The sequence below is a fragment of the Rahnella inusitata genome (genome assembly GCF_965118895.1).
Taxonomy (GTDB): domain Bacteria; phylum Pseudomonadota; class Gammaproteobacteria; order Enterobacterales; family Enterobacteriaceae; genus Rahnella; species Rahnella inusitata_A.
Genome location: NZ_CBCPJJ010000008.1, coordinates 173,015 through 288,357, shown reverse-complemented (window position 1 = coordinate 288,357; position 115,343 = coordinate 173,015). Strand labels below are relative to the sequence as shown.

93 protein-coding genes (2 of these 93 running past the window's edge) are annotated in these 115,343 nt (G+C 54.8%); 47 read left to right on the top strand and 46 right to left on the bottom strand.

Translation table 11 applies throughout. From position 1 onward, the window contains the following. Both ACMHLI_RS07190 and ACMHLI_RS07185 read left to right on the top strand, forming a co-directional pair. Nucleotides 1–990: the final stretch of an FdhF/YdeP family oxidoreductase gene (locus tag ACMHLI_RS07190; RefSeq protein WP_413528854.1), read on the top strand. The gene continues 1,317 nt to the left of window position 1, outside the view; only the last 990 of its 2,307 coding nucleotides appear in the window; the start codon falls outside the window, past its left edge; the stop codon is at nt 988–990. Nucleotides 991–1,137: 147 nt separating this feature from the next. Next, nucleotides 1,138–3,081, top strand: a complete 1,944-nt coding sequence (locus ACMHLI_RS07185) for an exoribonuclease II (protein ID WP_413528853.1) — start codon at nt 1,138–1,140, stop codon at nt 3,079–3,081. Nucleotides 3,082–3,859: 778 nt separating this feature from the next. On the opposite strand, the gene cbl is transcribed toward ACMHLI_RS07185, so the two are convergent. From cbl to ACMHLI_RS07170, 3 genes are all read right to left on the bottom strand, one after another. Beyond that, nucleotides 3,860–4,819, bottom strand: coding sequence for an HTH-type transcriptional regulator Cbl (gene cbl / locus ACMHLI_RS07180; RefSeq protein ID WP_413528852.1), 960 nt, complete (start codon nt 4,817–4,819; stop codon nt 3,860–3,862). A gap of 121 nt (nt 4,820–4,940) precedes the next feature. Beyond that, nucleotides 4,941–5,885, bottom strand: coding sequence for a 2-hydroxyacid dehydrogenase (locus tag ACMHLI_RS07175; RefSeq protein ID WP_413528851.1), 945 nt, complete (start codon nt 5,883–5,885; stop codon nt 4,941–4,943). Nucleotides 5,886–6,097: 212 nt separating this feature from the next. After that, nucleotides 6,098–7,768, bottom strand: coding sequence for a fibronectin type III domain-containing protein (locus ACMHLI_RS07170; RefSeq protein WP_413528850.1), 1,671 nt, complete (start codon nt 7,766–7,768; stop codon nt 6,098–6,100). Nucleotides 7,769–8,236: 468 nt separating this feature from the next. Between ACMHLI_RS07170 and glgX the strand changes: the two genes are divergently transcribed. Continuing rightward, nucleotides 8,237–10,519, top strand: coding sequence for a glycogen debranching protein GlgX (glgX, locus tag ACMHLI_RS07165; protein ID WP_413528849.1), 2,283 nt, complete (start codon nt 8,237–8,239; stop codon nt 10,517–10,519). A 39-nt stretch (nt 10,520–10,558) separates the two neighbouring features. Here glgX and ACMHLI_RS07160 read toward each other — a convergent pair whose 3' ends face one another. Continuing rightward, entirely contained in the window at nt 10,559–11,173 is a 615-nt protein-coding gene (locus ACMHLI_RS07160; protein ID WP_413528848.1) for an FMN-dependent NADH-azoreductase, read from the bottom strand. A gap of 127 nt (nt 11,174–11,300) precedes the next feature. Between ACMHLI_RS07160 and ACMHLI_RS07155 the strand changes: the two genes are divergently transcribed. After that, a complete protein-coding gene (locus tag ACMHLI_RS07155) occupies nt 11,301–12,203 on the top strand; it encodes a LysR substrate-binding domain-containing protein (RefSeq protein WP_413528847.1) in 903 nt (300 codons plus the stop codon). 6 nt (nt 12,204–12,209) lie between these two features. Here the strand turns inward: ACMHLI_RS07155 and apbE are convergent, their stop codons facing one another. After that, entirely contained in the window at nt 12,210–13,259 is a 1,050-nt protein-coding gene (gene apbE, locus ACMHLI_RS07150) for an FAD:protein FMN transferase ApbE (RefSeq protein WP_413528846.1), read from the bottom strand. A gap of 92 nt (nt 13,260–13,351) precedes the next feature. Continuing rightward, on the bottom strand, nt 13,352–13,483 hold the full coding sequence (locus ACMHLI_RS07145; RefSeq protein WP_413528845.1) for a hypothetical protein: 132 nt from the start codon (nt 13,481–13,483) through the stop codon (nt 13,352–13,354). Between the two features lie 35 nt (nt 13,484–13,518). Here ACMHLI_RS07145 and ACMHLI_RS07140 point away from each other — a divergent pair, with 35 nt between their 5' ends. The 4 genes from ACMHLI_RS07140 (at nt 13,519) to uspE (ending at nt 17,846) form a co-directional block, all read left to right on the top strand. After that, nucleotides 13,519–14,340: a mannosyl-3-phosphoglycerate phosphatase-related protein gene (locus ACMHLI_RS07140; RefSeq protein WP_413528844.1), complete on the top strand. Its 822-nt coding sequence runs from the start codon at nt 13,519–13,521 to the stop codon at nt 14,338–14,340. 72 nt (nt 14,341–14,412) lie between these two features. Then, on the top strand, nt 14,413–15,633 hold the full coding sequence (locus ACMHLI_RS07135) for a glycosyl transferase (protein ID WP_413528843.1): 1,221 nt from the start codon (nt 14,413–14,415) through the stop codon (nt 15,631–15,633). A 349-nt stretch (nt 15,634–15,982) separates the two neighbouring features. After that, nucleotides 15,983–16,738 (top strand): fumarate/nitrate reduction transcriptional regulator Fnr, encoded by a 756-nt coding sequence (gene fnr, locus ACMHLI_RS07130; protein ID WP_112167729.1) that lies wholly within the window; start codon nt 15,983–15,985, stop codon nt 16,736–16,738. Nucleotides 16,739–16,886: 148 nt separating this feature from the next. Then, nucleotides 16,887–17,846 carry a universal stress protein UspE gene (uspE, locus tag ACMHLI_RS07125; protein ID WP_413528842.1) on the top strand — a complete coding sequence of 320 codons (960 nt, stop codon included), beginning with the start codon at nt 16,887–16,889 and terminating at the stop codon, nt 17,844–17,846. A 90-nt stretch (nt 17,847–17,936) separates the two neighbouring features. Here the strand turns inward: uspE and pntB are convergent, their stop codons facing one another. After that, nucleotides 17,937–19,328, bottom strand: coding sequence for a Re/Si-specific NAD(P)(+) transhydrogenase subunit beta (gene pntB / locus ACMHLI_RS07120; protein WP_213050656.1), 1,392 nt, complete (start codon nt 19,326–19,328; stop codon nt 17,937–17,939). A gap of 10 nt (nt 19,329–19,338) precedes the next feature. Continuing rightward, nucleotides 19,339–20,868 carry a Re/Si-specific NAD(P)(+) transhydrogenase subunit alpha gene (gene pntA, locus ACMHLI_RS07115; protein ID WP_413529018.1) on the bottom strand — a complete coding sequence of 510 codons (1,530 nt, stop codon included), beginning with the start codon at nt 20,866–20,868 and terminating at the stop codon, nt 19,339–19,341. Between the two features lie 536 nt (nt 20,869–21,404). Here pntA and ydgH point away from each other — a divergent pair. Next, a complete protein-coding gene (ydgH, locus tag ACMHLI_RS07110; protein ID WP_413528841.1) occupies nt 21,405–22,358 on the top strand; it encodes a DUF1471 family protein YdgH in 954 nt (317 codons plus the stop codon). A gap of 91 nt (nt 22,359–22,449) precedes the next feature. Here ydgH and ACMHLI_RS07105 read toward each other — a convergent pair whose 3' ends face one another. Further along, nucleotides 22,450–23,562 carry a dipeptidase gene (locus tag ACMHLI_RS07105; protein WP_413528840.1) on the bottom strand — a complete coding sequence of 371 codons (1,113 nt, stop codon included), beginning with the start codon at nt 23,560–23,562 and terminating at the stop codon, nt 22,450–22,452. Between the two features lie 250 nt (nt 23,563–23,812). Here ACMHLI_RS07105 and ACMHLI_RS07100 point away from each other — a divergent pair, with 250 nt between their 5' ends. From ACMHLI_RS07100 to ACMHLI_RS07055, 10 genes are all read left to right on the top strand, one after another. After that, nucleotides 23,813–25,408, top strand: coding sequence for an ABC transporter substrate-binding protein (locus tag ACMHLI_RS07100; RefSeq protein ID WP_413528839.1), 1,596 nt, complete (start codon nt 23,813–23,815; stop codon nt 25,406–25,408). Next, entirely contained in the window at nt 25,405–26,418 is a 1,014-nt protein-coding gene (locus tag ACMHLI_RS07095) for an ABC transporter permease (protein WP_112167722.1), read from the top strand. The genes ACMHLI_RS07100 and ACMHLI_RS07095 overlap by 4 nt, the downstream gene beginning before the upstream one ends. Continuing rightward, the gene (locus ACMHLI_RS07090) at nt 26,415–27,341 is read left to right on the top strand and encodes an ABC transporter permease (protein ID WP_112167721.1); all 927 of its coding nucleotides are present in this window, start codon (nt 26,415–26,417) and stop codon (nt 27,339–27,341) included. The genes ACMHLI_RS07095 and ACMHLI_RS07090 overlap by 4 nt, the downstream gene beginning before the upstream one ends. Beyond that, nucleotides 27,341–28,171, top strand: coding sequence for an ABC transporter ATP-binding protein (locus ACMHLI_RS07085; RefSeq protein ID WP_112167720.1), 831 nt, complete (start codon nt 27,341–27,343; stop codon nt 28,169–28,171). The genes ACMHLI_RS07090 and ACMHLI_RS07085 overlap by 1 nt, the downstream gene beginning before the upstream one ends. After that, nucleotides 28,168–28,953, top strand: a complete 786-nt coding sequence (locus ACMHLI_RS07080; RefSeq protein ID WP_413528838.1) for an ABC transporter ATP-binding protein — start codon at nt 28,168–28,170, stop codon at nt 28,951–28,953. The genes ACMHLI_RS07085 and ACMHLI_RS07080 overlap by 4 nt, the downstream gene beginning before the upstream one ends. A gap of 67 nt (nt 28,954–29,020) precedes the next feature. After that, nucleotides 29,021–30,580: a serine hydrolase domain-containing protein gene (locus ACMHLI_RS07075; protein ID WP_413528837.1), complete on the top strand. Its 1,560-nt coding sequence runs from the start codon at nt 29,021–29,023 to the stop codon at nt 30,578–30,580. 382 nt (nt 30,581–30,962) lie between these two features. Continuing rightward, a complete protein-coding gene (locus tag ACMHLI_RS07070) occupies nt 30,963–31,439 on the top strand; it encodes a GlcG/HbpS family heme-binding protein (protein ID WP_413528836.1) in 477 nt (158 codons plus the stop codon). 59 nt (nt 31,440–31,498) lie between these two features. Continuing rightward, nucleotides 31,499–32,056 carry a sugar dehydrogenase complex small subunit gene (locus ACMHLI_RS07065; RefSeq protein ID WP_413528835.1) on the top strand — a complete coding sequence of 186 codons (558 nt, stop codon included), beginning with the start codon at nt 31,499–31,501 and terminating at the stop codon, nt 32,054–32,056. Next, complete coding sequence (locus ACMHLI_RS07060; RefSeq protein ID WP_413528834.1) at nt 32,049–33,653, top strand: GMC family oxidoreductase; 1,605 nt, start codon at nt 32,049–32,051, stop codon at nt 33,651–33,653. The genes ACMHLI_RS07065 and ACMHLI_RS07060 overlap by 8 nt, the downstream gene beginning before the upstream one ends. An 18-nt stretch (nt 33,654–33,671) precedes the next feature. Beyond that, nucleotides 33,672–34,991, top strand: a complete 1,320-nt coding sequence (locus ACMHLI_RS07055; protein ID WP_413528833.1) for a c-type cytochrome — start codon at nt 33,672–33,674, stop codon at nt 34,989–34,991. A 72-nt stretch (nt 34,992–35,063) separates the two neighbouring features. Here ACMHLI_RS07055 and ACMHLI_RS07050 read toward each other — a convergent pair whose 3' ends face one another. Beyond that, complete coding sequence (locus tag ACMHLI_RS07050) at nt 35,064–36,173, bottom strand: GGDEF domain-containing protein (protein WP_413528832.1); 1,110 nt, start codon at nt 36,171–36,173, stop codon at nt 35,064–35,066. 272 nt (nt 36,174–36,445) lie between these two features. On the opposite strand from ACMHLI_RS07050, the gene dauA reads away from it, so the two are divergent. Next, complete coding sequence (gene dauA, locus ACMHLI_RS07045; protein WP_413528831.1) at nt 36,446–38,107, top strand: C4-dicarboxylic acid transporter DauA; 1,662 nt, start codon at nt 36,446–36,448, stop codon at nt 38,105–38,107. 64 nt (nt 38,108–38,171) lie between these two features. Here the strand turns inward: dauA and kdsA are convergent, their stop codons facing one another. The 6 genes from kdsA to hemA all read right to left on the bottom strand — a co-directional run bounded on the left by kdsA (nt 38,172) and on the right by hemA (nt 43,574). Beyond that, a complete protein-coding gene (gene kdsA / locus ACMHLI_RS07040) occupies nt 38,172–39,026 on the bottom strand; it encodes a 3-deoxy-8-phosphooctulonate synthase (RefSeq protein WP_413528830.1) in 855 nt (284 codons plus the stop codon). 94 nt (nt 39,027–39,120) lie between these two features. Further along, nucleotides 39,121–39,930, bottom strand: coding sequence for an invasion regulator SirB1 (gene sirB1 / locus ACMHLI_RS07035; RefSeq protein WP_112167710.1), 810 nt, complete (start codon nt 39,928–39,930; stop codon nt 39,121–39,123). A 2-nt stretch (nt 39,931–39,932) separates the two neighbouring features. Beyond that, nucleotides 39,933–40,322 carry a SirB2 family protein gene (locus ACMHLI_RS07030; RefSeq protein WP_413528829.1) on the bottom strand — a complete coding sequence of 130 codons (390 nt, stop codon included), beginning with the start codon at nt 40,320–40,322 and terminating at the stop codon, nt 39,933–39,935. A 44-nt stretch (nt 40,323–40,366) separates the two neighbouring features. Next, nucleotides 40,367–41,197, bottom strand: a complete 831-nt coding sequence (prmC, locus tag ACMHLI_RS07025) for a peptide chain release factor N(5)-glutamine methyltransferase (protein WP_413528828.1) — start codon at nt 41,195–41,197, stop codon at nt 40,367–40,369. Then, entirely contained in the window at nt 41,197–42,279 is a 1,083-nt protein-coding gene (gene prfA / locus ACMHLI_RS07020; RefSeq protein ID WP_112167707.1) for a peptide chain release factor 1, read from the bottom strand. The genes prmC and prfA overlap by 1 nt, the downstream gene beginning before the upstream one ends. Nucleotides 42,280–42,311: 32 nt before the next feature. Next, nucleotides 42,312–43,574: a glutamyl-tRNA reductase gene (gene hemA, locus ACMHLI_RS07015; RefSeq protein WP_413528827.1), complete on the bottom strand. Its 1,263-nt coding sequence runs from the start codon at nt 43,572–43,574 to the stop codon at nt 42,312–42,314. A gap of 297 nt (nt 43,575–43,871) precedes the next feature. On the opposite strand from hemA, the gene lolB reads away from it, so the two are divergent. The 3 genes from lolB (at nt 43,872) to prs (ending at nt 46,505) form a co-directional block, all read left to right on the top strand. Beyond that, nucleotides 43,872–44,495, top strand: a complete 624-nt coding sequence (lolB, locus tag ACMHLI_RS07010) for a lipoprotein insertase outer membrane protein LolB (RefSeq protein WP_413528826.1) — start codon at nt 43,872–43,874, stop codon at nt 44,493–44,495. A gap of 1 nt (nt 44,496) precedes the next feature. Beyond that, nucleotides 44,497–45,360, top strand: a complete 864-nt coding sequence (gene ispE / locus ACMHLI_RS07005) for a 4-(cytidine 5'-diphospho)-2-C-methyl-D-erythritol kinase (protein WP_413528825.1) — start codon at nt 44,497–44,499, stop codon at nt 45,358–45,360. Nucleotides 45,361–45,557: 197 nt separating this feature from the next. Then, nucleotides 45,558–46,505, top strand: coding sequence for a ribose-phosphate diphosphokinase (gene prs / locus ACMHLI_RS07000; RefSeq protein WP_104921955.1), 948 nt, complete (start codon nt 45,558–45,560; stop codon nt 46,503–46,505). 119 nt (nt 46,506–46,624) lie between these two features. On the opposite strand, the gene ychH is transcribed toward prs, so the two are convergent. Further along, entirely contained in the window at nt 46,625–46,897 is a 273-nt protein-coding gene (gene ychH / locus ACMHLI_RS06995; RefSeq protein WP_413528824.1) for a stress-induced protein YchH, read from the bottom strand. Nucleotides 46,898–47,187: 290 nt separating this feature from the next. Between ychH and pth the strand changes: the two genes are divergently transcribed. The 7 genes from pth (at nt 47,188) to fbpC (ending at nt 55,885) form a co-directional block, all read left to right on the top strand. Continuing rightward, complete coding sequence (gene pth / locus ACMHLI_RS06990) at nt 47,188–47,778, top strand: aminoacyl-tRNA hydrolase (protein WP_413528823.1); 591 nt, start codon at nt 47,188–47,190, stop codon at nt 47,776–47,778. A gap of 161 nt (nt 47,779–47,939) precedes the next feature. Then, a complete protein-coding gene (locus tag ACMHLI_RS06985; RefSeq protein ID WP_413528822.1) occupies nt 47,940–48,563 on the top strand; it encodes a response regulator in 624 nt (207 codons plus the stop codon). Next, on the top strand, nt 48,563–50,092 hold the full coding sequence (locus tag ACMHLI_RS06980; protein WP_413528821.1) for an MASE1 domain-containing protein: 1,530 nt from the start codon (nt 48,563–48,565) through the stop codon (nt 50,090–50,092). The genes ACMHLI_RS06985 and ACMHLI_RS06980 overlap by 1 nt, the downstream gene beginning before the upstream one ends. An 89-nt stretch (nt 50,093–50,181) precedes the next feature. Then, a complete protein-coding gene (gene uhpC, locus ACMHLI_RS06975) occupies nt 50,182–51,498 on the top strand; it encodes an MFS transporter family glucose-6-phosphate receptor UhpC (RefSeq protein ID WP_413528820.1) in 1,317 nt (438 codons plus the stop codon). A gap of 44 nt (nt 51,499–51,542) precedes the next feature. Continuing rightward, nucleotides 51,543–52,583, top strand: coding sequence for an ABC transporter substrate-binding protein (locus ACMHLI_RS06970; RefSeq protein WP_413528819.1), 1,041 nt, complete (start codon nt 51,543–51,545; stop codon nt 52,581–52,583). A 123-nt stretch (nt 52,584–52,706) separates the two neighbouring features. Next, entirely contained in the window at nt 52,707–54,785 is a 2,079-nt protein-coding gene (locus ACMHLI_RS06965; protein ID WP_112167696.1) for an ABC transporter permease, read from the top strand. 23 nt (nt 54,786–54,808) lie between these two features. After that, entirely contained in the window at nt 54,809–55,885 is a 1,077-nt protein-coding gene (fbpC, locus tag ACMHLI_RS06960) for a ferric ABC transporter ATP-binding protein (protein ID WP_413529017.1), read from the top strand. A 58-nt stretch (nt 55,886–55,943) separates the two neighbouring features. Here the strand turns inward: fbpC and ACMHLI_RS06955 are convergent, their stop codons facing one another. Continuing rightward, nucleotides 55,944–57,425, bottom strand: a complete 1,482-nt coding sequence (locus ACMHLI_RS06955; protein WP_413528818.1) for a SulP family inorganic anion transporter — start codon at nt 57,423–57,425, stop codon at nt 55,944–55,946. Nucleotides 57,426–57,641: 216 nt separating this feature from the next. On the opposite strand from ACMHLI_RS06955, the gene ychF reads away from it, so the two are divergent. The 4 genes from ychF (at nt 57,642) to ACMHLI_RS06935 (ending at nt 61,283) form a co-directional block, all read left to right on the top strand. Further along, complete coding sequence (ychF, locus tag ACMHLI_RS06950) at nt 57,642–58,733, top strand: redox-regulated ATPase YchF (protein ID WP_112167694.1); 1,092 nt, start codon at nt 57,642–57,644, stop codon at nt 58,731–58,733. A 185-nt stretch (nt 58,734–58,918) separates the two neighbouring features. Continuing rightward, on the top strand, nt 58,919–59,266 hold the full coding sequence (gene yajD / locus ACMHLI_RS06945; RefSeq protein WP_413528817.1) for an HNH nuclease YajD: 348 nt from the start codon (nt 58,919–58,921) through the stop codon (nt 59,264–59,266). Between the two features lie 199 nt (nt 59,267–59,465). After that, nucleotides 59,466–60,104: a nitroreductase family protein gene (locus ACMHLI_RS06940; protein WP_413528816.1), complete on the top strand. Its 639-nt coding sequence runs from the start codon at nt 59,466–59,468 to the stop codon at nt 60,102–60,104. Nucleotides 60,105–60,902: 798 nt separating this feature from the next. Beyond that, on the top strand, nt 60,903–61,283 hold the full coding sequence (locus ACMHLI_RS06935) for a SymE family type I addiction module toxin (protein WP_413528815.1): 381 nt from the start codon (nt 60,903–60,905) through the stop codon (nt 61,281–61,283). A 71-nt stretch (nt 61,284–61,354) separates the two neighbouring features. Here ACMHLI_RS06935 and ACMHLI_RS06930 read toward each other — a convergent pair whose 3' ends face one another. Further along, complete coding sequence (locus tag ACMHLI_RS06930; protein WP_413528814.1) at nt 61,355–61,999, bottom strand: NADPH-dependent F420 reductase; 645 nt, start codon at nt 61,997–61,999, stop codon at nt 61,355–61,357. A gap of 105 nt (nt 62,000–62,104) precedes the next feature. On the opposite strand from ACMHLI_RS06930, the gene ACMHLI_RS06925 reads away from it, so the two are divergent. Further along, a complete protein-coding gene (locus ACMHLI_RS06925) occupies nt 62,105–62,992 on the top strand; it encodes a LysR family transcriptional regulator (RefSeq protein WP_413528813.1) in 888 nt (295 codons plus the stop codon). A 188-nt stretch (nt 62,993–63,180) separates the two neighbouring features. On the opposite strand, the gene ACMHLI_RS06920 is transcribed toward ACMHLI_RS06925, so the two are convergent. From ACMHLI_RS06920 to ACMHLI_RS06910, 3 genes are all read right to left on the bottom strand, one after another. Next, complete coding sequence (locus ACMHLI_RS06920; RefSeq protein WP_413528812.1) at nt 63,181–65,508, bottom strand: molybdopterin-dependent oxidoreductase; 2,328 nt, start codon at nt 65,506–65,508, stop codon at nt 63,181–63,183. 232 nt (nt 65,509–65,740) lie between these two features. After that, nucleotides 65,741–66,742 carry a Gfo/Idh/MocA family protein gene (locus ACMHLI_RS06915; RefSeq protein WP_413528811.1) on the bottom strand — a complete coding sequence of 334 codons (1,002 nt, stop codon included), beginning with the start codon at nt 66,740–66,742 and terminating at the stop codon, nt 65,741–65,743. Beyond that, nucleotides 66,739–67,047: a putative quinol monooxygenase gene (locus ACMHLI_RS06910; protein WP_413528810.1), complete on the bottom strand. Its 309-nt coding sequence runs from the start codon at nt 67,045–67,047 to the stop codon at nt 66,739–66,741. Before ACMHLI_RS06910 ends, ACMHLI_RS06915 begins: the two co-directional genes overlap by 4 nt. 276 nt (nt 67,048–67,323) lie before the next feature. On the opposite strand from ACMHLI_RS06910, the gene ACMHLI_RS06905 reads away from it, so the two are divergent. Further along, nucleotides 67,324–68,511 carry a NupC/NupG family nucleoside CNT transporter gene (locus ACMHLI_RS06905; RefSeq protein ID WP_413528809.1) on the top strand — a complete coding sequence of 396 codons (1,188 nt, stop codon included), beginning with the start codon at nt 67,324–67,326 and terminating at the stop codon, nt 68,509–68,511. 148 nt (nt 68,512–68,659) lie between these two features. On the opposite strand, the gene ACMHLI_RS06900 is transcribed toward ACMHLI_RS06905, so the two are convergent. Further along, nucleotides 68,660–71,437 carry a flavocytochrome c gene (locus ACMHLI_RS06900; protein ID WP_413528808.1) on the bottom strand — a complete coding sequence of 926 codons (2,778 nt, stop codon included), beginning with the start codon at nt 71,435–71,437 and terminating at the stop codon, nt 68,660–68,662. 570 nt (nt 71,438–72,007) lie between these two features. Between ACMHLI_RS06900 and ACMHLI_RS06895 the strand changes: the two genes are divergently transcribed. Continuing rightward, nucleotides 72,008–73,519, top strand: coding sequence for an anion permease (locus ACMHLI_RS06895; protein ID WP_112167685.1), 1,512 nt, complete (start codon nt 72,008–72,010; stop codon nt 73,517–73,519). A 76-nt stretch (nt 73,520–73,595) separates the two neighbouring features. On the opposite strand, the gene ACMHLI_RS06890 is transcribed toward ACMHLI_RS06895, so the two are convergent. The 8 genes from ACMHLI_RS06890 to ACMHLI_RS06855 all read right to left on the bottom strand — a co-directional run bounded on the left by ACMHLI_RS06890 (nt 73,596) and on the right by ACMHLI_RS06855 (nt 82,364). Then, nucleotides 73,596–74,018, bottom strand: coding sequence for a hypothetical protein (locus ACMHLI_RS06890; protein WP_413528807.1), 423 nt, complete (start codon nt 74,016–74,018; stop codon nt 73,596–73,598). A gap of 68 nt (nt 74,019–74,086) precedes the next feature. Further along, nucleotides 74,087–74,956: a hypothetical protein gene (locus tag ACMHLI_RS06885; protein WP_413528806.1), complete on the bottom strand. Its 870-nt coding sequence runs from the start codon at nt 74,954–74,956 to the stop codon at nt 74,087–74,089. A gap of 8 nt (nt 74,957–74,964) precedes the next feature. Continuing rightward, complete coding sequence (locus tag ACMHLI_RS06880; RefSeq protein WP_413528805.1) at nt 74,965–75,444, bottom strand: Hcp family type VI secretion system effector; 480 nt, start codon at nt 75,442–75,444, stop codon at nt 74,965–74,967. A 474-nt stretch (nt 75,445–75,918) separates the two neighbouring features. Next, nucleotides 75,919–77,196: a c-type cytochrome gene (locus ACMHLI_RS06875; protein ID WP_413528804.1), complete on the bottom strand. Its 1,278-nt coding sequence runs from the start codon at nt 77,194–77,196 to the stop codon at nt 75,919–75,921. A gap of 6 nt (nt 77,197–77,202) precedes the next feature. Beyond that, nucleotides 77,203–78,972, bottom strand: coding sequence for a GMC family oxidoreductase (locus tag ACMHLI_RS06870; protein ID WP_413528803.1), 1,770 nt, complete (start codon nt 78,970–78,972; stop codon nt 77,203–77,205). A 44-nt stretch (nt 78,973–79,016) separates the two neighbouring features. Beyond that, entirely contained in the window at nt 79,017–79,742 is a 726-nt protein-coding gene (locus ACMHLI_RS06865; protein WP_413528802.1) for a gluconate 2-dehydrogenase subunit 3 family protein, read from the bottom strand. A gap of 988 nt (nt 79,743–80,730) precedes the next feature. After that, nucleotides 80,731–81,753, bottom strand: coding sequence for a LacI family DNA-binding transcriptional regulator (locus ACMHLI_RS06860; protein WP_413528801.1), 1,023 nt, complete (start codon nt 81,751–81,753; stop codon nt 80,731–80,733). A 185-nt stretch (nt 81,754–81,938) separates the two neighbouring features. Further along, the gene (locus ACMHLI_RS06855) at nt 81,939–82,364 is read right to left on the bottom strand and encodes a CopD family protein (protein ID WP_413528800.1); all 426 of its coding nucleotides are present in this window, start codon (nt 82,362–82,364) and stop codon (nt 81,939–81,941) included. 199 nt (nt 82,365–82,563) lie between these two features. On the opposite strand from ACMHLI_RS06855, the gene ACMHLI_RS06850 reads away from it, so the two are divergent. Continuing rightward, entirely contained in the window at nt 82,564–83,157 is a 594-nt protein-coding gene (locus ACMHLI_RS06850) for a TetR/AcrR family transcriptional regulator (protein ID WP_413528799.1), read from the top strand. Further along, nucleotides 83,154–84,077, top strand: a complete 924-nt coding sequence (locus ACMHLI_RS06845) for a DMT family transporter (protein ID WP_413528798.1) — start codon at nt 83,154–83,156, stop codon at nt 84,075–84,077. The genes ACMHLI_RS06850 and ACMHLI_RS06845 overlap by 4 nt, the downstream gene beginning before the upstream one ends. On the opposite strand, the gene ACMHLI_RS06840 is transcribed toward ACMHLI_RS06845, so the two are convergent. Both ACMHLI_RS06840 and ACMHLI_RS06835 read right to left on the bottom strand, forming a co-directional pair. After that, nucleotides 84,071–84,613, bottom strand: coding sequence for a chorismate mutase (locus ACMHLI_RS06840; protein WP_413528797.1), 543 nt, complete (start codon nt 84,611–84,613; stop codon nt 84,071–84,073). The genes ACMHLI_RS06845 and ACMHLI_RS06840 overlap by 7 nt on opposite strands. A 73-nt stretch (nt 84,614–84,686) precedes the next feature. After that, nucleotides 84,687–85,619 carry a DMT family transporter gene (locus tag ACMHLI_RS06835; protein ID WP_413528796.1) on the bottom strand — a complete coding sequence of 311 codons (933 nt, stop codon included), beginning with the start codon at nt 85,617–85,619 and terminating at the stop codon, nt 84,687–84,689. Nucleotides 85,620–85,809: 190 nt separating this feature from the next. On the opposite strand from ACMHLI_RS06835, the gene ACMHLI_RS06830 reads away from it, so the two are divergent. Then, nucleotides 85,810–86,301, top strand: a complete 492-nt coding sequence (locus ACMHLI_RS06830) for an Lrp/AsnC family transcriptional regulator (protein WP_413528795.1) — start codon at nt 85,810–85,812, stop codon at nt 86,299–86,301. A 4-nt stretch (nt 86,302–86,305) separates the two neighbouring features. Here ACMHLI_RS06830 and ACMHLI_RS06825 read toward each other — a convergent pair whose 3' ends face one another. The 10 genes from ACMHLI_RS06825 to ACMHLI_RS06780 form a co-directional block, all read right to left on the bottom strand. Next, nucleotides 86,306–87,142 (bottom strand): helix-turn-helix domain-containing protein, encoded by an 837-nt coding sequence (locus ACMHLI_RS06825; protein WP_413528794.1) that lies wholly within the window; start codon nt 87,140–87,142, stop codon nt 86,306–86,308. A gap of 141 nt (nt 87,143–87,283) precedes the next feature. Beyond that, nucleotides 87,284–88,051 (bottom strand): phytanoyl-CoA dioxygenase family protein, encoded by a 768-nt coding sequence (locus ACMHLI_RS06820; RefSeq protein WP_413528793.1) that lies wholly within the window; start codon nt 88,049–88,051, stop codon nt 87,284–87,286. A 197-nt stretch (nt 88,052–88,248) separates the two neighbouring features. Beyond that, nucleotides 88,249–88,527, bottom strand: coding sequence for a DUF1471 family periplasmic protein YahO (gene yahO, locus ACMHLI_RS06815; protein WP_413528792.1), 279 nt, complete (start codon nt 88,525–88,527; stop codon nt 88,249–88,251). A gap of 594 nt (nt 88,528–89,121) precedes the next feature. Continuing rightward, nucleotides 89,122–89,976: a uroporphyrinogen-III C-methyltransferase gene (cobA, locus tag ACMHLI_RS06810; RefSeq protein ID WP_413529016.1), complete on the bottom strand. Its 855-nt coding sequence runs from the start codon at nt 89,974–89,976 to the stop codon at nt 89,122–89,124. A 23-nt stretch (nt 89,977–89,999) separates the two neighbouring features. Next, a complete protein-coding gene (locus ACMHLI_RS06805; RefSeq protein WP_413528791.1) occupies nt 90,000–92,669 on the bottom strand; it encodes a molybdopterin-dependent oxidoreductase in 2,670 nt (889 codons plus the stop codon). Beyond that, nucleotides 92,666–96,862, bottom strand: a complete 4,197-nt coding sequence (gene nirB, locus ACMHLI_RS06800) for a nitrite reductase large subunit NirB (protein WP_413528790.1) — start codon at nt 96,860–96,862, stop codon at nt 92,666–92,668. The genes ACMHLI_RS06805 and nirB overlap by 4 nt, the downstream gene beginning before the upstream one ends. 21 nt (nt 96,863–96,883) lie before the next feature. Further along, on the bottom strand, nt 96,884–97,681 hold the full coding sequence (locus ACMHLI_RS06795; RefSeq protein WP_413528789.1) for an ABC transporter ATP-binding protein: 798 nt from the start codon (nt 97,679–97,681) through the stop codon (nt 96,884–96,886). A gap of 9 nt (nt 97,682–97,690) precedes the next feature. Beyond that, nucleotides 97,691–98,593, bottom strand: a complete 903-nt coding sequence (gene ntrB / locus ACMHLI_RS06790) for a nitrate ABC transporter permease (RefSeq protein ID WP_413528788.1) — start codon at nt 98,591–98,593, stop codon at nt 97,691–97,693. 12 nt (nt 98,594–98,605) lie between these two features. Further along, nucleotides 98,606–99,868: a CmpA/NrtA family ABC transporter substrate-binding protein gene (locus ACMHLI_RS06785; protein WP_413528787.1), complete on the bottom strand. Its 1,263-nt coding sequence runs from the start codon at nt 99,866–99,868 to the stop codon at nt 98,606–98,608. A 279-nt stretch (nt 99,869–100,147) separates the two neighbouring features. Next, a complete protein-coding gene (locus ACMHLI_RS06780; protein WP_413528786.1) occupies nt 100,148–101,353 on the bottom strand; it encodes a nitrate- and nitrite sensing domain-containing protein in 1,206 nt (401 codons plus the stop codon). Nucleotides 101,354–101,524: 171 nt separating this feature from the next. Between ACMHLI_RS06780 and ACMHLI_RS06775 the strand changes: the two genes are divergently transcribed. The 5 genes from ACMHLI_RS06775 to fhuB all read left to right on the top strand — a co-directional run bounded on the left by ACMHLI_RS06775 (nt 101,525) and on the right by fhuB (nt 108,389). Further along, nucleotides 101,525–102,061 (top strand): RNA polymerase sigma factor, encoded by a 537-nt coding sequence (locus ACMHLI_RS06775; protein WP_413528785.1) that lies wholly within the window; start codon nt 101,525–101,527, stop codon nt 102,059–102,061. Continuing rightward, a complete protein-coding gene (locus tag ACMHLI_RS06770; RefSeq protein WP_413528784.1) occupies nt 102,054–103,088 on the top strand; it encodes a FecR family protein in 1,035 nt (344 codons plus the stop codon). The genes ACMHLI_RS06775 and ACMHLI_RS06770 overlap by 8 nt, the downstream gene beginning before the upstream one ends. A 117-nt stretch (nt 103,089–103,205) precedes the next feature. Beyond that, nucleotides 103,206–105,557: a TonB-dependent siderophore receptor gene (locus ACMHLI_RS06765; protein ID WP_413528783.1), complete on the top strand. Its 2,352-nt coding sequence runs from the start codon at nt 103,206–103,208 to the stop codon at nt 105,555–105,557. After that, nucleotides 105,557–106,459, top strand: a complete 903-nt coding sequence (locus ACMHLI_RS06760; protein ID WP_413528782.1) for an iron-siderophore ABC transporter substrate-binding protein — start codon at nt 105,557–105,559, stop codon at nt 106,457–106,459. Before ACMHLI_RS06765 ends, ACMHLI_RS06760 begins: the two co-directional genes overlap by 1 nt. Beyond that, nucleotides 106,452–108,389 (top strand): Fe(3+)-hydroxamate ABC transporter permease FhuB, encoded by a 1,938-nt coding sequence (gene fhuB / locus ACMHLI_RS06755; protein ID WP_413528781.1) that lies wholly within the window; start codon nt 106,452–106,454, stop codon nt 108,387–108,389. The genes ACMHLI_RS06760 and fhuB overlap by 8 nt, the downstream gene beginning before the upstream one ends. Nucleotides 108,390–108,405: 16 nt before the next feature. Here the strand turns inward: fhuB and ACMHLI_RS06750 are convergent, their stop codons facing one another. The 3 genes from ACMHLI_RS06750 to ascF form a co-directional block, all read right to left on the bottom strand. Then, nucleotides 108,406–109,485 (bottom strand): cellulase family glycosylhydrolase, encoded by a 1,080-nt coding sequence (locus ACMHLI_RS06750; RefSeq protein ID WP_413528780.1) that lies wholly within the window; start codon nt 109,483–109,485, stop codon nt 108,406–108,408. 206 nt (nt 109,486–109,691) lie between these two features. Next, the gene (locus ACMHLI_RS06745) at nt 109,692–111,122 is read right to left on the bottom strand and encodes a 6-phospho-beta-glucosidase (protein WP_413528779.1); all 1,431 of its coding nucleotides are present in this window, start codon (nt 111,120–111,122) and stop codon (nt 109,692–109,694) included. Between the two features lie 20 nt (nt 111,123–111,142). After that, a complete protein-coding gene (ascF, locus tag ACMHLI_RS06740; protein ID WP_413528778.1) occupies nt 111,143–112,618 on the bottom strand; it encodes a PTS cellobiose/arbutin/salicin transporter subunit IIBC in 1,476 nt (491 codons plus the stop codon). Nucleotides 112,619–112,888: 270 nt separating this feature from the next. Between ascF and ACMHLI_RS06735 the strand changes: the two genes are divergently transcribed. Further along, nucleotides 112,889–113,923, top strand: a complete 1,035-nt coding sequence (locus ACMHLI_RS06735; RefSeq protein ID WP_413528777.1) for a LacI family DNA-binding transcriptional regulator — start codon at nt 112,889–112,891, stop codon at nt 113,921–113,923. Between the two features lie 377 nt (nt 113,924–114,300). Beyond that, a protein-coding gene (locus ACMHLI_RS06730) for a putative bifunctional diguanylate cyclase/phosphodiesterase (RefSeq protein WP_413528776.1) crosses the window boundary here: on the top strand, nt 114,301–115,343 show its 5' portion. 1,042 nt of this gene lie beyond the right edge of the window; the window shows 1,043 of its 2,085 coding nt (coding positions 1–1,043); its start codon is at nt 114,301–114,303; the stop codon falls past the right edge of the window.

The following is a 115,343-nucleotide window of genomic DNA, read 5'->3' as shown; positions in this document are numbered from 1 at the left end:
ACGCCGGGCCATAACACCGTGGAAGCGCTCGAAGCGATGCTGCGTGGCGATGCCAAAGTCCTTATCTGCCTCGGCGGGAATCTGGCCGCTGCCGCGCCAGATACACCGCGAACTTTGCAGGCACTGAGCAATCTGGATCTGTCAGTGCAAATCAGTACGAAACTGAACCGCAGCCACCTGACGCCGGGCCACGAAGCACTCATCTTGCCGACGCTGGGCCGTACCGAGCTGGATATGCAGGCCACCGGCTCGCAATTTATCACCGTCGAAGATTCCTTCAGCATGGTTCACGCTTCCGAAGGCGTAGGTATCCCGTTGTCGAAAGAGCAGCGTTCCGAAACCGCAATAATCTGCGGTATCGCCGATGCGGTGCTTGGTGACAAATACCTCGACTGGATGGCTCTTGCGGATGACTACAACCTGATCCGTGATCACATCGAAGCGACCATTCCTGGTTTCAAAGATTTCAATGCACGCTGCGACATCAAAGGTGGCTTCTATCTGGGCAATGCAGCGGCAGAGCTGAACTTCAATACCTTAAGCGGCAAAGCCAATTTCAGCGCCGCACCGTTGCCGGAAGTGTTGATCCCGATGGGGGATCAGAATGCGCCGTTTACCCTGCAAACTTTGCGTTCGCATGATCAGTACAACACCACGATTTATGGTCTTGATGACCGCTATCGCGGCGTGTATGGCCAGCGCGAAGTGTTGTTCATTCACCCTCAGGATCTGGCTGATTTGGGGCTGAAAGACGGCGAGCTGGTGGAAATCGAAACACTGTGGAACGACGGCGTAGAGCGCAAAGTCAGCGGATTTAAACTGGTGAGTTACGATATTCCGCGCGGCAATCTGGCGGCTTATTATCCGGAGACAAACCCGCTGGTGCCGATGTCCAGCTTTGGTGACCAAACCCACACCCCGACCTCGAAAGCCGTTCCGGTGACTATTCGTCGCTGCGAGCAAACTGTCGATCTGCAACGTATCGCCTAAACCGTTTTGCGAGGCATGCCGTAAATCCCCTCTTTCGCTTCAGGGTTATGAGGCGAAAGGGGGATAAGAGCTTGCCCGACGGGGTCAGATCGCGTAAAACTGTCTGCCGCTAATCGAGCCACATTAACCCCCAATTCTCTGGACGATATGTTTCAAGATAACCCGCTGCTCGCGCAGCTAAAACAGCAACTTCACTCTCAGACTCCACGTGTCGAAGGCATCGTGAAAGGCACTGAGAAAGGCTTTGGCTTTCTTGAAGTAGACGGTCAAAAAAGCTATTTCATTCCGCCTCCGTACATGAAAAAAGTCATGCACGGGGACCGCGTGATCGCCTCCCTGCAAACCGAAAAAGAGCGTGAAGTCGTCCAGCCGGAAACCCTGGTTGAACCTTTCCTCAGCCGCTTTGTAGGTCGCGTCACCAGGAAAGACGACCGTCTTTCCATCATTCCCGATCATCCTTTATTGCGCGATGCCATTCAGTGCCGCGTCATGCGCAACATCAATCACGAAGTGAGCGATGGCGACTGGTGTGTGGCCGAAATGCGCCGTCATCCGCTAAAAGAAGGCGATCACAGCTTCCAGGCTGAAATCACCGAGTGGATCACCACCGGCACCGACGACCTCGCGCCGTGGTGGGTCACCCTGGCACGTCATAATCTGGAACGTGAAGCACCAAAATCTGAGATAGCTGAACTGCGCGATGAAGGTCTGACCCGCGAAGATCTGACCGCCCTGCCTTTTGTCACGATTGACAGCGGCAGTACGCAGGACATGGATGACGCGCTGTTTGTGAAAGACAATGGCGACGGCACCCTGCAAATGACCATCGCGATTGCTGACCCGACGGCGTACGTCGCCGAAGGCAGCGACCTCGACAACACCGCTAAAAAACGCGCATTCACCAACTATTTGCCGGGCTTTAATATCCCGATGCTGCCGCGCGAATTGTCCGATGATATCTGTTCCCTGTGGCCAGACGTCAGCCGTCCGGTTCTGGCGTGTTCCGTCACGCTGAGCACCGATGGCGCACTGGGCAGCGACATTCGTTTCTTCGCCGCCACCATTGAATCCAAAGCCAAGCTGGCCTACGACAATGTCTCTGACTGGCTTGAAGCGGATGAGAAGAGCGAATGGCAGCCAGCCAGCGATGTGATCGCCGATCAAATTCGCCTGCTGAAACGCGTCTGTGACGTGCGCAGCGCATGGCGTACCGAACACGCGCTGGTGTTTAAAGATCGTCCTGATTACCGCTTCGTGCTGGGTGAGAAAGGCAACGTGCTGGAAATTGTCGCCGAGCACCGCCGTATCGCTAACCGCATCGTGGAAGAATCGATGATCGCCGCCAACGTGTGTGCTGCTATCGCCCTGCGCGACAGCCTCGGTTTCGGCGTCTATAACGTGCATACCGGTTTCGATCCGTTGCTGGTTGAGAACGCTGTGACTATATTGCAGGCCAACGACGTGGAGGCCAACGCCGAAGAGTTGCTGACCCTGCCGGGCTTCTGCGCATTGCGCCGCAAGCTTGACGCATTGCCAACGCAGTTCCTCGACAGCCGCATTCGTCGTTCCCAGACGTTCGCAGAAATCAGCACCACGCCGGGGCCGCACTTCGGTCTGGGTCTGGAAGCGTATGCAACCTGGACATCACCTATCCGTAAATACGGCGATATGGTGAATCATCGTTTGTTGAAAGCGATGATCCTGAACCAGTCTGCTGAGAAACCACAGGATGAGATGACTGTCCAGTTGGCTGAGCGCCGCCGCGCCAACCGCATGGCCGAGCGCGACGTCGGAGACTGGCTGTATGCACGTTATCTGGAAGATAAAGTCGGCACTGACGTTAAGTTCAGCGCGGAAATCATCGATGTCACCCGTGGCGGCCTGCGTGTCCGCCTGCAAGATATCGGCGCCGTCGCTTTCATTCCGGCTCCGTTCCTGCACAGCGTGCGCGACGAGCTGGTATGCAGCGCAGACACCGGCACCGTTCTGATTAAGGGCGAAGTGGCCTACCGTCAGAGTGACATCATTGATGTAGCGATCGCAGAAGTGCGGATGGAAAATCGCAACGTTATTGCTAAGCCCGCTGCTTAGCAAACGCTGGGATTATTGATGTGAGTGAAAAGCCGGTTTATAACCGGCTTTTTTTTGTGCGGGGCGCGCGCACGGGGCGGCTTTTAAACCTGACCGAGAATATTTCGGTTTCTCAATTGCAGTGACCACTTTACCCACTGCACCGAAACCGCCAAAGAGGGAGGAAAGCGCCTCCCTCTTTGATCTCCCACGTTTTTTTTAACACGCGCTATCGCTGGACCGATGGCCGTGTTCTGTAAATTCCGTGGGTGCCGCAAATCCAGGCACTTCGTGCTACCTTCACTCGGTCTTCGAGCCATTGGTCTCGAAGCCGCTCCGTTCAGCTGGATTTTTGATCGCGCCATCTCACCATTTAAAAAAAACAAAAAACAAAAAAACAAAAAACAGAAAATTTGAACAGCGTATTTGGTTTTTTATAATGATCCTGAGCCGGTGAAGTTGTGACCTAAAAAGCCTGTGGCCGCGTTCAAAAATCACGCCGAGGAAGAGGTGGAAAACCGCGCGTCTGTTTGCGCGGGTTGTAACCCGACCGGAGGGAACCGCGCAGCGGCGGGATTTTGCGGCAATAGCGAAAGCCGCTGAAACATAGCCGGGATGCATGGCAGGTGTTTTAAAGAGCCCGGGATTCTTAAGGGCGGCGGCGATAAGCCGCCCTTAAGGCCAGTGTGGGTGGCAACCCACGACCTTGACCTTTGGGCCAATTTGGGCGGCAGCCCAACGTCTTAACCATGAAATTGAAATTAAAATTAAATTCCGCCCAGTGCGCAGCCCCGCACTATCAGATCTGATAGTCAATTACCGTCTCACTCTCCTGCCCCGACGCAAAGACCTTCTCCTTAATATCATTCACCGATAACCCCGGATTACATAATTCGATAAATCGCCAGACATAGTTGCGCTGCAGTTGCGCCCTTTTCAGACCCAGCCAGACGGTGTTGGCTTCGAATAAATGTTCGGCATTGATGAGCTGAAGGCCGGTATCGCGGGCGATTTCGTAAGCTTTGTCGGCGAGAATACCCACGCCTAAACCGAGTTCGACGTAGGTTTTGATCACATCAGAATCCTGCGCGCTGAGCACGATATCCGGGCTGAGTGCGGCACGACTAAAGGCTTCGTCGAGACGCGAACGGCCGGTAATGCCCTGACGGTAAGTGATCAACGGCTGCTCGCTGAGATGTTGCAACGTGACGGGGTGCTGCAACGTCAGCGGATGTCCCTGCGGAACAACGATGGCGTGATGCCAGCGGTAATACGGGAATGCCGCAACGGAGGTATCGTTCATCAGTTTTTCGCTGGCAATCGCGACATCCGCCTGTCCGCTGAGCAACATCGCCAGCACTTCGTTTGGAGAGCCCTGATGCAGCTCCAGCCTGACGCCGGGGTAGATGGCGCGGAAGGCTTTGATGACTTTAGGCAGACTGTAACGCGCCTGCGTATGCGTGGTGGCGATGGTCAGCACCCCTGCGTCCTCTTTCGAGAAGACGTCCGCCAGCCGCCGGATGTTCTGGGCTTCGTTGAGAATACGCTCAGCAACGGCAAGTAACTCTTTACCCGGCTCAGTCAGCCCCAGCAAACGCTTGCCACGACGGATGAAAATCTCGACGCCCAGCTCGTCTTCCAGCTCGCGGATGTGGCGGCTGACACCTGACTGCGAAGTAAACAACATGTTCGATACTTCGGTCAGGTTGTAATTGCATCGCGCTGATTCCCTGATAATTTTGAGTTGTTGAAAATTCACCGCCGTCGCCCCTGTCTGTTCTAAAACCCTATTGTTACGGCCTGCGGGTATGCCAGACAAATAAGAAAAAGCGGTTACTTATGCTTTTTCCGACTATAGAGAGTGACAACGGTTTAAGATTTTACTCCGGCACGGGCGTCAGCACCGGTCTGGCAGAGAAATGCGCGCTGAGGTTATCGAGTACCAGCGCCAGCATATTTTCGACCGACTCCGGCGAGCGCCCCGCTACATGCGGCGTGATCACCAGATTATCCAGCGTCAGCAGCGCGGGCGGCACCTGCGGTTCGCCGTCCACCACGTCCAGCGCCGCGCCGGCGATTTCGTGACTTTGCAGGCTGGCGGTCAGCGCGTCAGTATCCACCACGCTGCCGCGCGCAATGTTAATTAAAAAGCCGTCAGCGCCGAGCGCGCGCAACACGGCAGCATCCACCAGCCGGACGGTATTTTTTCCCCCAGGCGTGGCGACCACCAGATAATCCGCCCAGGCGGCCAGTTCGGTCACGCTGTGGAAATAGGGGTAAGCCGTATCCGCCAGGGGTTTACGGTTGTGATAGCCAATTGCCATATCAAATCCGCCTGCTGCGCGACGGGCAATCAGCGCGCCGATGTTTCCTAACCCCACGACACCGAGCTTTTTGCCTGCCATACCGGGAACGTTCCAGCGCGCTTTATTCCACTCACCGTCGCGAACAGCCTGATCAAACTGCGGAATGCGGCGGGTAATTGCCAGCATCAGCGCCAGCGTGTGGTCGGCGACGGAAGAATTATTGGTGCCGGGCCCATGGGTGACGTGAATACCGCGCGTTTTTGCCGCCGCGACGTCAATATGTTCATACCCCACACCCTGTGCACAGATGATTTCCAGCTTCGGCATCGTTGCCATTTCAGCATCGCTCAGACCGATACTGCCGATGGTTAACACCGCCTGAATTTGCTGTGCAAGTTCACAGGAAAGCGTGGCGCGCTGCCCGGGCGTGGTGGCGAAATAGAGGGTAAATCCGGCGGCGGCAAAACGCTCAGGGTAACCAGCGTCCAGCGGGACATGGCTTAGCAACGCGATAGTCATGGAGGCTCCTGTATTCATTTAAGGACAGCAAATACGCTCAGCGCCCGCCCTGTTTGCAGCGGGTCAGAGTGAATATCAGCGAACGCTGCCGTCATGTACAGAAGTTAAACTTTACAGAATGATGCAGACGCAAAAATGCCGGTGTGAAGGGTTCACACCGGCGAAATTAAACAGCACGGATTAAAAAACTGAAAAGTACTTCTGGCAGCGGATTACACCGCCTTGTGTTGATAAGTCGCGATAATCTTGCTGTAGGCGTAAGACACTGTGCCTTCATAAGTACATTGATACAGGTTGTTGTGATCGCTGGTGTGGCACATTTCCAGACCCTGATTGTAATCGCGGGTCGCATCCCAGCCGGAGATGGTGCCGAAATTGTATTTCTTCGCCAGCTCGATCAGTTTTTTCATATGTTCAACGGTAAAGCTCGGGCCGGTATCGTTGATGCCGAACATCGGCGTCACACCAATACGGCGCCACAGTTTGGCATCGGACCACTCGGTGAAGACGGTTTTGATCTGACGATGCATCGCCAGCATCGACATTTCCACACCGGTATACATGTCCGGCGGTGGCGCAACGTCGCCAAAGTCCATCGACATGGCGTTGAACAGTGCCGGCGAAAGCCCGCCATCATGCACCATGCGCACGAAATCAATACCGAAGGACGTCAGCCCCTGCGAATCATCGGACGTCTGCCCGTCAACCGGCAGCGTGAACGCAATTTGCAGTGACGGATTGTTTTTCTGCACCACCGCCATGGTGGCCACCAGACGGCTGAGCATTTCGGTTTGCTGTAACGCGCCGCCTTCGATATCAAAGTCGATATGGTTCACGCCGTAGTTATCCAGCACGCCCTGATACAGCGCAGCCAGCTCACCCACGTCGGTAATGTGCTCTTCGAGGAAGTTGGAGTTCGCCCCGCCGAAGGAAATAGCGACGTCGCCGCCTGCTGCACGGAACGCCGCGATATCGGCTTTACCGTAATCTGAAACCGTTGCATCGCCGGTGAATTCAGCACCGTAGTCACCCACGTTCGCGTCAGTAATGCTCACCAGACCACCCCAGCAAGGACGGTAGTTCGGTGCGCCGTTACCGGCATTCATATCAGCAGACGTAATAAAGCCCAGCGTATAGGCTTTCAGACCGGACTCTTTACCGAAGACGCTGGGACGCGGCGTCGGCCAGCCGGTGAAATCCATAAACGGTGCGTGGTTGAAGCTGTAGTCGCCAGAATCCGGCAAGGTTTTATCGGTGGTGACATTCAGCGCGGGGGATTTAGCCGAGAAATTACCGGCCAGATCGTAAGCACGGACCTGAACACTGTAGGCAGTTTCGGCCGTCAGCCCGACCAGCGTTACTGACGTGCTGGTGGTTTTTTGAGTTTTGGCAACTTTAGTTTTGGTGTTGGTATAGGTGACTTCGTAACCGCTAACCATCACGTTATCAGTAGATGCCGTCCAGCCAACGGTCAGGGTCACCGCGCCGCTCGCCACAACTTTCACGTTGGAAGGCACGGTCGGAGCCTGAGTATCAGCTACCTGATCGGCCGCTTCGCCGTTAACTTTAAAGCCGTGCGGCAGATTACCGATGCTCACGCCGGTGTTGTTGCCGACCATGATGGCGAAGGTGCCCTTACCGCCTGCTGGAATAACGCTGCAAGCGTCAATCAGCGTACCTTTGATAGGGCTGCTCCAGGTTTCGAACTGGAAGTTGATGTTCGCAGATGCGCTCTGTGAATTATCGAGCGTGAATTCTACTTTGCCAGATTCCAGATCGGTATCCGTCATATTAAATACGTCAATAAAACAGGCGGCTGACCAGACGTCGTCAGCATTTTCCCATGCTGCGGAAACCATATACTTTTGTTTGGTAGTGCTCATAAATCGTAACTCCAAAGAGAGATGTAAGTAAGTGAATGACGGAAAGCAGACGATGAGCGCGGGTAAAATTCGTTGTCTCATCGCTCGCCGCTGCTTTCTCTGTAGCCAGTATCGGAGCCTGATTTCAAAAGAGAAAATTACACTGCATCAAAAATTCTCGTGAGAACTGAAGGCTTTAAATTCAGTCAGTAACATGCATATTTGTGAGTGCCGGTGAGATGCCAAAACGCATCATTCAGGAATGTTTTCATCACACTGATTTTTTGCGATGCGGCGTTAGACGCCTCTTTTTTGTCATGCGGGGAAAGTGGATTTGGCGGTTAATTAGCGGCTGAGAGGGGAAAAGCCGGAACTGCAACTACACTGATTTGATAGCAACAGACCAGCAGCCGTGAGAGCTGCCCCTCTTTTGTGCCCAATTCTTTCTCAGGATTTATTCTGATTGACCTGCTCAGGAGTGTGAAACGAATGGCAAAAGCCCGATCCAGCAAAGTGACCCAACCCACAGCCAGCACTGATGAAGTCCGCACTGTCCCCTCTAATTCCCAGGTCAACATCGCTGTTGACGAACTCGGTGTGCGCATCATGCATCCTTACAGCGACGGCGAAATTGTCCGCAGTTTCGATTCCGGCCATACCACCCGCGTACGCGAAGGTTTACCGGTTCCGCTCGGCGCGACGTGGGACGGTCTGGGCGTCAATTTCGCGCTGTTTTCCGCGAATGCCACCAAAGTCGAACTGTGTCTGTTTAACGAGGAAGGCGAACAGTACGATGTCATCGAACTGCCGGAGTATACCGACGAAGTCTGGCACGGTTATCTGCCGGATGCCCGCCCCGGCCTGCTGTATGCCTATCGCGTGCACGGTCCTTACGCGCCACACGACGGCCACCGCTTTAATCCGGCCAAGCTGTTGCTCGATCCTTACGCCAAGCAAATCGTCGGCGACCTGAAATGGGACGACGCCCTGTTCGCCTATGATATGCAAAGCGCCAAGAAGGATTTGCACATTGATAACACCGACAGCGCGCCTTTCCTGCCCAAGTGCCGCGTAATCGACCCGGCGTTCTCCTGGGCACGTTCGCGCAAAAAGCATATTCCGTGGGAAAAAACGCTGATCTACGAAACGCATTTGCGCGGCTACACCATGCGCCATCCGGCAGTGCCGGAGCATCTGCGCGGTACGTTTTCGGGCATGAGCACGCCGCACATTGTGGAATATATCCGCTCGCTCGGTGTGACGTCGGTCGAGCTGATGCCGATCCACGCGTTTACCGATGACCGCCATTTGCAGGATAAAGGGCTGCATAATTTCTGGGGCTACAACACGCTGAGCTTCTTCGCGCCGCATCCGCAATATATGGCGACGCACACCGTGAACGAATTCAAACAGATGATCGCCACCTTCCATGCGGCGGGTATAGAGGTGATTCTGGACGTGGTGTATAACCACACGGCAGAAGGCAATGAGCTTGGCCCGACGCTGTCGTTCAAAGGCATCGACAACGCCAGTTATTACCGGCTGATGCCCGATAACAAACGCTATTACATCAATGATACCGGCACCGGCAATACGCTCAATCTCAGCCATCCGCGCGTGTTGCAGATGGTGACAGATTCGCTGCGCTACTGGGCGACGGAAATGCAGGTGGACGGATTCCGCTTCGATCTGGCGACCATTCTCGGGCGCGAAAGCTACGGTTTCGACGAGGGCTGTGGTTTTCTCGACACCTGCCGTCAGGATCCGATCCTCAGCCAGTGCAAGCTTATCGCCGAACCCTGGGACTGCGGTCCCGGCGGCTATCAGGTGGGCGGGTTCCCGCCGGGCTGGATGGAATGGAATGATCGATTTCGCGATACGGTGCGTAAATTCTGGCGCGGCGACGAAAGCCAGCTGGCGCAGTTTGCCACCCGGCTTTCCGGCTCGGCAGATCTCTTCAATCACCGTGGACGCAAGCCTTACGCCTCGGTGAATTTCATCACCGCCCACGACGGTTTCACGCTCAATGACTGGGTGTCGTACGAGAAGAAGCACAACAGCGCCAACGGGGAAAACGGCAAGGACGGCAGCGATAACAATATCTCGGCCAACTACGGCGTCGAAGGGGCGACTGACGATCCGGAGATCAACGAGCTGCGCCTGCGGCAGATGCGCAATATGCTGGCGACGCTGTTGTTCTCGCAGGGCACGCCGATGTTGCTGGCAGGGGATGAATTCGCCCGTTCGCAGGAAGGTAACAATAATGCTTATTGTCAGGATACCGACATTGCCTGGGTGAACTGGAACGTTGGCGATAAAGGCAAATCGCTGCTGCTGTTTACTTACCGGCTGATCGCCCTGCGTAAACGTTTTCCGATTTTGCATCGCGGACGTTTCCTGACCGGTGCGGTGCATGAAAAGCTCGGCGTGAAGGATGTGAGCTGGTTCCAGCCGCAGGGGCCCGAAATGACGGATGCCGCGTGGAGCGATCCGCACGCGAAATGCATCGCCATGCTGCTCGATGGCCGTGCACAGCCGACCGGCTTGCTGCGTCAGGGATCGCTAAGCACCGTGCTGTTGCTGTTCAACGCCTCGCACAAAGACGTTATGTTCACCCTGCCATCGGTGGCGCACGGTGAGAGCTGGCGGCATATTCTCGATACCTTCCAGCCCGATGACGTGAATGAACATAACTTCGATTTTGGCCGCGAATATGTGTGTACCTCGCGAACCGTGGTGTTGTTCGAATTGATTAGCACCGCGAAACATTAATCTAAAACGACAAACGCCAAACGACATCGCCGCGCTGCTTCAGGCATTGAGGATCTGAAGCAGCGTTTCACGCCCTTCCGCCAGCCCTTTCTCCCGACCAATCGCCTGACGGCTTACGCCTTCTGCGCGGATCACGTGGCAATCCGCCACGCCCATCAGCTCCAGAATCGACGCCAGATACGGCTCCTGAAAATCATGCAGTTTGCCTTCCGGCGTGCTGTACACCCCGCCACGCGTGGAAGCAATATACGCGGTTTTTCCGGGGATCAGCCCCACCACGCCCTGCGGCGTATACCGGAACGTCAGCCCTTTCTGGCAGACCTGATCCAGCCACGCTTTGAGATTGCTGGGGATAGAATGGTTGTACATTGGCGCGCCAATAACCAGCACGTCGCAGGCGATCAACTCTTCAATCGACTGATAGATGCCGTCCAGTTCGGCCTGCAGCTCAGGCGTAATCACTTCATCCTGGGAATTGTGCAGCAGGCTCATCGCGGCGGCGGAAAGATGCGGTGGCGGCGTGGTGCCCAGATCGCGATAAGTCACCACCGCGTCAGGGTGACGGGCGCAAAGCTCGGCAACAATCGTCGCAGACAGTTCGCGGGAGACGGAGCCTTCAGTAAACGGGCTGGAATCAAGGTGTAAAATTTTCATAAGGGTCTCTGTTTTCATCTCTTAGTTAGAATGAGCACAGGGTAATCGTTGTGGTAATCATCTAAAATACCTGATATGACAACATATCGTCGCATATCTGCAACGACACTCAACAGGAAGAACGGACATGCAGGACAATCTTAATGATATGGCGTTGTTTGCCGCCGTGGTAAAGCATCAGGGCTTTACCACCGCCGGGCGGGCGCTGGGGGTGTCGAAATCCCTGCTCAGCCGCCGCGTGGAGGCGCTGGAATCGCGCCTCGGCGTACGTCTGTTGCAGCGCACATCGCGGCATTTTTCCGTCACCAGCGTTGGCGAACGGTATGCGGCTGAATGTCAGAAACTGCTGGAACAGGCGCAGTTCGCACAGCAGGTGATTGATGATTTGCAGCAGAGTCCGCGCGGGCTTTTGCGCATTTCAGCACCGGTGATGATGGCAGAAACGGTGATTGCGCCGCTGATGAAGACATTTCTGACACGTTATCCGGAGATCACGCTCGAGCTTCTGGCGATCAACCGGGCGGTGGATTTACTGGAGGAGAATTTCGACGTCATGATCCGCTCGCACAACGAACCGCTGGAGGATTCCGGGCTGCATCGCAAACCGCTCGGCACCTTGCGCTACATGCTGGTCGCCAGCCCGGCCTTTATCGCCGCCCTGCCTGCACCCGCGTCCGTGGAACAACTGAGCGCATTGCCGACGCTGGTTCGTAAAACACCGTGGGCGGATGAACAATGGGAGCTCGAGCACCCGCTGGAAGGTAGCCGCAAGATCTCGCTGACGCCGCGCATGGTGAGTAACAATTTGCTCGTGCTGTGTCAGGCGGCTGCGGACGGGCTGGGTATTGCACTGCTGCCGGAAATCGCCTGCGCACCGCGGATCGCGCAAGGAGAACTGCAACATCTTTTGCCGGAGTGGCATACGCCGCCCTCTTCGGTTTCAGCGTTGTATGCCAGCCACAAAGGCCAGTCTCCGGCGTTGCGGGTCTTTCTGGATTTCCTCAGTGAGACGCTGAATAATACTCTGTAAAACGCTTTATTCCGGGTCTTTGAGATAGGCTTTGAACTGCGGCGTCATATGGCTTTTGAAGCTGTCGCCGTCCCTGGTGATCAGATACACCGCCAGATGTTGCTGCTCGGCCAGCGCCAGCGCTTTTTGTGTGCCTAGCACCATCAGGCCGGTATCCCAGCCGTCAGCTTCCAGCGCGGTCGGCGCAATCACCGTGGCAGACACCAGTTTGTGGGTGATGGGCTTTCCGGTCGCCGGATCGATGATATGCGAGAGGCGTTTGCCGTTGAGCTCGTAATAATTGCGATAACTGCCGGACGTGCTGATGCCCATGCCCTGCAAATCCACAATCGCCTGCACCGCCGTCTCTTTGTCGGTCGGTTTCTGAATCGCCACCTGCCACGGTTTACCCCTGGCGTTATGGCCGCGCGATACCACCGCACCGCCCACCGACACCAGATAATTGCTGATACCATTGCCTTCCACCAGCCGCGCCAGATGATCGGTCGCATAGCCTTCGCCGACCGTTGAGAGATCGACATACATGCCCGGCAAATCTTTCTGCAAATACTGCCCGTCGCTTTGCTCAATCACTTTCAGATGCTGCAAACCAGTCCGCTCACGCGCAGCAGCGATCTGTTCCGGCGTCGGGGTTTTCACCGGCTGCTTATCCGGGCCAAATCCCCAAAGATTGACCAGCGGGCCAACGGTGATATCCATCGCGCCGTCAGTTAATGTCCCGATACGCATCGAGGTGACAATAGCATCCGCCATACCGGCGCTTATCGGCTGCGGCGCGTTACCCTGATACTGGTTAAAACGTGAAAGTACCGAATCGTCTTTATACGTCGACAACTGGTGATCGTCTTCTTTGAGCTGCGCTTCGATTTGCCCGCGCAGCGCCGCTTCCCGGTTTTTATCGACCCCCGCAAGACTGACACGATAGAACGTGCCCATGGTTTTGCCTTCGATGACCAGCGCGCTGTCCTGTGCGGAAGGCGCTCCATCGCAGGCGGATAACAGACTGACGGCGGACAGCAACAAAGCGTGACGCCGTAATACCGGTGATAAAGACATGAAGAAAGACTCGTCTGAATGCCCGAAACCGGGCAAGAAAAGGTGCGCAATAGTAAAGGATGACATCTAAACCGCAGTGGAACTGCGGCAAATTATCCAGATATTTCACCGCCGGGTAAAGGCGCGTCATCGCCGGTAAAAATTCCTGAAATGTGCACTGCGGCAATAAATGGCATTTTTGAATCTATACTTAGCTGCTGGAACAGAAAGTCATTTGCAAACATGAGCCTCTGTTCTTCCACACAATTGAGGAGAAAGAATGCCGTACCTTGATGATCCCTTAATTATTTTCACCGACCTGGATGGTTCGCTGCTAGACCACCACAATTACAGCTGGCAACCGGCGCAGCAATGGCTGGACAGGCTTGCTGCCGCGCAGATCCCGCTGATTCTGACCACCAGTAAAACGTCCGCAGAAGTGGCGGCCTTGCAGTCTGCTTTACAGTTAACGCATCTCCCTTTTATTGCCGAAAACGGTGCCATGATCCACTTCCCCTCCGGCTGGAGGCCTGAAAGTCCGATGCCTGGCGTACGCTACGCCGATATCCGTCGTACGCTTGAGGAGTTGCGACATCGGTATGATTTTGAGTTTCGCGGTTTTGGCGATGTCACGCCCAAACAGGTCGCTATCTGGACGGGACTGTCTGAGACGGATGCAGCACTGGCGATGCGGCGTGAAGCCTCTGAGCCGCTGATCTGGTTTGGCAACGATCTGGACTTTAGCCATTTTAAAAAATGCCTGACCCGCGAAGGCCTGGCGCTGACCCGTGGTGGTCGTTTCTGGCATGTAATGGGAGTCGATGCGGGAAAAGGTCCGGCGGTGCAGTGGTTAGCCGCCGAATACCAGCGCCAGCGCGGCAAGCCAGTCATCACTCTCGGGCTTGGCGATGGCCCGAATGATTTATCTATGCTGGAAGCGGTCGATCACGCTGTAGTCATCAAAGGCCATCACGATTATGAGATGCCGCTGAGCCGTCACCCTGTCTCACAGGTGTTTCGCACTTCGGAGTTTGGCCCGCACGGGTGGGTTCAGGGACTGGACCATTTTATTACGCTCCCGGGCACGGGAAATCTAAAATGAATGAGAAGAAAAATACTTTAGCTGTTGTTTGTTCCCAATAATTTTATCAATTTTAAAATTGGAGAATACCGCATGAGTGATTTTTATCAGGATGGTGTCATTACTAATTTCCATAATTTGACTCACCGTAAAGTTGAAGAACTGGAATACGATTTGCAGGTGTTTTCGGGCCGACGCTCAATGGGATTAATATTACCTTCGCTTTTTTCAGAACTTGAAGGTCCGGCGCTGACAAAAATTGTCGATGAACTGACAAAAGTCCCCTATCTGGAAGAAATTGTTATTGGTTTAGATCGCGCTGACCGCGATCAGTTTTTATTTGCTCGTGAGTTTTTTTCCCGCCTGCCGCAGCGTCACCGTATTTTATGGAATGACGGCCCGCGCCTGAAAGCGCTGGATGAAGAGCTAAAAAAAGAAAATCTCTCACCGATGGAACCGGGCAAAGGCCGTAACGTCTGGTTTTGCGTCGGCTACACGCTTGCCTCGCGGCGCACGTCTGTCGTGGGCCTACATGATTGTGACATTGTCACCTATAGCCGTGAGATGCTGGCGCGCCTGATGTACCCGGTCGCCAATCCCAATTTCCATTACGATTTCTGTAAAGGCTATTACGCCCGCGTGGCTGATGGAAAATTCAACGGACGCGTGGGCCGCCTGCTGGTCTTCCCGCTGCTGAAATCTCTGCAAATCGTCTACGGCCACTCCGATTTCCTCGAGTATCTGCGGACTTTCCGTTATCCGCTTTCCGGCGAATTCGCCATGCGCACCCACGTTCTGAATGATTTGCGTATTCCGAGCGACTGGGGTCTGGAGATAGGCGTACTTTCGGAACTGCACCGCAACACCGCCACCCGCCGTATCTGTCAGGTGGATATCGCCGATAATTACGACCACAAGCACCAGCCGATGTCAGAAGATGACGCCACCAACGGTTTACAACGCATGAGTATCGACATCACCAAAGCGTTGTATCGCAAGATGGCCATTCTGGGCGTCAACATTACCAGTGAGTCTTTCCGCATTCTGAAAGCCACCTACTACCGCAATGCGCTGGATATGATCGACGGGTTTGAAAATGATGCGCGTATGAACGGATTGTCGTTCGATCGCCACAGTGAGGAATCCGCCGTAGAGCTGTTCTCGGGCGCGATTATTGAAGCGGGTCAGGCATTTGTCGATACGCCGAGTGAAAAGCCATTTATTCCGAGCTGGAGCCGCGTGCAGTCGGCCTTTCCTGATATGCTTGATCGTCTTCACGAAGCGGTGGAAAAAGATAATGAAGGCGACGTATAATTTCGCAAGATAATTTGATGGTACAAATCAACGCTGCAATTGCAGCGTTTTTTGCATTTCGTAAATCAAAAAACCGACGCTAAGAATATCTTCAGCCATGATAAATTGATTCAGGCAATGTATCTGTTAAAAAAATTATATAAATTTTACGAATAAATTGACCCATATCTAAATCTCATTGATTCTCAATTCATCTAAATACCTCATGCAGATCAAAATAATTGGAAAAAAAACTCATTAAAAATCGTGCTTTTTTAACATTTCGCTCTTTTCGCGCCATCTAGATACTTATCACTCGCTGCAAAAGATGTTAAAATTGACCCATATCAATATTGCCTGAGTGACTCTTATGATCCCGGAAAAGCGTATTATTCGACGTATCCAATCTGGTGGCTGTGCGATCCATTGTCAGGACTGTAGCATCAGCCAGCTTTGTATTCCTTTTACGCTGAACGAGCATGAACTCGATCAGCTCGACAACATCATCGAAAGGAAAAAGCCGATCCAAAAAGGTCAGGCACTGTTCAAAGCCGGCGATGAATTGAAATCCCTTTATGCTATCCGCTCCGGGACCATCAAAAGCTACACCATCACCGAACAGGGTGATGAACAGATCACCGGTTTCCATCTGGCGGGCGATTTAGTCGGCTTTGATGCGATTGGCGGTCTGCAACATCCAAGCTTCGCACAGGCGCTGGAAACGTCCATGGTCTGTGAAATTCCGTTTGAGACTCTCGACGATCTCTCCGGTAAAATGCCCAATCTGCGCCAGCAAATGATGCGTCTGATGAGCGGTGAGATCAAAGGCGACCAGGATATGATCCTGTTGTTGTCGAAGAAAAATGCGGAAGAAAGACTGGCCGCGTTTATCTATAACCTCTCCCGTCGTTTCGCAGAGCGTGGTTTCTCCCAGCGTGAATTCCGCCTGACGATGACCCGTGGCGACATCGGCAACTACCTCGGTCTGACCGTGGAAACCATCAGCCGTCTGCTTGGCCGTTTCCAGAAATCAGAAATGCTGAGCGTTAAAGGCAAGTACATCACCATTGAGAATCACGCGATGCTTTCTCAATTAGCCGGCCAGTCTGTCGCGGTATCTGCCTGATAGTCCACTTCGTTAAATTTTGAGTCGGCTCAGCAATGAATAATTTGTTGATCCGACTCAATTTCTCCTCTGTCCGATTGCTTAATCTTGGTTTACTCTGTAATTAATACAGTTAACGCTGTTCTCTCACAGGTGTTAAGGAGTCCCCATGGCTAAGTATCAAAATTTACTCGTTGCTATAGACCCCAATCAGGATGATCAACCTGCTTTGCGTCGCGCCGTTTATCTGGTGCAACGTAACGGTGGACAGATCAAAGCTTTCCTGTCTATTTATGATTTCTCCTATGAGATGACCACCATGCTGTCGCCGGACGAACGGACCAGCATGCGACAGAGTGTGATCAATGAGCGGGCCGAATGGATTAAAGAGCAGTGTAAGTATTACATTGAAGCCGGTATCCGAATTGAAGTGAAAGTGGTCTGGCACAACAAACCCTTCGAAGCACTTATTCAGGAAGTGATTGCAGCCGGTCACGATCTGCTGCTAAAAATGGCTCATCAACACGACCGTCTCGAATCGGTGATCTTCACCCCTACCGACTGGAATTTGCTGCGCAAATGCCCCTGCCCGGTCTGGATGGTTAAAGATCAGCCCTGGCCCGAAGGCGGTAAAGCCGTCGTTGCGGTTAACCTTTCCAGTGAAGAACCCTATCACGACCCGCTGAACATCAAACTGGTAAAAGAAACCATCGATCTGGCGTCTCACGTCAATCAGACAGAAGTACATCTGGTCGGTGCGTATCCGGTCACGCCAATCAATATTGCCATCGAACTGCCGGACTTCGACCCCAGTGTCTATAACGATGCAATCCGTGGTCAGCACCTGATTGCCATGAAAGCGTTGCGCCAGAAATTCCAAATTGATGAGAAATTCACGCACGTGGAAAAAGGCCTGCCGGAAGAAGTGATCCCGGATCTGGCTGAACATCTGCAGGCCGGTGTCGTGGTATTAGGTGCGATTGGCCGTACCGGATTATCGGCGGCTTTCCTCGGCAATACCACCGAACAGGTGATCGACCATCTGAAATGCGATTTATTGGCCATCAAGCCGGATGATTTTGAATGCCCGATTACGCAAGACGATGATGAAGAGGACGACGACGAATAACGTCTGAGTCATTAAACCTTACTTCTTACGAAATAAATAAAGGCCAGTCGATTGACTGGCCTTTTTCATTTCAAATCAATGCGTCATGTATTACAGCGCGCGCAGGATTTTCTCTACGCTTTCTTTCGCATCACCAAACAGCATCTGCGTGTTGTCTTTGAAGAACAGCGGGTTCTGAACGCCGGCATAACCGGTATTCATCGAACGTTTGAAAACAATCACGTTCTGCGCTTTCCACACTTCCAGCACCGGCATACCGGCTATCGGGCTGCGTGGATCTTCTAACGCGGCCGGGTTCACGGTGTCATTGGCACCGATCACCAGCACAACGTCGGTATCAGTGAAGTCACCGTTGATTTCGTCCATTTCCAGCACGATGTCATAAGGTACCTTCGCTTCCGCCAGCAAAACGTTCATGTGGCCCGGCAAACGCCCGGCAACAGGGTGAATACCGAAACGCACTTTGATGCCTTTGGCGCGAAGTTTGGCCGTGATGTCGTGAACCGGATACTGAGCCTGCGCTACCGCCATGCCGTAGCCAGGAGTGATGATCACAGAGCTGGCGTTTTTAAGCATATCTGCCACGTCTTCCGCGCTCACTTCGTGATACTCACCCATCTCTTCCGCATTTCCGGTTGAGGAACCGTCAGTACCGAAACCGCCTGCAATAACGCTGATGAACGAGCGGTTCATCGCTTTACACATAATGTAGGACAGGATCGCACCGGAAGAACCAACCAGCGCACCGGTAACGATCAGCAGGTCGTTGCTGAGCATAAAGCCCGCCGCTGCTGCTGCCCAACCGGAATAGGAGTTCAGCATCGATACCACCACCGGCATGTCCGCGCCGCCGATAGAAGAGACCAGATGCCAGCCGAAGCCGAGTGCGATGATGGTCATTATCAAGAGTGCGAAGACTTGCAGACCCACGCTTTCGGTACGAACGAACGTCACCATCAGCAGGAAAGACACCACCAGTGCCGCCAGATTCAATTTATGACGATGTGGCAATGCCAGCGGTTTGGAAGAGATAATCCCGCGCAGTTTGCCAAAGGCCACAATAGAACCGGTGAAAGTCACCGCACCAATGAAGATACCAAGGAAGACTTCGGTCAGATGGATGTTTTCCATCACACCTTCCATCGGCACTGCACCGTGGTCGAGGTAGCTGTTGAAGCCGACCAGAACCGCAGCCAGACCGACGAAACTGTGCAGGATCGCCACCAGTTCCGGCATTTCAGTCATTTCTACTTTACGCGCCAGATAGACACCAATTGCGCCACCGATCACCATCGCAACGATGATCCAGCCGACGTTACCGGAGTCAGGGCCAAGGATGGTCGCAATTAACGCGATCGCCATCCCGGTCACACCGAAGATGTTCCCCTGCTTAGACGTTTCATGTTTAGAGAGCCCCGCAAGGCTGCAAATAAACAGAATAGCGGCAACAATATATGCTGCTGTAACTAAACCCCCAGACATATGCTACCCCTTAATTCTTACGAAACATCTTCAGCATGCGCTGAGTGACGGTGAATCCGCCGAAAATATTGATACTGGCGATAAGTACCGCAATAAAGGACAGGAAGCTGACCCAGCCGCCGTGACCAATCTGCAATACCGCGCCCACCACGATGATCCCGGAAATGGCGTTGGTGACCGACATCAGCGGAGTATGCAATGCATGGCTGACGTTCCAGACCACGTAATAACCGACCACGCAGGAGAGCGCAAAGACGGTGAAGTGGGACAGGAACTCTTTCGGCGCAACATTTGCCAGCCAGCCAAACAGCACAATGGCCACCGCCATGATGATGAATTTGGTCCACGGCGACGCAGGTTTGGCTTCGGCTTTGGCAACAGGCTCAGCCGCTTTGGCCGCCTGAGGTTGCGCAGACACTTGAATCGGTGGCGCTGGCCAGGTAACCTCACCGGCTTTCACAACGGTCACGCCGCGCACCACGGTGTCTTCGAAGTCGATCTCGATTTCGCCGTTTTTCTCTTTGCACAGCAATTTCAGCAGGTTAACCAGGTTGGTGCCGTACAGCTGAGAGGACTGCGTCGGCAGACGGCTTGGCAGATCGGTATACCCGATGATTTTCACGCCGTTTTCCGTGGTGGTGATTTTATCCGCCACGGTCAGTTCGCAGTTACCGCCGGTTTGCGCCGCCAGATCGACGATCACGCTGCCCGGTTTCATGGACGCAACCATTTCTTTGGTGATGAGTTTCGGTGCCGGACGGCCGGGGATCAGCGCGGTGGTCACGATGATATCCACTTCTTCGGCCTGAGCGGCGAACAGCGCCATTTCCGCTTTAATGAAGGCTTCGGACATGACTTTGGCATAACCGTCGCCGCTGCCTGCTTCTTCTTCGAAGTTCAGTTCAAGGAACTCCGCACCCATACTCTGAACCTGCTCTTTCACTTCAGGTCGGGTATCAAAAGCACGTACGATAGCACCGAGGCTGCCAGCTGCGCCGATGGCCGCAAGACCCGCCACGCCGGCGCCGATAATCATGACTTTTGCCGGTGGTACTTTACCTGCGGCGGTAATCTGCCCGGTAAAGAAACGACCGAATTCGTGAGCGGCTTCGACAATCGCACGGTAACCGGCGATGTTAGCCATTGAGCTCAGGGCATCCAGAGATTGTGCGCGGGAGATGCGCGGCACAGAATCCATTGCCATTGCAGTGACCTGACGGTCAGCCAGCTTCTGAATCAGTTCGGGATTTTGTGCAGGCCAGATAAAGCTGACCAGCGTGGTGCCTGCCTGTAATTTATCGATTTCATCGTTTTCAGGTGCATTCACCTTCAACACGATATCTGAATGCCAGACTTCCTCGCCGCTCACCACGGACGCACCCGCTTGTTCATAAGCGGCGTCCTCAAAGCTGGCTAACTTCCCGGCACCTTGTTCGATAGCGACCGTAAAGCCGAGTTTGAGCAGCTGTTCCACCGTTTTCGGCGTGGCTGCAACCCTGGCTTCATTGGTCAACCGCTCTCTTGGTACACCAATACGCATAGTATTCCCTTCACCCTTTTCATTGATGATTTGTGTCATCGTCATAACAATTCAATTACCTGCCTGCCGGCTTATGTAGAACGCCGGAACGTGTTTTTTCAGGCTGGTTATAACCTACTGAATATCTAATCAATAATCTACGTATCGCAGTGATAGTCGGATAATTAATAATAAAAAAATTGATATGGACCGCAAACCTGCTGCAAACCCTGAGAAACACGCCTTTGATCCACTTCATCAGGCGATTAAAACCAGATCTATCACTCTGCCTTTTTTCCCCTGAGCCGCTGACAGCAGGCATAAAAGTTAGAAAATAGTGAATAATTAACATTTATTTCACTACTTGGATTATTCCTCAAACTTATATAAGTTAGGTTCAGCAAAAAAAGAACGGTGTAATGGCGCCCACGCCTGCATTACTGCCATAAATTACTGAGACACTCGGTATTGTTACATGCAATAATCGGCCGCTAACCTGTTACACATCAAGAATTCAGCACGTTTCAACATTACTGCGCAAGGTGAAAGGATTTTTTATGAAGCTGACAAAAACGATCATTGTATCGGCCCTGTTTTCTGTTTCTGCGCTGTCTGCTGCACATGCCGCGCAGGAAATTAGCCCGCAGAAAGCAGCAGCCATCAAACCCTTTGATCGCATTGTTATTTCCGGGCGTTTTAACACGCTTGGCGATGCGGCTGATGCCGTGTCACGTCGCGCTGATAAACTCGGCGCTGACTATTTCTACATTCAGGACACCAACACTACTAACAATAGCGGTAACTGGCGCGTCGTTGCAGATATCTATAAAAAAGATGCGCCGGAAGTGAGCAAAGACCCAAATTATCGTGTGATCAACGGCGTGGTCGAGCTGCCTAAAGATGTCGCTTATCAGCTTGAGCCTTTTGATACCGTCACGGTCAGCGGATTCTACCGCAGCCAGCCAGACGTCAATGATGCCATCACCAAAGCGGCGAAAGATAAAGGGGCTTATTCCTTCTTCATCGTACGCCAGATTGATGCCAACAGCGGCGGCAACCAGTACATCACTGCGTTTATCTACAAAAAAGATGCACCGAAACGCGTAGTACAGGATCCGGATGCCATACCTGCGGATTCCGAAGCCGGTAAAGCCGCACTGGCCGCCGGTGGCGCAGCCGCGAAGAAAGTTGAAATTCCTGGCGTTGCCTCTTCGGGCAGCCCAAGCCGTGACGTTGGCCGTTTCTTTGAAACGCAGTCCTCTACCGGCAAGCGTTACACTGTCACTGCCACTAACGGTGCTAAAATTCAGGAAGTGAACGACGTGACCGCCGCACAGATGGTTCCGTTTGACTCCACAACCTTCACCGGGCATTTCAACAGCACCACGGATGTTTCGCAGGAAGTGGCCAACCGTGCCGCTGCCAAAGGCGCCAAGTTCTACCACATTACCCGCCAGTGGCAGAACAAAAGCGGTGGCAACCTGACCGTAAGCGCAGACTTCTTCAAATAAGTCTGACGCAATCAGCACAGCAAAAAGGCAGCCACTGATGGCTGCCTTTTTATTTATCACACCGAATCGGGCATCAGGTCTCGCGTCCCGTTTATTCGCCCCAGGTTCTTTCCAGAACGTTAACCCAGTTCTTGTAGCAAATCTTCTCCAGCAACGCCTGCCCGTACCCTGCTTTTCTCAATGCGTCCACCAGCACCGGCAATCCGCGCACGTCAGCCATAAACGGGGCCATTGACGCGCCATCGAAATCTGATCCAAAGCCCACGCCGTCCTCACCCAAATGTTCCAGCAGATAATCCACGTGACGCACCATGATATCGGTGCCGGTATCGTCGCTTCTCTTGCCATCTTCGCGCAGGAACGGCACGGCAAAGTTCAGCCCGACAAAGCCCTGGCTCTCTTTTATAGCACCCAGCTGCTTGTCAGTCAGATTACGCGACTGCGGACAGATGCTGAAGGCATTGGAATGACTGGCCACCAGCGGTGCATCGCTCAGTTCAGCGATCTGCCAGAACCCTTTTTCGTTCAGATGCGACAGATCGATCATGATGCGTTTCGCATTACAGGCTTTCACCAGACGGATACCGGCGTCTGTCAGGCCGGGGCCGGTGTCCGGCGAGGTCTGATATTTGAACGGTACACCGTGTCCGAAGATGTTCGGACGACTCCACACCGGCCCGAGCGATCGTAATCCCATGCTGTAGAGCACATCGAGATTATAGAGATCGGCATCAATCACTTCCGCCCCTTCAATATGCATAACCACAGCTAATGCATGGTTATCCATCGAGTGACGGATATCACGCGCCGTACGGCAGATTTTTACTTTTCCCTGCGACTGTTCTTCAATGCGCAGCAGGAACGCCATCATGCCAAACGTGACGTCACGCGCAAAATCGAAAGAAGGCGTCGGAGAAAAATCCGGATGTCTTTGAGTACCTTCCAGCAAGAATTGGGTATCGACAGAACGATCTGGCGCGGTCTTTGCAAGATCAACGGCAGGAGTCGGCACCCAGGCGGCGAAAAGCCCGCCGGCAAAGCCTGCTTCACGGCAGCGAGGCAGATCCATTTGTCCGCTGGCCGGGCCCTGGAGGAATGCGTGCTCCGGATTTTGACGATGTTCTGTCCAAAGTTGCAGCAAAACGTCGTTATGTCCATCAAAAACCGGCATTAACTCTTCAGTTCCGTGCGCTACGTTATTCATAAAAAAGGTCTACCTTTGATTGAGCGTGACAAAGACAACGGAGATTTGCTCGCATGAGGTGCATCACCGGTTCCATGTTGCACTAAAGATGAACAGAGCCGTTGTCGTTCACATTAGATTTTTCGATATGAAAAGTCGAAACATGCAAAGCAACGGTTTTTCATTTAAGCCAGTTGCCCGCGGTGAAGTCAAGGGTTTGCCCACGTAATACTTAATATTACTTTTATATATCAACACTATGGGAGTTGTTATGGTTACCAGGCGTCAATTCGTTACCGGTTTTTCCGCAATACCTGCACTGTCTTACCTGAAATTTGACTCTGTGTTTGCAGCCACGCCAGCGTCAATTCTTGTGATGGCCATTCAGCTCGACATCATTACCAGCCTTGATCCACATGAAAGTTTCGAGAGCGTAGGCAGTGAAATAACCGGAAATATGTATCAGAAACTGGTGAAACCTAAGCTGGCCTCCCCTGATGAAATCGAAGGCGATCTGGCCCTGTCATGGACCGTATCCGACGATAAAAAAACCTTTACCTTCAAGCTGGATCCGAAAGCCAAATGGGCTGACGGCAAACCGCTGACCGCAGAAGATGCCGCATTTTCCCTGCAACGCGTGGTGAAACTGGATAAAAGCCCGGCGTACATCATCAACCAGTTTGGTTACACCAAAGATAACGTGGAAAGCATGATCACCGCGCCGGATGCCGAAACGCTGGTGATCACGACCGCCGAACCGGCCTCAGAATCCTTCCTGCTGTATTGCCTGACCGCCAACGTTGGCAGCATCGTGCAGAAATCCGCGTGTCTGGCGAATCAGGCGGGCGAAGATTTGGGCAACGCCTGGTTGAAGAAAAACAGCGCCGGTTCCGGTGCCTTCAAACTGCGCGACTGGAAAGTCAGCGAATCCGTCATTCTGGAAAGCAATAAGAATAACCCGCACGCGGGCAATATTCAGCGCATCATCATGCGTCATATCGTCGACCCTTCCGCTCAGTTGCTGATGCTGCAAAAAGGCGATATCGACATCGCACGTAATCTGACCACCGAGCAGCTCCGTCCGCTGATGAACGACAAAAACTTCACGCTGGTACGTAAAGGCATCGCCGGAACCTATATGCTTTCCGCCAATACAGCACACCCGAATCTGGCCAAACCGCAGGTCTGGCAGGCGCTGAAGTGGGCGGTGGATTACGAAAATATTCAGCAGCATATCGTGCCGCTGACCCACAAAATTCATCAGAGTTTCCTGCCCGAAGGTTTCCCGGCGGCGGTGAACACCATCATGTATAAGCGTGATGTTGCCAAAGCCAAAGTGTTGCTGGCCGAAGCCGGTTTTCCGAATGGCTTCGAAATCACGCTCGATCACTATTCCGCATCACCCTCTTCCGACATCGTGCAGGCATTGCAGTCAAATCTCGCCGAAGTGGGGATAAAAGTGACGTTACTGGCTGCGGAAAGCCGTCAGGTGCTGACCAAGATGCGTGCGCGTCAACAGCAGCTGGCCCTGACCCAATGGGGCGCGGATTACTTCGATCCGAACTCCAACGCCGAAGCATTTTGCAGCAATCCGGATAACACCGATGCCGCGAAGAGCCGCACGCTGGCGTGGCGTTGCAGCTGGCAGGATAAAAACATTTCCGATCTCAGCGCCAAAGCGCTGAAAGAGCCGGATCCGGCCACGCGTATCAAACTTTACGAAGAGCTGCAGACCAGACATATGGAAAACAGCCCGTTTATCATCATGCTGCAACCGACGAATACCGCCGCCTGCCGTAACGTGATTTCCGGCGTAGCATTAACCGTAATGAACACCAGCCCTTACGAGAAGGTTGTTAAAGCGTGAGCAAGAGACTCAAAGGCTATCTGAGTACCTGCATCAGCGTTTGTCTTACTTTGTTTGGTCTGTCGGTAGTGACGTTTTTTATTGGTCGCGTCATGCCGACGGATCCGGTTCTGGCTGCGGTTGGCGACAACGCCCCGCAGGCAGTCGTAGAACGGGTTCGTCACGAAATGGGGCTGGATCAGCCCCTCTGGTTGCAGTTCTTTCACTACCTCAGTCAGGTGTTTCACGGTGACTTAGGCCGTTCCGCCCTGACCTCCAATCTGGTCACCACCGATATCGCCCGCTTCTTCCCCGCTACGCTAGAGCTGGCGACCGCTGCCATCATTATTGCGGCCGTGGTCGGCATTCCGCTTGGTGTCTGGGCGGCAACGCGTCAGGGCAGCTGGATTGATCAGACCATCCGCGTAGTGTGTCTGGCCGGTCATTCGCTGCCGGTGTTTGTGCTGGCCTTGCTCAGCCTGCTGATTTTCTACTCCGCGCTGGGAATTGCGCCGGGGCCGGGACGTCAGGACATCATCTATCAGGACATGATCCCGCAGGTCACCGGGCTGTTAACGGTGGATTCCCTGATCGCCGGTGACATGGGCGCGTTCTGGGATGCGCTGGCACACATGGCCCAGCCGGTGCTGATCCTCGCGTATTTCAGCATGGCCTACATCACCCGTATGACCCGTACCTTTATGCTCAATGCGCTGAGCGGCGAATATGTGATCACCGCGCGCGCCAAGGGATTATCGGCTCAACGGGTTATCTGGAAACACGCCTTCCCGACCGTCGGCGTGCAGCTCATCACCGTGCTGGCACTGACTTATGCCGGTTTGCTGGAAGGTGCCGTGGTCACTGAAAACGTCTTCTCCTGGCCGGGTCTCGGACAATATCTCACCGTCTCGTTGATGAATGCGGATATGAACCCGGTGATCGGCTCCACGCTGCTGATCGGCGCGATTTACGTGCTGCTTAACCTGCTGGCCGACCTTCTCTACCGACTATTGGATCCCCGCGTAAAATGACTTCAATCCCTGTTACCTCGCCACCCCGCGCCGGAAGCCGCGCCTGGCTGCTGGCGGATACGCCGCTGACCCGCACGCAGGCCGTGTGGGGACGCCGTTACCGCATCTGGCTCGGGCTGCGCAAAAATCCCCTGGCCGTCACCGGCCTGTTCACCGTGCTGGTTGTACTGCTGGTGTCAATTTGCGCGCCGTGGCTGACGCCTTACGACCCTGGCGCGCAAGATCTGGCGCATCGTTTAGCCAAACCGTCTTCCCTGCACTGGCTGGGTACCGATGAACTCGGTCGCGATACGCTGAGCCGCATTCTGTATGGCGGTCGCATCACGCTGGGTATGGTGATTATCGTCGTGGCGATCGTGGCGCCGCTCGGTCTGCTGATAGGCTGCGTGGCCGGTTATGCGGGCGGATGGGTGGATCGCTTGCTGATGCGCGTGACCGACATTTTCCTCGCCTTCCCGCGTCTGATTCTGGCGCTGGCGTTTGTCGCCGCCCTGCGTCCGGGCATCGAAAGCGCCATTCTGGCGATCGCCCTCACCGCCTGGCCGCCGTACGCCCGTCTGGCGCGCGCCGAAACCATGCAGGTACGCGGCACCGATTACATTGCCGCCTGCCGTCTTACCGGCGCGACCTCTGCCCGCATCGTGCTGCGCCACATTATGCCGTTGTGTGTGCCGAGCCTGGTGGTGCGTATCACCCTCGACATGAGTTCAATAATTATCACCGCCGCCAGCCTCGGTTTTCTGGGCATGGGCGCACAGCCGCCATCGCCGGAATGGGGGGCGATGATTGCCACCGCACGCCGTTTTCTGTTCAGCGAATGGTGGGTGCCATTAATTCCGGCAATTGCGATTTTCGTGACGTCTCTGGCGTTCAACTTCCTCGGCGACGGGCTGCGTGACGTCCTCGATCCTAAGGAGCAATGATGCTGGTTGATATCAAAGATCTGCACATCACATTCAAAACCAACAGCGGCAGTTTTGATGCCGTACGCGGTGTCTCGCTGTCGCTGGGCAAAGAGAAATTCGGCATCGTGGGCGAAAGCGGTTCGGGCAAATCTCTGACCGCGCGATGCCTGATGAATCTGCTGCCATCCAGCGCCAAATGCCGCGCCGAAACCCTGTCGTTTGACGGTATCGATCTGCGCAACGCCAGTGAAAAACAGATGCGCCAGATCCGTGGCAAACGCGTCGGCTTTATTTTGCAGGACCCGAAATATTCACTCAATCCGGTGATGCCGGTGGGAAAACAGGTCGCGGAAGCGTGGCAGACGCACAAGGGCGGTACAAAAAAACAGGCCATGAACGCCGCGATCGAACTGCTTGATCAGGTTCGCATTCGCGATCCGCATAAAGTCGCGCAGCGTTATGCCCATGAAGTGTCCGGCGGTATGGGCCAGCGCGTGATGATCGCCATGATGCTGGCGCCCGATCCGGAGCTGATGATTGCCGATGAACCGACCAGCGCGCTGGATGCCACCGTACAGGCGGAGATTTTACGCCTGCTTGACGATCTGGTTTCCAGCCGTGGCATGGGGCTGATTCTGATCAGCCACGATCTGCCGCTGGTGTCGAAATTCTGCGATCGCGTGGCGGTAATGTACGCCGGGCGGATTGTCGAAACGTTACAGGCCGGAGACTTACTGAAAGCACAACATCCTTACACGCGCGGGTTGCTGGAATGCCTGCCGTCGCTGAAACATCCGCGCGACAGACTGCCGGTGCTGGTGCGTGATGAAGCATGGAAAACCTCATGACAGAACACTCTACGTTTAACCGCGAATTTTTTGATAACAGCAAGATTACCCTCAATAATTTGCGCATTGCGTTCGATGATAACGAAGTCGTCAAGGGCGTGAGTTTCAGCGTCCCGCCGGGCGGCTGTTTCGGCATCGTCGGCGAAAGCGGCTCGGGCAAATCCACTATTTTGCGCGCGCTGGCCGGGCTTAATCAGTCATGGTCAGGGGAAATGGTAATCGGTGGTGAAGACCAGATGCCGGTGCGTCAGAAACGCTTTTTCCGCCGCGTGCAGATGGTATTTCAGGACCCCTACGGCTCGCTGCATCCGCGCCAGACTATCGACCGCATCCTCAGCGAACCGCTGATCGTGCACGGTTTTCTCAACATCGAGAAACGTATTGCCGATGCGCTGGCCGAAGTGGGATTGCCGCAGGCTGTGCGCTTTCGTTTCCCGCATCAGCTGTCCGGCGGACAGCGTCAGCGCGTGGCGATTGCGCGGGCGATGATTTCAGAACCCGAGATTTTACTGCTTGATGAACCGACTTCCGCCCTCGACGTCTCGGTTCAGGCCGAAATCCTGAACCTTCTGAGCGATCTGCGCGAGCGCCGCAAACTCACTTATATTCTGGTCAGCCACAATCTGGCGGTCGTAACGCATCTTTGCACCAGCATTGGCGTGATGATTGGTGGTGAAATGGTTGAGCTTCTGAGCGCGGACGATTTACGGATGGGCAACGTCAGCCATCCGCATACAGCAGAATTGCGATCGTTGAGTCTCAGTCTTGAAGAGCCCGAATGAGCCAAATGCACGTTCATATCAGGCATATTTAAAAGTATTCACTGACTGACAGTATTGGGAGACGTTCATGACATCCACCACACAGTCTGCATTACAGTGGCAGGCGGCAGAGACTGCGGCGAAACGCATCACGCAGAGCTGGAACAAACCCGGCGAACCGGGCGGCGCCATCACCCTTTTCGACAGCAAAACTCTGCGCAGCTGCGCCACCGGCGGGTTGGCGAATCTGACCACCGCCGAACCTTTTGGCATCGATTCGGTGGTGCGCTACGCCTCGGTCACCAAGCACATTTTCGCCACGCTGGCGTTACTGCGCAGCGACGCCGGCCTTACGCTTAACGATACGCTAGGCCAGCATTTACCGCAGCTGAAAGCACCGATGTCGCAGGTGACTGTCGGCCAGGCGCTGGATATGACCGGCGGTTTGCCGGACGTGCGCGAAACGCTCTCGCTGCTCGGTGTGTCGGTTTATAACGTCAGCGACGCCGCAGATATCATGGCGTTTCTGGCACAAGACGGCGCGCTGAATTTCCCGGCGGGCACTGAGATTTCTTACAGCAACACCGGCTACCGGCTGGTGGAAGAGATCCTGAAACAAAAAGGCATTTTGTTTGAAGATCTGCTGCAACAGCACATCGCACGTCCGCTGGATATCGCTTTCCACGCGCCGGAAACCTGGTTCGATATCGTGCCCGATCTGGCACCCGGTTACTGGCAGGATGCGACCGGCTGGAAAACCGCCGTCGCCGGTCTGCATCTTTCGGCGTCCGGCAGCCTGACCGGCAGCGTCCGGTCGCTTTCCGTCTGGCTGCAAAGCCTGCTGAGCAATACCGGTCCCGGCGAGGGCGTGCTGAAAACCCTGACGGAACCGCGTTATCTGCACGGCGATATTCCCTCCGCCTACGGACTGGGCACCACCTCAACGCAAATCGGTGAACATACGGTTTATGGCCACGGCGGTTCGCACGCCGGGTACAAAACCTATTTCCTGCTGCATCCGCAACGGGATATCGGGGTCGCGCTGGTCTCTAACCGCGAAGACACCACGGCGTACACCCATGCGCTGGAGGTGATGTCGGCGCTGCTGGCCACCCCGCTTCCGCCACGCAGCCACGCCCTGCCGGATGGCCTTTATGCCAGCACTGCTGAACCGTACTGGCTGAACGTCAGCAACGGTACGGCCAGCTATCTGGGTTGTGCAGATAACCTGTATGAGGGCGAGGATGCCGGTGAGGCAATTACGCTGTCGGCGCATATGCCAATGCGTCTGCGCTGGGACGGTAAAGCCATTAAAGGCGAAATCGGCCATGCACCGCGTTACTTCACGCCGGTCGAACCTAATGACTGCCTGAAAATGGTTCAGGGTCGCTGGTATCACCCGGAATCAAAAGCCGCGTTTGATATTGAGGGAGACCGGCTGCTGATGGGCGTCGGCACATTACGCGCCAGCGGTCAGCTGTCGTCGCTGGGTGCCGGGCGTTTATTGGTGGAACTGCCGGACGGCCCGTGGAAGAAAAACTTCTGCCTGTATTTTCAGGGCTATAACGTAAAGCTGATTTCTAACCGCAGCCGCGTGCTGAACTTCCGCCGCGACGAATGTCGCAGCAGCTGGCAGCCGACGAAATAATCCCCTTCACACCGCACAAAGCCTTCCGCCCGGAGGGCTTTTTTGTTAACCCGATCACATTTCATTTATCACAATGGATCATCTGGTACATATTCGCACAAAATGTTCAGTCCTTATTCCATAAGGCCTGCCAGCCCGATTTGCGCACTTTATCATCTGAAAATCTTCTTTTTGAGTAGTTGCCCACCGTAACCGTCACTTCTTCTATTTTGTTAATTGAATTAACATCCACGAAACATAAAACAATAACCTTGTGGTTACTTTGGCTTTAAGAAACGCCGTCAGGCGTCCGGACAGTTAAGGTTATTGTTTTAAAATTAATGATTTTTATAAATTTTTTATTCGAAGCAATGCTGTTGCAACTGCTACAAGGGATGAGTCTATGTCTGTTAAAAAACACTCCGCGCGCGCGTTACTCTGTGCCGCCACATTTCTTTTTTCTGCCACATCTGCGTTTGCCGCCGATCACCCTCAGCTTGATAATGCGCAGGCCGCCAGCGTGATCGACAGCGTGAAATCGACGCTGGCACAACAGCACAGCACCGGTTGCGTTGCCGTTGTTGATGCATCTGGTTCATTACTGGCCTTCCAGCGCCTGGACGGTTCTCCGGCCGGTTGCGTTGAGGCGTCAATTGGCAAAGCCCGCACGTCCGCCCTCTATCACGCCCCTTCGCTGAAATTCATGCAGCGTTTGCAGGGCGGCGAAACCACGGTTCTGGCGATCCCTCACGCGGTCGCACTGGGCGGCGGCTTCCCGCTGACGCTTAACGGCGAAGTGGTGGGCGCGGTTGGCGTCAGCACGCCGAAGCAGGAGATTGACAACCAGTCCTCTGAAAAAGCCGCCAGCGTTCTGAAATAACCCCATCCGAAACAGTTTGATTAATGGCCACGCCGTGGCCGTTTTATGGAAAAGACACAATGATCAACCTCTCTCGTCGCCGGATGGTTCTCGGCACTGCGGGCGTGCTGGCAGCCGGGATCGGCAGCCAGCTACTCGGCGGTGGCGTGTTTGCCACACTGGCTCACGCCGCGCCGCCTCTGGCATCGGCCGTGACTATGCCCGCCAGTTTTATGCGGCTTTCCAGACAGCTGACCGGTATGGATGCGCTGGAACCCCATCTTGCGCAGGCACTCTATAGCTGGCTGCATCATGCCAAACTCGACACCCAGCTCGATGCACTTTCGGTACTGATCGCTGAAAATACTGACGTCGTCGGCGACTCCCTGCATCTGCTGTTAGCACAGCAACCGGCTGAAATGGCGAAGTTGTATCAGCAACTGGTCAGCGGCTGGTATCTCGGCGTGGTCGGTCAGCCGGGCAGTCAGCAATGCATCGGATTCGAAAATATCGTCAGCTATCAGCTGCTGAAAAATAACCTGCTGCCTCCCAGCTATGCGCCGGGTGAACCGAATTTCTGGATCCACAAACCTGCTGCCGCATCGCAAAACACTCAGGAGGTAAACGCTCATGGCTGATGCACTGAACGCAGACGTTGTCGTTATCGGTGCCGGTATTGCCGGCTCCCTGGCGGCGCTGAAAATGGTCAAAGCCGGGGTTTCCGTGCTGATGCTCGATTCAGGGCCGGTCATTAAACGCGATGAAGCGGTGGAACTGTTCCGGCAGTCGCCGCTGAAAGGCGATTTCACCGAGCCGTATCCACCGAAACCCTGGGCTCCGCAGCCGAAATTCCAGCCAAAAGATAATAACTATCTGATCCAGAAAGGCCCGGATTTATATGCGGCGCAATACCTGCGCGGCGTCGGCGGCACCACCTGGCACTGGGCCGGACAAGCGTTTCGCCTGCTGCCGAACGACATGAAGATCAAAACCCTGTACGGCATCGGTCGCGACTGGCCGATCGGCTACGACGATCTCGAACCTTATTACACCGAGGCCGAAATCCAGATGGGCGTATCCGGTGACGATGCGCTGGATTCTCCGCGTTCGCAGCCCTATCCGCTGCCGGGTATTCCGCTGCCTTACGGTTTTGACCGCATCAGTAAACGCATCGCCAAACTGGGTTATGTGCTGGGTATTGGTCCGCAGGCGCGCAACAGTATTCCTTATGATGGCCGTCCTGCCTGCTGCGGTAACAATAACTGTATGCCGGTCTGCCCGATCGATGCGCAATACCACGGCGGCATCTCCGCCCGTAAAGCTATCGAAGCCGGCGTGCGTGTCATTGCCAACGCCGTGGTGTGCAAAATTGAAGCCAACGACAGTGGCGAAATCGTCGCTGTGCATTATCTCGATGCCGACAAAGTGATGCACAAAGTCACCGGTAAACGGTTCGTGCTGACCGCCAACGGTATTGAAAGCCCGAAACTGCTGCTGATGTCCACCAGCGAAAAATACCCAAATGGTATCGCCAACAGCTCCGGCATGGTGGGACGAAACCTGATGGATCATCCGGGGACCTCCGTGGAGTTCTACGCCGATGAGCCGGTGTATTTTGGCCGCGGTCCGATGCGTCCGGGCAGTATCAATAACCTGCGCGACGGTGAATTCCGTGGCGAACGTTCCGCGCTGCGCATCGATGTGGCAAACACCTCACCGGTGCGATATCTGACCGAGCGTCTGGTACGCCAGGGCTATTACGGCAAAGCGCTGAACGACAAACTGACTTTTCAGTCTGAGCGGTTTATTCAGCTCAAATGCCTGCTGGAGATGCTGCCGGAGCCGGAAAATCGTGTCGTCTTAAGCAAAACCGAAAAAGATGAATGGGGTATTCCGCGTCTTGAGGTGTATTACAAATTCCCGGAATACGTTCATCGCGGCTATGACCAGTCGATGCTCGACTTCCAGAAGATCGTCAAAGAAATGGGCGGTACCGACGTGGTGTACAGCAAACGTGGCGTGTATGACAACAACCAGCACATCACCGGCACCATGATCATGGGCAGTGATCCGAAGGATTCGGTAGTGGATGGCGACTGTCGCACACACGATCATCCGAACCTGTTTATCGCCGGTACCGGCATCATGCCGTCGGCCTCGACGGTGAACTCCACGCTGTCCGGTACGGCGCTGGCTTTACGCATGGCGGATACGGTGCTGAAAAGCCTGGCCTGATTTTCTGAGGATTGAGCAATGAAAATGAATTTCATGCTGGCGATGTTGCCGTTAATGGTGGCGACCAGCGTCTTGGCAGCGGTTACGCCAGAGAATACCGCGCTCATTAAACGTGGTGAATATCTGGCGATCGCCGGTGACTGTACTGCCTGCCATACCGCGCCGGGTGCGGATAAAAGCGCAAAATTTGGCGGCGGCTATCCGCTGGCTTCCCCTTTCGGGGTGATTTACGGCACGAATATTTCATCCGATAAAGAGTTTGGGATCGGCAACTGGACGGACGAGGAATTCGTGCGCGCAGTGCGCGAAGGCGTGGGCAAAGAAGGTCAGCAGCTTTATCCGGCCATGCCCTATGACTCCTTTACCAAAATGAAACGCGACGAAGTGCTGGCGATCAAAGCCTATCTGATGTCGCAACCGGCGGTGCATTCCGCCGGGCCGCAGACCGATTTGTCATTCCCGTTCAACCAGCGCTGGGGTATGCGCGTCTGGAAGTGGTTTAACTTCGACAAAGGCGAGTTGAAAAACGATCCGTCGAAGTCCGCCGACTGGAACCGGGGCGCGTATCTGGTGGAAGCCCTCGAGCACTGCGGCACCTGCCACACGCCGCGCACGCTGACCATGGGCATGGACAACGACAAAGCCCTTTCAGGTGGCGATCTGGGCGCATGGACGGCGTTTAACATTACGCCAGATAAAAACGCCGGCATTGGCAACTGGTCGCAGGAAGAGCTGGTGGCTTATCTGAAAACCGGTTTCGTCGCCGGAAAAGCCTCGGCGTCGGGTGCGATGGCTGAAGCCATTGAGCACAGCCTGCAACATCTTTCGGACAGCGATCTGAACGCCATCGCCACCTACATCCGTTCGGTTCCGGCGGTGGGCGATGAGAAACAAACCAAACCGCGCGATGCATGGGGCCAGAAAGATCGGGATGTCTATCCGGTGCGCGCTCAGGGTCTGTCGATGGATAAATCCGCCGCAGCGCTGTTCAACGCCAGCTGCGCCGCCTGCCACGGCAAAGGCGGAGAAGGAATTGGCGCAGGCTTCCACGCCTATCCTTCACTCTTCCACCACTCCAGCACCGGTTCTTATGACAACCGCAATCAGGTGTCGGTGATCCTCAATGGCGTCCAGCGTCATATGGAAAAAGGTGAAGTGATGATGCCGTCTTTCGCCAACCAGCTGGATGATGAACAGATTGCTACGCTGAGCAACTACGTCAGCAAGCAGTTTGGCAATCCGGCGGCCGCCACGGTCACGGCGAAGGACGTCGGGGAAATGCGTAAAGCCGCAGATCTGACTTCTCCGCCAGAGATTGAGGAAGGCACGCAGAAGTAACGGGCGCAGAAGAAGGACACACGCATAAACGCAAAAAAGGAGTCGATAACCGGCTCCTTTTCATTTTCATTATCAGGGATTTCGGGTAGGCAGACGTTTATCCCCCAGCGCGGCCAGCGTCAGAATAGAACTGCCGACCACACGATTTTTCCCCTGCCGCTTGGCCTCGTATAAAGATAAATCGGCAAGTTTCAGGGATTTACGGATAATCATTCCCGGCAGATAGAGCGATACGCCAAGTGACGCTGTCACTTTTAGCTCCCTGCCATCCTCAAGAATAATGAGGCAATCTTCGACCTCTTTGCGGATACGTTCGGCAATCGCCAGCAGCGTATCGGGATCGTAATTCGAGGTCATCACCAGAAACTCTTCACCGCCGTAGCGACCGGCAAAATCATCATTTCGCGTCAGATGCCGCAGTAACCGCCCCACTTCGATCAAAACCCGGTCCCCGGCCAGATGCCCGAGCGTGTCGTTGACGTGTTTGAAGTTATCGATATCCAGCAAAATCAGCCCGCAGGCTTCACGCTGCACCTGCCGTTGCGCCAGCCAGTAATCGATGCTGGCGCGATTGTTAATTTGCGTCAGATCATCGGTGGCCGCCTTCACCCGAATGGTGAAGACTTTGCTCATGTACATCTCTTTATAATTCAGCGCGTGATAACAGAGGATCATACAACCCGCGGCAATTGCCTGATAAAAAAGCAGTTCTGACCAGGGAACGTCGATCCCATGAATACCCGACACCAGCGCCAGGCGGAAAATTCCGACCAGAATAATGGTAATATAGAGTTCGCGATGTTTGCGTCTGCGCCAGACGCGGAAAGTGAACAGCGTACAAAGAATGATGGCGATAAACAGATTATTGAGGGTGAACATGCCGCTGAATAAAAACGCCACAATAAAACTGCACAGCCCGCTGAGCCAGCCACCAAAAAAGGTGACTAAAATCATCGGCAGCATTTCGAAACTGAAGGATAAGTCGTCGACCAGTACCAGACGGTTGCCACGCAAATACAGTGCGGTAAATCCCGCCACGACGCCGAAGACGATGCGTTTCCAGTGTGCTCCTTGAAAGGTGAAGGGTTCGCTGCGACTCAGGACAAAAAAGATAATCGACAGCGTGGCATACGTAACGCAAATATCCGCATACAAGCTATTGAGCGATATGATATCCGGCATAGATAAATGCGTCCCCTCACGCTTTTCTCTCCAAATTACGGGCATTAACTTAAATATAGATGATCAATGCCTTGATTGTTCCCGACACTTAAATATAGCGGGACGTGTCACATTGCCGGGAATTAAACTGGCGCACAGGATACAGGCCGCAGCCTTGTCACTCCTTGATTTACATCTAGATGACGTCAGGAGGATCGGCGTAAGCTAGTGCTTTCGGGTAATGGATAACCCGTGTTCTTTTCAATCCTTTTTCGTCAGGTGGTTTACGCCGTATGAATACCTCAGGAAGTCGCCGTATCAGGCTGTTCAGTGCTCTGATTGATGCCTGTTTCCATGAAAAATATTCTCTCCCACGTCTGCTCAAAGATGCCATTGCCGGTGTCACTGTCGGGATCATCGCGATCCCACTCGCCATGGCACTGGCCATTGCCAGTGGTGTTCCGCCGCAATACGGGCTTTATACGTCAGCGATAGCAGGGATTGTGATCGCCATTTGCGGCGGGTCTCGCTTCAGCGTGTCCGGGCCGACCGCCGCGTTCGTGGTGATCCTCTTTCCGGTCTCACAACAATTTGGCCTCTCCGGTTTATTACTGGCGACGCTGATGTCCGGTTTCATTCTACTGCTGATGGGCATGGCGCGCTTTGGCCGGCTTATCGAATACATTCCGCTGCCGGTGACACTCGGTTTCACCTCGGGGATTGCCATTACTATCGGTACCATGCAGTTCAAAGACTTCTTCGGGCTGACAATGGCCACAGTGCCGGAGCACTATCTGAGTAAAGTCGCGGCGCTGGTGATGGCCATGCCGACGCTGGATTATGGCGATGCGGCAATTGGTATCGTGACGCTCGGCGTACTGATCTTCTGGCCGAAACTGGGCCTGCGCGTACCCGGGCATCTTCCGGCATTGCTGGCGGGTTGCGCAGTGATGGCAATTTTCATGCAGGCCGGACATCCGGTCGCCACCATCGGTTCGCGTTTTCATTATCTTCTGCCTGATGGTTCACAGGGCAACGGCATTCCGGCGATCCTGCCGCAGTTCACCCTACCCTGGAATCAGGGCAGCGGCCTGAGCTGGTCGCTGGTGCAGGCGTTATTACCGGCAGCCTTTTCAATGGCGATGCTCGGCGCGATTGAATCGCTGCTGTGCGCCGTGGTGCTCGACGGTATGACCGGTAAAAAACACCACTCGGACAATGAACTGATCGGTCAGGGTATCGGTAATATCGTCAGCCCGTTCTTTGGAGGGATCACCGCGACGGCCGCCATTGCCCGCTCGGCGGCCAACGTCCGCGCCGGTGCGACTTCACCGGTTTCTGCCATTATTCACTCACTGCTGGTGATCCTCGCCCTGCTGGTGCTGGCGCCGTGGCTTTCGTGGCTGCCGCTGGCGGCGATGGCCGCCCTGCTGCTGATGGTGGCGTGGAACATGAGCGAAGCGCATAAAGTGGTGGATTTACTGCGCCGCGCGCCAAAAGACGACATTCTGGTCATGCTGACCTGCATGAGCCTCACCGTGCTGTTCGACATGGTGATCGCTATCACCGCCGGTATTGTGATGGCCTCGCTGCTGTTTATGCGCCGCATCGCTAAGCTCACCCGCCTGACGGAAGTCCCGGTCGAAACGCCGGACGATATGCTGGTCATGCGCATCAATGGCCCGCTGTTCTTCGCCGCCGCCGAACGAATCTTCAGCGAATTACAGTCGCGCAGCGCAGGCAAGAAAGTGATCGTATTACTGTGGGACCGCGTCGCGGTACTGGATGCCGGTGGCGTGAATGCATTGCGCAACTTCATCGACAACCTGACGGAAGGCACCGAAGTTCGCATCGCTGAAATTCCCTTCCAGCCGCTGAAAACCCTGGCCCGTGCCAGAATGCAGCCGATAGAAGGCAAACTGAGTTTCTACGGCAAGCTGGAGGAAGCGCTTTAAGCGCAGCCCTTAAACAACAAAGGCGACCACAGCGGTCGCCTTTGTTCATTCTGATACCGCCAGATTATTTGCTGGTATCGAGTGCCGGGAAGCTTTTCACCAGATCGTCGATGGCTTTCATCTGAACCAGGAAAGGTTCCAGTTTCTCTAATGGCAGCGCAGACGGGCCGTCGCATTTCGCGTGAGCCGGATCTTCATGCGCTTCGATAAACAGACCGGCGATACCGACCGCCATACCCGCACGCGCCAGCTCAGCCACCTGGGCACGACGGCCGCCGGACGCTGCGCCAAACGGATCGCGGGTTTGCAGAGCGTGGGTCACGTCGAAGATCACCGGATGACCGCCAGTGGCATTGATCATCACGTTCATGCCCAGCATGTCGACAACCAGATTGTCGTAACCGAAGTTGCTGCCGCGATCGCACAGAATGACCTGATCGTTACCGCCTTCTTTGAATTTATCGACGATGTTACCCATCTGACCTGGGCTGACAAACTGTGGTTTTTTCACGTTAATGACTGCGCCGGTTTTTGCCATCGCTTCCACTAAGTCAGTCTGACGCGCCAGAAACGCAGGCAGCTGGATAACGTCAACTACTTCAGAGACCGGCTGTGCCTGCCAGGATTCGTGAACGTCGGTGATGATTTTCACGCCGAAAGCCTGCTTCAGCTCCTGGAAAATCTTCATGCCTTCGTCCAGACCCGGACCACGGTAAGAATGAATCGATGAGCGGTTGGCTTTATCGAAAGACGCCTTGAAAACGTAAGGAATGCCCAGCTTCTGCGTCACGGTGACGTAGTGTTCGCACACGCGCATCGCCATGTCGCGCGATTCGAGTACGTTCATCCCACCGAACAACACAAACGGCAGATCGTTGGCGACGTTGATGTCCTGAATGCTAACCACTTTATGTTTCATGCTTTGGCCTTTTTAGTGATAAATCCTTCATCTGAGATCGCCTCCAGAGGCGCTTTTCACTACTCGTCAGATGATAACGTAAGGTAATAATAAATTAATGCAGCGTCACGTGCTTGTGTTCAATCGCATGGATCTGCACTTTGATCACTTCTGAAATCGGGTCTTCCGGGCACTGTTCGACAAAATAATTAAGATCAGACACCGCCACCTGATTGCAGTCGAGCTGCACGTAAATCAGGCCACGATCGCGGATTTCATACGGGTCTTCAGGGTCAAACTGCAACACGGTTTCACTTGCCCGCAGCGCCAGTTCAAACTGTCTTTCTTCCATCAGCGCTGCTTTGAGCGTATCGAGCATTTTACGCACGATCACGGTGTTCTCCGCTTCTTCCAGATCGTCATCTTCAATTTCGGCCGTGATGCCGAGATTGCCTTTAAGCCAGACGCTGAGCATATGTTCGTTAAGGGTGTCGCCGTTGATAGGATTGAGCAACCACATCTCTTCATCCAGCCAGTCTGCGCGGAGGATCAGCTGCGTGGGGAAAATGACCGGCATCAGCGGTAAATCAAGCTCATGCGCGATGTGCAGAAAAATCACACCCAGCGAGACCGGTGTGCCCTGCTTAGAGGCCAGCACTTTATCGATCCAGATAGCATCGGACAGGCGATACACACCGCCCGCGCCGCCAAACCCCCAGGTGCGGTAAAATAGTTCAATCAGGACTTCGAGCTGCTGATCCTGATCGAGATCTTCAGGCACGGCGCGGCGCGCTTCATCAACCAGCAGTTGCAACTGACGGCGGACATCTTCCGCATTGAAATCAAAGCGAACGGACTCTGTCACTTTGATCACTCCGGCACTGAGACGGGCAGTATTAAATTCGAAATCAGCAAGGGTACTCATAGTTATCCCAATAGCAGCGGCATTTTCGTCAGCGCCAGTTTGAGAACCAGATAGAGACAAGCCAGGGCCAGAATAAAGGCCAGCCAGCGTGTTTTCTGGCTAACGGGGCGCTTGCTCAGGGCTACAAAACCTAACGCGATGTAGATAATAACGCCGAAAAGCTTTTCGGTCAGCCAGGTTCCCTGTGGGCTGAACGGATAAAAGTGTGTGATGAAGATAAGCGAGATACCGCTTAATAACAGCAACGTGTCCACTACGTGTGGCACGACCTTCACCCAGCGTTTCTGCATCATAGCAGAACCCGCCCATTTCCAGAAAAAACGTAAAACAAACAGCGAAATACTCAGCGTAACGGTAAGCAAATGCAGATTTTTTATCCAGACGTAGATCATTGCCCGCTTCCTTGGATATTTCGAATTATTATAGGGTTAGAGGGCTACGCCCATTGCCCGAGCGTTACGCGATCGTTGTCGCCGTAATCTTTTACGGTCGATACCTGGTGATAACCGGCATCACGCAACAGCGTCTGAACGTCATTCGCCTGCTGCCAGCCGTGTTCCAGTAACAGCCAGCCGCCCTGCTGAAGATACGCCGGTGCGCTGCAAATAATATGAGCCAGATCAGCCAGACCTGCATTATCGGCAACCAGCGCACTCGCCGGTTCAAAACGCACGTCACCCTGCGCCAGATGCGGATCGGCGGCGTCGATGTAGGGCGGATTACTGGCGATAAGCGCGAAGGTTTGACCGGTAACCGGCGTGAACCAGCTGCCTTGCAGGAAATGTGCATTAGGGATGGTGAGCTTTTGCGCATTATGTTGCGCCAGCCTGACCGCGGCGGGTTGCAGGTCAATGCCTGTTATCTGGCAGTCCGGACGCTCGCTGGCAATCGCCAGAGCAATCGCGCCGGTGCCGGTGCCTAAATCCAGGACCCGAACCGGTTCCTGAGGCAGGCGCGCAAGCGCCTGTTCCACCAGACATTCGGTATCAGGGCGGGGAATCAGTGTGGCGGGAGAAACCGAGAGCGGCAGCGACCAGAATTCGCGCTCGCCGGTCAGATAAGCAACCGGCTCACCCTGCTCGCGTCGCACCAGCAGAGTCTCGAGCTGTTGACGTTGCTCAGGCGTAAGCGCCGTTTCGCCAAACGCCATAATGAAAGTTCTTGCCCGGCCGGTCACAAAACCGAGCAAGATTTCAGCATCACGCTTCGGGCTTTCGCCCCCGGCCAGACGCGCGGTGGCGTCACGCAGCCAGTGCTGAAAATCCATTAGTCCTGCTCGGAAAGCGCAGCAAGCTGATCGGCCTGATATTCCTGCACGATCGGCTGAATGAGTGCATCCAGTTTGCCTTCCATCACTTCATCCAGACGGTAAATCGTCAGGTTGATGCGATGATCGGTCACGCGCCCCTGCGGGAAGTTGTAGGTACGGTTACGGTCAGAGCGGTCACCGGTGCCCAGCAGGTTACGGCGCGTCGAGGCTTCTTCGGCATGACGTTTGGCCACTTCGGCGGCACGGATACGCGCACCCAGCACGGACAATGCTTTGGCTTTGTTCTTGTGCTGTGAACGCTCATCCTGACATTCCACCACGATACCGGTAGGAATGTGCGTAATACGGATGGCGGAGTCGGTGGTGTTAACGTGCTGACCGCCCGCGCCCGAGGAACGGAAGGTATCGATGCGCAAATCACCGGCGTTAATTTCCGGCATTTCGGCTTCAGGAATTTCTGGCATTACCGCCACGGTACAGGCGGAAGTATGAATGCGCCCCTGAGATTCGGTTTCAGGCACTCGCTGAACGCGGTGTCCGCCCGACTCAAATTTGAACTGGCCGTAAGCGCCCTCGCCGATCACTTTGGCAATCACTTCTTTATAGCCGCCGTGCTCACCTTCGCTGGCGCTCACAATTTCCACCCGCCAGCGACGCATTTCGGCGTAACGGCTGTACATGCGGAATAAATCACCGGCAAAAATCGCCGCTTCATCGCCACCGGTTCCGGCACGGATTTCAAGGAAACAGCCGCGTTCATCGTCAGGATCTTTCGGCAGCAGGAGAAGCTGTAATTTTTCTTCCAGCTCTTCGATGGTGGCTTTGCAGTCTTTGATTTCGTCCTGCGCCATTTCGCGCATCTCGGGATCGTCGAGCATCATTTCGGCAGTTTCTAAATCTTCCTGCGCCTGGCGCCAGGCCAGAAAGCACTCAGAAACGGCGGTTAACTGGGAGTACTCGCGGGACAGACCGCGAAATTTGTCCTGATCGGCAATAACGCTGGCGTCGCCGAGCATCGCCTGCACTTCTTCGTGGCGCTCTTGTAACGCTTCCAGTTTGGCAACAATAGAAGGCTTCATGCGTGGTGTTTAACCCTGTGAGAAAAGAGGAACTATTGCTGACCCAGCCCGAGGCTGTCGCGTAAAATTTGCAAACGCTCCACATCACCGTCGCTGGCTGCCTGTTGCAGAGAACGGGTTGGCGCGTGAATAAGGCGGTTTGTCAATTTGTGGGCTAATTCATGGATCACCGCTTCGACGTCAGCGCCCTGCGCAATAGCTGCGATGGCTTTGGCTTCTGCGTCGGCGCGAATAATATCAGCACGCGAGCGATAATCACGAATAATTTCAACGGCTCCCTGCGAGCGCAGCCAGGCCATGAAGTTGGAGCTCTCCTGCTCAACGATAGTTTCCGCCTGGATAGCAGCGGCTTTGCGTTGGGCAAGATTGTTCTGAATGATGCTGTGCAGGTCATCAACGCTGTACAGATAGGCGTTGGCCAGTTTGCCGACTTCCGGCTCAATATCGCGCGGAACGGCGATATCCACCATCAGCATTGGCTGGTTACGACGGGCTTTCAGTGCGCGTTCCACCATACCTTTACCGATGATCGGCAGCGGACTGGCGGTCGAACTGATAATGATGTCAGCTTCAGCCAGACGGGAATCGATATCCTGCAGGCTGATCACTTCTGCGTTCACTTCGCTCGCCAGCGCCTGCGCACGTTCGCGGGTACGGTTGGCAATCATCATATGACGGACGTTATGCTGATGCAGATGACGCGCCACCAGTTCAATGGTTTCACCCGCACCGACCAGCAGCACGCTGACGTCTGACAGGGATTCAAAAATCTGGCGCGCCAGCGTACAGGCGGCAAACGCAACGGAAACGGCACTCGCACCGATATCCGTTTCAGTACGCACCCGTTTTGCGACGGAGAAAGATTTCTGGAACAGTCGCTCCAGCTCACCGGATACCGCCTGACCATTTTGAGATTCGGCAAAGGCCTTTTTGACCTGCCCGAGAATTTGCGGCTCGCCGAGCACCAGCGAATCCAGCCCGCTGGCGACACGCATCAGATGGCTGACCGCTTCATTCCCGTGGTGCCAGTACAAGCTTTTGCGCACTTCATCTTCACTGAGATGATGATAGTCGCACAACCATTTCACCAGTTGATCCTGCAGATTGCCTTGCTGTTCAACGCTGAGGTACAGCTCAGTGCGGTTGCACGTAGACAACACCACGCCGCCCTGCACCAGCGGTTGCTGGAGCAGACTGGAGAGCGCCTGGTCGAGTGTCTCGGGCGAAAAGGTTACCCGTTCCCGCAGAGACACCGGGGCCGTTTTGTGGTTGATACCTAATGCAAGCAGGGTCATATGGGAAGCGGTTATCGGCTTATACTTTATAATAGTATGGGTTTACGTCTGCTGCGCATTCTACAAGATGCGCGAGATCAATAAAAGGCGTACAGCACCAACAGTTAAATCCAATTACAAATCAGCATTTTCCCAAAACGGCTTTATCGCCGATCATCTGCTTCGGGTTGAGAACACCCGATGCTTTGGCTGTGCTAAACTAGCGCACGCCGAATTTGTCCTGGCACCTTTTGGTTTATTGAGACATTTTGTTGACCAAAACTACATTCCGCCATCGCACAAAGGATTTAATCTGTTATGCCAATGCGTAAAGCCCATTTTGTTCGCCTTCTTCCTCTTGCAAGCTTAGTGCTTGCCGCGTGTTCTTTTAATACGCCGAAAGGCCCGGCGACCAGCCCGACGTCTGCGCAATGGCGTGAACACGAAGCTCAGGTCAAACAGCTTGACCACTATCAGACCCGCGGCTCTTTCGCTTACCTTTCCGATAAACAGAAAGTCTATGCCCGCTTCTTCTGGCAACAATATTCCCGCGACAGCTACCGTTTATTGCTGACTAATCCGCTCGGCAGCACCGAAATGGAGCTGAAAGTGCAAAGCGGCGTGGCGCAGCTGACGAATAATGAAGGCAAGCACTACACCAGCGACAATCCTGACGACATGATCCAAAAGCTGACCGGTATGTCGATCCCTTTGGATAATTTGCGTTTGTGGATGCTTGGCCTGCCGGGTGATGGCACTGATTTCACACTCGACAGCCAGTACCGCCTGTCTCAGGTGAAATTCACCCAGAATGGCAAACCGGGCACCGTGGTTTATCAAAGCTACGATGACGATGCAAAACCTTCCCTGCCGCAGCGTCTGGAAATGACCCAGGGCGAACAACGCATCAAACTGAAAATGGATAACTGGACGCTTAACTGAGATGACGCAGCAATTGTGGCCGTCTCCGGCTAAACTCAATTTGTTCCTCTATATCACCGGGCAGCGTCCGAACGGCTATCACGACTTGCAGACGTTGTTTCAGTTTGTAGATTACGGCGACAGCCTGAGTTTTACCGTGCGTGATGACGGCGCGATCGTGCTGACCACGCCAACGGAAGGCGTGGCGGATGACGAGAATCTGGTTATCCGCGCCGCGCGTCTGTTGCAGTCACACGCGGGCGTCTCTCCGGGCGTGGAGATTTCCCTGCAAAAACGTATTCCGATGGGCGGCGGTTTGGGTGGCGGTTCGTCTAATGCGGCGACCGTGCTCATCGCGCTCAATACGTTATGGAATTGTGGCTACTCTGATACCGAACTGGCGCAGCTGGGTATCCAGCTTGGTGCCGACGTGCCCGTTTTTGTGATGGGTCATGCGGCCTTCGCTGAAGGCATCGGCGAGATTTTGCAACCGGTGACACCGCAGGAAAAATGGTTTCTGATTGCCCATCCCGGCGTGAGTATTCCGACCCCGGTGATTTTCGGTGATCCTCAACTGACCAGAAATACACCAAAACGCACTGTTAATGTGCTTTTGAACACGCCTTACGCAAATGATTGCGAACCGATTGCGAGAAAACGATTTTACGAGGTTGAACAGCTACTTTCTTGGCTGTTAGAATACGCGCCGTCAAGACTGACTGGGACAGGGGCTTGTGTGTTTGCCGAATTCGACACCGAATCTGCTGCCCGTCACGTTTTAGACAAAGCCCCATCGTGGATGCGGGGTTTTGTCGCGAAAGGCGTTAACATTTCGCCCTTGCACCGTTTTCGTGAAACCTGGTTGAGGGATGCGGGCAAAGCGTAGAGCGTCACAGCGGTTTTGTGTCTGTTCTTTGCCAGCTACTTGCTACAACTCATTCACAAAGAGTTTTGTTTTAAGATTCAAGATTTAAAGTTTTAAAGATTTTTATTTTCTCGTGAGCATAATGCTTTGGTACCGCTCACCGCCCGGTGGTGCCAAAAGCCAATGTCTTCCCTGGACGCAAGCCTGAGGTTCTTCTCGTGCCTGATATGAAGCTTTTTGCTGGTAACGCCACCCCGGAACTAGCACAACGTATTGCCAACCGTTTATACACCAGCCTTGGTGACGCCGCCGTCAGTCGTTTCAGTGACGGTGAAGTAAGTGTGCAAATCAACGAAAATGTACGTGGCGGAGATATTTTCATTATCCAGTCCACCTGCGCGCCTACTAACGATAACCTGATGGAACTGGTCGTGATGGTTGATGCCTTACGCCGCGCATCCGCCGGTCGTATCACCGCCGTTATTCCTTACTTCGGCTACGCACGTCAGGATCGCCGGGTTCGTTCAGCCCGTGTCCCTATCACCGCGAAAGTGGTGGCTGATTTCCTCTCCAGCGTTGGCGTTGACCGCGTTCTGACCGTGGATCTTCACGCAGAACAAATTCAGGGCTTCTTCGATGTGCCTGTAGACAATGTGTTCGGCAGCCCAATCCTGCTCGAAGACATGCTGCAACAAAACCTGGAAAACCCAATCGTGGTTTCTCCGGACATCGGTGGCGTTGTCCGCGCCCGTGCCGTCGCTAAACTCCTCAACGATACCGACATGGCCATCATCGACAAACGTCGCCCACGCGCAAACGTTTCTCAGGTGATGCACATTATCGGTGACGTCGCTGGCCGTGATTGCGTTCTGGTTGATGACATGATCGATACCGGTGGCACGCTGTGTAAAGCGGCTGAAGCACTGAAAGAACGCGGTGCGAAGCGCGTATTTGCCTATGCAACTCACCCGATCTTCTCCGGCAATGCAGTGGAAAACATCCGTAACTCCGTTATCGACGAAGTGATCGTATGCGACACCATCCCGCTATCCGCGGAAATTCGTGCGCTGAAGAAAGTCCGTACCCTGACGCTGTCAGGTATGCTGGCTGAGGCTATCCGCCGCATCAGTAACGAAGAATCCATTTCTGCAATGTTCGAGCATTAATCATCACGCCCCTGTTTTCAGGGGCGTTTTGTTTTAAATGTTTTGATTCATCAGAAATGCAAAAAAACCGTTGTGGCGTGAGCGACAACGGTTTTTTTATATCCAGCCTTCAGGCTAAATCAGGAGTGGCGATGAGACTTACTGCAACGTGAGTCGTAATGACGTACCCACCAGTAGCGATCTGCTACACGTTCGCGGCCACCGACTCTCGCACCGGTCAGCCATAAAATCGCACCGATAAAGATGCTGCCGATCGCGCCGTGCGCCAGGAACTGTGGAAGCCCGAGCTCAGGCAGTTGATTTAAAATGGAATAACCAACGCCACCGACCATTGTGAGCAAACCGAGACCCATCAGGGCATTGCCCAGTCTTGTTGCGGTTTTACGTTTCATATGTCACCTCCAGATAGCGTTCATTTAGCATCATTGCTGTCTTGTCTTTTCCTGCCTTAACTATAGACGTCCCAACCGGTTCACTTTGCGGCAACGATCACATTCAAAGAACAATGAGTGACAAAACTTTACGTTTTCCAGACATATACATTCGTAGGGTGAATAGTTATCCGTTGGCATTATTCATTTTCGACACTATCTGCGGCTTTTCCCCCGCCCTTTATTTGGCATGGCACTGACAGGCAGGTAAACTGTGCGCCTAAACCTCACCAGATGAAGAAGCGAAAACCGTGAGCAGCATTAAATTAATTGTCGGGCTGGCCAATCCCGGTGCCGAATATGCCCAAACCCGTCACAATGCGGGTGCCTGGTATGTCGACCTCCTCGCCCGCCAGCACAATCAGCAGTTGAAAGAAGAAAGTAAATTTTTCGGTTATACCGCGCGGCTGTCTCTGGCCGGTGAGGACGTTCGTCTGCTGGTGCCGACCACCTTTATGAACCTCAGCGGAAAAGCGGTGCTGGCGATGGCACAGTTCTATCGCATTGAGCCGGAAGAAATTCTGGTCGCCCACGACGATCTGGATATTCCTCCGGGGCTGGCGAAAATCAAACTTGGCGGCGGCAACGGCGGCCACAATGGTCTGAAAGATATTCAAAGCAAATTCGGCAATAATCCGAACTTCTACCGTCTGCGCATCGGCATTGGTCATCCGGGCGATAAAAGCAAAGTGGTGGGATTTGTGCTCGGCAAGCCGCCGGCCAATGAACAAAAGCTGATTGACGATGCGATCGACGAAGCACTGCGTTGCACCGAACTGCTGATGAAAGAAGGCCTGGAAAAAACCATGCGCCGCCTGCACAGCTTCAAAGCCGAACTGTAAGACATTCTGCCAGGGTGCGGGAATTCCCCGCGCCCTTTCCTTTCCCTCCTCCCGCCGTAACTCAAATTCCGTTACCTGCCCTGCAATTCCTCACGGCTTTGTTGCCAACTGCAACTATTCATGAGCATTATGCGAATCTCATTTACATTCAGTTACGCCTAATGATTAACGTTGCTTTGATTGATGACCACGTTGTGGTTCGTTCCGGTTTTGCCCAGCTGCTCGGCCTTGAGCCGGATATCCAGATTGTCGGCCAGTATGCTTCGGCGGCGAACGCCTGGTCGTCGCTGCTAAAAATGAACATTGACGTGGCGGTGATGGATATCGCCATGCCCGACGAAAGCGGACTGAGCCTGCTTGCGCGCCTACGGCATCAGCGGCCTGATTTTCGCGCCATTATTTTGAGCATTTACGACACCACGGCATTCGTGCAAAGCGCGCTCGACGCCGGTGCCGGCGGCTATCTCACCAAGCGTTGCGGCCCGGAAGAGCTGGTACAGGCAGTGCGAACGGTTCACGCCGGTGGCCGTTATCTCTGTTCAGATGCCCTGCTGGCATTGCGCCAGAGCCAGCAAACACCGAAAGCGCTACAGGCGCTGACGCCGCGCGAACGCGAGATTTTCGACTTGCTGGTCAACGGGCTGAGCGTGAAGGCAATCGCCGAACAGCTCGAACTCAGCCATAAAACTGTGCATGTCCACCGTGCCAATATCCTCGGCAAACTTCAGTGCGAAACCACCATCGAACTGGTGCATTTCGCCATTTTGCATAACCTGCTCGCCTGATGCGCAGATTTGGCCTGACGCTGTTTCTCGCCATTTTCTACAGCCTGTGCTGGCTGGCGCTGTGGTCGATCAGTTTTTACCTCACGCAAAACGGTCAGCAGGCAATGCTGCTTCTGCCGCAGGGCTTTCGCCTGGCGCTGATGACGCTGCTTTCACGCCGTTACTGGCCGGCGATGCTGGCGTCAGAACTCGGCATTGCCCTCTGGCTGCACAGCGAACAATTGCAGACCCACTGGATTATTCTGCTTTCGCCGTTCCTGAGCCTGATCCCCGCCGCGCTGGTGCAGCATTTCTGGCGGCGATTTACCCTCTACTGGCAACGACTTTTGCTGTTGCTCGGCGCCGTGGCAGGCAACAGCCTGTTGCAGATGGCAATGCCAGGCCTGTGGCTGAATTCGCCACTAAGCCAGACGCTGCTCGCTTCGTTCACCGGCGGCATTCTGCTGACGCCTTTTATCTATCTGATTTATGAATACCTCAAGCAGCAACATCTGCAAAACCTGCTTGCGCAGGAGATCCCCGATCCGCCGCTGCGCACTTCCCTGCTGATCTGGTGTTCGCTGTTTTTCGCCCTCGCCGTCTGTCTGCAAATGACGCTGGCACCCGAAGTGGAAAGGCTGCTGATCATTCTGGTCTTCCTGCCCAACGTGGTGATGGCCTATGCCTTTGGCTGGCAAGGCGGCGTGCTGGCGGCGGTGCTGGGCAGCCTGATGATCACCGTGACCCGCCAGATGAGCGGCGCGTTTCACGATCTGCTGGAGCTGGAACTGTTTCTCTCGACGCAGGCGCTGCTCGGCATCGGGCTTGGGATCGCCATCAGCCGTCAGCAACAGCTGGCATCGCATCTCAATCGCTACCGGTTACAGCTGGAGCAGGAACTCCACACCCGCCGCCAGCTGACCGAACGGCTGGTGCATACCGAGGAAGCCGTGCGCAAAGAAATCGCCCGCGAGTTGCACGATGAAATCGGCCAGAATATTACCGCGATTCAGATCCAGGCGATGCTGGTCGACCGCAGCCCGCACGGTGATGCCACGCACGCGGCCGCAAAGCAGATCGGCGAACTTTCCCAGCGTATTCACCACACCACGCGGCAACTGTTGCGCCAGCTCCGTCCGCCGGTGCTGGATGAGATGGCGCTCGATAAAGCCCTGCATCATCTGGCCGGTGAATTTGCCTTCGCGCAGCAGGGGATCGATTTTCAGCTCGACTACCGGCTGCCGGGGGTGCCAACCGACGATACCCTGATTTTCACGCTGTACCGCCTGGTGCAGGAGTTGCTCAACAACATCAACAAGCACGCCGGAGCCACCGAGGTACGCGTCAGCCTGACAGAGCAACATAACATGCTGGTGCTGGACGTCTGCGACAACGGCATCGGCTTCACTCAGCCGGTGAAAGAAGGCTTCGGGCTGCGCGGAATTGAAGAACGGGTCCGGGCACTCGGCGGCGAATGGCTGCTCAGCCAGCAGGATGGCACCCGCATAATTGTTAAGTTGCCCACAGATTTGCAAAGAACACCGCCCTGACTAGGAATAATTCCTAGTCATCTAAAACCTTGTCTCATCCGCCCGACAAAACACCCGCCTACACTCGCCTCAATACGTTGGAGAACACCATGACCGCAACGCCGTTATCCGCCGCTGATGTGGATAAAAACTACCGTTACTGGCGCGTGCATTTATTGCTGTCGATGGTTATCGGTTACGCCGCGTTCTATCTCACCCGCCGGAGCGTCACCTTCGCGATGCCGGTGATGCAGCTGGAACTGGGACTGACCAAAGGCGATATCGGCCTGCTCGGCACGCTGTTTTATCTGGCCTACGGCGGCTCGAAATTTATCTCGGGGATCTACAGCGACCGTACCGGAGCCCGCTGGTTTATGGGCGTCGGATTACTGATGACCGGCGTGCTGAATATTCTGTTCGCCTTTTGTCATTCGCTGACCGCGCTGCTGATCGTGTGGACGCTGAACGGATTCTTTCAGGGCTGGGGCTGGCCGCCGTGCGCCAGATTGCTGACGCACTGGTATTCGCGCAACGAACGCGGCTTCTGGTGGGGCTGCTGGAATACGTCGATCAACATCGGCGGTGCGGCGGTTCCGCTGCTGTCAGGATTACTGGCGGCGACGTGGGGCTGGCAGGCGGCCTTGCTGGTGCCAGGCGCGGTGGGAATTGTCCTCGGATTGTGGCTGTGTCGCCAGTTATGCGGCACACCGCAGCAGGAAGGCTTACCGACCGTAGGCGAATGGCGCCGTGACCCGCTGGAACTGCGGCAGGAACAGCAAAGCCCGCCGATGGGCATGATGCAGATTTTGCGCCAGACAATTTTGCAGAACCGGACGATCTGGCTGCTCGGTGTCTCATACGTGCTGGTGTACCTGATCCGCATTGCGCTCAATGACTGGGGCAATATCTGGCTGGCGGAGAATCACGGCGTCAATTTGCTCAGTGCAAACGCGACACTGTCACTTTTCGAACTCGGCGGTTTGCTCGGCGCCCTGTTCGCCGGCTGGGGCTCTGACCTGCTGTTTCGCGGGCAGCGCGCGCCAATGATTTTACTGTTTTCTCTGGGGCTGTTTCTGACCGTCACCGCCCTGTGGCTGGCACCGGTGCATCACTTCGGGCTTCTGGCGCTGAGTTTCTTCAGCATCGGATTTTTTGTTTTCGGCCCGCAAATGCTGATAGGCCTTGCGGCCACGGAATATTCACACAAAGACGCGGCGGGTACGGTGACCGGATTCCTCGGCCTGTTCGCCTACCTCGGCGCAGCGCTGGCCGGGTGGCCACTGGCCGTGGTGATGCAACACTACGGCTGGTCGGGATTTTTTGCCGTACTGACGATGGCTTCGGCCTTCGTCGGGCTGCTGCTGATGCCGATGATGATGGCCGGGATCAGTAAACGCGAATTACAGTCCGCTCCGCCGGACAACTGACAAGGTTCTCTGTCCTGCAACATAACAAGAAAAAGGTAAACACCATGAAATCTAAACTCACCTACTCCCTCCTCGCCGCGGCCGTTGCCATGACCGCATTCACCGGTGCCGCACAGGCCAAAGGTCGTCTGGTGGTCTATTGCAGCGCCACCAACGCCATGTGTGAAGAAGAAACCAAAGCCTTCGGCGAGAAGTATGACGTCAAAACCTCATTCATCCGCAACGGCTCCGGCAGCACGCTGGCGAAAGTCGAAGCGGAGAAGAAAAACCCGCAGGCTGACGTCTGGTACGGCGGGACCTTAGATCCTCAGTCGCAGGCCGGTGAGATGGATCTGTTGCAGGCGTACAAATCTCCAAACCTCGCGCAAATCATGCCGAACTTCCAGGATCCGGCCAAACGCAAAGGTAACTACTCCTCCGCCGTGTATATCGGCATTCTGGGCGTCGGCGTGAACACTAATCGCCTGAAAGAGAAAAACCTGCCCGAACCGAAATGCTGGAAAGACCTGACCAACCCAATCTACAAAGGCGAGATTCAGATTGCCGATCCGCAAAGTTCCGGCACCGCCTACACTGCGCTTGCCACCTTCGCGCAACTGTGGGGCGAAGATCAGGCTTTTGATTACCTGAAAAAGCTCAACACCAACATTTCTCAATACACAAAATCCGGCATCGCCCCGGCCCGTAACGCTGCGCGTGGCGAAACCGCCATTGGCATCGGCTTCCTGCACGATTACGCTCAGGAAAAAGAGAGTGGCGCACCGCTGAAACTGATTTCCCCGTGCGAAGGCTCCGGCTATGAAATCGGCGGCGTCAGTATTTTGAAAGGCGCGCGCAATCTGGATAACGCCAAACTGTTTGTCGACTGGGCCCTGTCTAAAGACGCGCAGGAACTGGCGTGGAAGAAAGGCCAGTCCTATCAGATCCTGACCAACACCACCGCAGAAACGTCGCCGAATTCACTGAAAATGAGCGACCTGAAACTCATCAACTACGACATGGACAAGTACGGCGCGTCCGATATGCGTAAAGAACTGATCACCAAATGGGTTAACGAAGTGAAGATGGGCAAAGAGACCCAGTAAAAGCCCACGTAAGTTATTGATATGGCCTTACTCCCTCCCCTGCGAAGGGGAGGGAGTTGCCGGGCTTTCTCATTGAGCATTATTTATCGCCAACACCTTTTTCTAACTTAATAAGGGGACGCTATGTCTCATTCACTAACCCTGCCTGACACCCGACGCCGTGACCCGGTTTTCGGTTGGCTGGGGCTGATTCTGGCGGCTTTTGTGCTGCTGCCGTCGTGGAGCCTGGACTACGGTCTGCTCGAATCCACTTCGGATGAAATCCTTGCCGCCTACGGCTGGTCCGGGCTGAACCTCAGCCTGCTGTGGCTGATCTTGCCGATGGCTCTGCTGTTCCGCCCGCGTTACGCGCAGCGGCTGGAAGCCCGTCGCCGTCATCAGTTTGATGCCGCCTGGTCGGTGTTCTGCGCGCTTTTTATGATTGTCAGCGCCACGCTGATAGGTCGCGGTCTGGGCTACGGCAGCATTCTGATGTTTATCGCGCTCGGCGCGATTTGCTCACTGGCGCTTTCACGACTGGAATGGCTGGGCGGCGACCGCTTCGTGCTCGGCTCGCTCATCTGCATCATCGCGCTGATCGCCGTCTTCATCATTTATCCAAGTATTGCGATTTTCATTCCGATGTTCACCAACGACACCGGTGATTTCGCACCGCTGGCGTTTATGGCAGTGCTCGGCCAGTCGCATATTTTGCAGGTGATCTGGAACTCGTTCCTGCTCTCGGTCGCCGTCGGTATCGGCTGTACTTTCTTCGGGCTGGTGCTGGCGATTTACACCACGCGCATCGCCAAACGGTCAGCGGTGATTGGTCGTATTTTCTCGATTCTGCCGATCGTCACCCCGCCGTTTATTGTTGGCCTCGGCGTGACGCTGATGATGGGCCGCTCCGGTTATCTCACCGAGTTTATGGCGGACTGGTTTGGGCTGACCAACACCAACTGGCTGTATGGATTTACCGGCATCTGGCTGGCGCAGGTTCTGGCGTTCACGCCGATGGCGTTTATGATCCTCGACGGCGCAATCAAAACGATTCATCCGTCGCTGGAAGAAGCGTCGTACACCCTGCGCGCCAGCCGCTGGCAGACCTTCCACCGCGTCTTCCTGCCGCTGCTCAAACCGGCACTGGCCAACGCGTTTTTGATCGTCATCGTTCAGTCGCTGGCAGATTTCAGTAACCCGCTGGTGCTCGGTGGCAATTTCGACGTACTCGCCACGCAAATTTACTTCTACATCACCGGCGCGCAGCTGGACTATCAGGCCGCCAGTACGCTCGGCGTGATCTTACTGGTGTTCTCGTTGCTGGTGTTCTGCGTGCAGTACATGTGGATCGGCAAACGCTCCTACGTCACCATTTCCGGCAAAACTTCACGCGGCGACGTTCAGCCGCTGCCGGTGACGCTGGTGTGGGGCGTGACCGCGTTGCTGGCGGTGTGGGTGGCGTTCAACGCCCTGCTTTACGGCAGCATTTTCTACGGCAGTTTCACCGTCAACTGGGGCGTGGATTACACGCTGACCTTCGCCAACTTCACCAAACTGTTTGGTCAGGGCTTCTCCGACGGCGCATGGCCTTCGCTGCTTGATACCTTGCTCTACGCGGGAATAGCCGCACCGATCACCGCGCTGTTCGGCCTGCTGATTGCCTACATCGTGGTGCGTCAGCAGTTTCGTGGCAAAAAAACCATCGAGTTCAGCACCATGCTGTGCTTTGCGGTGCCGGGCACGGTCGCCGGGATCTCCTACATTCTGGCCTTTAACAGTGCGCCGGTTTACCTGACCGGGACAGCGGCGATTGTCATTATTTCGATGGTGATGCGTAACGTGCCGGTGGGTATCCGCGCGGGTATTGCCGGGCTCGGGCAACTGGATAAATCGCTGGATGAAGCCTCACTCAGCCTGCGTGCCGGATCCATGCGTACGGTGATGTACATCCTTCTGCCGCTGCTGCGACCGGCCATTCTTTCGGCGCTGATTTACAGCTTCGTGCGCGCCATCACCACCGTCAGCGCCATCGTGTTTCTGGTCACGCCGGATACCCGTGTCGCCACCGCCTACATCCTCAACCGCGTGGAAGACGGCGAATACGGCGTGGCCATTGCTTACGGCTCAATCCTCATCGTCGTGATGCTGGCGATCATTTTCATCTTTGACTATCTGGTTGGCGAAGCGCGTATTTCCCGCTCAAAAGCCAAAACCGGCCAATAATTCTGGAGTGCTTTGACATGACCATGACCACTGAACACCCGGTTAAACCGGCACCGGCAGAAGCCACCAAAAGTTTTGTTGAACTGAAAAGCGTCGCCAAGCGTTTCGGCACCAATACCGTACTGGAAGGCCTGAATCTGGCGATCCCGAAAGGCAAAATGGTTACCCTGCTCGGCCCGTCAGGCTGCGGCAAAACCACCGTTCTGCGCATGGTCGCCGGGCTGGAAAAACCCTCTGAGGGGCGTATTTTCATCGACGGCGAAGATGTCACCGATCGCTCCATTCAGCAGCGTGATATCTGCATGGTGTTTCAGTCCTACGCACTGTTCCCGCACATGTCGCTGGGAGAAAATATCGGTTACGGCCTGAAAATGCTGGGAAGGCCTAAAGCCGAGATCCGTGACCGCGTGCGTGAAGCCTTATCGCTGGTCGATCTGGACGGGTTTGAGGACCGCTATGTCGATCAGATTTCCGGCGGCCAGCAACAACGAGTGGCGCTGGCGCGCGCGTTGATCCTCAAACCTAAAGTCCTGCTGTTTGATGAGCCGCTGAGTAACCTCGATGCCAACCTGCGCCGCAGCATGCGCGAAAAAATCCGCGAGCTTCAGCAGCAGTTCAACATCACCTCGTTGTACGTGACGCACGATCAGAGCGAAGCCTTTGCGGTATCCGATACAGTACTGGTGATGAACAAGGGCAAAATCATGCAAATTGGTGCGCCGCAGGAGCTGTATCGCCAGCCTGCCTCGCGCTTTATGGCAAGTTTTATGGGTGATGCTAACGTCTTCCCGGCGGATTTACACCGCGACACGGTGGAGATTTTCGGCTACCACATCCCAAAACCGGCGGCGTTCGCGCCGGGAATGCAGCAATGTACGGTCGGCGTGCGTCCGGAAGCGATCACCCTCGGGCTACAGGGTGACGACAGCCAGCGCTGCACCATCACCCACGTTGCCTATATGGGCCCGCAGTATGAAGTGACGGTGGAATGGCACGGACAGTCTCTGCTGTTGCAGGTCAACGCCACGCAGCTGCAACCTACCGCCGGTGACAACTTCTTCCTGCAAATCCACCCGTACGGGATGTTTGTTCTGGTGTAATGACGTCATGGTGACGCAATGAAAAAAGGTGCCGTTTTTATGCGGCACCTTTTGCATTTCAGAGGGTATCTTCTGCGACGTAATACTCAGGATCGTCTAATTCGTGACTACAAAACGGCCCGGCTTTTTTCAGCAGGCTCACACAGTCGTTGCTCAGATGCCGCAGCCGGATGGTTTTTCCGGCCTCGAGATAACGCGCCGTCAGCTTATCAATCGCTTCGACACCGCTGGAATCCATCACCCGCGTACCTGCAAAATCCAGCACCACGTTTTGCGGATCATTTTTCGGCTCAAACAGCTCCGAGAACGACGCCGCCGAGCCGAAAAATAACGGGCCTTCCAGTTTATACACCGTCAGATCGCCCTTAGTTTTGTGCTCGCGAATGCGGATCCGCGCCTGCTGCCAGGCAAAGACCAGCGCTGAGATAATCACGCCGCTGATGACCGCGACAGCCAGATCGGTAAATATCGTAATCACCGTGACAATCACCATGACCAGGGCATCGGCTTTCGGCATACGACGAAAACGACGCAGCGAACTCCACTCGAAAGTGTTGTAGCACACGACCAGCATGATCCCCGCCAGCGCCGCCACCGGCAGCAGACCTATGTAACCGGAAAGACTCACCACGAACAGGATCAACAAAATCGCGCCAACAATACCTGAGATGCGCCCGCGTCCGCCGGAGGTGAAATTGATGATCGATTGCCCAATCATCGCGCAACCGGCGAAGCAACCGAACAGCCCGCAGATCGTATTACCCGCCCCCTGCGCGATGCTTTCACGGTTACCGTTGCCCTTGTGGCCGCCCATTTCATCAAGCACCGTCATCGTCAGCAGCGATTCAATCAGCCCGACCAGCGCGATCACCACCGCATACGGCAGCACGACTTTCAGCATGTCGACCGTGAACGGCACGACCGGCAGGCTGAAGTGCGGTAAGGCGCCGGAGATATCCGCCAGATCGCCGACCCGCAGCGTGTGCAGGTTAAAACCAATCGCCACCGCCGACACCACAATCAGCGCCGCCAGAGACGCGGGAATGATTTTGGTGAGTTTTGGGAACACCACCACCACCGCAATCGCCAGCAGCACCAGCCCGTACATCAGCGGCCCCTGCCCGGAGATCATATGCAACTGCGCCAGCATAATCACAATCGCCAGCCCGTTCACAAATCCGTGAACCGCAGGCAGCGGCACCAGCCGGATAAACTTCCCGAGCCGGAACACGCCGATCAAAATCTGAATCACACCGGCGAAAATCGTCGCCCACAGCACGTATCCCATGCCGTGCTGCGACGCCAGACTCATCAGCACCACCACGATAGACCCAGCCGCACCGGACACCATCCCCGGTTTTCCGCCGAACAGCGCCGTCACCAGCCCGATAATAAATGCCGTGTGCAACCCGACAATCGGCGACAGCCCGGCCACCAGCGAGAACCCCACCGCTTCCGGGATCATCGACACCGCCACCACAAATCCTGCCAGCGTTTCATTCTTCACTTCCGACAACTTCAGACCACGCGGGCTAAACATAAAACATCCGGTTCATTTCCAGTCAGTTAAAAAATTGTGACAAGTATCTAAAAATGGGCAAAGCGAGGCAAGGTTTAATCCATCCTTTGAGGATTACCGCGCGACAAGCGGATCGAGAAAAACATGGATTTTGTGTATAATGCCAAACATTATGGTCATTACATCAGGCAATTAACTTTAATTACCTGATAACTAAGATATTAAGGTGAGAAAAACATGGGATTCAAATGCGGTATCGTCGGCCTGCCGAACGTCGGTAAATCCACTCTGTTCAATGCGCTGACCAAAGCGGGTATCGAAGCAGCAAACTTCCCGTTCTGCACCATCGAACCTAACACCGGCGTCGTGCCAATGCCCGATCCGCGTCTCGACCAGTTGGCCGAGATCGTAAAACCGCAGCGTATCCTGCCAACCACCATGGAATTCGTGGATATCGCCGGTCTGGTAAAAGGCGCATCCAAAGGTGAAGGCCTCGGTAACCAGTTCCTGACCAACATCCGTGAAACCGAAGCCATCGGCCACGTGGTGCGCTGCTTTGAGAATGACAACATCATCCACGTAAACAACAAAGTGGATCCGGCTGATGACATCGATGTTATCAACACCGAACTGGCGTTGTCTGACCTCGACACCTGTGAGCGCGCCATTCACCGCGTACAGAAGAAAGCCAAAGGCGGCGATAAAGATGCGAAAGCCGAACTGGCTGCGCTGGAAAAATGTCTGCCACAGCTTTCCGAAGCGGGCATGCTGCGTGCACTGGATCTGACCGAAGAAGACAAAGCGGCAATCCGCTACCTGAGCTTCCTGACGCTGAAACCGACCATGTACATCGCCAACGTCAACGAAGACGGTTTCGAGAACAATCCGTACCTCGATATCGTGCGTAAAATCGCCGAAGCCGAAGGTTCCGTCGTCGTTGCCGTGTGCGCCGCCGTGGAATCTGACATTGCTGAGCTTGATGACGCCGATCGCGAAGAATTCATGCAGGAACTGGGCTTAGAAGAGCCGGGCCTGAACCGCGTGATCCGCGCCGGTTATGAGCTGCTGAATCTGCAAACTTACTTCACCGCTGGCGTGAAAGAAGTCCGCGCATGGACCATCCCTGTCGGCGCCACTGCGCCACAAGCCGCAGGTAAAATCCACACCGACTTCGAGAAAGGCTTCATCCGCGCACAAACCATCGCGTTCGAAGACTTCATCACCTACAAAGGTGAGCAAGGCGCGAAAGAAGCCGGAAAAATGCGTTCAGAAGGCAAAGAGTACGTTGTAAAAGATGGCGACGTGATGAACTTCCTGTTTAACGTCTAAGTTAATATTCAGCTCGCACAGATCTGAATGTTGTTTAAAAATCCACGCCACTGCGTGGATTTTTCTTTTTACCGCGCAGCAAAAAGTCCCTCTCCGCCCCCGCTTTCATTTCTCCTTCTGCCCCATTACGCGATATATTAGACACATTCTTTTAAGATCCTCTCTTTGTAACAGGTAACATCGTCATGGCACTGATCCCCAAAAACTACCCGCGGCTGGAAAGCGGCTATCGTGAAAAAGCGCTAAAAATCTACCCGTGGGTTTGCGGCCGCTGCACGCGGGAATTTGTTTATTCAAATCTGCGCGAACTCACGGTTCACCATATCGACCACGACCATACCAACAACCCGGAAGATGGCAGTAACTGGGAATTATTGTGTCTGTATTGTCATGACCATGAACACTCCAAGTACACGGAGGCTGATCAGTACGGTACCCGCGTTGTGGCAGGAGAGGACGCGCAAGATGATGTTGAAGCAGCCACCTATAATCCCTTTGCGGATTTGAAGTCGTTGCTCAATAAAAAGAAATAAGATGAGAAACAGAAATGCAACGTCGGTGATGTTGCATTTCAGAATAATGGACTTTTTCTACACCTCAATCCGGCAGTTCCCAGGGCTCAAATTCACAAAACCTCCCACCAAAGATCATGCGATCATCCCCCGCTATTGATAAAAATGATCCCCAAAAGGCAAGCGCACCGCTTCACACTTAATCCTTCAGGAAAACAAGATGACGACCTTAAATGAAAGACTGGCATGGCGCTACGCGACCAAAAAATTCGATGCAACGAAAACCGTGTCTGCTGAAAAACTCGAACGTATCGTAGAAGCCGTGCGTCTGGCACCGACGTCGAGCGGGCTCCAGCCGTTCGAACTCTTTGTAGTAACCAATCCTGACGTCCGCGCAAAAATCAGAACGGTGTCCTGGGATCAGGCGCAGGTGACCGACTGTTCACACCTGCTGGTCTTTGCTGCATGGGACGACATCACCGCAGACCGCGTCAATATGATGTTTGATCTGACCAACGACGTGCGTGGATTTAAAAACGAAGGCTGGGAAAACTATCGTCAAATGCTGTTGGGCATCGTCGCCGATCGCGGAACCGAAGCAAATTATCAGGCCGCTGCCCGTCAGGCGTATATCGGCCTTGGTGCTGCGCTGATTGCAGCAGCGTTCGAAGAAGTAGATGCCACGCCGATGGAAGGTTTTGATCCGGTGGCGGTGGATGAAATTCTCGATTTGAAATCCAAAAATTTACGCAGCGTCGTGATGCTCCCGCTGGGTTATCGCGCCACAGAAGGTGACTGGCTGGTGAACCTGAAGAAAGTGCGTCGCAGCCGCGAAAACTTTGTGACTGAAATTAAATAAACCGGATTTCAGACTGGAATAGAAAATCCACGTGAGAGCGTGGATTTTTTTATGGATTAATATTCATTACTCCTCCGGCAATCACTGTGGCAAATGCCAATTTTCAGAATAACCACATCATCGTAATGCATAACAAAGTACTGATTACCTCTGTTGAATTCTGCATCAACATCAATGCCTTCTTTGACTAAGTAAGCATCCAGATCTCGCACTGCACGGGGAACGTCTTTTACACCCGTCCATGTCACTCGTTGTTCAGAATTGGAGGCACCGTCAGTTTCGGATACACTATAAATAGCCGTCTCCGAGGCCGCAGGAGCATTTTTTATAAGATCTGCGGTAGATTATAATAGTCGTACCAGTCGGATTTTTTATATTCCAGTCCATCACCAACATGAATAGTCCAGCAGATAACATAGACAACCAGAAGTATAAAAAGAAACAGAGAGAGTAATAAAAACCTGCTAAACCATCTGAAAATTAAGGACAAAATCCACCTCTCTTATAGTCTTTCGTTAATTAATAACTACAAACATCATTACCCTAAAATGCCGTACACGATAATGCCATTACACACTTAAAACAAATGCCATATATCAATACAAAATCAAGATCAATACATGCTGATTATAATTAAATGTCCGCTAAAAAAACCTCATCGTTTCCACAAATATCTTTCATTGGATTAATAATTTCTAAAGCGTAGTATTTAATTTTATGGCTTATTGAAATAAGTCATAAAATGAGAAGTGCGAAATGGAAGTTTATAAATAGAAATTTAAGAAACGCGGAATTGACGTGCAGCAACACCTCAACCCCGCTGACCAATCAACTATTAAACGGAATAGAAAAATGGCTAACACGGATTCTAAATCAAATACTGCCCCGCTCAAACCTTTACGTCATTACATTGTGGGATATGTTCCAAATCCTTATCGTCATCCGCAGATTTGCGTAAAAGGCAAATGGCTTGAGGAGGCCGGATTCAGCACCGGTATGCCCGTGACAATAAGAGTGATGAAAGGCTGTCTGGTGATCACCACGCAACCGCAGGAAAAGGATATTCAGGAATTCCTGCAACCGGCACGGGAACTCTCCGCACAAAGTCAGAATGAACTTATGCAAATGATTAACGGTTTAGTATTAAAGGATAAACTGCTACATCCTGAAGGGGTGTAAATATTTTAATAAAGAGGATCAATCCACGCGATGGTGTGGATTGATATTTATAATATAAATTCTGAGACAAATTAACTACCCAGTGGCTTAAACCTCTGAGCCTGCGCCAGAACCCGCTCGAGCTCCCCTTTCGTCATTCGCACGCAATAACTCGGCATTGCACGCTGGAAGCGCCAGCCTTCGGACAGTGCGCCTGCATCCACCGCGTCAAAACCAAACGCATCATAAAGACTGACGATAATCTGCTTGGTTGCCTTATCGTCACCGGCCAGCGGCAATGCGCGGCGGTCGGGGGCTCCGGCGGGCAGGCCGTCGGTTTCGAGATCGGTCATCTGAATCGCATTGAAGGCTTTGGTGATTTTCGACTGCGGCAGAAAACCGGCCAGATATTCGCTGGTAGTCGTCAGCTGTTGATCGAGTTCCGCCACCTGCCCGTCGCGTTCAGGATAATAATTGACGGCGTCGATGACTGCTTTTCCGGCAAGTTCCGCTACCGGCAGTTGCCCGAGGGCGGTCAGAGGGACTGCGATAACCACAATCTCGCCATAGATGGCAGCCTCCGTGGCGGTGCCTGTCTCACAACCAATCATTGGCTTGAGGCTGAACAGCGTCTGCGGCCCGCGGGAATTACTCAACATGACCTGATGTCCGGCCTTGATCGCCTGTTTCGCCACCGCTCGCCCTACAAATCCCGCACCGATGATGCCTATTTTCATGATTATCACCTTTCAATTGTCTGTCAGAAGGTTAAGAATAATTCGACACCCTGCGTTGATAAATACTCGATATCAGCACAGACAAACAACAAACAGGAGTGAATCGTGGATCGTCTCACCAGCATGAACGTCTTCGTCAGAGCCGCCGAACTTGGATCCTTCGCGGCGGCGGCAGAGGCGTTACGCATATCCCCGCAGATGGTAGCGAAACACATCGCCCGGCTGGAATCGCGGCTGGGCACAGCGCTGCTGAACCGCACGACCCGCCGCCAGCATCTGACGGATATCGGCAGCAGCTACTACGAACGCTGTAAAATCGTGCTTGCCGAGGCTGAGGCGGCCGATGCCATCGCGCTGGAGATGAAAGCCACGCCATCAGGCATTATTCGCGTCAATGCGCCGGTGACCTTTGGTGCATCGATGCTGGCACCGTTCATTACACAATATCTGGATAACTATCCCGGCACGCAGGTGGAGCTGACGCTGAGCGATCGCATGGTCGATCCTGTCGAGGAAGGTTATGAAGTGATCCTGCGCATCGGTGAACTGCACGACGGCCCGCTGATTGCGTATCCGCTTCGGCCATACCGGCTGATTGCCTGCGCCTCGCCGGAGTATCTTGCGCAGAATGGCACGCCGGTTACCCCCACCTGTCTGGCGCAGCATTCCTGTCTGGTTTATGGGATCTGGTCACCGCAGTCGCCCTGCCGCTGGCTGTTCACTAAGGAGGGCAAAACGCAGGAAGTGCGCCCTGAAGGCCGTTTTCGGGCGAATGACTGGCGGGCTCTGTTGCATGCAGCGGTCAGAGGTTATGGCGTAACGCAGGGGCCGGAAGACGTATTGCGGGAAGAAATCAACGCCGGGCGTTTGGTGCAAATACTGCCCGATTACACGTGTCCTTCGCGACCGATGCACGTCCTCACGGCGGCGGGTTTACGGCAGACAGTCAAAATTCGGAGCTTTATCAAAGCGGTGACTGAAACTTTTGGCTAACATCTGAAACGCAGACCGTGTCTGGCCGGCCTGGATTTACGCGCTTATCCTGCTCACAGTTACCAATATTTAAAAGGCTGGAAATGAAGACTGCGCTGAAGGCGTTGGAACTGAAGGGCTGACCTGCTGTACAAGCAAAAATCCTCTGGCATTCCCGCGAAGGAACGCCAGAGGATGCACGTTTCCTGTTATTCCTGCGTGCTGTCACCGGCATTCACGAACGCTGGCGGCTGGAAAGCGGTGACGTCGGGCAGCGGCGCGTCCCAGCGTTCAATGTCTATCCAGCAACTTTGCGCGCTGCACCCCTGGCCGAGCCGCGAGCTGCCGCGATCTTCCGTCAGCACGTTCGGGTTACCGTGTTTATCCAGTGAATCCGGCAGGGTCGGATCCTGCGGGTCATACCATGCGCCCGTCGACATCTGCACCACGCCCGGACGCAGGTCTTCACTCAGATGCACACCCGCCAGAATCGCCCCGCGATCGTTAAACACCCGCACGATGCTGCCTTCGACGATCCCGCGCGGTGCGGCGTCCTGCGGATGCAGCCACAGCGGTTCGCGGCCTTGTATTTTTGTCCGGCGGCTGACTGCACCCTGATCGTACTGACTGTGCAGACGCGTACGAGGCTGGCTGGAAAGCAGATGCAACGGCCAGCGTGCGCTGACCTCCAGCTGTGCCTTGGCCTCCGGTTCGTACCAGAAAGGATGTCCGGGACACTCTTCATAATCAAAACCGGCCACGGTCTGCGAGAAAAGCTCAATTTTCCCGGACGGCGTGGTCAGAGGTGAACCCACCGGATCATCGCGGAACGCTTTGAGGAAGATTTGCGGGGTGTCTGGCCGCGTATATTCCAGTTTGCCCTGCTGCCAGAAATCATCGAAATCAGGCAGTTCGATGCCATCGGCCTGTGCGCGCGGCGTGGAAATCTCATAGATATGGCGCAGCCAGGCCATTGGATCGCGTCCTTCACTGAACGTCTCGCCAAAACCCAGCTTCTCCGCCAGCCCGCAGAAAATCGCGTAATCGCTCCGCGCCTCATCCACCGGCGCAATATGCTGACGCATGGCGATCATAAAACCGTCATTACTGGAACTGCCGATATCATCCCGCTCAAGTGACGTTGTCACCGGCAGCACGATGTCGGCAAATTTAGCCTGCGCGGTCCAGTACTGTTCGTGAACCACCACGGTGTCGGGTTTACGCCATGCCTGCGTCAGCCGGTTTAAATCCTGATGATGGTGAAACGCATTGCCGCCCGCCCAGTACACCAGCCGGATGTCAGGATAATGGCAGTGGCTGCCGTCGAACTGATAAGGCGCGCCGGGATTGAGCAGCATGTCGGCCAGTCGCGCGACGGGGATGGGTTGTTTCACCGCATTTTGCCCCATCGGCAAACGCGGGCCGGAGAAAGTTCGGCGGTCCGATCCCGCCAGATTCGTTGACGCGTAGGCGAAGCCCAGCCCGCCGCCGGCGGTGCCAATTTGCCCCAGCAACGCCGCCAGCGCCACCGTCGCCCAGAACGTCTGTTCGCCCTGCCTTGCGCGCTGCAATGACCAGGCGATGTTGATCATGGTGCGTTTTTGCGACATCTCACGGGCTAGCGCACGGATCTGTTCCGCGCTCACGCCGGTCAGCGGTTCCGCCCATTCCGGCGTTTTTGGTCTGCCGTCGTTCTGTCCGATCAGATATTCACGAAATGTTTCAAAGCCTTCGGTGTGGCTGGCCACAAAATCTGCGTCATAGCGCGACTCGTCAATCAGCACATAGCTCAACGCCAGCAACAGCGCGGTATCGCTGCCTGGTTTGAGGGATAACCATTCGGCGGATTTTACTCCCGAGAGATCATTTTTCACCGGGCTGACGTTGATGAAGCGCGTACCGGTCTGCTCCATTTTTTGCAGCCAGTATTTCAGGGAGTGATCGTTCGCGCCGCCACCGTTAACCTGCGCATTGCGCAGCGGCAGGCCGCCAAAGGCAACAAACAGTTCGCACTTCTCCGCCAGTACCGACCAGTGGGTGTGTTGTTTTTGCAAAACATCGAGGTCGCCGATAATGTGCGGTAATAACCGCTCAGCAGCGGCCAGACTGTAGGTGTTGGTGCTGCCGCTGTAGCCGCCAAACTGATTAAAGAAGCGGTGCAACTGGCTCTGCGCATGATGAAAACGTCCGGCACTCGACCAGCCGTAGGAACCGGCATAAAACGCCGCATTGCCGTGGGTGTCTTTTACCCGTTGCATCTCCCCGGCGACCAGCGACAGGGCGGTTTCCCAGCTCACTTCCACAAAAGGCTCTTTACCACGTCCTTCGCGCGACGCGCTGCCGTTTTGTAAATAGCCCAGCCGGACGGCGGGACGGCGTACGCGGCTGCTGCCATCGACGGCTCCAACCAGAGACTGGCCGATTTCAGACGGATTGCGATCCCATTCCACCGGTGCCACGGCAGTTAACGCGCCGTCCTCGGTGGTGACACGGTAGGTTCCCCAATGCATAACGGCTAAATCGTGGTTTTTTTTCATGTTTGACAGATTTTCATTATTGGCAGGTTTTTATTTATGAGCAGGTCAATATAAGACAAAAAATCACCCTATCACAGCCGGATCTCCTGCCGCTACGCCATCGGTGTTATTTCTATTTTTATCATACAGTTATCTGCTATGAGCATTAGACAACGTGAGAGCTGGCGTGAAAGTCTGCTAACCGGTGTAAAAAAAGGCGCAGATATCTGCGCCTTCTTATTAATTCATACGGTTAACACACCGTCCTTTCCTCCCATGCCGTCAGCAGGGCCATAATCTCTCTCGAATCCTGCGGTCTGGCCGCCGGACGTGCCAGCGTGCGTTCACCGCTGTGCAGCGCCTGCCAGACCTGACGCACCTGATAGTGGAATGCGTCGCCGTCGGCTGTCAGGTCATAAACCTGCGCTTCGCCTTCATACGGCGTGATGCGGATCTGGTTACCCTGCGCTTCCGGCAGCCACGGGTTGGAGACGATCTCCATCCGCCCTGCACTGCCCGCCACTGAAAATGCCCAGAACATGCCGTAGTCTTCCGCACAGTGCAGCTGTGCCAGCGCGCCGTTGGCAAACTGGATCGTGGCGGCGGTTTCGCCGACATTGCCGTCTCCGGCGTTGCGGCGTCCGTGGGCTGTCAGGTTCCAGGCCGGGAAAGTGCCATCGCCAGTGGCGTTTTGCATCACCAGATGGATAAGCGAAGCCGGATAACAACCGAGATTGTAAATGGCGCCCTTGCTTCCCGGATTCACAAATTGCGCAATCGAGGCACAGTAGCTGGCGTTGATCGACTTCACCTCGCCCAGTATTCCGCTGCCGACGATCTCGGCGATTTTCGCGGCAAACGGGTGCGTCAGATACATCAGCCCTTCGAGGAAAAACACCTGGTTATGCTCTACCGCAGCAAGCGCCGCATCGGTATCGGCCATGTTTACCGAGAGGGATTTCTCGCACAGGACGGCTTTACCGGCGTTCGCGGCCTTGATCACATACTCATGGTGAATGTGGTTCGGTAAACCGATATACACAACATCGACTTGCGGGTCGTTAATCAACGCATCGTAGCTGTCGTAAGCGTGCTCCGCCGGATGCTGCCGCACGAAATCCGCCAGCCCCTGCGGCGATCGTCCGGCGACGGCGTACAGCAGCGAACCGTCGTGTTGTTCAATCGCATCCGCCATGATGCCGGAAATAAAGCTGGTGCCGAGCACGCCCCAGCGGAGGCTTTTGTTGTGCGTCATACGGCAGGCTCCCGGACCGGTAACTGGCATAAGGTGGCGTGCACAAATTCTGTCAGGCCGGAATGGATAAAGCGCTGAGTGTGCGGTTCGTCGAAGTGACGCTGCGAGGCCGCTTCGTCTTCGTAACGTTCCCAAAGGATGATGCGGCGCGGATCTTGTTTGTCCTGTAGCGCCATCGCGAAGGAGCAGCCCGCTTCGCTGTTCATATCAGCGCAAAACTGCTCGATTGCGGCCAGCGCCTGTTGAATATCTGCATCCGCTTTGATGCGGATCTCAGCGTTAACAAAATGTCCTTGTGTAAACATATTTTCCCCGAAGGTTTTGCGAAGGTTGCAGGTGATACCGGAGGCAGTATTGCATGAAAAAATGCACTGCATAATATAATTCCGTTCACCAAATCAGTGCGAACTAATAAAATTCTCACCACTTCGGTGCGTTATTTAAAATAGCAGACTCCGATTGTTTCTTTTTTGAACGCAATCGATTACCTGTGCGCAACGCAATGAAAAAAGCAGATGAGTTTTGTGAGGTTGCTGTTATAGTTCGCGCTTAAAACACCACTCACATCATTTGGATCCTCCATGACGTCAAATATATTGCATTTTTTACTTAGCCTTATAATGATATTCGGCATTGGCTGGTTGATTAGCTACAACAAACGCGGCGTTAAACTGCGCTACGTCGTGCAAATTTTGGTGATCGAAATCGTACTGGCCTGGGTTCTGCTTTACAGCCAGGCAGGCGTTTACCTGATCTCCGGCCTTTCCGGCGTGTTCACCAATCTGATGAGCTACGCACGCGTCGGTACCGACTTCGTGTTTGGCGGTCTGGTCAATGATAATCAGTTCAGCTTCTTCTTATTCGTATTATGCCCAATCATCTTTATTTCCGCGCTGATTGGTATTCTCCAGCACCTGCGTATTTTGCCATTAATGATTAAAGGGATCGGTTATCTCTTATCTAAAATTAACGGAATGCCACGACTGGAATCCTTTAATGCCGTGAGTTCTTTATTGGTCGGACAATCTGAAAACTTTATCGCGATTAAAGATATTGTCCCGCACCTGAATGAACGCCGCATGTATACATTATCCGCCACCGCCATCTCGACCGTCTCCATGTCGATTGTGGGTTCGTACATGACCCTGCTGGAACCACGTTATGTGATGCTCTCGCTTATTCTGAATATGCTTTCTACCTTTGCGGTATTGCAGGTGGTGAACCCGTATTCTGACGAAGCGGATAATGAGATGCCTAAGCTTACTGTACCGAAACACAGCTTCGTAGAAATGCTGGGCGAGTACATCATGGCCGGTTTCAAAATGGCGATGATCGTGGCTGCGATGCTGGTCGGCTTCAACGCCCTGCTGGCGATGATCAATGCCATCTTCATGGGCGGTTTTGGTAAAAGCTTCCAGGACATCATTGGCTACCTGTTCTACCCGGTTGCCTGGTTAACCGGCATCGTCAGTCAGGATTCCCTGACCGCTGGCAGCATCATGGGCACCAAAATTGTTGCCAATGAGTTCGTCGCAATGCTGCAGATGAAAGACCTGATCGCGCACCTCGAGCCGCGCACCGTGGCAATCCTGTCCGTCTTCCTGGTGTCTTTCGCCAACATTTCTACCGTCGGGATTATTGCCGGAGCGGTAAAAAGTATCGAAGAAGTTCAGGGCAACATGGTCGCCCGCGCTGCGTTCCGCCTGCTGGTGGGCGCAACGCTGGTCAGCCTGCTCTCTGCGTCCATCGTGGGTCTGGTTTACCGTTAATTTGCCGTAATTAGCGTCAACCTCTGAAAGAGTCCGCCCACTGTGGCGGACTTTTTTTTGAGCGCCATCCAAAAAAAATCCACGCCGGAGCGTGGATTCAAATGACTGCCTGTTTTCACCGCGACCCACAGGTTGCTGTCAATATTACTTAACCGCGTGCCAGTGCTGCCGCGTTACGCCCCGCCAGAATACCGAAGATGATGATATCGGCGACGGCGTTACCGCCGATGCGGTTAGCACCGTGGATGCCGCCCGCGACTTCACCTGCCGCCCATGCACCGGTGATCGGCTGTTTCTGCGCATCCAACACGGCGGTGTCGGTATTGATCACCACGCCGCCCATAGTGTGATGCACGCCCGGCGCGATGCGGATGGCGAAGAACGGCCCCTGATTGAGCGGGTGACGCAGCGCAGTGGTACGACCGAAATCTTCATCCTTCTTCTCCACCACAAACAGGTTATAGCGTTCCAGTGTCTCGGTCAGTGCAACCGGGTTCATGTTCAGCTTCACCGCCAGCTCTTCCGGCGTCGGGGCGCTGAGCACAAAACCTTTGGCGATATACTCATCGGCCGCTTTGTTGTTGGCACGTACCTGCTCATCGAAAATCACCCACGCGCTTTTCTCTGGCAGCGAGATGATTTCTGCAGAGACTTTGTCGCGCGTCTCCATCTCGTTATAGAAACGCTTGCCCGCCTGACTCACCAGAATCGCCCCGCCGCCGCGAATGGACTCTGAGATCAGGTATGACGTTGTCTGCTCAACGGTCGGGTGGATTTGGATCTCGCCCATATCGACGGTATCCGCGCCGATTTTTTGCAGCATGGCGATACCGCTGCCGGTCGCGCCCTTGTGGTTAGTCGTCACAAAACCATCGAGCTCTGGACGATACTTCACCACCATCTCACGGTTGGCACTGAAACCGCCGGTGGCGACGATGACACTTTTGGCATTCAGAATGCGGCTGTCGTTGTACTCATCGACGACTTTGACGCCGGTCACCGCGCCATTCTCATACAAAATCTCGGCGACGGAGGTTTCGAGCAGCACTTCGATATCGCGTTTGTTGATGTTTTTCACCAGCCCGCTGATCAGGAAGCCACCCACCGCCGAGCGGTCTTCCGGGCGATGCGTGCGGTCGATGCTCATGCCGCCAGTGATGGTGATGTCGTTCAGCTCAATCTCTTTCGCCGCCAGCCATTCGATGGCCTCAGGGGCCAGTTCGACAAACTCACGCAGCAATTCCGGGTTGTTTTTGAATTTGCCGCCTTTCAATGTTTCTTCGTAGAACAGCTCTTTATTGTCTTCGATGCCTTTGATTTTCTGGAAACGGGTTTCTGCCGCATTCATTCCCACCGAGGCTTTAATGGTGTTGCCGCCAATGGTCGGCATTTTCTCAATAATGACCACGTGAGCGCCTTCGTCATGCGCCTGAATGGCTGCTGCCAGCCCCGCGCCGCCGCTGCCAACGATGACCACATCGTAATTTTGCGGTGCCTGCGGATTACCGCCTTCTTCGATGACGTGTTCTTTGCTGGAGGTGGTCAGCGCGCGGGAAACCGCTTTCTTCAGCGCCTCACTCTGCGTGGTCGCGCCGGTGATGGCATCGACGTGCGGACTGTTGGCGACCAGAATGCGCGAACGCAGCTGTTCGAAAGTGGTGGTGAAATCGACGTCGAGCGTGTCGTCCTTCACCAGAGAGATATCGGTGATACGGTCGGTATCGAGCGTCACGCTGATTTTTAGTTTCAGCGCTTCGGCTTCGACTTTCTCCTGATACACCCCGGCTTTGTATTTACGGCCAGTGGTGCTGGTGTCGCGGATCATGGCGTCAACCAGTGAGAAGCGCCACAGCGGTTCCGGAATATTCAGTTCTTCGCGTTTGTTGCTGTCGATGAACAGTTCCAGATGATCGTTATTAATGATGCGATCGGCCCAGTCCGGATAAGCGATGCAGGCTTTACCCACCGCCACCAGATCAAAGCCGTATTCCAGTGCTTTCTCGGCGTCGGCTTTATTCACCACACCACCGACGCCGATCACCGGCACTTTCGCCAGGGTTTCAGAACGCATCGCGCGGAATTTGGTAATAAGCGGCGTCGGATCAGTCGTATCGACAATAGAAGGACGCAGCAGTTGCCCGACGGAGAAATGCACGTAGTCCAGCCCGCGCGCGGCGAGTTTTTCCAGCAGATACAGGGTGTCGTCAAAGCGGATGCCCGGCACTTCCAGCTCTTCCGGCGAGAAACGGTATCCGATAATGAAATGATCGTCGGCGAAGCGATCCGCCATTTTGTGAGTGATTTCGAGGACCTCCATCGGGAAGGTCGTGCGCTTCTCGCGGTCGCCGCCCCATTTGTCGGTGCGCTGGTTGGAGTTTGGCGAGTAGAACTGCTGGATCAGATAAGTGTTCGCGCCGTGAATTTCGACGCCGTCAAATCCGGCTTTGATCGCACGGTTCACCGCATCACCAAATTTGGTGATCATCACTTCAACTTCTTCGCCGCTCAGCTCTTTCGGCGTGGTCGCGCCTTCACGCGGTGCCGCCAGCGCACTTGGTGCGACCGGCGTTCTGCCGCCAATCAGCTCTGGCTCGACCATGCGGCCGCCGTGATAGATCTGCAAAACCGCCTTCGAGCCTTTGGATTTAATGGCATCGGCGATCTTTTTCAGTCCGGGGATTTTGTTGTCACTGTCGATAGCAATCGCGCCGGGAAAGGCCGGGCCCATGCGGTCAATGAAGCAACACTCAACGATGATTGTGCCAATGCTGCCAGCGCGGTCGCGGTAATACTCCACCAGTTCACTGGTCACCGTACCGTCGTAAAAACCGGTACAGGTGGTCATCGGTGCCATCAGCAGGCGGTTTTTCAGCACCGCGCCGTTGGGCAAGGTAAGAGGATTAAGAACCGGGGTGAGCTTATTCATTGTGATCGACTCCAAAATGTAAACGCTTTGATTTTTTTCGTGGGCGAATGACTTACCGCTAAATTAAGTTATCCGGTGCAGGTGATAAATTTAAAATGCTTTCTTATATAGAAGAGACAGTGACGTTATAAACATCTGATGGACGGGAGTTGTTTAATTACTCAGCATTGACGCAAATATCCCTCCAATTGTTAACCATGAGTTGACAAAAATCAACTTTTGATTAACATGTCGATTCCTCCGAACAAAATCAGCAGGTTAAGTCCTCAATTTGGCTTTTGCAGAAATTTACTCTACATTTCATAAAGCAGTAATTTTGGTCAAAAATATAACCACACATAAAGTAGTGTTAATGCCATGAATGGGAATGATACGTACGAAGGATAATATCCGTCGTTGTTTATTCCCTTGTCTTTTCGTAATACCTCACTCTATTCGCGCAGAGAAATTAATGTATTTCAAATGCCGTCGTGAAATATCCACAGCAACAGTTCAAAACGAAAGTACCAGATAACGTCAACACAAAGATCCGGGCGTAAGGCTCACTTTAAATAACGGGCAGAAAAAACTATGAAACCCACATCCGCTTTGAATGATCCCGCAAAGGCCGCTCCTGCCTCCGCGGGGCTAAAGAAACGTTTGATCATGCTGTTCCTTCCGGTGCTGGTGGCGGTAATTTTGCTGCTGACACCGGTGCCGTCGGGGCTTAATCCTTATGCGTGGCACTTCTTTGCCATCTTCGTAGGAGTGATTGTCGGTCTGATTTTCGAGCCGTTACCGGGCGCGGTGATCGGCCTGACCGGCGTGGTGGTCATCGCCCTGTTCAGCCAGTGGTTGCTGTTCAGCCCGGCTGAAGTCGCTGACCCGAAATTTAAAATGGCCGGTGAGGCATTTAAATGGGCGGTCAGCGGATTTGGTAACTCAACGGTGTGGCTGATCTTCGGCGCATTTATGTTCGCCGCCGGTTATGACAAAACACAGTTTGGTCGCCGTCTGGCGCTGATTCTGGTGAAGTATCTCGGCCGCCGCAGTCTGACGCTCGGTTACGCCATCACCTTCGCCGATCTGCTGCTCGCGCCCTTCACGCCTTCCAACACGGCACGAAGCGGCGGGACCATCTACCCGATTATCGCCAACCTGCCGCCGCTGTACGGTTCCAAGCCGAACGATCCTAGCGCGCGTAAAATCGGTTCCTATCTGATGTGGGTGGCAATCACCGCCGCCTGTATCACCAGCTCGATGTTCCTCTCGGCGCTGGCACCGAACCTGCTCGCGCTGGCGCTGGTCAAAAGCATCACCGGTTTTGAAATCTCGTGGGGCATGTGGTTCCTCGCGTTCCTGCCGCTCGGCGTCCTGCTGATCCTCACCATGCCGTTGCTGGCGTACTGGTTCTACCCGCCGGAAGTGAAGATTAACGATGAAGTGCCGCGCTGGGCCAAAAGTGAGCTGGAAAAACTGGGCAAGCTGTCGCGCAACGAAATCCTGCTGCTGATCTTCGTCTGTTCAGCGCTGCTAATGTGGATTTTTGCCGCCGCGTGGATCGAGCCGGCGCTGGCCGCGTTGCTGGTGGTCGTACTGATGCTGTGGACCGGCGTGCTTAACTGGAACGACATTATCAGCAACAAACCGGCCTGGAACACGTTCGCATGGTTTGCGACGCTGGTTGCGCTGGCCGACGGTCTGGCACGCGTCGGCTTTATCGCCTGGCTGGGTAAAGAAGGCGGGCAGCTGCTCGACGGATTCGATCCGCAGGTAGCCGCCGTGATGTTGCTGATTGCCTTCTTCCTTCTGCACTATCTGTTCGCCAGTACCACCGCGCACACCACCGCCCTGTTACCGGCGATGCTGACCATTGCGGCGGCCATTCCAGGCATCAACATGCCGGTTTACTGCCTGATGATGGTGACATCGCTGGGCGTGATGGGGATCATTACCCCGTACGGTACCGGCCCGAGCCCGATTTACTACGGCAGCGGTTACCTCCCAACCAAAGACTACTGGCGTCTGGGCACCATCTTCGGCGCCATCTTCCTCGGCGGCATGATGCTTATCGCCTACCCGTGGATGGTGATGATGTTCTGATCCGAAACGCCATCTGTCAGAAACGAAAATCCACGCGAAAGCGTGGATTTTTTTATTTGCAGGAGAAAATTCACATTCATGGGCATGAGTACTTACATCTTCCAATTCTTAAAATGACTACATCATTGTAATACATTACAAAATATTCATTTCCGCGTTGATATTCACTTTCAACATCGACGCCCTTTTCCACTAAATATTGATTTAGCTTTTGAACTGCGCCCGGAACATCTTTCACATTTATCCATACAACTTCCTCTTCTTCATTCTGATATTCATCGCTGCCCTGTAAATGATATGTGGCGCTTTCAGATGCCTCTGGAGCATGTCGGATAAGAGAAGATGTCAGAATGTAATAATCAAACCAGTCAGACTTAGTGTATTCGCGACCTCCAGAAATATATCCGGCAAACACCAGTTTCCAGGCAAAAATAAGAATGAGCAGCGTGATATAGATGAGAAGCACGCGACTTAACCCTTTCAAAAAATTAGCAATCATATCTATCCATATCAAGTAGCAAGCATGCCAGAACCAACCCGATACGACTCATCACCCCCTTACGTTCTTTACTTCAAATAATCCTGAGGAAAGTGAAAATAATCTGGAGCCACGGGATAATGAGGGTGAATATAAAAATGAGAAGGAATATCAAGGGATTCAGGAGCGAACCGGTCAACCTTTTTCCTCAATGATATATACAAATCTCTATTCAATCTATTTTTATCATCAAAAAAATTATTATAAGGATATTTTACAAAACGATTTGATATGTACTTATTTGATAAATCGCCTAAAGGCTGAATGTAATTCAACCAAGTTGGAATGTAGCCGAAACGAGGTAAGGGTTTTCGTAATGGATTTGGTTCAGGGAATAGCAATGGCCTGAATCCTTTGTTTTTAAAATTCCCAACAGGTCCATAAAAATCCCAAATAGATCTCCCATAAGCGATATCAGTTGGTTGAGCGAGAACCAATGGATCAATACCGTTACCAAACACCCGATAAAAGCCCACCAAATCGGAGACCAAATCCTCGCAGCTAAATCCGCTGTCTGAAAACCAGTTAAGTAACGATGATGCCTGAAATGCCTCAAAACGCCATGCCGTTTTCATCATTATCGTTAATGCTATTCGGTTTTTTAGTTCACGGCTAAGACAAGATCGTACCATCAAAGGAGCGTTGACACCTCCCCATGCCTCGATATTGAAATAAAGACTTTTCTTCATTTCCTGAAAATAATCAACGGGGAAATACCAGTCGTTAAACTCAGGAAAAAACTTTCTCTCTTTTTCCTCAAATAATATCCGCTTAAGCCTTCGGGAATCATCTCCCCGCGCATGACCAAGGTCGATCCAACCCAGTATTTTGGTGTAAACCAGTCCAAAACCTTTAGCATTCCCCAGAGCGGAGGTAGTGATATGTCTTCTTTCACTCATATTTTCCCCTACATCACATTATCTTGCCAAAAGCTATAGCCTGCCGTTCCCGCCTGGTGATGCTGCCAGGTAATACTTTTAAATGTAAAGATCAGCGTTTCTTCGGGTTGGGCGTCGTTATGATCAACTGAGTGAGGGAAGTTTAGAGAAACATCAATAAGAAATGCATCCCGTAATTCAATCGAGTAATATTTTGAATTTAGTCCTGTAATATCAGTGCGTAAAATATCGAAATTACATTGAAGCTTTTCATTGTTAGAAATAGCGACACCAAATAATGGGGATGATTTATCGATAGTTTTTATAATTGTTAAAGGTTGATGACAAACATTTTGATATCGATGGGTGCTGTGCAATAAGGTCAATACAAAAATTTGATCTTTGTGTGCAGCCTGATATCTGTTACCCATTGAATCATAGGTTCCACAGCCTTGTGAAATCAATCCTTGTTTCTCGCCGCTTATCGTCATATAGATAGGATTAGCCATGTTTAACCTCCATGAAGTTTCAGAGTTTATAACTTAGTTATGCGCTCTTAACAAATGCAATATATCAATGCTAAATCTTGATTAATAGATAGGGATTATGATTTAAAAAATAAAGAGATACTCTTTGCTGACATCTCTTTCAAAACCTGATGAATTATTGATGCATTGGACATTATTAAATATTATTCAACCGGCCATCTAGCCAACAGATATAATTCCATGCAGATATTAGACAGATGAAATAGTGGCGCAAACAGTGGCATATCGTAGCGGCATAGTTTTTTCAGTTCGATAAGCGTTCGGTCTAATTCTGCTAATAGTGTTCCGGCGGTTCGATATGATTTTTTAGCCGTGATTTCAGATAATTATTGATTTCATACACCTGACTATCGGCTAAAAAAGTGTCGCTGCGTAAATAAAAACGGCCTCCCTTTCGGAAAGCCGTTTTGTACAACAAAACAGACAACTTAGGCTTTAATGCGCCAGTGTTTTGCGCACCTCACTCACGTCTTTAGCCGAGACCGCCGGGGCGCTGTTGCTCCAGCCCTGACGAATAAACGTCGCGAGTTGGGCCGCTTCTTCATCGGTCAGCCGCCCGGCGAAGCCAGGCATCACCAGCGTCGAAGGTGCGCGCGCCGTTGACGGCTGCTGCGCTCCGGCGAGGATTGTATGGATAAGCCCGGTCGGATCCTGCGCGTTCACAATCGTTGCCTGATCAAGCTCCGGGAACACGCCAGGCGCGCCCTTGCCGGTCACAAAGTGGCAGGCACCGCAGTTATCCAGATATAAACGCTCGCCTTCGCTCAGGTTTTTCCCCGCCGTCAGTTTGGCTTCGGTTGCGCTGGCCTTCTGCGCATCCGCGACCGGTACCGGCGGATTGCCGCCGAGGAACTTCAGGTACGCTGCGATGGCGTTGAGATCGTCATCCGTCATGTGCGCCGTACTGTTCTCAACCACTGACGTCATTTCGCCGCCGACCGCCGCTTTGTCGTTACGCCCTTTGCCGAGATAATCAACAATTTCCTGCTGATTCCAGTGCGCCACGCCGCGCAGCGACGGAACGTCCCAGTTATTCAGGCTGCCGCCCGCGAGGAAATCTGAATCGCTGCTGTCGAGCGCTTTTTCGTTCATCCCAAAACCGCGCGGCGTGTGACAACTGCCGCAGTGGCCGAGACTTTCGACCAGATACGCGCCACGGTTAACCTGCGCCGTTGCCCCGCCAATCGGCTGGAAAGGTTTATCGGACGCGAACGCCCAGTTCCAGAACCGCATGCCCCAGCGCTGGCTGAACGGGAAGCTCAGTTCCGTTTCCGGCGGCTGTTCGGCGCTCGGTTTTACGCCCTGCATAAAGTAAACGTACAGCGCGTGCATATCCTGATCGTTAATTTTGGCGTAATCAGGATACGGCATCGCCGGGTAAAGGCGCGTGCCATCAGGCAGAACGCCTTTACGCACCGCATCGGAGAACTGCTGTTCGGTATAGCTGCCAATGCCGTGATTTTTATCCGGCGTGATATTGGTCGAATAGATAGTGCCAAGATTCGAGTTAATCGCCAGCCCGCCGGAGAACGCCGGTTTCCCGGCCACCGTGTGACAGGCACCGCAGTCGCCCAGACGCGCAACATATTCGCCCTGTTTAATCAGAGCCGCATTGTCAGGTGACGTGGTTTCAGCTTGCGCATTGGCCATCAAACCGGCACCCAGCAGCATGGCGTTAACGATAAATAAACGCTTAAATTTCATTGAGTTCATCTCCGCTTATGCCTGCACCAGTGGGCCGGGGTTTTTCAGGTACTGATCTTTAATCGCCTGCGCCGCCATCAGGGTGATCGCGCCGATGGTATCCGTCGGGTTGGCCTGGAAGTTCTGCGGGAACGCGTTGCCGCCCGGCACAAACACGTTATGCACATCCCAGCTTTGCAGGAACTTGTTCAGCGCAGAGGTTTTCGGGTTATCGCCCATCACCGCACCGCCGACGTTGTGCGTTGAGACGTACTTGGTGAGGTCAAAGTGCGCATCCATCGGCAGGAAGCTTTCGCTGTAGCTGTCCGGGTTCAGCTCTTTGGTGATATTGCCCACGATGCCCTTCAGATACTGTTGCAGCTTCAGCTCGTTCTGTTTCCAGTCGAAAGTCATGCGCAGCAGCGGATAGCCGTACTCATCTTTGTAGTTCGGATCGAGATCGAGATAGATGTCGCGATAAGACTGGCAGGTGGTGGTGATGCTGATTTTCATCGAATGGCCGTACCACTCTTCCATACCCTCTTTCCAGCCGGTTCCCCACGCAGGCGTACCTTTTGGCAGCGCCGTGCTGATTGGCGTGCCGGTCGCCTGAGAACTGTGGATTTTCGCGCCGCCGATAAAGCCGAGTGATGGACCGTCGAAGTTGCCCGGAGAAATGTCATTGAACATCTGGCCGGTCGCGCCGGCGGTGGCAAACGGGTTGAAGTTTTTATCTTTGAAGAACAGCGTCGAGCCGCCGTTGCTCAGGAACGCGTAGTTACGGCCAACCACGCCTTCTTCGGTGATCGGATTATAAGGTTTGCCGATGCCGGACAGCAGCATCAGGCGGACGTTACAAAACTGGAAGCTGCTCAGCACCACGATTTTTGCCGGCTGGAAGCATTCATTGCCCTGCGCATCAATGTAGATCACGCCTTTGGCGGTTTTCTTATCATCGTGCAGCTCGACTTTCATCACGTTGGCGTGGACTTCATAGGAGAAGTTATCCATGCGCTTCAGCGCGTCCATCACGGCAGTTTGCGGTGAGGCTTTCGAATAGTTCAGACACGGGTATTTACTGCAATATCCGCAGTAGTTACACGGAGCTATCTGGTTGCCGTAAGGGTTAGTCCATGCGCGGGAAACGCAGGCCGACGGGTTCGGGAACGGGTGATAGCCCATCTTTTTGGTGACTTCAGCGAACATGCTGCTGTTAAGCGTATCTTCGAGCGCAGGCAGCGGATAAGGCTCGGAGCGCGGCCCTTCAAACGGATCGCCGCCTTCCATAATCTGCCCGCGCAGGTTACCTGTTTTTCCGGACTGGCCGCAGATGTGCTCGAACTTGGTGTAATACGGCTCGATTTCATCCCAGCTGAATGGGAAATCCATGATCCGCATGTCTTCCTGCAAAACGCCCGGTTTATAGGCTTCATCGGCATAGGTTTTGAGTTTTAAATCGGTCGGCGTCGGGCGGATTAACACGCCTGTCCAGTGCAGACCGGAACCGCCGACGCCCGTACCCGGCGCAAACGCGCCCCATTTACGGGTCGGCAGCGCGGTTTCACTCATGTTATAACGCACGGTCACCGCGGCCTGCGCCGGAGTGGCCATCACTTTGTTACGCACGGCGTAGGCGTATTCATCGGCCGGTTTCGGGTAAGCAAACTCTTCATAACCACGATCGCCGCCGCGTTCCAGCGCGCGTACGGTCAGCCCGGCCATTGCCAGCTCGATGCTCATCAACGAGCCCGCCCAGCCGAGGCCGACGACGACGACGTCGACTTCAGGTTTTGTTATTTGTGCCATTTTTAATCCTGTCATTCATCAGAAAAGGGAGTACGAAGCGGCCTTCAGGCACGCGCGCCTTGCAGGCTCACCGGCCCCAGCGGATAAGGCACGTTGTGCTGCTTCACCCATTCGGTGAAACTGGCACGCGCACCGGGGAACCCGATGGCAATCCACGCCTTCATCCCTTTGTTACCGCCGTAGATCGGGTCGGCGAGGTAACCATGTTTGGTGTCTGAAAGCAGTTCACCGAAAAATTGCGATGCCACGAGACTCTCTTCGCCGAGGTCGGCAAAATGGATGTCGTTTTTCTGCAATTGGGTCAGAACCTGGTCTTTGTCCTGCACGGAAAGTTCATGGAAGGCTTTCTGATGATGTTGCTGGCACCAGCTGTTCGCCAGGCGAATGCCGGTTTTGTAGATTTGCTGCGGCCGGAACGGGATCTGATACCCCATCGTGGCAGGCGCATGGACGTTGAACGGCCCCTGCATATAGATTTCTTCGCCGAAATCGCCATGCATTTGCTGATCGATAAAGATGGGCACATTGGTTTCCAGCGCACCCGGTGCTTTGCCTTTGCCCCCGGCGGGGATCAGGCGGTCGGCAGCGGCCATAATAAACTGCCATTCCCCGGCGCTGAAAAAGACGGGTTTATAATCGAGTAAATCCGGGGCAACCATTTCAGCCGCTTCTGCTGCTGACAGCCCTTTCATCATGATGGTCCCGACGGGCAATGCCATCAGCGACCCAAGTAAGAACTTGCGACGGGTAGTTTTCTTTTGAAGGAGCATAGAATGACGAGTCTCACATGCCTGATGTTAAGTTTGGGTTGAATATTATTGTTATTTAGGTACAAATTTATAATATCACTGCAACATCAAAAATAAACATTTATTTCCATAGCGTTTATGCGGTGACAATAACATGGCATCACAAAGAAGATTAATAAACAAATAAAAACAATGAGTTAAATTAATAACCGAGTTGATAACCCCTTCAATTTAATAGCATTGATTATCAGCAATTCCTTTTGGGATCTTAATTTCCTGACCGGAGAAATATAATTTCAGAAGGAAATATTTTGTTATTTGTTGCGGTTATTGTTAGCTAACATTTTCTAACATTAAGGGTGGGTAAGATTATTAAGTGAAATTAGAGAGGGGGGAGATAAATATAATTGATCGAGAAAGTTTCGGTTTCTCCATAACAGCGCTCGCCTGGCCTTTCGCGCCGAAACCGAGCAAGGGAGGAAAATGCTTTTCCTCCCTTGCATCCCTCCTCGCTTTTTTAAATGCGCGCTATCGCCAGACAGATGGACGTGTTCTGTGACTTCTGCGTGTGGCGCAAAACCCTGCCGCTTCGCGGTTCCCTCACTCGGTGCTGGAGCCATAGGTCTCCAGCCCGCTCCGTTCGGCAGGATTTTTTGATCGCGCCATCTCACCATTTTTTAAAAAACAAAAACGTATTTTGTTTTTTGAAATGATCCGAGTCGGTGAAGTTGTGACCTAAAAGTTTCTGGCCGCTTTCAAAATCACGCCGTCGCGAGAGGTGAAAAACCGCGCGTCTTTTTGCGCGGGTTGTAACCCGAGCGAAGGGAACCGCACAGCGGCGGGATTTCGCGGCAATAACGGTGGCTACTGAAACAGAGCCGGGATGCATGGCACGTGTTTTAAAAAACGCGGGAGTCCAGAGGGCGCGCGTTTACGCGTCCTTTGGGCCGGTTTGGGCGGCAGCCCAAGGTCTTGCCTTTAAGGCCTGTGTGGGTCACAACCGCTCCCCTCACGCTGATTCCCTAACCACGACCGAATACCCTATATCAACCACCGGTTCGCCCACCGCTTTTCCCTCGATCTTATCCGCCAGCATCCCCGCCGCGCGGATACCTATGCCCCATTTATCCACGCTCACCGTCGTGATCGCCGGGCGGTTGTGCGCCGCAAAGTTCAGGTCAGCAAATCCCATTACCGATAAATCCTGCGGTACCCGTAGCCCCTGCGCTTCCGCTTCCATAATAACGCCCTGCGCCAGCGTGTCAGAGCTGCAAATAATCGCGTCGAAACGTTTATCCCCCGCCATCATCTGCCGCAGCGCGCTACGCCCGACCTCCATATTCGCCGGGCGCGACACCATCAGCTCTTCGATTTCGTGCTCCGCACGAGCGCGTAATACGGCAATCGCGCCATTTTTTCTCACCACCGCGCGGCGGTCTGATGCGCAAATAAAACCAAAGCGGGTGAAACCTTTGTTGAGGAAATATTCTCCGACAGCGTTGCCGACTTTTTCGTGTGAGAAACCGATCAACATATCGACAGGCGTGGGAGTCAAATCCCAGATTTCGACTACAGGAATATTGGCGTTAAGGATGATTCTTTTCAGTTCAGAAGTATGGTGAATACCGGTCAGCACGATGCCGTCCGGGCGGCGCGAGAGCAGCGTCGCGACAATATCTGTCTCATCTTCAGGCTCGTAACCGACGATGCACAACAGCATGTGATAACCGCGCAGCGCCAGCGCATCGCCGATCGCCTGCACGGTATCGACGAACATATTGTTGTTAATCTGCGGCACTACCACCGCGATAAGCTTGGTGCGGCGGGTCGCGAGGCCTCCGGCCAGCATGTTGGGGATATAACCGGTTATTTTCACCGCGTCCATCACGCGGGCGATGGTCGCCGGTCGCACCACTTTCGGGTTATTCAGCGCCCGGCTCACCGTCATCGGTGAAAGCCCGGCTTCTTTTGCCACATCTTCAAGCGTGGCGGAACGGATTCGGGTGTTTTCTGTTTTTGTATTGTTATTCAAAGCATTGGCCACTGGTATCGGGTGTCAAATTATAATGTTTGCGCAATCATTGTGAGTTTCTCACAGGCCCGCCATCAGGTTAAGCTGAAAATGTTTAGTGATTGTTACGAAATTGATGCAAATAAAAAATCCACGGCTGAGCGTGGATTTTTTTAGGATTGGTTTTATAGAAATTGGAGGGTGATTTAGAACGGTCTGATCACCGCCAGCACCCCAATCACCACCACGGCGGCGACGATAATTCCGGAGGCTTTGCGCAGAATGGCGAAATCCTTGATTGGCTGGCCGGTTGCGCGGCGGCGAAGTTCGCCGGACAGCATTCCGTGAAGAGCGGAAAGCAACACCACGACGATCATCTTGATCAACAGCCACGCGTGCGGGAATTTGCCGTAGCTGACAATCATCCAGATCCCGGCGACCCACAACAGGATCATCGCCGGGCTGGTGACGCAGCGGTTCCATTTGCGCACGTAATCGAGCAACGCCGAACGGCTGGCATCATTCGCAGCGGACTTCCCGCTGACCGCGAAAACCATCGCCATCCCCATCATCCCGCCAATCCACAACACCCCGGCAATAACGTGTAAGGCATTCAGCCACTCATGAAACATGATTTACTCCTTCTCAAAGTTAACGACATATTGCTGTGCCTGACAGCGGCAACCTGCTGTCCCGAAACGGCTTTTACCGGATTATGTCTTTTTCCCACAGTAAAGGCACGGTTAACCCGCCCCGCTTCCCACTTTCATTATTTTAGACGAGTAGGTAGACTGGTATACCTACAACAATTCAAACAGGAAGATAAACGTCATGTCATTACCTGAAAACCCGACGGAAAGCGCACGCGATCGTCTGCTCGGCGCGGCCAGGGTGCTGTTTTATAACGATGGCATCGCCGCAACGGGCATCGATGCCATTGTGAAAAGAGCCGGTGTGGCCAAGAAAAGTCTCTATAACAATTTTGAATCGAAAGCCGAACTGGTGGCGACATACCTTGAAATCCGCCACGACGAATGGCTCGCGCTGTATGCCAGCCGTGTGCAACAGGCGTCCACGCCAAAAGAGGGCGTGATGGCGGTCTTTCTGGCCTACGAAGACCACGCAGAATTTGCCTATGAGCGCGGTTTTCGCGGGTGCGGATTACTTAACGCCGCAGCGGAGCTGCCAGCCGGTGCGCCGGGCAGAGTGGCGGTACGCGGGCATAAAGAACAGGTTGAATCGATCCTGACCACTCACCTTCTCGCCATGATGGGTGGCGACGAAGCAAAGGCACGGCGGATGGCACGTCACTTTTCATTCCTGCTTGAAGGGGCGATGTCCCGCGCCGGGCTGGAAGGCGACGGCGAATGCGTCCGGCAGGCGATGGCGATGGCCGCCGAGATGATGGAGGCATTCGAAGGATGAATCAGCGGGACAGCATGTTGGGCATGGGCGGCGTACTGATCGCCGCATTATTGTGGGGAACCACGGGCACGGCGGCGACGTTTGCACCAGAGGTCAGCGCGGTCGCCATCGGCGCGGTGGCGATGGGCGTCGGCGGATTGTTACAGGCGCTAATCGCTCTGAGAGGCATTATCAGAAGCCGCATCACTCTGCGCCAGAACGGCGGCATGTTGCTGACCGGGGCGCTGGCAGTAGGCATCTACCCGCTGGCATTTTACGCCTCCATGCACCTTGCGGGCGTGACGGTCGGCACGGTCATATCCATCGGATCCGCCCCGCTGCTTTCGGCGCTGATCGAATATGGTCTCGACGGACAACGGCTCACACGTCGCTGGATGACCGGCGCAGCGGCAGGCGTCATCGGAATGGTGCTGTTGTGTCTGGCAGAAAGCGCCAGCCACGCGTCAACCACTCAGCAATCGGATGTCATCTTCGGCATCGCCCTCGGCCTGCTCGCCGGTCTGACGTATGCCCTCTATTCCTGGGCGGCACGTCGTCTGATGCAGCGCGGCATCCCCTCCCGCACGGCGATGGGCGCCACCTTCGGGCTCGGCGGGATCTTGCTGATGCCGGTGCTGTTTGTCACCGGCGCGCCGCTGCTGGCATCCATGAATAACGCCGCCGTCGGCATTTACATGGCGCTGATCCCGATGTTTATCGGCTACGTCTGTTACGGCTACGGGCTGGCACGCATTCCCGCCAGCCTCGCCACCACGATCACTTTGCTCGAACCGGCTGTCGCGGCGGTGCTCGCTGTGATGATCGTCGGCGAAAGGTTACCGCCGATGGGCTGGATCGGCATCGGGCTGATTTTGGGATGCCTGATAGTGATCACTGCCCCGTCGAAGCGCGCCCGCACGGTCACCGCAAGCACTTACTGACCGGGTATTTTCGGTTTAATCAGCGCCAGTGAATCGACCAGGCGCTGCTTATCACCCCCGCTCAGCTGCGGCGCGTTAAGCAGGCTCAATAATTGCGTACGCTCACCGTCGCGAAATCCACCTGCTTTTAACTGCGCACTGATGGTTTTGAGAATGACGTTATCGTATTGCGAAATCCGCGCTCTGACGTCTTCAAGGTTTGCCGGTTTCCAGTCCGGTTCAGGGCGGGAAAGCCAGTCGGCCAGATAACGGTACTGAATGGCTTTCGCCGCATCCATCTGCGCCTGAATAAAGGGTGCGACGGACTGAGGATCCACCCCCGCCTCGCCTGCCTCTGCCTGCGCGGCGGCCAGTACCTTCTGCTCGCGAACCAAATCCTCAACCGGCAAATGATGCGCGGATTTGTAACCCGCCACATCTTTCATCACCCGCATTCGCTCATTCATCGCCAAGGCCAGAGATGCGGCCGGATCCGGGCTGGCAAATGCCGAACTGACCATACAAAACAAAGAAACTAACAATACGAATTGATGCATCTGTCACTCCGGGATAATGCTTGGGAAAATAGCAGCATAAACAGGTAATAATACCGGAACGTGACAATATGATTTAAATGTTTTCTCCTGCCACGACGGTTTTACCGCTGACCTTTTCGCGTCCCGCACTGCGCTTCGGGGATTTCATCGTCACAATCAAAATGCCTGACGAAATAATTAACAACCCAGCCGCCAGCGTCACCGTCAGATGTTCACCGAGGAACACCACCGACATCAGCAGGCCGATGACCGGCACACCCAGCATCGCCGTGGACATGCTGGTACTCGACAGCCACATGCTGGCGGCATTCACCGCCACAAAACAAAACGCAGTAGCGAACGGCCCCATGAATAACAGCGTTTCGATCAACGACGCCGAACCGTCGCCGTCATACGGACCTTCGACAACGCGTGCCATCACGGTAAGCGGTACGCTGGCCAGCAACATCTGCCACGGTGCCAGCTGGTAGGCGCTGCACACACCTTTGTGGTGACGCAGGTGCAAAATGCACATCGCCCAGGTGAACGATGCGGTCAGCAGCATCAGGTTGGCCAGCACCAGCGCATGATCGCTCCAGTTAAACGTGAAGGGATTGAATAAAACCACGACGCCCGCACCGCCGAGCAGCGTGCCGGTCAGCTGGCGACGTGAAAGCTTTTCCCGGAAAAACAGCACGGCGATCGGTGTCACCCACAGCGGCGTGGTGTAGGCCAGTACCGCCGAGCGGCCCGCCGGGACTTCGGTCATCGCAATCGCGCCGAGCACGGTAAACGTCATCATTTGCAATAACCCGACGCTGACCACCAGCGGCCAGTCCTTGCGTGGCGGGAAGCGTAACTTACCGGTCAGCGCCTGAAGCGCGAACAGGCAAAGCCCACCGGTGGCGAAACGTAGTGAAGAAAGCCAGATCGGCGAGACATGCGAAAGACCTGATTTCATCACCGGCCAGTTTGCGCCCCAGACGACAATTGCCCCAATCAGCAGCAAAATGCCCTTCAGTTTCACGCTTTTTTGATCCTGCGCCGACGCCGTCAAAGATTTCCCCTCAGTTCCCACAATCGTTTCTCCACTGCGAAATGTTATGTGGTAATTTTATCTGGATGTAACGGGGTAATTTCTCCTATTAGCGTAGCGTTAACCTGTTTTATGAGTAATTTTATCTTCCAATTTAGACATTAAAGGATAATTTATCCCGATGAAAAAACTCGACCGGACCGATGTCGCCATTCTTAACTCCATGCAGGAGAATTCGCGGATCACCAATGCAGACCTTGCGCGCTCCGTTAACCTCTCACCGACGCCGTGTTTCAACCGGGTGAAAGCCATGGAAGAGCTGGGCGTGATCCGCAAGCAGGTCACCTTGTTAGAGCCCGCGGTGCTCGGCCTGCACGTGAACGTGTTCATTCAGGTCAGTTTGGAGAAACAGGTTGAGGATGCGCTGAGCGTGTTTGAAAAAGCGATCGGCGACCGCCCCGAAGTGATGGAATGTTATCTGATGACCGGCGATGCGGATTATCTTCTGCGGGTTTTAGTGCCGGATATCCGCGCACTGGAACATTTTATTTTGGACCACCTGACTAAAATTCGTGGCGTCTCTAATATCCGTTCCAGCTTTGCTCTCAAGCAGGTGCGCTACAAAACCGCACTGCCGTTGCCGGCGGAAGGGATAACCCTGAGCAAAAAATAGTGCGCTATGGCAGCTGGCTCAGCCACTGGCTGCGGTACTGCGAAGGGGATCGCGCCGTACTTTTACGAAACACACGGCAGAAATAGTTGCTATCGACAAATCCGCAGTGCGTCGCGACTTCTTTGATTTTCAGCTCATAGCCTTTGAGCAGCAGCTTCGCGCGTTCCAGACGAACGTGATTGAGATATTCGCTAAAGCCGATATCGCCGGATTTTCTGAACAAATGAGAGAGATAATTTGGCGTGATGTGAAATCGCTTCGCGACGTTTTCACGCGTCAGCGGCAGGGAGGCATTTTCGTCGATGTACCTTTTCACCACCTCAAACAGCGCCCCGCTGCGGGTCAGCACCTGCGCGCGGTTAGACAACTGTTCCTGACAATGGCTAAGCAACCCGGCCATCACGCAGCGGGCGGTTTGCTGATCTTCCGGAATCGAGACGACTTCATTCATCGCCTGAAGCAAAAAAGACCCGACGCGCGGACCAAGGCGCGGCACGCTCTGTTTCTCAGTCCCGGTGAACGATTTTCCATCCCAGAATTGCAGGCTGAAACCGAGTTTTTCCTTACTAAAAAGAATGCTCAGCAACACCGCAGGCTTATCCCAGACGGTCAGATTCCACTTCCCGCCTGGAATATAAATTGCGTCGCCCTGCCTCAGCAGTCCTTTATCCGCCGTGACGTTGCGGTCATGCACTTCGCCTTCGACGACAAATTCGATGCGCGGAAAACTCACCACGCAGGCCAGTTCCGGCGGCGGTTGTAAGGTATCCGGAAACCGGATAGCCAGCGAGCCGCTGCCGGAAACCGAGCGGAAAAGTGTCTCAATCACATTTGTCAGCATCGTGGCCTCCGGGGATTTCTGTTTACCATAACATACCCGTAACAACATCGATGTTATGCAGGATCCGGAGTCTGTGACCGCGCGCAAATTGCGAAAATAAAAAAGCCCGACCGTCAGGTCAGGCTTCACAGTGAAGGGTATTCAGAGTACGTCGAGCAGCCACTTTTGCGCAGGCGTCAGGCGGTTGGAGGTTTCAGGCTTCAGCCATTTACGCTGATCCTGCTGCTGCATATCCTCACGATCGATATACAAACTGTGCAGCACCCGTCGGCGCGTACCGATAGTGTTATTGGTGCCGCCGTGCCAGGCATGCGCGTTGTAAATCATCACGCTGCCCGCAGGCGCTTCGAACACCACTTCATCAGGATGTGGCAAACCGCAATCGGCCAGCACGTCCTCCGGCAGCTCCGGGCGGTGATGCGTACCGGGGATAATGCGCGGCGCACCATTGGCGGCGCTGAGATCATCAATCGCGATAATGGCGTTCACCAGATGCACCTTAGGAAAATCCGGGCGCGGCTTTTTCCAGTCTGCATGAAGGGGCTGATGCCCGCCGTGGTGCAGTGCTTCCCGGCCATTCAGGCTGGAAACTTTGAACGGCCCCTGAAAAATGTGGCGGCACACGGAAAGGATCAGCGGATGTGCCCACGCCTTTTCCCACACCGTTCCCTTGTTGATCATGTTCGCGATGCGGGTCGCCGTGGCCTCCTGATGATGTTCCACCGCCAGATTATCGCCCTCTTTTTCTACCAGCGAATCAAATGCGGTACGCATATCTTCCAGCCAGTCTTTGTCGATAACATCATGAATCACTACGTAACCTCTGGTCTCCAGCTCATCAAGCTGTGCCGGTGACAACGTCTGATCGGCACCCAGCGCGTTGAGATACTGTTCGGATGAATGGTTCATTTTTCGCCTCGTCAATTAACGTTTCAGTAACATTAAAGTACGGGGAAATGTGTAGGAATAAACGATGAAAATCCTACGGAGATCTGGAGAAATGTGGGATCAGGGAGGGAATGTGATGGGTCTTTATGCAAATTCAAAAAATAAAACGCCCATATTTAAATGGGCATTTTGTACAACATGAATGGTGGAGTTAATGATTACTTTTTCTTATAAACGTCGGCGGTGCCGTGAATTTTATTATTGGTATTGCCGGAAGTTAACACGAAAATGTCACCGCCTTTTTTATCGGCTTTTTTAGACAGATCTTCGATAGCACCTGACTGCGACGTTTTATTGGACGTAGTGACAGAACCCACTTTGGTGTACTGAGATTCCACTTTTTCGAAATCAACTTTCTTCATCAGTTCAGCAGCAAACGCACTGGAAGAGATAAACGCCGTTAAAGCCACAGCCAGCAATGCATGATGTTTTTTCATTTAAGCCTCTGATTGTAATTACCCAGTAAAAATAACGAATGTAGGCTAACCCTACGTCTGTTTATAATAACCCTGTTAAGCAATAAACTCGCTGATAAACAACGGGATCTTACCTCTACTAAGTAGTAGATGACGAAAGGAAAAATTTCAATGAAAAACTAAAAATTTAAAAAATGATTCATAAGAAAATCTGCTTATGTCTACACACTGAAATAAAGACACATCAGGCACTCCCATAAAATTGTGAGGCGCTTGGCGTTTTTAATATTATTGGTTGGCTATTTTTTAAAATGCCGCCGGGGCGCGAACCTATATACCTGCTGAACGAAGTCGCCTCTGTTCCGCTCTCCTATCTCATTTCCCGCACTTGAACAGCTACTATTGTTCTTTTACATCCTCCCTCCCTGACTTCAATAATCCTTGTTAACAAAGTGTGTCAAAAAAAGGGAAAACAATGGGAGAACGTTTGTGTTTGCTGGAAAAAGTCCGCAAGACGATCACGAGGATGCCGTAAAACCCTGCCGCTGCGCGGTGCCCTGCTTTTACTCCTCCCCCAGCGAAGGCGGAGGCTGGGAGGGGGTATTTCAAACGACGTTAAACCGAAGCGTGCGCCATTCTGCTGCTGAGAGCGTCAGTGCCTCGCTCCGCCACCTGAGAATAAGTTTTAACCCCCTTCTCCCCGCGATACATCGCCACCACTTCCCCGACGATCACCAGCGCGGGCGTTTCCACGTGATGCTCCGCCACCAGTTTCGGCAGTTTTTCCAGTATTCCGATGATCACCCGTTGCTCCGGCTGGGTGCCGCGCTCGATCACGGCCACTGGCGTTGATGCCGAAAGCCCATGCGCGATGAGTTGCTGGCTGATATTGCCGCTGTTAGCGATCCCCATGTAGAACACCAGCGTCTGACGCGACATGGTCAGTTTTTCCCAGTCAATATCCTGTTCGCCCTGTGCGCAGTGTCCGGTAACAAACCGCACCGACTGTGCCAGATTACGATGCGTGAGCGGGATGCCACTCACAGCAGCGCAACCCATCGCGGCGGTGATGCCCGGCACAATGTGGCAAGTCACGTCATGGTTCTGACAGTGCGCCATCTCTTCGCCGCCGCGCCCGAACACAAACGGGTCGCCGCCCTTCAGGCGCACTACACGGTGCCCGGCCTGCGCCAGTTCCACCAGAAGCTGGTTGATTTCCGCCTGCCCCAGCGTGTGATTGCGTGTCGATTTACCCACGTCGATGCGCAGTGCATCCGCCGGGATCAGTGCCATAACCGGCTCCGAGACCAGCCGGTCGAACACCACCACGTTTGCCTGCTGGATCACCCGCAGCGCTTTTAGCGTCAGAAGTTCCACGTCCCCTGGCCCTGCGCCGACCAGCCACACTTCGCCGCGACACACCGGAGTACGCATGTTTCCCTGAGCGATGATCTGAGAAATCTGATGCATCTGTAATGACTGTTCGAAGAGGTTCATTGGTTTTCTCCCGCCGTCAGCGTGATGAGCTGACTGGCTATGATTTTTTTCAGTTCAGGAATACATGAGCCACAGTTAGTGCCGCATTTAAGCTGTGCGCCTAGCTGCTGTACGCTGTGACACCCCTGCCGAACGGCGTCCACAATGGCGATTTCACCGACCGCAAAACAGCTGCAAATCATTGCACCGGTCGGGGCTTTACCCCCTGCGGCCAGGCCTGCCAGCAGCGCCAGACGTTGTTGCGCGGTGCCCGGTGGCTGCGTAAATGCGGCGACGACCACACTCCGGTCGGGAACGGGGCGCTGGCGGTGGGCGTAAAACGCCAGCTGTAACTCACCGTCTGACCATGCCAGCAGGTTAAAACCGTCGTCGCCAAGACGGGCAGACTGGCACACCCAGCGGTGCGTACCGAAATGTTCACTGAGCCACGTCGCCCAGTTTTCCGGCAACGAGGAGTCAGCAAGCGTGTAATGCGTAACGCCCGGCTGGGTGATGCGGCTCCAGTAGGCCGTTGCGGGCGGCGTCAGATGTTCTTCCTGGCTACCGCGCACAAACACCTCGGCCTGCCAGGCCGCTTTCCAGCGGCGCAGACTGACCGGCATATGTTTGCTTTCCGGCTGCCCTGAAAGCGGATCGGTATGCGCTTCAATCAGTGCATCCACTCTGGCCTGCTGGCTGAACTGGCTGTTCCAGTGCATCGGCACAAATACGCTGCCGCGCGGTTGCAGGCCATCCGGCTGGGCGCGCAGCAATAACCAGCCGTGCGATGAGGCAACGCGCACCAGATCACCGGGCTGAATATCCGGGGCATCCGCCGGATGAAACTGGCAAAACGGTTCGCTGATATGCTGCATCAGGCGGGCGGATTTACCGGTACGCGTCATCGTATGCCACTGGTCGCGTACCCTGCCGGTGTTCATGATAAGCGGCGCGGCGGCGGTAGGCTGATTGACTGGCAGTCGCGGTGTAATGGCGATCAGCCTTGCTTTGCCGTCAGAGTGGAAGAAGCGCTTGTCGTGGAACAGTCGCACGGTGCCTTGAGGTGTTCTGGCATTAACCGGCCACTGCACCGGCAGCAATTCATCCCACTGCTGATTGGAAAGCTGCGCCAGCCCGCTGATATCAAAGGCGCGGGAACCGTGATTCTCGAAACCCGACAGTGCCGCGTGTTCGCGGAAAATCTCTGCCGGATGCTGATAGTCAAAGGCGTCAGCAAACCCTAAACGCTGTGCGACCTGGCTGAGGATCCACCAGTCCGCTTTGGCCTCGCCCGGTGCGGGCAGAAAGGCGCGCTGGCGCGAAATACAGCGCTCAGAGTTGGTGACGGTGCCATTCTTTTCGCCCCAGCCAAGCGCAGGCAGGCAGATATGCGCCGCGCGGGTGGTATCGGTTTCGCGCATAATATCGGAGACGATCACCAGCGGGCACCGTGCCAGCCCTGCGCGCACGCGGTCGGCGTCGGGCAGCGAGACCAGCGGATTGGTGCCCATGATCCACACGGCTTTAATGTCCCCCGTTTCAATGGCGCGAAACAGATCTACGGCGTTAAGTCCGGCCGATGTTGTGACGTTGTCACTCTTCCAGAACCGTCCGACTCGCCCGATCTCTTGCGGTGTGAACCCCATGTGCGACGCCAGCTGATTCGCCAGCCCGCCCACTTCGCGCCCGCCCATTGCATTTGGCTGTCCGGTAATCGAAAAAGGTCCGCAACCTTCGCGGCCAATTTTGCCGGTCGCCAGATGCAGATTGATGATGGCGTTGCATTTATCCACGCCGGAGCTGGACTGATTGATGCCCATCGAATAGAGCGTCACCAGCCGGTCGCTGTCGGCGATGGTCTGATAAAACGCCAGCAGCTGCGCCGTTGTCAGGCCACAGAAGATGGCGGTTTTTGCCACCGTCCAGTCCTGAACGGAGAAGAGCGTTTCGTCAGCGCCCTGCGTGTGGTCGTGCAGAAACGTCCTATCCAGTTTGCCGCTTTGCGCCATAGCGTTCAGCGCCCCGCAAAACAGCGCAGCGTCGCTGCCGGGGCGAAGCGGAAGATGTAAATCAGCAATGTCGCAGGTTGCGGTCTGACGCGGGTCGATGACGATAATACGCATCTGTGGCCGCTCTTTTTTCGCCTGCGCCAGCCGCTGATAGACCACCGGATGCGCCCAGGCGGTGTTCGACCCGGTGAGGATCACACAGTCGGCAAGTTCCAGATCCTGATAACTGCACGGCACGGCGTCCGCGCCGAATGCCCGCTTGTATCCGACCACCGCCGAGGCCATGCACAGCCTTGAGTTGGTATCCATATTTCCCGCGCCGATAAAGCCTTTCATCAGCTTGTTGGCGACGTAATAATCTTCCGTCAGCAACTGCCCGGAGCCATAAAACGCTACCGCCTGCGGGCCAGATTCGCGGATCACGTCCCGTAATCCGTTGGCCACCGCATCTAACGCCTGTGACCAGCTGACCGGCTGACGGTTAATCTCAGGCCGGAGCAAACGCCCTTCTAAATCCAGCGTCTCGCCGAGCGCGCTGCCTTTAACGCACAGCCGGCCGAAATTAGCCGGATGCATCGCCTCTCCGCTGGCGGTAAATCCTTCCTCCCGTGGCTGCATGCTGACGCCACAGCCGACGCCGCAATAGGCGCAGGTAGTAGAAATCGCGTTTTTTTTCATAGACTGACCGTCTCGATGATATCGGGCGCGCGGGCGACGCGGTTCACCGGATGCTCCTGCACCCAAACCCGGCCGCCATCCACTTTCACCGGCCAGACGCTCAGGGTGTTTTGGGCATCGTCAATGCTGCTGCCATCGAGCAACCGGAACCGCTGTTTGTACAGGGGCGAAATCACCACCGGTTCGCCTTTCACGTCGCCCACCAGCCCGCGTGCCAGCACATTGGCATCGCTGTCCGGCTCGTGGTTGCTGAGGGCAAACACCTGCTGAGGATGATCCGGCAGATGGAACAGCGCAATCTGCCGGTTTGCCAGCCGCGCGGCCATGCCCGCATTGGCCGGGATCTCGCTCAGTTCACAGAGATCAACCCAGCCCTGCATTGCCATGACCGGCTGATTGATCACCACCTGCGGCAGCGCCGCGCGCTCTTGCGATGTCGCGGGTCTTAGCTGCTGACGCTCTTCGACCATCACTACCGCCTCGTCCGGCTGGTCGCTGTTGACGAAGGGCCGGAACAGCGCCAGACGATCGGGATCGGCCAGCGTGGTCTGCCATTCGCACTGATACGTGCCGACCACCGCGTTCATTTCGCTTTCCAGTTCAGCGCCTATGTTCAGGCTGTCTTCCAGCACTACCTGACGCAGATAATCCATGCCGCCTTCGAGATTATCCATCCAGGTGCTGGTGCGTTGCAGACGGTCGGCGGTGCGGATATAGAACATCAGGAAACGATCCACGGTGCGGATTAACGCTTCCGTACTCATGTCCTGCGCCAGTAAATCAGCGTGACGCGGCTTCATGCCGCCGTTACCGCAGACGTAAAGGTTCCACCCCTTTTCGGTGGCGATCACGCCGACGTCTTTACTCTGCGCTTCGGCACATTCGCGGGTACAGCCGGAGACGGCCATTTTGATTTTGTGCGGCGAGCGCAGACCTTTGTAGCGGCTCTCCAGCTGCAGCGCCAGCGCCGTGGAATCCTGCACGCCATAGCGGCACCAGTTGGAACCGACGCAGGATTTCACCGTGCGCAGCGATTTCCCATAGGCGTGGCCGGTTTCGAATCCGGCGTCCACCAGGTGCTGCCAGATCTCCGGGAGCTGTTCCAGACGTGCGCCAAACAAATCGACCCGCTGTCCGCCGGTGATTTTGGTGTAGAGGTTGTAGCGTTTGGCGACCAGACCGATGGCGATCAGCCCGTCGGGTGTGATCTCCCCGGCAGGCACGCGCGGCACCACGGAATAAGTGCCATCTTTCTGAATATTGGCGAAGTAGCGATCGTTGGTGTCCTGCAACGGCAGGTGCTGCGGTTTAAGCAGATAGTCGTTCCAGCACGAGGCCAGAATCGATCCGACCAGCGGTTTGCAAATTTCACAGCCGTGCCCATGGCCGTGCCTGTCGATCAGTTCGTCAAAGCTGCGGATATTGCCCATACGCACAAGGTGATAAATCTCCTGTCGGGAATAGGCGAAATGCTCACAGACGTCTTTTTTCACTTCGACGCCCATTTCGGTCAGCGCAAACTCCATCACCTGTTTGGTGAGTGCCGCACAGCCACCGCAGCCGGTAGCCGCTTTGGTGCAGGATTTGATGGCCGCCATATCCCCACAGCCACCTTTGACTGCCTCACAAATATCCGATTTGCTGACGTTGTGGCAGGAGCAGATTTGCGCGCCGTCGGGTAAGGCCGCAACGCCCAGACTGTGCGGTGCGGCGCCGGATCCGGCGGGTAAAATTAACCCCTCAGGGCGGGCAGGCAGCGGCATATCGTTGAGCATCATTTGCAACAACGTGCTGTATTCGTTGCTGTCACCCACCAGCACCGCGCCGAGCAGGCGTTTGCCATCCTGCGAAACCACGATTTTTTTGTACACGTCCGCCGGACCGTCCACCCAGCTATAACTCTGACTGCCCTCCGTGCGGCCATGTGCATCCCCCACTGACGCCACTTCGACGCCGAGGAGCTTCAGTTTGGTACTCATGTCCGCGCCTTTGAATGCCACCTCACTGCCAGAGAGCGTGTCCGCCAGCGTGCGCGCCATCTGATAACCCGGCGCAACCAACCCGAAAATCTGGCCGTTCCACAGCGCACATTCGCCGATGGCGAAAATGGCCGGATCCGAGGTGCGGCACTGGTCATTAATCACGATGCCGCCACGCGGTCCGACCTCAAGCCCGCACTCTCTGGCCAGCTGATCGCGCGGGCGGATACCGGCGGAGAACAGCACCAGATCGGTCTCCAGATGACTGCCGTCAGCGAACTGCATGCGGTAATGCTGCGTTTCCCCCGCAACAATTTCTCGCGTTTCTTTACCGGTGTGAACCTGCACGCCCAGCGCTTCAATCTTACGACGCAACATCGCCGCCCCGCCTTCATCGAGCTGAACCCCCATCAGCCGCGGCGCGAACTCCACCACATGCGTTTGCAGGCCAAGATGTTTCAGCGCATTGGCCGCTTCCAGCCCGAGCAGACCACCGCCGACCACCACGCCGATTTTTCCCTGTTCCGCGCAGCTCTGAATCGCCGCCAGATCCTCGAGCGTGCGGTAAACCAGACAGCCCGGCGCATCATTGCCCGGTATCGGCGGCACGAACGGATAAGAACCGGTGGCCAGCACCAGCAAATCGTAAGCGGTTTGCCGCCCCTGACGGTCGACCACAAATCGGTGTTGGGTATCAATATGCTCAATACCGTGCGCCAGGCGCAGCTCAATGCCGGTCGATTCGAAAAAGCCGTCTTCCACCATCGACAATGATTCCGCGCTGCGGCCGGAAAAAAACTCGGAAAGATTCACACGGTCATAAGCCGGTGACTTTTCTTCAGCAAAAACAATTACCTGATATTGCAGATGCAGTTCGCGTTCGACCAGTTGTTGCAGAAAATGGTGGCCGACCATGCCGTGTCCGGCCATGACTAATACGGGTTTTGACATGACATTGCTCCTCGCTACCTCATGGGATAACGGTTCTTTAAAAGGGATAAGAGTGGGTGCAGGCGTTTCATCGGGATTAAAAACGCTCAGCTGTGACGGCTGACGCTGTGGATTGCCAAGTCGTGAGAAATAATCCGGCCCGTCGCTGATATCGCCCCACAGCAGCACGCCTTTCAGCTGATTGTCGCGCAGCAACAGGCGGCGGTAGTGGCCGTCGAAGGGGTCGAACGTGCTGTGAATTTGGGCCTGCGCATCGGCAAGCAGTTCACCGGCACAAAACAGATCGATACCGGTGACCTTCAGCCGCAGTGGGACGTTCTGCACCGTAAAGGGCTCGGCATCAACGCCCGTCAGCCGGGCGGCCAGCGTTTCAGCCTGCTGCAAACACGGGGCGACCAGTCCGAAGGTCAGTTCACCCAGCTGGCAGCATTCGCCGATGGCCGAAATGTTTGGATCGGAGGTTTGCAATGTATCGCTGACCCGAATGCCGCGCGCACATTCCAGCCCGGCAGCCTGCGCCAGCGCGATATCAGGGCGCACACCGGCGGCGACCACCACCCGCTGCGCCGCCAGCTCGCGGCCGTCGTGCAGTTTTACCGCCTGAACTCTGCCGGTATTACGGCCGAGATACGCCAGGGTATTAGCCTGTAACACCGTTTCAATACCGCGCGACAACAGACTGACGCGCAGCAGCTCACCGGCATGTTCATCAAGCTGTTGATCCATCAGATGTGGCCCGCGGTGCAAAATACAGACTTGCATACCACGCAGCGCCAGCGCAGCAGCCGCCTCCACGCCTAGCACCCCGCCGCCAATCACCACGGCCGGTTGTCCGGCGTGGTGACCGCACAGAATCTGTTCGACGTCCCGTTGCGTGCGAAATCCGTGAATGCCCGGCAAATCCGCGCCCGGCAACGCAGGCATGAAAGGCCGCGAACCGGTCGCGATCACCAGATGGTCATAGCGCAGCAAGTGCCTGCCGACGGTGACGGTGCGGGCCACACGGTCAATGTGCGTGACCGGATCCCCCAATTTTAGCGTGACGTTGTAACGGTCAAACCATTGCGCGTCGTGCGTGACGATATCGTTAAAACATTTCTCGCCCGATAACACCGGCGTCAGCAGAATGCGGTTGTAAGCGGGTTGCACTTCGTCACCGATGATAACCATGCGATATCGCGACGGTGCCCGTTCACACAGTTTTTCCACCAGTCGCACGCCTGCAATGCCGTTGCCAATGACCACCAGAACCGGTTTTTCCATTGCGCTCACCCCGCCACTGAATCAGGCTACGGCCTGATGTTTTTCATACAGGAATTGCAGCACCTGCTGACGGTACTGGTGAAACAGCGGATCGTTGGCCAGCGCCAGCCGTGAACGCGGGCGTTCCAGTGCGACCTGCAAGACTTCACCGATTTTCGCCGCCGGGCCGTTGGTCATCATCATCACGCGATCAGACAGCAGCACCGCTTCGTCCACGTCATGGGTGATCAGTAAAATGGTGGTTTTCAGGCGCGACTGAATTTCCATCACCGCATCCTGCAAATGTGCACGGGTTAAGGCGTCGAGCGCGCCGAAGGGTTCGTCCATCAGCAGCACTTTAGGTTTCATCGCCAGCGCACGGGCGATGCCCACGCGCTGCTTCATACCGCCGGAAATCTCACCGGGCCGCTTGTGCAGCGCATGCCCCATGTGTACCAGTTCCAGATTGTGTTCGATCCAGTCATGCATTTCGCTTTTGCTCATCTGGCCTTTGAATACCTGATGTACCGCCAGCGCAACGTTGTCGTAGGTGGTCAGCCAAGGCAGCAGCGAATGGTTTTGAAACACCACCCCGCGCTCCGGGCCGGGGCCGTTGATTTCGCGGTTATCGCACAGCAGGACGCCTTCGCTCGGGCGGCTCAGCCCGGCAATCAGGTTCAGCAAGGTGGATTTTCCGCAGCCGGAATGACCAATCAGGCTGACGGTTTCGCCCTGCTCAATATCAAAACTGACGTTATCGAGCGCCAGAAACGGCCCTTTGGCGGTGGAGAAAGTCTGCGTAACGTTTTCGACGCGGATAATGGCTTGGTCTTTTTTCATGTCAGGCTCCTAACGGTTTTCGTAGCTAAAACGGCGGGCAATGGCCATCAGCCCCTGCTCCAGCACCATGCCCACCACGCCAATCAGCAGGATCGCGATGATGATGTTTTCCACGTTGAGGTTGTTCCATTCGTTCCAGATCCAAAAACCGATGCCCACGCCGCCGGTCAGCATTTCTGCCGCGACGATCACCAGCCATGCGATACCGATCGACAGGCGAACGCCGGTGAGGATGTACGGCAGCACGGCGGGAAACAGGATTTTGCGCATCACGGTAAACTCGCTGAGTTTCAGGACGCGGGCGACGTTGAGGTAATCCTGCGGAATGCGCATCACGCCTTCGGCGGTATTGAGGATCATCGGCCAGATCGAACAAATAAAAATGGTCCACGCCGAGGCCGGTTCTGCACGCTGAAACAGCAGCAAACCAATGGGCAGCCAGGCCAGCGGGCTGACCGGGCGCAGCAGCGAAATAATCGGATTAAGCATGTTGGCGATAAACCGGAAGCGGCCAATCAGGAATCCGGCCGGAATGCCGACCAGCGCCGCCAGCCCGAACCCCATCGCCACACGTTTGAGCGACGCCAGTACGTTCCAGCCAATGCCCACGTCATTGGGTCCGTCGATGTAAAACGGATCGGCAAAAATGATTTTCGCGGCTTCCCAGGTTTTCAGCGGCGTCGGAAAACCTTTGCTGCTGAGCGCGGCAATCTGCCAGAGCACAATCAGCACGACGGCACCCAGAACGGCAGGCACCGCTTTTTGCGTCGCGCGGCGCAGCAATTCGCGGGCTTTACCGACCTGATGCGATTTTGGCCGTGGCGCGGCGGGCGCAGTTTTCAGGGGAAGAATTTCCGCACTCTCCGGCTCAGCGGCCAGCGCGACGACGTTGGTTTTGGAGTTCACAGACATTTTCGGCCTCACTTAGCGTTTCATGGCAAAACTGTTGGCGTATTCAGCAGGGTGACTGCCGTCCCAGACTTTCCCGTCAAACAGCGTGCTGCTGCGCATATCGCCGGAAGGCAGATTGATGCCGCCCACCGCCGTGGCTGCCTGTTTGTAGATGTCGCTGCGGTTGATCTTTTTCGCGACCGCCAGGTAGTCCGGATCGGCATCGAGAAGGCCCCAGCGTTTGTGCTGCGTCAGGAACCACATACCGTCAGAGAGATACGGATAGTTGACCGCGCCGTCGTTGAAGAACCGCATGCTGTGGGCGTCTTTCCATTTTTTGCCCAGCCCGTTGTCGTATTCGCCGAGCATCCGTCCGGAAATGGTGTCTGCGGAGGTGTTGATGTAAGCGCGCGCCGCCACAACCTGCGCGGTTTCCCTGCGGTTATCGTCGCTGGTGTCGATCCACCGGGAGGCGTCGAGCACCGCAGCGGTCAGCGCACGTGCAGCATTGGGATTGGCGGCAACCCATGAGGAGGTGGTACCCAGTATTTTTTCCGGATGATCGGGCCAGATATCCTGCGTGGTGGCGGCGGTAAAACCGATGTCATCGAGAATGGCGCGCTGGTTCCATGGCTCACCGACGCAGTAGCCGCTCATATTGCCGATTTTCATGTTCACCACCATTTGCGGCGGTGGCACGACTACGTTGCGCACATCGTTAAACGGGTGGATCCCGGCGTTCGCCAGCCAGTAGTAAAGCCACATGGCGTGCGTGCCGGTCGGGAATGTTTGTGCAAAGGTGTAAGTTCCTTTGGCGCTGGCATCGACCACTTTTTTCAGCGAGGCCGCATCGGTGACACCGGCCTGCTTCAGCTGACTGGAGAGCGTGATCGCCTGACCATTGTTGTTTAACGTCATCAGCATCGCCATGTCGTGCTGCGGGCCGGACACGCCGAGCTGCAATCCGTACACCAGCCCGTACAAAACGTGCGCGGCGTCGAGCTCGCCGGAGACCAGTTTGTCGCGCACCGACGCCCAGCTGGACTCTTTGCTCGGAATGATTTTGATGCCGTACTTCTCATCAAACCCCCTGACCGCTGCCATCACCACGGAGGCGCAGTCAGTCAGCGGAATAAAGCCTACGCGGATCTCTTTTTTCTCCGGCGCATCGGAACCCGCAGCCCAGACGCTGTTCATAAAGCCCGGCATCATCATGCTGCCGCCCAGTGCTGCACTGCCTGCCAGAAAGCGGCGGCGGGAAAATCGACCCGGTAATGTGTTGTTGTTTTGCGTCATTACAGCTTCCTGTTGATAGAAATTAAGCAAAAAAAAGCGTCCGGTTAGCGCTCAGTTTCCTGAACGCTAACGGACGCCTTTATCCGAAATGCTGACTAAACCGCCATTGGCTTAGTGCTTATGTAGGTAGAATAATGCAGCTTGTGTGCCAACTTGCTGTCACGCTTTAAAATCAGTCAATCAGGCCGTTCCGACGCGCAGTGCCGTCCGGTGCTGCACCGCCACAGCACGTGATGCACATCACAATGGCACACACAGAGTGCAGCTACTCCTAAAGGGTTATCGGCGAGATTTGGCCATCACCCCTTCCACCGAGAGCATGGCTTCGGCTATCTCGGACAATTTTTTGTTCTGGTTCATCGCCAGATCACGCAGGGTCTTATGTGCCTGTGGCTCAGTCATGCCGTGATGCTGCATCAGCAGACCCTTGGCACGTTCGACCAGCTTGCGGTCGGAGAGCGTGGTGCGCAGCCCGGCCAGTTCGGCGTCCAGCGCCTGTAGCTGACGGGACTGCTGCTCGACCAGTTCAAGGACAGAACGGCTCAGCTGCGGTGGGATCAACGCCGCATAATGGCTGTCCTGACGCGGTATCAGGTCGATCTCCTGCTGCTGTAATTCTCCGGCGATCTCCGCGTCACGGATGCGCTGACGGCAGCACTCCATCAGGATCTCTTCCAGCAAATCTTCGACGATTTTCATGCCATCAATGCGCGAAGTGGTCACGTCAAACCAGCGCAAAGCTTCATCGGCGGGCTTTGCACGGGTACAGGCGATACGTCGAAAACGCTCGAACTCGCTGCTGTCGGCACACAGCTGCTGTTGCCATAGCGCCAGCGCGCGCGCATCAGCAAATTCCGTGAAGGTCTGAAAACACCGCTCCTGACCTTCAATCAGTTCCACCAGTTGCTGGTGCGCAGAATCATCAAAGTGCTGCGCGGTAAAGCCCGCCGCACCCAGCGCACGCTCCTGCCCGGCCAGCTCCTTCCCCTGCATAAAGCTGAACATGGCGAGCAGCGTCCGTGATACCGAAGGATCGCCGGAGGTATCCGCGGCCTCAAACACCAGCGCCAGATGAGTGCGGATCACCGCGCTGTAGCGGCTCATTGCTTCGGGCTGACTGATGCTCAGCGTCTGAACCTGCTGGCGCAAAGTCGGCAAGGTACTCAGGCTGTGTAATACGGCCGCAATGCGACTGAATAACCGCGACGCATTCGCCAGTGCCGGGCCGTTCAGATCCAGCGCGGTAAGCTGCCGGTTCACCTCCTGTTCTGCCCCCTGCACCTGAAACGCCCGTTCGCTCAGACGAGCCCCCCAGGTTTCACCCTGCGAGCACAAATAGATATTGGCCGTTCCCCGTTCGCGTTGCAGAACGTGAATCAGCTGACTGACCGCGCCCACCAGCTTGCCCATTTGCAACAGCTGTTGCAGGCCGGCGATTTCACTTCTCTTAGAGGCCAGTACAAAATCGAGAGCGTTAAAGGTCATGGTAAAAACCTGAGCAGAAGAAGAATAAAAAGGAGAGTGCAAGAAGTGTGCCGGGTGGGGAAATGTTCAGATCGGGTATATTTATTTCGAGAATGATTATCATTTAAGAATGAACTTACCGGCGGTTTGTGCGTAATATACGCCTCATCGCTATCATCCTCAGAGAATCAAGTGCCTGCTTTCGAGAAGTATTACACTGAATTATATCGGTTTATCAACCGGAAGCTTCGTGACCGCGAACATGCAGAAGACATGGCGCAGGAAACGTTTATCCGGGCGCTGACGGTGACGGAGCCTGTCCGATCGCACCGCAGCCTGCTGTACCGCATTGCTAAAAATTTGCTGGTCGATCACTATCGTCGCCCGGAGATTTCATCTGCTGACGCCTCGGAAGAAACGGATGCGGAGCATTTTGCTGCGCCCTCTTATCTTCAGCCTTACGAATTAATTGAAGAAAATCAGTATACTGAGCTGATGACCAACACTATCGAAGCCTTGCCGCCGCGATGCCGCGAAGCCTTTATTCTTCACCGCTTTGACGGGCTGTCGCAGAAAGACGTCGCCCGTCAGATGGGCATTTCCATCAACATGGTCGAGAAGCATATTATTCGCGCCATGCTGGCCTGCCGGAGCAGTAACGATCTCTGGCAGCAGGAGCACAGCGGCAGGAACGCCAGTCACAAAAATAAGGATGGCCGTAATGAATAGCGCCATTACCGGGCAAATGTCGCCAGAAGAACAGGCCGCACGCTGGCTGACCCGCCAGCAGGACGGATTGTCCGCCGGCGAGCAGCGGGAATTTAGGGCATGGCTGGGACAGGCGGGCAACGCCGCGTGTTATGAGTCCATGCAGAAGCTGTGGCAGCGCGTCGGGGATTTACCGCAGGAAAACGTTGCGCGCCTGCGGGCTTCATTGCCTTCTGCGCCGCAGAAAATACCGCGCCGCGCCTTCTGGCAAAGTGCCTGCATCGCCGCCGCCCTGTGCGCCGTGCTGATCTGGCCTGCGTGGCAGTATGTCGCGCCGCCGGTGATGACCACCCAACTGCATACCGGTCGCGGTGAAACTCAGCAGATCACCCTGCCCGACGGCACCGTGCTGAACCTTGATGCCGAAACGCAAATTCAGGTGGCGTATTACCCGCTGCGGCGGGAAGTTACGCTGAGCAAAGGTCAGGTCTGGTTTCAGGTTCAGCATCTGGAAGATAAGCCGTTTGTGGTGCTGAGCGGCCCGTCGCGCGTCACCGTTTTGGGCACTCAGTTCAGCGTGCGCTATATCCCGCAGTCGATGAGCGGCGACGGCATAGACGTCGCGGTCGGCAGCGGCGCGGTGCGCGTCGGTCCGCGCGCCTGGCTGGACGATGTCCGCTGGCGGGCGATGGCACGGCTGGATATGAACGCCCATGACCGGCATCTGATGGTGCTGCGCGCCACTCAGCGGGTGACCAGCGACGCCCGGGGTAATCTGACCCGCCAGTTGCCGGTGGCACCGGACACCATCGCCGACTGGCGTCAGTCGCGCATCAATTTCAACAATACGCCGCTGGATCTGGCGCTGGCTGAATTTTCCCGCTACGGCGACATGCCTTATAGACCGGCCTCCGCCGACGTCGCCGGATTGCGCGTCAGCGGCAGTTTCAACGTGCATCGCCCTGACAGCTTTGCCCGCGCACTGCCGAAAGTGCTGCCGGTGAAGATCACCTCCCAGGCGGGGGAAACCCGGATCGAGAAGCGCTGATCTGCCTGCGTAAAAAAAAAGTAAAAATATTCACAAGACGACGTCAGGGTTTTGGCGTCTGTCTCGTCTTCAGAAAGGATAATGATTCTTATTTGATTTATTTCTGGGGAAAATTGCATGACCATTTTTACTTTCTATCAGGGTGCCCGCGTTAAATCCGGCCTCGCCGCACTGGCGTTAGGCGTCTGTTCACCGTTCGCCGTGGCGCAGGCCGCCGCGCTGCACGTCTCGCTGCCAGCACAGCCTTTGATCACTTCACTGAATGCACTGGCGCAGCAGGCTGGTGTGCAGCTGATTGCCGCACCCGCCTCTGTCGCCAATAAAAATGCGCCCGGGGTGCAGGGAGAGATGACGCTGGAGGCCGCGCTCGCCCGCCTGTTAGGCGGCAGCGGTTTGGGCTACAGCATCGACAATGGCACCGTGGTGGTCGCGCCGCAGCCTGCCGGAGCCGATACCCTGACCGTCACCGGACAATCCAGCCCGTATTCCAGTGTGCCGCAGCAAACCAGCTCCGCCACCAAAACCGACACGCCGCTGCTGGAAGTGCCGCAGTCGGTCTCGGTCGTGACCCGCGAACGTATGGATCAACAGAACGTGCAAAGCGTCACCGAAGCGCTGCGTTATGTGCCGGGCGTTAAAACCGAAACCTACGGCGTCGATCCTAAGGGCTATGACTGGATTTACATCCGCGGATTCAACGCCCTGACCACCAACGATTACCGCGACGGGCTGCGCCAGCTCAACAACAGTTACAGCTATTTCCGCACCGAACCGTATGCGCTGGAACGCATTGATATCGTGCGCGGGCCGTCGTCCACCCTGTTTGGTCTGGGAGATGCGGGCGGGATCGTCAACCGCGTCAGCAAACTGCCCTCTGCACAGGGCGTGCACGATGTGGAACTGGAGCTGGGCAATTTCAACCGCCGTCAGGCGCAGTTTGATATGAGCGACAAAATTGACGACGACAGCCACTATCTGTATCGCGTGATTGGCGTTGCCCGCGACAGCGATACCCAGTTTCAGTACCGCGACGGCCCGGATGTGGAAGACAACCGCGTGTACCTCGCGCCCTCTTTTACCTGGTTACCGGATGCCGACACCAGCCTGACCGTGCGTGCCGATTATCTGCGAGACACTTCCGGCGGCACCATCGCCGTGCTGACCAAACCAGGCGGAAAAGTCACGGATACCCTGCTGGGCGATTACAGCTACAACCGTTTTCGTCAGGAACAGTTCACCTTCGGCTATGAGCTGAGCCATCAGTTCAACGATACGTTCCAGTTCCGCCAGAATGTGCGTTACGGGCAAACCGACACCATTCTCAATAACCTGCTGCCCGGCTCGGTCAATTTCACCACCGGCACGGTATCGCGCAACGCCATTCGTTTTGATGAACACATGAATGCGTTCAACCTCGATAACCAGTTGCAGGCCGATTTCTCGACCGCCTCCGTCACGCACCGCCTGTTAACCGGACTTGATTACAGCCGCCTTGACGGCAATGCCAAACGTTTCGGTGCGGTCGCACCGACGCTGGATATCTACAATCCGGTATATGGCCTGAACATCGCCGATCCGACCTACGCGCTGAACAATAATGATCAGACCACCGCGCAGCTCGGCCTGTATATGCAGGATCAGATATCACTGACGCCAAAATGGTTGCTCACCTTAGGGGGTCGCCACGATGACATCAGCATGCGCACGCAAAATAATCTGAACGACAACACCAGCTGGCTGGATAAAAGTGCCTGGACCGGTCGTGCAGGGCTGACCTATCTGGCCGAAAATGGCCTCGCGCCGTACATCAGCTACGCTGAATCCTTTGTGCCTAACAGCGGTACCGACAGCAAAAACCGCACGTTCGATCCGAGCAAGGCGCACCAGTATGAAGTCGGGGTGAAATATCAGCCGGACGCCAGCATGCTGTTGACGCTGGCCGCGTTTGATATCACCAAAAGCAACGTGCTGACCAACGAGATCGTCAACAACGTGATCACCGGTTATCAGGTGGCGTCCGGCGAAGTCCGCTCACGCGGGATCGAAGCGGAAAGCACGGTGAAACTGACGCAGAATCTCGATGTGCTGGCGTCGTACACCTATACCGAAACCGAAATCACCGCCAGCAACAACGGCGATCGCGGCAACGAGCAGGCCAACGTGCCGAAACATATGGCCTCCACCTGGCTGAACTACGGCTTTCATCAGGGCGTACTGGATGGCCTGATGCTGAGCACCGGCGTGCGTTATGTCGGCAGTATGTACGGCGATAATGCCAATACGGTGCCGGTGAAAAACTTCGCACTGGTGGATGCGGGCGCGAAATATCAGGTGAATAAACATGTATCCGTCGGGTTTAACATTCAGAACCTGTTGGATCACGACTATGTCGGCACCTGTGACGACGACACCAGCTGTTATCCGGGACAGGAACGCACGTTCATCGGCTCGCTGAAATACAGCTTCTGATGTCAGGTCTGTTACTCACCCGTCGTGACTGCCTGAAGGCGTTGCTGGCGCTGCCGCTGCTAAATGCACCGGCGGCGCTGGCCGCGCCCTCGCCTCACCGCATCGTCGCCATCAACTGGCTGGCCGCAGAAACTCTGCTGTCGCTGGGCATCACGCCGCTGGCGGTTTCCGACGGCGGCTATTTTCGCCGTCGCATCGCCACGCCCGTTTTACCGGCCAGTGTTCAAGATATCGGCCCCTTTTGGGAGCCGAATCTCGAACTGGTCGCCGCGCTCAGGCCGACGCTTATCCTGAGCGATATGCTCGCCCCCGCCATGCTCGACAGCCTGCGCCGCATCGCACCCGTGCAGGTGGTGTCGGTCTATCCGCCCGCCGGTCCGCTCTGGCAGACGCTGCTGGCGTTTACCGGCGAACTGGGATCGACACTCGGTGTAACAGAAAAAGCGGCTCAGATAATCCATGACGCTAATCTCGCCATCGCACAATGCAAACAACGGCTTAAACCGGCAGAAGGACAACGAGTGCTGGTCGCCGTGCGCAGCCAGGATGGTAAATACGTGACGGTCTACGGCGCGAACAGCCTGCCCGATGCGCTTCTCACACAACTCGGACTGCGCAATGCGTGGACGCTGCCGGTGGGCGCGATGGGCACCGCTAACGTCGGCGTCGGAAAGCTGCTTTCTTTAGAGGCCGACTGGCTGTTTTACACCGAACTGCCGACCACGCTGACCCGCGTTTCCCGACTGCGCCAGCCGGAGGGATTGTGGCAACAGTTGCCGCTGGTCGCCGCTGGCCGCGCGCGCGAACTGTCACACTTCTTCCCGTTTGGCGGGCTCGCTACGGCAGTCAGTCTGGCGCAGCACATCACGGCGGTGCCCGGCGAGGTTAATCGCCATGCATAAACTTTCCCGTTTCGTCTTTCCGTGGCTTTTGGCCCTGTCACTGATGCTGATATGTGCGTTTTTGCTGTTCAGTAACCTTTCGCGCCTCCAACTTAATTCACCGGCCACCGCCAGCCTGCTGTTGCATTACAGTTTTCTGCCACGACTGGCGACAGGTATCCTTGCCGGAATGGCGCTGGCGCTGGCAGGACTGCTCTTTCAGCAGGTGCTGCGTAATCCGCTGGCCGAACCGGCGACGCTCGGCATTGCCGCCGGTGCCAATCTGGCGATGTCCGCCAGCATCATTGTGTTCCCCGGTTTATTGTTCTTTGGCCTGACCAATCTGGCACTGGCGGGCGCGGCGCTGACCGCGCTGGGACTTTATTTTCTGATTGCCCGGCAGGGGCTGGATCCGCTGAAAGTGATCCTTACCGGCATGGTGATCAGCCTGTACGGTAACGCCATCAACACGCTGATGGTGCTGTTCAATCACGATTATCTCAGCGATTTATTCAGCTGGCAGGCCGGTTCACTCAGCCAGAGCGGCTGGCAACCCACGCAGTTTTTGCTGCTGCCGGTGCTGGCGCTGATGGCGATGAGCGCCCTGCTGGCGAGGCCACTGATGCTGATCGGCCTGTCGGATCAAAGCGCCGTGGCACTCGGCGTGTCGGTGATAAAAGTCAGGATCGCTACCCTCGCCGTTGCCGTGGCGCTCAGCGCACTGGTGACCAGTCAGATTGGGATTATCGGTTTTATCGGGCTGGCCGCGCCCGCCCTGATCCGCCTGACGGGCATACGGCAATTCCGGTATCAACTGTTGTGGGTACCGCTCTGTGGGGCGTTGTTACTGACGCTGGTCGATCAGCTGGCGCAATTTCTCTCGCCTGCCGGTGGGGATTTACCGACCGGTGCGCTGTCGGGCTTACTCAGCGCACCGCTGATGCTGGTTCTGCTGTTCCGCCAGCGCAATCCGCTGATCACGCCGTCGCCTTTCAGCGCGCCGCCCGGCAGAGTACTGACACGCGCACATCTGGCAGGATTACTGCTGATCTTGCTGGGGGGGATCGCCGTCTCGCTGTTGCTCAACCGGTCACCGGAGGCGTCCGCGTTCTGGCCGCTGCTGGAATGGCGCTGGCCGCGAATGCTCGGTGCACTCAGCGCAGGTGCGATGCTGGCGGTGGCGGGCGTGCTGATCCAGCGACAAAGTGGCAATCCGCTTGCCAGCCCTGAATTGCTCGGCATCAGCAGCGGTGCCTCGCTGGTAGTAGTGCTGATGGTAATTCTGTTCAATCAGCCGCTGGCAAACCTGTTTCCGGCAGCGCTGGCGGGCAGTTTGCTGGCGACGAGCCTGCTGTTTATGTTCGGGCTGCGTTCGCGCTTTCAGCCACAATCCATGGTGATGGTCGGATTGTGTCTCACTAACCTGAGCATGGCGCTGAGCATGCTGCTGCTGATGAGCGGCGATCCGCGCGCGATGATGCTGCTCAACTGGAGTACCGGCTCCACGGCGGGTATCACCGCAGATCGTGCATTGTGGGGCGCGGGTCAGGCGCTGGTGCTTATCCCGCTGGCGTTGCTGTTACAACGCTGGGTGCAATTGCTCAGCCTCGGGCATCCGACTGCACGGGCGCTGGGCGTCGGGCTTCGGCGCAGCAATATGCTGATTTTACTGCTCGCGGCGGCGCTGACGGCGGGCGGCACCTTGCTTATCGGCCCGCTGAGTTTTGTCGGACTGATTGCGCCGCAGCTGGCGCGTTACAGCGGCGCGTTTCATTTCCGGTCACAGTGCCTGGTCGCGGCGCTGTATGGCGGTTTGCTGATGGTGATCTCCGACTGGCTCGGTCGAAATATCGCCTGGCCGTGGCCGGTTTCCGCCGGGTTACTCTGCGCCCTGATCGGCGCACCCTGGTTTTTATGGCTGCTGATGAAATCGGGAAGCATGCAGCGTTAAGCTGATATGGGGTGGATTATTTCATGCGCGTCAGACGCCCTACCAGATCCATTTCGGCACGCCGGAACGGAATTCCGTACTCATCCAGCACGTCGTGAAACCAGAGATGGGCGTAATCCTGATTGCCCTTGCGCACTGAGGGCCACGGCAGCGTGGTCTGGGTTTTACCCCGCACCAGCCCCCACTGATAGCAGCCGGCGTTGAGCGCGCAAAACAGCGGCAACTGTTCTTCGACCACACTGCCGACGTGGCGCGCCAGCCATTCGGTACACAGCACCGGACGGTGGAATTTTTGCCAGAAACGCAGCACCTGAAGCATTTTCGGCGTCGCCACGTAGGCGTGGAAGCTGATGATGTCCGAAAGCTCTGCCGCCGCGACGTCTATCGGATGGGCGAAGAACTCGCTTTCCGGCTGATCGGGATCCTGCGAGAGATGCCATGCGCCGACGGTCAGCGGCGCATCAGGATTTTCCTCCCGCGCCCAGACAAACGCCTTTTGCATCAGTTCCAGCGCAAACACTTCCAGCTTTTCATCGTACATCACCTCATCCAGCCCGGTGGCAAAAGTGCCGCGATTACCCGGTTCGTTATATAAATCCCAAATCGCGATGCGCGGGTCAGTGCGGAAATGGCGGATCACGTCGCGCACATACCGTTCTACTTCCGGCCACATGTCGGTGTTGCATACCACATCGCGTCCGGGACTGGCCGCCGCCTGACTGTTATGCTTGCCGGGTTCCGGCGCTTTTTGCGGCCCGGGGAAAGGTTCATCACCGGAAAATCCGCAGTCATCCATCAGCGTTAGCATCACCGCTATCTGATGCTGACTGGCGAGGCTCAGAAACTGATCGATGCGCGCCAGCAGGCCATTGCGATCCCCCTGCCAGACAATAAACGGCAGATTAATCCGCAGCTGGTTGTAGCCCGCCTCTTGCGCCCAGCCGAGTTCCTGATCGATGGTCGCCGCATCAAAGGTTTCTCGCTGCCAGAGTTCCGTCCAGTTCACCGCCGTGCGCGGCAGATAGTTAAATCCGCAGATCCAGCCTTGCTGTTTTCCCCATTCTGCCGCCTGCTGTTGACTCCATTGTTCTTTCATATCCTTCTCCCTGCGTGAAAATACGTTAACCGCAATCTGGGGTAAGAGTATGGGCGATGTCCGGGGGTAAGCCTGTGAATTGCGTCGCGAACATGGATACGCAAACGCCGCCAAACATGATGTTATGGCGGCCAGTGATGTAAGGCTTCCACGAGTCTGCGGACAGGCGCGCGACCGGTACAGCCAGCGTTAAGGTTCGCCTTCTCCTACGCCAAACCTCCCCCGTTACTGGCAATCACCTTCTTATACCACCAGAACGATTTCTTCCTTTTTCTTTCCAGCGTGCCGTTGCCGCTGTCGTCACGATCGACATAAACGAAGCCGTAGCGTTTGCTCATTTCGCCGGTGGAAGCCGACACCAGATCGATGCAACCCCATGAGGTGTAGCCGATGACCGGAATACCGTCGGTGATGGCTTCGCCCATGGCATGAATGTGTTCGCGCAGGTAGCTGATACGGTAATCGTCATTGATTTCGCCCTGTGCGTTAATCTCGTCTTTTGCGCCGAGGCCGTTTTCCACCAGGAACAGCGGTTTCTGGTAACGGTCATACATCATATTCATGGTGATGCGCAGGCCGAGTGGATCGATGCCCCAGCCCCATTCACTGGCTTCGATGTGCGGGTTTTTCAGTGATTTAACGATGTTGGCCGCGCTGCTGTTGTTGTCGTTCATGTCCGCCGAGGCACAGCGGGAGGCGTAATAGCTGAATGACACAAAGTCGACGGTGTTTTTGAGGATCTGGTCGTCGCCCGCTTCTTGGGCAATGACGATACCTTTCTCGGCAAAGACGCGTTTTGTATAAGACGGGTACGCGCCGCGCGCCTGTACGTCGATGAAAAACAGATTTTCGCGGTCTTTTTGCAGCGCTGCCCAGACATCTTCCGGTTTGCAGGTGCGCGGATAGAAATTACCGCCGGCTAACATACAACCGACCTGATTATCAGGGTTCACTTCATGGGCGATTTTGGTGGCCAGTGCGCTGGCGACAAGTTCGTGATGCGCGGCCTGATATTTGACCTGCTCCTGATCCTCACCCTCTTCGAATACCAGACCCGCGCCGGAGAACGGGCTGTGCAACAAAATGTTAATTTCATTGAAGGTCAGCCAGTATTTCACTAAGCCGTCGAACGCTTCAAAACAGGTGCGCGCATAGCGGGCGAAAAACTCGACCATTTTACGGTTGCGCCATGAACCGTATTCAATCACCAGATGCATCGGTACGTCGAAATGACACAGCGTCACCAGCGGTTCGATGCCGTATTTTTTACATTCGGCAAACACGTCGCGGTAAAACGCGATGCCTTCAGCGTTCGGCGTCAGCTCGTCACCGTTCGGATACAGGCGGCTCCAGGCAATCGAGGTTCTGAACACCGTGAACCCCATTTCGGCCATCAGCGCGATGTCTTCTTTATAACGGTGGTAAAAATCAATTGCCTGATGGCTCGGGTAGAACTCATCTTCTTTGAGCTGAAAACGCTTTTCCTGCCCGGTTTTCACCGCCAGACGGTGCGCGCCGTGCGGGATCATGTCCACCGTCGTCAGGCCCTTTCCGCCTTCAAAACTGGCACCTTCGGCCTGATTGGCGGCAATCGCGCCGCCCCATAAGAAACCGTCAGGAAATGGTGATGCTGCCATGAGAAAGTCCTCTTCTGTCTTCAATGTGTTTTTACTGCACTTTGCGCAGCGGCAAAGGGTGTGGAAATCGTGGCATCTTCGGCCTGGTCTTCTTTCGACTGCGGCGTTTCGACCGGAATATCTTCAAAACCCAGCAGCAGCGTGGTGAAGAAAGAAATCACAATCGCCAGAATCATCACGCCAAATACCCAAACGATGCTCATCGGATTCGACGGGTCGAAGAACTGCACGCTGGTGAACAGCCCCGGCGATGCCATCGAATGGCTGGCAAGCCCGCCAAGACCGGCGACGCCACCGCAGATAAATCCGCTGATGAGACAGGCTATCAGCGGGCGTTTAAGGCGCAGCGCCACACCGTACAGTGCCGGTTCTGAAATCCCGGCAATGATTGCCGACGCCGCGGCGGCCAGGGCAGTCTGGCGCAGTTCGGGATTTTTGGTGCGCCACGCCACCGCCAGCGAGGAACCGCCGAGCGACAGATTTGCCCCAATTTCCGATGGCATCACCATGCCCTCTTTGCCGGTTTCGGCAATGGTCTGAATGATGGTTGGCGTAAACACGCGGTGCATGCCGGTCATCACCAGCAGCGGCCATGCCGCGCCCATGATGGCAACCGAGAGCCAGCCGAGATAGCTGTGGACGGTATACACCACCGCCGAAATGCCGGTGCCGATCCAGATGCCCAGCGGGCCGATAATCACAATCGCGATCGGTGCGGCAATCAGCATGATCAGCATCGGTTTGAGGAAGTTTTTAGTCACCACCGGCGTAATGCGATCGACCCATTTTTCGATGTAGGACAGCAGCCACGTCATGCACAGCGCAGGAATAACGGTGTAGGTATATTTCACCGCCGTAATGGAAATGCCGATGAACTCAACTTTTTGCCCCTGTGCAGCTTTGGCCATCAGATCGATAAATGCCGGATGCAGCAGTACCCCGGCGATCGCAATCGCCAGCGACATATTGGTTTTGAATTTGACCGCCGCCGAGGCCGCGACCATCACCGGCAGGAAGAAGAACGCGCCGTCACCGATGGTATTGAGGATCACCAGCGTTGATGCGCCCTTTTCGAAGACGCCGGTCATATCGAGCATCATTGCCAGCAGTTTGACCATTGAACCGCCGATGATCGCCGGGATCAGCGGGGACATAGTGCCGATCAGCGCGTCGAGAATGCCCGCGCCGATACGTCGTAACGTGAGTTTGCTTTTAACCGGCGCACCGCTGGCCCCAGAGAGCCCTTCCGGCAACAGTTTAAGGACTTCGGCGTAGGCGTGTGACACGTTATTGCCGACGATCACCTGACACTGTTGCTCATTGCGCACCACGCCCATCACACCGGTGATGGCTTTGAGTTTTTCGCCGTCAACCAGGGAGGCGTCGTTGAGAACAAAACGCAGACGCGTCATGCAGTGCGTAACCGCTGCGACGTTCCCTGCGCCGCCGATAGCACTGATAATCGACTGCGACATTGCTGCAAAATTCTTAGACATGAGGGTAACTCTCTCAGATTCATAGGGTTATGAACGATGCTGTTTGCGAAAAATTGGCCTTAACGCGTTTTTAAGTGTGTTTCTGAAACGATAGGTAACCGGTTACATACGAGAATGTGCAGATCTGACGGCGACTTCAATAAAAAGTGACAACCCTGTTTCATTTTTGTGATGACGATCTCCATGAGAAGGCATGGCATGGCGAAATCCGCGAAAATCCGCAGAAATGTGTAGAATGACGCAACATTTTTTCTCTTTCAGGTGTGCCTGATGTCGACAATGCAGGAAGTGGCGTCCAGAGCAGGCGTCTCCAAAGCCACGGTGTCCCGCGTGCTTTCCGGGAAAGGCTATGTGAGCCAGGAAACGAAAGATCAGGTGTTCAGGGCCATTGAAGAAACCGGCTATCGCCCGAATTTACTGGCGCGCAATCTGGCGACCAGTAAATCTATGTGTATCGGACTGGTGGTGACCAATACGCTGTACAACGGCAATTATTTCAGTGAGTTAATCTCACAGGCAGCCAAAAAACTGGATGCCAACGGGCGTCAACTGATCCTGGTGGATGGCAAAAACAGCGCCGCTGAAGAGCAGGAAGCGATTGAGTTTTTGCATGATTTACGCTGCGACGGGATCATTATTTATCCGCGCTTTTTATCGGTCGATGAAATGGATTTGATCATCGATAAATATAAAAAGCCGGTGATGGTGGTGAACCGTAAATTGAGAAAACATCAGAGCCACTGTATTTATTGTGATCATAAAGGATCGAGTTATCAGGCAACGCAGGCACTGATCGCACGCGGTCATCAGGATATTGCTTTTATAACCGGTTCGATGGATTCCCCGACGGCTATTGAACGCCTGTCTGGCTACAAAGACGCGTTAACCGCCGCCGGTCTGCCGGTGCGGGAATCCCTGATTGTGCAGGGGAAATGGTCTCCGGCCAGCGGGGCGGCCGCTGTCAGTGTTCTGCTGGGCGGAGATCACGCGTTCAGCGCCATCGTCGTCAGTAACGATGAAATGGCGATCGGCGCGATGAAGCAACTCAGCGACGCCGGAATTAAAGTGCCTGATGCGGTTTCGGTGATCGGGTTTGATAATATTCCGACCGCGCCGTTTTTAATTCCCGCGCTCTCCAGCGTAAAAGATCCGGTGAGTGATATGGTCAGTGAAGTGATAAATCAGATTATTTCGATGCTCGACGGCGGGTATTTATCAGAAAAGAATCCATTTACCTCTGACCTTATTTTGCGGGATTCGGTGGCTCACGGCCCTTTTTATTCCCACAATAAAAACCACGCCTGATCCGGTCAACGTACGCCTGGGTAAATAGCCGCACACCGTTGCGGCTTTGTCATTTTTGCACGCCGGTCCCCCTCTCTTCTTCCGCAGAAAATCCTTAAGCTTTTTGTGCCATCACATTAAAGCTCCTGAGGCAGTTGCCGATAACCATTACGCCTATTTAAATCCAAAAGTAGAATTTAACTTAAGGCCGATCTTTTTGCTAAAAATGCTTAATTTTAAGCACGTTAGAGGCAAAATTTGACGAACCAAAAATTATCTTATGCTAACGTTTCATCACACATCACAGCAAAAATGCGTCGGGAACAGACGCACTATTCAGCCGGACTCTGATTTGGGAGGACCCCGCACAGAGGCGGCCAGCTAGCAGGCAAATTAAAATGAACGAAGATTCTGACGTACTGTATCGGTTGCTGGTTCAACGCGTTGAAGATTACGCAATTTATATGCTGAAACCTGATGGCACCGTGGCGAACTGGAATGCCGGTGCGCAGCGAGCCAAAGGTTATGCGCCTGAGGAAGTGGTCGGGAAACATTTCTCCTGTTTTTACACTGAAGAAGATAAAAAAAATGGCTGGCCGCAGCACGGGCTGGAAACGGCGCGTGAAACCGGCCGTTATGAATCTGAAGGCTGGCGTCAGCGCAAAGATGGCTCGCGTTTTTGGGCGCACGTCATCATCGAAGCGCTGCGCGAAGCCGGTCAGATCATCGGGTTTGCCAAAATAACCCGTGACGTCACCGAGCGTCGTGAAAACGAACAGGCGCTGATGTACGCCAAAGATCTGGCCGAATCTAACAGCGAGCAGCTCTCCGCCCTCACCCAGTTTCTCAATACGGTGATCGCCAATATTCCATCGTCGGTAATCGTCGAAAATGCGGTATCGCGGGAGATCCTGCTGGTGAATCGTCAGGCCGAGCGTCTGCTGGGGATTTCGCGCAAAGAAATGCTCGGTAAGCGACCACAGGACTGCATGGGTGTTGGCCTGAGTTCCTTTATCAATAAGCAGTCGGACGAATGTCTGCGCGCCGAAGGCGTGCATAAAAGTGAGCAGCAGTTGCTGACCGCCATCGGTGACCGCACGCTGCAAACCACCAGTTCGGTGATCCGCGGGCACGATCCGCAAACCAGCTACGTAATGATGATTGCCGATGACGTGACGGATCAGCACGCGGCGCACGCGCGCATTCATCACATGGCGCATCACGACAATCTGACCAGCCTGCCCAATCGTATTCTGTTCAGTCAGCGACTGAGCGAAGCCTTGCAGCAAGACCGGTACACCCGCACGCATACCGCCACGCTGTGTCTGGATCTCGACAACTTCAAAAACGTCAACGATGCGCTCGGCCATCAGGTCGGCGACGAGTTGCTGCGCGCGATTGCCAAGCGTCTGCGCATGACGCTGCGTGATGACGATACCCT

Bases quoted from the DNA above. Each gene is read 5' to 3' on its own strand.
- ACMHLI_RS06780 (WP_413528786.1), bottom strand. From the start codon at position 101,353: ATGACCTTTAACGCTCTCGATTTTGTACTGGCCTCTAAGAGAAGTGAA.
- ntrB (WP_413528788.1), bottom strand. From the start codon at position 98,593: ATGTCTGTGAACTCCAAAACCAACGTCGTCGCGCTGGCCGCTGAGCCG.
- ACMHLI_RS07135 (WP_413528843.1), top strand. From the start codon at position 14,413: ATGAGTGATTTTTATCAGGATGGTGTCATTACTAATTTCCATAATTTG.
- ACMHLI_RS07075 (WP_413528837.1), top strand. From the start codon at position 29,021: ATGACATCCACCACACAGTCTGCATTACAGTGGCAGGCGGCAGAGACT.
- ACMHLI_RS07175 (WP_413528851.1), bottom strand. From the start codon at position 5,885: ATGACTATCGCGTTGCTAAGCCATGTCCCGCTGGACGCTGGTTACCCT.
- uspE (WP_413528842.1), top strand. From the start codon at position 16,887: ATGGCTAAGTATCAAAATTTACTCGTTGCTATAGACCCCAATCAGGAT.
- ACMHLI_RS06890 (WP_413528807.1), bottom strand. From the start codon at position 74,018: ATGATTGCTAATTTTTTGAAAGGGTTAAGTCGCGTGCTTCTCATCTAT.
- ACMHLI_RS07170 (WP_413528850.1), bottom strand. From the start codon at position 7,768: ATGAGCACTACCAAACAAAAGTATATGGTTTCCGCAGCATGGGAAAAT.
- ACMHLI_RS06885 (WP_413528806.1), bottom strand. From the start codon at position 74,956: ATGAGTGAAAGAAGACATATCACTACCTCCGCTCTGGGGAATGCTAAA.
- ACMHLI_RS07105 (WP_413528840.1), bottom strand. From the start codon at position 23,562: ATGAATAACGTAGCGCACGGAACTGAAGAGTTAATGCCGGTTTTTGAT.
- ACMHLI_RS06850 (WP_413528799.1), top strand. From the start codon at position 82,564: ATGTCATTACCTGAAAACCCGACGGAAAGCGCACGCGATCGTCTGCTC.
- pntB (WP_213050656.1), bottom strand. From the start codon at position 19,328: ATGTCTGGGGGTTTAGTTACAGCAGCATATATTGTTGCCGCTATTCTG.
- fnr (WP_112167729.1), top strand. From the start codon at position 15,983: ATGATCCCGGAAAAGCGTATTATTCGACGTATCCAATCTGGTGGCTGT.
- uhpC (WP_413528820.1), top strand. From the start codon at position 50,182: ATGACCGCAACGCCGTTATCCGCCGCTGATGTGGATAAAAACTACCGT.
- ACMHLI_RS06745 (WP_413528779.1), bottom strand. From the start codon at position 111,122: ATGGCAGCATCACCATTTCCTGACGGTTTCTTATGGGGCGGCGCGATT.
- ACMHLI_RS06880 (WP_413528805.1), bottom strand. From the start codon at position 75,444: ATGGCTAATCCTATCTATATGACGATAAGCGGCGAGAAACAAGGATTG.
- ACMHLI_RS06820 (WP_413528793.1), bottom strand. From the start codon at position 88,051: ATGAACCATTCATCCGAACAGTATCTCAACGCGCTGGGTGCCGATCAG.
- ACMHLI_RS07070 (WP_413528836.1), top strand. From the start codon at position 30,963: ATGTCTGTTAAAAAACACTCCGCGCGCGCGTTACTCTGTGCCGCCACA.
- ACMHLI_RS07050 (WP_413528832.1), bottom strand. From the start codon at position 36,173: ATGCCGGATATCATATCGCTCAATAGCTTGTATGCGGATATTTGCGTT.
- ACMHLI_RS06735 (WP_413528777.1), top strand. From the start codon at position 112,889: ATGTCGACAATGCAGGAAGTGGCGTCCAGAGCAGGCGTCTCCAAAGCC.
- ACMHLI_RS06985 (WP_413528822.1), top strand. From the start codon at position 47,940: ATGATTAACGTTGCTTTGATTGATGACCACGTTGTGGTTCGTTCCGGT.
- ACMHLI_RS07090 (WP_112167721.1), top strand. From the start codon at position 26,415: ATGACTTCAATCCCTGTTACCTCGCCACCCCGCGCCGGAAGCCGCGCC.
- ACMHLI_RS07030 (WP_413528829.1), bottom strand. From the start codon at position 40,322: ATGATCTACGTCTGGATAAAAAATCTGCATTTGCTTACCGTTACGCTG.
- ACMHLI_RS06965 (WP_112167696.1), top strand. From the start codon at position 52,707: ATGTCTCATTCACTAACCCTGCCTGACACCCGACGCCGTGACCCGGTT.
- ACMHLI_RS06900 (WP_413528808.1), bottom strand. From the start codon at position 71,437: ATGAATAAGCTCACCCCGGTTCTTAATCCTCTTACCTTGCCCAACGGC.
- ACMHLI_RS06805 (WP_413528791.1), bottom strand. From the start codon at position 92,669: ATGAAAAAAAACGCGATTTCTACTACCTGCGCCTATTGCGGCGTCGGC.
- ACMHLI_RS06870 (WP_413528803.1), bottom strand. From the start codon at position 78,972: ATGGCACAAATAACAAAACCTGAAGTCGACGTCGTCGTCGTCGGCCTC.
- ACMHLI_RS07085 (WP_112167720.1), top strand. From the start codon at position 27,341: ATGCTGGTTGATATCAAAGATCTGCACATCACATTCAAAACCAACAGC.
- ACMHLI_RS07145 (WP_413528845.1), bottom strand. From the start codon at position 13,483: ATGTTTGCAAATGACTTTCTGTTCCAGCAGCTAAGTATAGATTCAAAA.
- ACMHLI_RS06825 (WP_413528794.1), bottom strand. From the start codon at position 87,142: ATGCTGACAAATGTGATTGAGACACTTTTCCGCTCGGTTTCCGGCAGC.
- ispE (WP_413528825.1), top strand. From the start codon at position 44,497: ATGACGCAGCAATTGTGGCCGTCTCCGGCTAAACTCAATTTGTTCCTC.
- ACMHLI_RS07065 (WP_413528835.1), top strand. From the start codon at position 31,499: ATGATCAACCTCTCTCGTCGCCGGATGGTTCTCGGCACTGCGGGCGTG.
- cobA (WP_413529016.1), bottom strand. From the start codon at position 89,976: ATGCATCAGATTTCTCAGATCATCGCTCAGGGAAACATGCGTACTCCG.
- ACMHLI_RS06940 (WP_413528816.1), top strand. From the start codon at position 59,466: ATGACGACCTTAAATGAAAGACTGGCATGGCGCTACGCGACCAAAAAA.
- ychH (WP_413528824.1), bottom strand. From the start codon at position 46,897: ATGAAACGTAAAACCGCAACAAGACTGGGCAATGCCCTGATGGGTCTC.
- ACMHLI_RS06765 (WP_413528783.1), top strand. From the start codon at position 103,206: ATGACCATTTTTACTTTCTATCAGGGTGCCCGCGTTAAATCCGGCCTC.
- ACMHLI_RS06930 (WP_413528814.1), bottom strand. From the start codon at position 61,999: ATGAAAATAGGCATCATCGGTGCGGGATTTGTAGGGCGAGCGGTGGCG.
- fbpC (WP_413529017.1), top strand. From the start codon at position 54,809: ATGACCACTGAACACCCGGTTAAACCGGCACCGGCAGAAGCCACCAAA.
- ACMHLI_RS07160 (WP_413528848.1), bottom strand. From the start codon at position 11,173: ATGAAAATTTTACACCTTGATTCCAGCCCGTTTACTGAAGGCTCCGTC.
- apbE (WP_413528846.1), bottom strand. From the start codon at position 13,259: ATGTCTTTATCACCGGTATTACGGCGTCACGCTTTGTTGCTGTCCGCC.
- ACMHLI_RS06905 (WP_413528809.1), top strand. From the start codon at position 67,324: ATGACGTCAAATATATTGCATTTTTTACTTAGCCTTATAATGATATTC.
- ACMHLI_RS07055 (WP_413528833.1), top strand. From the start codon at position 33,672: ATGAAAATGAATTTCATGCTGGCGATGTTGCCGTTAATGGTGGCGACC.
- ACMHLI_RS07185 (WP_413528853.1), top strand. From the start codon at position 1,138: ATGTTTCAAGATAACCCGCTGCTCGCGCAGCTAAAACAGCAACTTCAC.
- glgX (WP_413528849.1), top strand. From the start codon at position 8,237: ATGGCAAAAGCCCGATCCAGCAAAGTGACCCAACCCACAGCCAGCACT.
- ACMHLI_RS06970 (WP_413528819.1), top strand. From the start codon at position 51,543: ATGAAATCTAAACTCACCTACTCCCTCCTCGCCGCGGCCGTTGCCATG.
- ACMHLI_RS06865 (WP_413528802.1), bottom strand. From the start codon at position 79,742: ATGCTCCTTCAAAAGAAAACTACCCGTCGCAAGTTCTTACTTGGGTCG.
- ascF (WP_413528778.1), bottom strand. From the start codon at position 112,618: ATGTCTAAGAATTTTGCAGCAATGTCGCAGTCGATTATCAGTGCTATC.
- ACMHLI_RS06920 (WP_413528812.1), bottom strand. From the start codon at position 65,508: ATGAAAAAAAACCACGATTTAGCCGTTATGCATTGGGGAACCTACCGT.
- ACMHLI_RS06785 (WP_413528787.1), bottom strand. From the start codon at position 99,868: ATGACGCAAAACAACAACACATTACCGGGTCGATTTTCCCGCCGCCGC.
- ACMHLI_RS06845 (WP_413528798.1), top strand. From the start codon at position 83,154: ATGAATCAGCGGGACAGCATGTTGGGCATGGGCGGCGTACTGATCGCC.
- lolB (WP_413528826.1), top strand. From the start codon at position 43,872: ATGCCAATGCGTAAAGCCCATTTTGTTCGCCTTCTTCCTCTTGCAAGC.
- ACMHLI_RS07060 (WP_413528834.1), top strand. From the start codon at position 32,049: ATGGCTGATGCACTGAACGCAGACGTTGTCGTTATCGGTGCCGGTATT.
- prmC (WP_413528828.1), bottom strand. From the start codon at position 41,197: ATGGATTTTCAGCACTGGCTGCGTGACGCCACCGCGCGTCTGGCCGGG.
- ACMHLI_RS07100 (WP_413528839.1), top strand. From the start codon at position 23,813: ATGGTTACCAGGCGTCAATTCGTTACCGGTTTTTCCGCAATACCTGCA.
- pntA (WP_413529018.1), bottom strand. From the start codon at position 20,868: ATGCGTATTGGTGTACCAAGAGAGCGGTTGACCAATGAAGCCAGGGTT.
- dauA (WP_413528831.1), top strand. From the start codon at position 36,446: ATGAATACCTCAGGAAGTCGCCGTATCAGGCTGTTCAGTGCTCTGATT.
- fhuB (WP_413528781.1), top strand. From the start codon at position 106,452: ATGCATAAACTTTCCCGTTTCGTCTTTCCGTGGCTTTTGGCCCTGTCA.
- sirB1 (WP_112167710.1), bottom strand. From the start codon at position 39,930: ATGAGTACCCTTGCTGATTTCGAATTTAATACTGCCCGTCTCAGTGCC.
- ACMHLI_RS06875 (WP_413528804.1), bottom strand. From the start codon at position 77,196: ATGAACTCAATGAAATTTAAGCGTTTATTTATCGTTAACGCCATGCTG.
- ACMHLI_RS06855 (WP_413528800.1), bottom strand. From the start codon at position 82,364: ATGTTTCATGAGTGGCTGAATGCCTTACACGTTATTGCCGGGGTGTTG.
- hemA (WP_413528827.1), bottom strand. From the start codon at position 43,574: ATGACCCTGCTTGCATTAGGTATCAACCACAAAACGGCCCCGGTGTCT.
- ACMHLI_RS07080 (WP_413528838.1), top strand. From the start codon at position 28,168: ATGACAGAACACTCTACGTTTAACCGCGAATTTTTTGATAACAGCAAG.
- kdsA (WP_413528830.1), bottom strand. From the start codon at position 39,026: ATGAAACATAAAGTGGTTAGCATTCAGGACATCAACGTCGCCAACGAT.
- ACMHLI_RS06910 (WP_413528810.1), bottom strand. From the start codon at position 67,047: ATGTTTACACAAGGACATTTTGTTAACGCTGAGATCCGCATCAAAGCG.
- ACMHLI_RS06760 (WP_413528782.1), top strand. From the start codon at position 105,557: ATGTCAGGTCTGTTACTCACCCGTCGTGACTGCCTGAAGGCGTTGCTG.
- ACMHLI_RS06770 (WP_413528784.1), top strand. From the start codon at position 102,054: ATGAATAGCGCCATTACCGGGCAAATGTCGCCAGAAGAACAGGCCGCA.
- ychF (WP_112167694.1), top strand. From the start codon at position 57,642: ATGGGATTCAAATGCGGTATCGTCGGCCTGCCGAACGTCGGTAAATCC.
- ACMHLI_RS06955 (WP_413528818.1), bottom strand. From the start codon at position 57,425: ATGTTTAGCCCGCGTGGTCTGAAGTTGTCGGAAGTGAAGAATGAAACG.
- prfA (WP_112167707.1), bottom strand. From the start codon at position 42,279: ATGAAGCCTTCTATTGTTGCCAAACTGGAAGCGTTACAAGAGCGCCAC.
- ACMHLI_RS07140 (WP_413528844.1), top strand. From the start codon at position 13,519: ATGCCGTACCTTGATGATCCCTTAATTATTTTCACCGACCTGGATGGT.
- ACMHLI_RS06840 (WP_413528797.1), bottom strand. From the start codon at position 84,613: ATGCATCAATTCGTATTGTTAGTTTCTTTGTTTTGTATGGTCAGTTCG.
- ACMHLI_RS06980 (WP_413528821.1), top strand. From the start codon at position 48,563: ATGCGCAGATTTGGCCTGACGCTGTTTCTCGCCATTTTCTACAGCCTG.
- yahO (WP_413528792.1), bottom strand. From the start codon at position 88,527: ATGAAAAAACATCATGCATTGCTGGCTGTGGCTTTAACGGCGTTTATC.
- yajD (WP_413528817.1), top strand. From the start codon at position 58,919: ATGGCACTGATCCCCAAAAACTACCCGCGGCTGGAAAGCGGCTATCGT.
- ACMHLI_RS06830 (WP_413528795.1), top strand. From the start codon at position 85,810: ATGAAAAAACTCGACCGGACCGATGTCGCCATTCTTAACTCCATGCAG.
- ACMHLI_RS06915 (WP_413528811.1), bottom strand. From the start codon at position 66,742: ATGACGCACAACAAAAGCCTCCGCTGGGGCGTGCTCGGCACCAGCTTT.
- nirB (WP_413528790.1), bottom strand. From the start codon at position 96,862: ATGGAAAAACCGGTTCTGGTGGTCATTGGCAACGGCATTGCAGGCGTG.
- ACMHLI_RS06795 (WP_413528789.1), bottom strand. From the start codon at position 97,681: ATGAAAAAAGACCAAGCCATTATCCGCGTCGAAAACGTTACGCAGACT.
- ACMHLI_RS06895 (WP_112167685.1), top strand. From the start codon at position 72,008: ATGAAACCCACATCCGCTTTGAATGATCCCGCAAAGGCCGCTCCTGCC.
- ACMHLI_RS07155 (WP_413528847.1), top strand. From the start codon at position 11,301: ATGCAGGACAATCTTAATGATATGGCGTTGTTTGCCGCCGTGGTAAAG.
- ACMHLI_RS06750 (WP_413528780.1), bottom strand. From the start codon at position 109,485: ATGAAAGAACAATGGAGTCAACAGCAGGCGGCAGAATGGGGAAAACAG.
- ydgH (WP_413528841.1), top strand. From the start codon at position 21,405: ATGAAGCTGACAAAAACGATCATTGTATCGGCCCTGTTTTCTGTTTCT.